The organism is Sphingobacterium sp. B16(2022) (assembly GCF_012030425.1).
GTDB lineage: Bacteria > Bacteroidota > Bacteroidia > Sphingobacteriales > Sphingobacteriaceae > Sphingobacterium > Sphingobacterium anhuiense.
Genome location: NZ_JAAUVN010000006.1, coordinates 115,343 through 230,685 on the forward strand (window position 1 = coordinate 115,343; position 115,343 = coordinate 230,685).

The following is a 115,343-nucleotide window of genomic DNA, read 5'->3' on the forward strand; positions in this document are numbered from 1 at the left end:
GGCGAGTTACTCAATCCCAATTTTTTATTCAACTTAAAGTAATAACCGGACCAAAAATTAGCAGACAGATTAGTTTTTCCTATTATATTATTCCATTCGTAGGTATTTATACCATTAGCAGTAGTGATGTTCTGTGAAATAGGATCTTTTACAACATTTACGTTCCCTCCTACATATGCATAACTTCCTGTCAATAACTTAAATGTATTATAACCTAAGTTTATATTATGACTAAAAGATGGTTTCAAATTCTCATTCCCAATATAGCGATTCAATTGATCTGAGTTATCAAGTATCGGCTGGATTTGATTTAAAGCAGGTAGTTGATTACGTCCATTGTAATTAAACCACAACTGCTTACTTTTAGTAAATGAATAACCACCACCTAATGACGGATTATAAGTGAAAAAGTTTCTGGAAAACTGTTCTTTCGTATCGTTATTCCGTTGCTCTAAATCATCATTATTGAAACTATTCGTAAAATTTAATCTTAACTTTTCCGTTGTATAACCGAATGCCAGTTTATAATTACTGCTTGTTCTATTGAAATCATAATCATTACTAAAACGTTTATCCAGTTGATCATAATTTCCTGAAGAGGATTCATTAAACGATTCCACCAAAGAAGAACTTTTATTACTTTCGACACCACCTCCAATCGACATATTTAAAACTTTAGACAATGGTTCTGTATAGGTTAAAGATGCTCGGTTATTTGTTACCCTCTGTTCTCTGTTTTTTCGCTGATCAGTAATAGAATCTTGTCCAACATCATATTTACGAACTTTTGAATATAGAGACCCTCCACCAGTAGTTTCATCTTTCCTTGTCTCTCCACTAAATGTCAATGATCTTCCTTTTTTCTTAAATTTATGAGTAAACAACGCACTTAAATTAAATGCTTTCACCTTGTTGTCCGCAACTTCTCTTGTATTTTCAGTTGTTACTGTATCCAATTTTTCGGAAAATTGATACGCTTCGCGCTTATTATCAGACCAAAGATTCTTTTGCGATGCTCCTCCACGAATTGTCAATGTATTTAAGGAGTCAAAGTTAAGATCGTATTTCAAATTTACACGATGCTGATCATTTTCCGTATCTACTGTCTTTACAGTACGGCTGTTGATAAGACCACTCATCAAAGTTTCATCTTGACCATCACTACTGATACGACCATATTTATAGTTTATATTGACGTTATGCTTGTTTTTATCAAATTTGTCTGAAAAGTTAATGCCTGAATTAATTGCTCTTGGGACACCAATTACACCTTGGCCAGAGAATGGGTCGGTAAAACTTGACCAGGACATCGATCCATCATCACCATAACTTACTCCGGAATCGCCCCCATATTTCTCTGCATCTTGCCAATTCATCGACGTAGTACCATTGTTACCAAATAGACCATAAGCTGATATTTTTTGCGAACCTTTAAACTTATTAACCATCAGTTGCCCCATGTAGTATTTATCTGTTCCACCACCTACTAGCGCTTTACCAAACATACCATTTTTGGCTCCATCTTTTAATTTAACATTAATCGTTTGCTCTCGTTGACCATCATCCACTCCTGTACGTTCCGCTTGTTCTGATTTCTTTTCGTAGACCTGCACTTTATCAACCATGTCTGAACGTATGTTACGTGTCACTAATGTCGGATCATCGCCAAAGAATTCTTCCCCGTCTACTAAAACCTTTTTCACAGTTTTACCTTGTGCAGTAATCTTTCCCGATGCATCAACCGTAATACCCGGCAATACTTTCAATAAATCTTCAACTTTAGCATTTTTTTCCACTTTAAAGCTACCTGCATCATATTCTGTAGTATCTCCTTTAATAGTGATCGGAATGCGTCCTGTTACGATAACTTCTTGTAAAAGTTGCGCTGTACTTGTCAAACCAACCTTTAATGCTGAATAATCTTGATTTGGTAAAATTTCGGTATAATAGTCTCCATATTTGGGATAACTTACAATAAGTACTGCCTCACTTTGTACGGGTGTATTTAACGAAAAATTACCATTTTCATCAGATCTGGTAAAATCTAAAAGAATAGAGTCTTTGGCACTCAAGAGCATGACCGTTGCATTTGACAACTTCTGCTGATCTTTGGCATCACTAATTTTACCTTGAATTTTACTCTGAGCAAAGCAAAAGCTCACAAGCATCGGTAATAGCAACAACAAATGGAAAATCGTTTTTCTTTTCATCTAAAAACTATAATTATCACTTTGGTTAATAAAACTGCACAAATATATTGCATAGTTACCCCTATTAGATAGGCTTTCAATAGAAATGTTACAACTTTTTATAACTTTTTTTTAAATCCTTTAATTATGCCTCTAAAACCATAATTACCAAGGTGAAATTATAATGTTTTACCTATTTTTGTTTTAAATACATTCATACTATGCAAACTATACAAGAATATGTTGAGGCGAACAAACAACGATTTTTAGATGAGTTGTTTGATTTATTACGTCTTCCGTCAGTAAGTGCTGATCCAAAATTTAAAGGTGATATCGAAAAAACGGCAGAATTTGTAGCACAAAAGTTAAAGGAAGCTGGCGCAGATAATGTAGAAATCTGTCAAACAGCGGGTAATCCGATTGTATATGGAGAAAAAATTATCGATCCTGCTTTACCGACGGTATTAACCTATGGACATTATGATGTGCAACCTGCTGATCCATACGAATTGTGGGATACTCCACCGTTTGAGCCAACAGTACGTGATGGTAAAATTTACGCGCGTGGTTCTGCAGATGATAAGGGACAATTCTATATGCATGTAAAAGCATTTGAATATATGATGAAAAATAATGCACTTGCGTGCAATATTAAATTCATGATCGAGGGAGAAGAAGAAGTTGGTTCTGCTAACCTTGGAACTTTTGTAAAAGAAAATAAGGAAAAATTAAAAGCTGACGTAATTGTTATTTCTGACACATCGATGATCAGTCTGGAAACTCCATCTTTAGAAACTGGATTAAGAGGATTATCTTATGTTGAAGTTGAAGTAACTGGTCCAAATAGAGATTTACACTCTGGTGTTTACGGGGGCGCAGTTGCAAACCCAGCTACAATCTTAGCAAAATTAATCGCATCTCTACATGATGAGAACAATCATATTGCCATTCCAGGATTTTACGATGATGTCGTCGAACTATCTCAGGAAGAACGCGATGAGCTCAATAAAGCGCCATTCGAAATCGAAGCATATAAAAAAGATTTAGGTGTTCAAGAGCTATGGGGAGAAGAAGGATATTCAACAATTGAACGTACAGGTACTCGCCCGACTTTAGAAGTGAACGGTATTTGGGGAGGTTATATTGGTGAAGGTGCAAAAACTGTACTTCCTTCGAAAGCATATGCCAAGATTTCGATGCGATTAGTTCCAAATCAAAATTCACAGCGTATTACAGACTTATTTAAAAAACATTTCGAAGCAATTGCTCCCAAAAATGTACAAGTCGAAGTTAAACCGCATCATGGTGGCGAACCGGTTGTAACTCCAACTGATAGTGTCGCTTACAAAGCTGCTGAGAAAGCTTTAACGGACACATTTGGGGTAAAACCTATCCCAACCCGCGGCGGAGGTTCAATTCCTATTGTAGCCTTATTTGAGGAAGTTTTAGGCTTAAAAACTGTCCTTCTTGGTTTCGGATTAAATAGTGACAACCTACATTCTCCGAACGAGAAATATGGTATTGAAAATTATCTTAAAGGTATTTCAACTATTCCTTTGTTTCATAAATATTATGCTGCATTAAGTAAATAAATACCTGCACAAAATACAGAAAGGGGTTCGCTAATTTGAACCCCTTTTTTATTATATTGCTCTCCTTACGAAAAGCTATCTTGTATAAAAATATTATTGAATGATTAAAATTCTGAAGAAACTGCATCGCTATTTTTATTTTGCCAGTGTTTTTATTGTGTTCTGTTGTCTTTTTCCCATCATATGGCTATATGCAAGAAATGCATCCAAAAACTATAATCAAATCGCGTATCTCAGGAGATGGATGAGTCTCATCGGTTCATATGGTGCCGGTATTTTTTACCGCGTAAAGTTTGAAGAAAAAATTGACTGGTCCAAACCTTATATCCTCTGTGCTAACCATACTTCCGTTCTAGACATCACGGCGATGACTTTTATATCCCAGAAAGCTATTAGTTTTATTGGAAAAGCAGAGTTATTGAAAAACCCCGTAACACGCATATTTTTTAAAACAATTGATATCCCTGTAGATCGTAAGAGCAGAATGGCTTCTTTCAGATCTTTTAAAAAGGCTAATGAAATGCTTAAGGAGGGAAAATCTCTTGCCATTTTTCCGGAGGGAAAAATTGATGAGCAGTATCCACCTACTATACATCCTTTTAAATCTGGTGCATTTCGTCTGGCAATTGAGAATAATATTCCAATAATCCCGATTGTCATTGAAAATGCCTGGGAAATTTTATGGGATGACGGTCATAAATTAGGATCGCATCCAGGCATCGTAAAAGTGCAAGTATTTGCTCCGATTAATACAGATAATTATGATGAACAAAATGCTGCTGACTTAGAAAATTACGTTTACAATAAAATGCTTTCACATTGGAAATTGCAGAATAAATTGTAATTTGAACACCAAATTTAAACAAGTTTGCTATGGCTTCCGCAACATTAATTGAAATTCAAGAGATCGCTCGACAATATACAATAGGAACAGAGACTATTCATGCGTTAAAATCTGTTTCTTTAAATATAAAGAAAGGTGAATTTGTAGCTTTAATGGGTCCATCTGGATCTGGAAAGTCAACATTAATGAATATTTTAGGTTGCTTAGACACTCCTAATTATGGTGATTATATTTTAAATGGCATCAATGTCAGTGATATGACAGATGATGAACTGGCTGAAGTTCGGAATAAGGAGATTGGATTTGTTTTTCAAACATTCAACCTTTTACCCAAAAGCACAGCATTGGAAAATGTTGCACTTCCATTAATTTATGCAGGGATTAAGCAAAGTGTACGGGAGGAAAAAGCAACACAGGCTTTAAATAGTGTCGGATTAGGAAATCGTGTTGATCATCGTCCGAATGAGTTATCAGGTGGTCAACGCCAACGTGTAGCAGTTGCCCGTGCATTGATAAACAATCCATCCATTATTCTTGCGGATGAACCTACAGGAAATCTTGACACAAAGACTTCTATCGAAATCATGGGGCTTTTAGAAGAAATCCATTCTAAGGGAAATACCATCATATTGGTAACTCACGAGGAAGATATTGCACAGCATGCACATCGAATCGTCCGCATGAGAGATGGACTTATAGAAGCTGATTATCCAAATACAGATATCAAATCCGTTTCTCCAAGACTATCAGCATTAGAAGAAAAAGGTGATGATTTTGAAAATATTTAGAAAGATGAGCACAACGCTAGTGTATTTTTTCAAACTGAATATCAATTACTTAAATTGATGATAAAAAAATAAATGACAAATAACTTGCTAAAGACAAATTAAATTATATTTTTGCGAAAATTGAAAACTTAATCTGTTTTTATTATGTATTGGACATTAGAGTTAGCTTCACATTTAGAAGATGCCCCTTGGCCGGCAACAAAAGATGAATTAATCGACTATGGTATTCGTTCTGGTGCTCCTGTTGAAGTAATCGAAAATTTACAAGATTTAGAAGACGACGGTGAGCCTTACGAGAATATAGAAGAAATTTGGCCAGATTATCCTACAAAGGATGATTTCTTCTTTAACGAAGACGAGTATTAATAAAAAATGCCTTACATTGAATTGTAAGGCATTTTTTATACGATTTAATCCTTTTCACTAAATAGCAGTCTTATCACTATATGATAACATATCTTAAAAGTGCATGTATACTTTTGGCATTTCTGATTCCCAATATCAATTTTGCACAGGAAAACAGAGTTCCTGATTCCAATTTGGTTATTGTGAAAAAATTTGTCACTGCTCTTAATGACCCCAATATTGCTACAGATGTGATCTTAAGTCAGCACATCATCATCAACAAAAAGCTTACGGATGAATATTTTGAATATCTCGAAGCAAGTCTAAACGAAGTCCGTCTCAATATACAGATGAAAGATATTAGTCAAATTCAGTATCTCAACTATCATCAGCTTCCTAAAAAGGAAACTAGGGATATCGACTTAGAAGGAAAAAATGCGTCGAACATTTACTTTCTTAAAATAAAAGACAGGCTGATTGTATCCCTTTATCTTGAAGCAGACAAAATTGCATCCTTTACTTTAGTCTCAAAAGGAAATAATTTAGCACATTTTGTCACATATTAAAATTATTCACTAAATCACTTGCTTTTTTTAAAATAATCAACCATATTTGCTATTACAATAAAGAAATGAATATAAACGTATTAAATAAGTCTTGGTGGTGGCATAACAGTTAAACTGTTGTGGCAAAGAACTATTGCTTAGATTTATCTATACATCAAAATAGTAGGCTTGCCTTTTTAGGTAAGCCTTTTTTTATTTTAATAATACCATGAAAAAAATATTAGCGCATTTATTTGAATATAAATCATTCAGCAGAAAAGAGGCTTATGATATCCTCATCAATATCACAGAGGGCAAATATGATAGCCATCAAATCGCTGCATTCATGACAGCTTACGGCATGCGAAGTATCCGTGTGGAAGAACTTGGTGGATTTAGAGATGCGATGTACGATCTATGTCTTCAGCTTGACTTCAGCGGTTATGATTTAATCGATTTATGTGGTACAGGTGGAGATGGAAAAAACACTTTCAACATTTCTACATTAGCATCTTTTGTTGTAGCTGGAGCAGGTTATCATGTCGCTAAACATGGTAATATCGGCGTCTCATCGGGCTGTGGTTCTTCCAATGTTATGGAATATTTGGGCTATCAATTTACAAACGATAAAGGCGAGCTAAACAGACAACTGGATGAGGCCAACATTTGCTTCTTACATGCCCCTTTATTTCATCCTGCGATGAAGACGGTAGCACCTATTCGAAAAGCGTTGGCCGTTAAAACATTCTTTAACATGCTAGGCCCTTTGACCAATCCTGCGAATCCAAAATTTCAATCCGTAGGTGTTTTTAGTCTAGAGCTTGCAAGATTGTATGGATACCTCTATCAAGATTCAGTAAAACAATATTCGATTATACATGCACTGGATGGATACGATGAGATATCACTTACAGGTGATTTCAAAGTTATAACCAATGCTGGAGAAAAATACTACAGTATTCCTGAACTTGGCTTTGATATTGTTGCACCAGCTTCTTTAGCTAGTGGGGAAACAATCAATGAAGCGGCAGACACATTTTTGAAAATTATAAGCAATGATGGCAATGACATTCAAAATAACGTAGTACTTACAAATGCCGCCTTTGCTATCAATACATTTGATCCGCAAAAAACATTTGCAGCTTGTTTGGCCGAAGCAGAAGAATCACTTAAAAGCGGAAGAGCATTCAATAGTTTCAAAAAACTTATAAATAAATAACATGAGCTTAAAAATTAAAGTTTGTGGCATGAAAGATCTGGATAATATGCTAGATCTCATTAAATTACCGATCGATTATATGGGTTTGATTTTCTATGAAAAATCAAAACGATATGTCAGTGCTTTGGATGCCCATTTTATAAAGGCAATCCCAGGAATAAAAAAAATAGGTGTTTTTGTAAATGCCAGCGAGCAGGAAATTCTACAAAAAATCAGTGATTACGGATTAGCCGGAATTCAGTTACATGGTCATGAGGATCCTGATTTTTGTCTTAGGTTAAAATCTAAAGATATTCTTGTCATCAAATCTTTTGGCATTGACGAAAACTTTGATTGGCAATCTCTCAACGCATACGAATCGGTTGCTGATTATTTTTTATTTGACACTAAGACTAGTAACCATGGTGGTTCGGGAATACACTTTGACTGGGATTTATTGAGGAACTACCCCTTAGAGAAACCCTATTTTTTAAGTGGTGGTTTAAGTGCTGAAAATATAAGAGAGGCAAGCCAGATTTCCGATCCTCGTTTATACGGTCTCGATTTAAATTCAAAATTTGAATTTAAGTCAGGAATAAAAAATGTAGAATTATTAGAACAGACATTGAAAAACATGAATTATGAGCAAGTACCAGGTTAATGAAAAAGGATATTATGGTCAATTTGGAGGTGCTTACATTCCAGAAATGCTATACCCTAATGTAGAAGAACTGCGTCAAAAATATTTAGATATTATTCAAGAACCCAGTTTTCAGGAAGAGTTTAATCAACTTCTAAGAGATTATGTGGGTAGACCATCACCTTTATACTATGCAGGCCGTCTATCCGAGAAATATGGGAGTAATATATATTTAAAAAGAGAAGATCTAAATCATACAGGTGCTCATAAAATAAACAATACAATTGGTCAAATCTTACTTGCACAGCGACTAGGAAAGAAAAGGATCATAGCTGAAACGGGAGCTGGGCAACACGGTGTTGCTACTGCTACTGTATGTGCACTAAAAGGATTAGAATGTGTGGTCTACATGGGCGCCATCGATATTGAGCGCCAAGCACCAAATGTTGCCAGAATGAAGATGATGGGAGCACAAGTAGTACCAGCACAATCGGGAAGCAAAACTTTAAAAGATGCTACTAACGAAGCTTTACGAGATTGGATAAACAATCCCGTTGACACACATTATATCATTGGTTCTGTAGTAGGGCCTCACCCCTATCCAGATATGGTTGCTCGTTTTCAGTCTATCATATCTGAAGAAACAAAAAAACAGCTCTTAGAAAAAACAGGCAAATCCAATCCTGACTATGCAATAGCATGTGTAGGTGGAGGATCGAATGCTGCAGGTATGTTTTATCACTTTGTAGATGAAGAATCAGTAAAGCTGATTGCTGTAGAAGCTGCTGGATTGGGTGTTGATTCTGGCGAGTCTGCCGCAACAACGGCACTTGGAAAAGAAGGTGTATTACATGGGAGCCGATCATTGCTGATGCAGACTCCAGATGGACAGGTTATAGAACCATACTCCATATCTGCGGGATTAGACTATCCTGGAATTGGTCCACAGCACGCCTGGTTATTTAAATCCGGACGCGGCAATTATGTGAGCGTGACGGATAAAGAGGCAATGGAAGCAGGATTGTTGCTCACAAGACTGGAAGGAATTATTCCTGCTATTGAAAGTGCTCATGCTTTAGCATACTTAGAAAAAATGGATTTAAAACCAGATGATACTGTGGTCATCTGTCTGTCAGGACGCGGAGATAAGGATCTGGACAATTACATGAAATATTTTGGCTTTTAAACGATGAGAAAAATAAAAAAAACAGGGGATCAAGGTCTCTTATCGATATATTATACTGCTGGTTACCCAACACTTGATAGCACAGTAACTATTGCCAAAAAGCTGGAGGAATCAGGTGCTGATTTTTTAGAAATCGGTTTCCCTTATTCAGATCCTGTTGCCGATGGCCCCACTATTCAACATAGCTCCGAGGTTGCTTTAAAGAATGGCATGACAGTAGAAATTCTTTTTGAACAATTGAAAGAGTTACGTAAGCATGTGACCATTCCCGTATTTTTAATGGGTTATGTAAACCCTTTATTACAATATGGTGTGGAACGCTTTTGTGCTGACTGCAAAAAGGTGGGTATTGACGGAATAATTGTACCGGACTTACCGATGTATGAATATGAAGAACTTTATAAAGATACATTTGAAAAGAATGACGTTGCCAATATTTTTATAGTGACCCCACAGACTTCAGAAGAACGTATTAGAAAGATTGATAAACTTTCCAATAGCTTTATCTACTTGCTCTCCTCTAATGCAACTACAGGGACAGAACTGAATGTAGGAGACACAACAACTGCTTACTTCCAGCGAATAAAAGATATGCAGCTTGAAAATCCAATTGCAATCGGATTTGGCATTTCAAATAAACAATCTTTTGAACAAGCTACATCGTTTGCCACAGGAGCTATTATAGGTACAGCATTTGTGAAACTACTAACGAAGGACAATTACTTAGATGAAATTCCTAATTTTATTAAATCAATAAAAGGTTAAAACAAAAAATAGTCCTTGCTCCATCAAGGACTATTTTTATAAACTTCTACTAACTGAACAAAAATTGTAGCAATAATATGACAACAAGAATGCTTAAGAGAGCAAGTTGTTTATTAGCTTTGTCGAAATGAAACAGTTGATCATACTTATCTTGATTTTTCACTATTCCCTTACGGCGACTAGTGCAACTGTGTACTTTCATTTTTGTCATGGAGAAACGCAATCCATCTCCCTCAATAAAGACGAGGCCTCACATGCAGAATGTGCATTATGCAAAAAAAATGATGCCTGCCATAAAACTCCTGTTTCGGAAGAGCATAAATCAACTGAAGATAATAAATGTAAAAATGTTTCTGTCGATTTAAAAAACGTCGACGACAATCATTTTTCATCGGATAGTGCAAAGGTTTATCCGGTTATCAGTCCAGCCATTCTGGTATTAAACTGGATTATTATAAATCAAAACTACTTTGAAAACATTGCCAATTCCAAATGTGTTTTCGCGTCAAATAAACCGATATCGGCAACTGATATTTCTCCTTATTTGATAAACTGTAACTTCAGAATCTGATTTTTAAATTTTTTAATAGGTCTTTTAAAGACAACCAAGGTCACACTTTAGCGATAAAAGCTGAAGTATACTACTATTTCAAAATTTTAAAAAAATCATGAAACAAATATTAAAATACGCACTTATACCCCTATTTATTTTTCTTGCAAATACTTCGCTGAAAGCCACTTCTTATATTGCTAAACAAGACAGTACGGTCACATTACATGTCGCTGGAAACTGCGGTATGTGTAAAAAACGTATTGAAAAAGCAGCCAATCTTCCGGGTGTGTCGAACGCCGTATGGAGTGAAGATACTCAGAAACTGTCCTTAACATATAGTGCTAAAAAATCAACATTAGAAACGATTAAAAAAAGCATTGCGGCTGTCGGACATGATGTTGAGAATGTACGAGGAAACGATAAAGCATATGCCGAATTACATGAATGCTGCTTATATCCTAGATTAGAAAAAGTTCAAGCTTCGCCATTAACAGTTAGTGCTACCACAAACAATAGTAGTGCTACAACAATCGTTTCTGTTGATAGCACAACCACTATGCATGTAGCAGGAAACTGTGCTTTATGTAAAAAAAGAATCGAAACTGCGGCAACTATTAATGGTGTTACATCAGCAATCTGGGATGTAAACACAAAAGAGCTGGTCGTAAAACATAATCATCAAAAAGCACCTTTAGAAGAAATAAAAAAGAGCATTGCTGCCGTTGGACACGATGTAGACAATGTACGTGCCGATGATCAAGTATATGAACAATTACATGAATGTTGTTTATATCCGAGAATGGAAAACGGTAAAATTACGGATGTAAAAGCAAAGAAAGATGATCATCATGATCACAACCACATTTTAACGGGCGTAGTTGTTGAAGAAAATGAAAAAGGAGACCTCAATCCAATCACAGGTGTTAATATCCATTGGTTAGAAGATAAAAGCAAAAATGCAAGAACAAATGAAAATGGTGTTTTCAAATTACAGCATCATGGAAATTTTAAGAAGATCGTTGTGAGTTTTGCAGGTATGCAATCGGATACGATTACTATAAAAGACTTGCATGAAGTATTGATGATAAACGCAAAAAGCCATGTCTTATCTGAGGTGGTAGTAACAGGAAGCAGAAGATCAAACTTCATCAATCGAATGAATCCTGCACGTGTAGAGGTATTAACAACTAAAGAACTATTTAAAGCTGCATGTTGTGATTTAAGTGAAAGTTTCGAAACAAATGCTTCTGTTGATGTCGTAAGTAATGATGCTGTAACAGGTTCTAAACAGATTCAAATGCTAGGATTAAGCGGTATATATACACAGCTTACTGTAGAGAACTTACCTGGCCCTAGAGGCTTAGCAGCCCCACTAGGTTTAAATTCGATATCTGGAAGCTGGATCGAATCTATTCAAATTGCAAAAGGCATTGGTTCTGTTGCAAATGGATATGAAAACATGGCTGGACAAATTAATGTTGAACTTAAAAAACCGCAAAATTCGGACAGACTTTATTTCAATGCCTATGCAAACAACATGGGAAGAACAGATGTAAACTTAAATTTAGCTCAAAAAATAAACAACAATTGGTCTACCGCTGTCCTGTTACATGATAATTTCATGTATAATAAAACAATGAATTTCAGCGATAACGGTTTTCGTGATATCCCTGTTGGAAACCTCTTTTCCGGAGTAAACCGTTGGAACTACGAAAACGGAAAAGGCTTCATGGCACAGTTTGGAATTAAATATTTAAATGATGACCGTACAGGTGGTCAAACAGATTTTAACAAAAAAACAGATAAAGGAACTACCAATAGATATGGTCTAGGTTTTGATATTGAAAGAATCGAAGGTTTTGCTAAAATCGGCTATGTATTTCCAGAAAACAGACACCGCAGTATAGGTCTACAACTTGCAGGTTCAAACTATAATCAAAAAAGTTATTTTGGTCTAAAAAATTATAATGGTGAACAACAGAATGGATATGCCAATTTGATATTTCAAGATGTTCTCGGAACTGTAGCTCACAAATACCGTGTGGGAGCTTCGGTAAATTATGATAACTATGATGAGTTATATCTGGATGTTCAGAATTTTAAGAGAAAAGAAACTGTTTCCGGTGCTTTTGTAGAATATACTTTCAGTCCAAATGAAAAATTTGATGCCGTCGTAGGTTTAAGACAAGATTATAACTCATTGTACGGTTGGTTTACTACACCTCGTTTAAATTTACGTTATGCACCTTTTACAGGTAATACAATGCGTTTAAGTGCTGGTAGAGGGCAAAGAACGGCTAACATTATTGCCGAAAATATGTCTGCACTAGCAAGTAGCCGTACATTAATTATCAAATCTCCAGACAATTTTAAAAATGCTTACGGATTAGATCCTGAAGTTTCTTGGAATACTGGCTTTACAATTGATCAAAGTTTCAGATTGTTCAACAGAGAGGCAACTGCATCGGTTGAGTTATTTAGAAACAGTTTTGAAAATCAGGTCGTAGTTGACTATGAAAACCCTAGAGAAATATCTTTTTATAACTTAACAGGTAAATCATATTCAAATAGTCTTCAGGCAGAATTACGTTTCAATCCTCTTCCTCGTTTAGAAACAAGACTTGCATATCGTTTACTCGATGTTCAAACTGACTTTGAAAGTGGTAGAAAAAGTAAACCGCTATTGGCTAAGCACAGAGGTTTTACTAATCTAGCTTATACATTACCTTCATCAGGATGGAGCTTTGACTATACCTTAAATATTGTAGGAGATAAAAGAATACCTTCAACAATAGAAAACCCAGTTGCATATCAGGTAGCAACAAAATCAAATGCTTATGTAACGATGAATGCGCAGGTAAGTAAAGATTTTGGGAAAAATAAAAACTTCACAATTTATGTTGGTGGTGAAAACTTAACAAATTATTTCCAACATAATCCAATTTTAGGAGCAGATGATCCATTTGGATCTTACTTTGACACGTCTCTATTATGGGGACCATTAACGGGAAGAATGTTCTACACCGGTGTAAGATTTCATATCAACTAAAATAAAAAGGGAACCAAGTTAGCGGTTCCCTTTTTTATTTTAGTTTCTTTAGTTCCTGATAGAGTCGAGCTGTTGGCAATCCTACCACATTTGTATATTCTCCCTTGATACTTTTGATCCCGATACGACCTATCCACTCTTGTATTCCATAAGAGCCCGCTTTATCAAATGGCTCATATTTTTCAATATAAAAATTAATTTCATCATCACTAAGCGGATAAAATTCTACTTCAGTGGATTCCGAAAAAGTAATTAATTTTTCATCTTCCAGAATACAAACTGCAGTAATTACTTCGTGGATATCACCAGATAACATCTTTAACACGTGAAAAGCTTCCGCTTTACTTTTGGGTTTTCCTAATATTTTTTGATCAGAGGTAACAACAATAGTATCTGCAGTAATGATTACAGCCCCTTCAAAATCATTAAGAAAAGCCTCAGCTTTTTTTGTCGCAATGGCCTTCACTACCGCTATAGGTTTTAGAAGTTCATCGACAACTTCATCCGTCTCGCGGACCACCACTTCAAACTTCAAACCCAATTCACTTAACAATTGGCTTCTTCGCGGCGATTGAGAGCCCAGTATTATTTGTCTATTCTCTAAATTTATCATTACTTATATACTTTTGACTGTTGTATCCATTTGCCATTTACCCTGAATTTTTAATACTTTTTCCATGACATCTCGTACAGCCCCATCACCACCAATTTTTGGAGAAATATAATGGCAAATTCCTTTAATTTCCTCAATAGCATCAGCAGGACATGTGGCTAGACCAGCCAGTTTCATACAGTCAAAGTCTGGCATATCATCTCCCATATAAAGGATATCTTCAAAATTCAGGCTCAGTGAAGCCAGGACTTCATTCAGCTTTCCAATCTTATCGGAGATTCCTGAATGAATTTCTTGAACACCTAACCCCTTTAGTCTTTTAACAACACCAGTAGAATTTCCACCTGTAATAATGATGATTGGATAACCCCGCTTAACAGCTAACTGCATGATATAACCATCCTTAATATTAAAAGTGCGCAACTGTTCACCAGCCTCATTGACCAGCACACGCCCATCAGTCAACACACCATCCACGTCCAATACAAAAGCTTTCACTTTTTTAAGATTATCAAAAATCATAGCTGTTTTCTTTCAAAAATAAGTAATATATAATTCGAAATACAATACAAAATAATACAAAATTTACAGCTATTAAGACAACTTATTATTACAAATAGACAAAAAATCATATTAATGTCACAACACATATTGTGGAGACAACTTTAATTCAAAAACATTTGGAATAAATAGGTTTTTTGATGTATCTTTGTAGGAGATAATTAAGGTTATCTATTGCAGGGGAATAATGATGAATGACATCAAGAAATATTTGAAATGACATTCACATAACATAATATCAAATGTTTATCATTAATTTTGCTGTATCAAATCACTACTTAAAAACAGTGATTATTAAAAATGTCTTTTCATAATTTAGGTTTATAATTGGTTAGTAACAAACCCTGGTGCCCATCACCAGGGTTTTGTTTTTTAAACAACTAGCAAGACAAAAAAATAGCTGCAAATAAACTATTTACAGCTATAATTCCTTAAAAAAACGTTATTATCTTGGAAGTGATTTGAAATCAATATTAGGCTTCACTCCTGTTGCTTTTCTAATAAATTTACTACCAAACGGAACATACTTATTAAAGAACCCAAAATTCTTTAAATAAAACCCTTTCTCATTTACGCCACCAGCATAGTCCATACGGTAACCTTTACGGCCAGTATTATCAATGGTAAATCTACCTTCAGTACATTCATACCAGTCTCCTTTGTCATCGGCTACCCATTGATTTGAAAACTGTACCTCCCGTTGATAAATACCTTGATCAGGGTTAAAATTTTCTAGGAAAGAATGAAAGCCTGTTAAATATTGATTCGTCTGAGGACGTTCAAATTCGGCTATAATTTGCCATTTACCTATTTCAGGCGCATAAAACCAAGCAGTATAAGCAGTATAATTATTTGCAATAGGTCTACCTCGCAATAAGAATTTATAAGTACTTCCGGCTTTCCAATTAAATTTCAAATAGCTTTGTCCACCAGAGCCTTCGTTTCCGAATTCGCCGGTATGAACAGTTTGACCTTTTGTTTTCAAAATTATCTTATGGTCATCAGGAATTTCTTTAGGATCATCTGTTGTAAAAGGACTCCATACGGAGAATAAGACACGACGTTCTGTACTGCTATTTACCTGCATACCAAAATATCCTACATTAAAACCATTGGACATAAAATAAGATCCTTCCACATCACTACCCTTTGGAACAGTAACTTCGTTATAATAATATTCTATATTCTTATCTTTCGGTTGCTGATATCCCATGTGGGTCGACGGCCCTCTTCTACCCCAGTAGAAGAAATTATCTTCATTATCTTTAACATAGTTCATCTGACCATCGGAAGCTGTTCCTTTCAAAACGTAACCACCTATTGTCGGATACAATGAAGCTATAGTTTTTGCTTTTAATTCAATTGCGTGATATCCGGTATCCGCAATACTAAAATCAGCAACATTGATCAGTCCTTTTTGATTCGGTTCTATTGTTACATCAACGCTTTTACCAGCGAATGTAAAAGTGAATTTCCCACCAGCATTGGCTTCAAGTACCTGAACGGAAAGATTTACCTGACCCGTTTTACCAAAGCGAACAAATGTTTTTACTGTCCGTTTATTGTCTTTCCAATTTTCAATCTTTCCATTCTTTACAATAGATTCTCTATGATTGCTATTCGGATACTCCCAACTATTACCTCCAATAGGGACAAAATTCTCTTTTCCCGATGTCAAAGACTGTGCGTAAGCTAGCGTCAGATTCAAAGAAAGGAAGAGAAATAATAACTTTTTTATTGATTTCATGTTTATAATAATTAATTATAGCACTAAATATAATGATAGGAATAGGAATATAGAACAGTCCAAAATATTTAAAAAAAAACAACCGATTGCATTTTAACTGCAATCGGTTGTTGATTCGTATAAAAAATCTGTTACATCAGCTTTTAATCTTTCTGCTGTCCTCTGGTATCATGTCCAGGTTTGGAAATAGAAGTTCGCATGTCTGTATCTGCCTGTATATTTTGCATCTTATAATAATCCATTACACCCAAATTTCCATTTCTAAAAGCTTCCGCCATAGCTAATGGCAACTGTGCTTCGGCCTCAATAACTTTCGCTCTTGCTTCCTGTGCCTTGGCACGCATCTCTTGTTCACTTGCAACAGCCATTGCTCTCCGCTCTTCTGCTCTTGCATTAGCAACTTTCAAATCAGCTTCAGCTTGATCTGTCTGCAATTTTGCTCCTACGTTTTCACCGATATCTATATCTGCAATATCAATAGATAATATTTCAAATGCCGTACCGCTATCAAGTCCTTTTGAAAGAACAGTTTTAGAGATTCGATCTGGATTTTCTAAGACCTGCTTATGACTTTCCGACGAGCCTATCGTTGTTACGATACCTTCACCGACGCGCGCTAAGATAGTTTCTTCGCCGGCACCACCAACTAATTGATTGATATTGGCGCGAACAGTTACTCTTGCTTTCGCTATTAATTGAATTCCATCTTTAGCAACAGCTGCCACTGGAGGTGTATTAATAACTTGAGGATTTACTGATAACTGCACAGCATCAAATACATCACGACCAGCCAAATCAATAGCTGTAGCGAGCTTGAAACTCAAAGGAATATTTGCCTTATCGGCGGATATTAAAGCTTTAATTACTCTATTAACATTTCCCCCCGCCAAATAATGGGTTTCAATTTCATTAGATGTGATGTTTAGTCCTGCTTTTGTTGAGATTATCATTGCGTTAGTGACCAAAGAAGGTGGTACTTTACGTAATCGCATCAAAACCAAGTTCAATAAACTAATTTTAACATTAGAAAGCTGTGCGGTAAACCAAAGATTTACAGGTAATAAATAAAGCAATAGAAACAAGGCTACAATACAGCCTATAATCATTAAAGCGAAAGAAAAATTTGGATCCATTTGATTAGATTAATTAAATAGTAATTGTCTTAAAGATATCAAATAATGATCAAACATGAGCCAAAACAATTTAAAAAGAGTAAATAAAGTAAAATCCAACCAAACTCAACTTCCAAATATTAACCTCAAAAACTACGAGTACTTCCTCATTTTTTTACTACTTTTACTTAGAACTAGCATTGATTTCTAATTTGCCACTTTTCCCTTAAAAATTATTGAAACACGCTAAAGAACAGCTTTCTTTGACGCATTTGAATGATAAAAAAGGAATCAAAAGAAATCAGAAAATTATTATGCTATTACTCTAATGTCAATTAGCGTATTATTTTAACGTGTTATCAAAAAATATTACTCTTATATCAAGATGAAAAAGCTACGTTTTCAACAACAACTCATCATTGGAATTATATTTTCATTTCTAATCATACTTTCGGCATCGTTATTATTTTTCATCCAATTGGATAAAAGTACGGCTCATGAACAAGACCTTATACAAAAAGCAGAAGCAAAGTTTGATCTTATCGATAATATCAAGAATAGTGTTGCCCGAGTAAATGATGCAAAACTTAAGTTTTATACAGAAAAAAATGCAAGTGTATTTGCACCCTTTGCTGGTGAAATAACTGTGGTCCTTGAAACTATAAAAAACTTAAGCAAAAAGGACAGCTACTATACATTTGATGCTAACAAGCTAAATAATTTAAAAAATACCATTTTAGATTTCTATGACTTCGAGCGAGCCATCTCGTTAAGTAAGGAAAACAAATTTAAAGCGCTAAATGTAAACAATAAACGAGCTGATATTCAAAATCAGATTTCTATAATCTCCAAAGACTTAATCGATAAAAGAAAAGAATTAATTAAAAAATCAACAGATAGATTAGAAAATATCAGGTATTTAACTTACTTTTTAGTTTTTGTGGGTCTAGCAATCATGATCTATATATTCATCATTGTTCTTAATGTTTTTAAAACATTAAAAAAGAGTATAATTGATGAAAAGAAGTCCAATACAGCCCTTTTAAAATTAACCTCTAAAGTTGAACAAGACAACTCCATTTTAAATAACATCAACACTTTAGACCACAACCTTCGAGGCGATTTTAATGAAAAACAAATTGCAACGATAGGACTCGATAATATCTGTAAAACGACTTCCTCTCTTGCTGGTACAGTATATGTCAAAAAAGAAAATAGCACCCTTTTTTCCCTATTAGCAAATAAAGGAATCCCATTAGATGTCCCTATTAAAACTTTTATTTCAGAAGGAGATGGGATACTCAGTGATGTGATTAATAATCAAAAATTAACGATCATTCGCGATGTAAATGCAAACAAATATCAGATTGCGTCTTCGTTAATTGATCAATTTGAAACTAATCTCTATCTTATTCCGATCGTATATGAAGAAGAATCTATTGGTATAATTGAATTAGTATGTCCAAAAGACAAAAAGAATGAAAATGAAAATATTGAATATTTACACCGCGTTAGCAAAATATTAGCTGTTAGTTTGAAAGTTGCGCAGGCGCATTCAAAGATGGCGGAACTCTATGAAGAATTACAGCAACAAACGGAAGAATTAGAAGCCCAACAAGAGGAACTGAGAACAACGAATGAGGAATTAAGTTATAAAACGAATTTGCTAGAAGCATCCGAAGAGGAATTGAGAGTACAGCAAGAGGAGCTCGTACAAACCAATAATGAACTGGATGAAAAAGCTAAATTACTACAGGAGCAGAATAATGAATTAGAAAAAGCAAAAGATAACATTGCTTTAAAAATCAAAGAGGTCGAGTCAGCCTCAAATTACAAATCAGAATTCATGGCAAACATGAGCCATGAATTGCGTACGCCTTTAAATAGTATTTTAATATTAGCAAAATTATTACAAGATAATAAACTAGACAATCTAACTAGTGAACAAATCAAATATGCCAGTGTGATCCATAATGCAGGAACTGATTTACTTCATTTAATCAATGACTTACTTGATCTTGCTAAGATAGAATCGGGCAAAGTGGAACTGGCACAAGAGAACATTGACAACAAAGATCTCATCGATTATATCTTAAATTTCTTCAAGAATACTGCGGAAGACAAAGGAATAAATTTCAAGATAGCTCTTTCTCCCGATGTGCCTACTCATTTTTATTCGGATGAATATCGGATCCAGCAGATCTTGAAAAACTTACTATCAAATGCTTTCAAATTCACCAATCCTAATGGAAATGTAACACTTCATATTGATATAAATAAGGGTGATGAACTTACTTTTAAAGTTATCGATTCTGGAATTGGCATTGCTGCTGATAAACAAAAACTCATATTCGAAGCTTTTAGACAAGAAGATGGTTCTACAAGCCGCAAATATGGTGGAACTGGTTTAGGATTATCAATATGTAGAGAAACTGCAAAATTACTAGGTGGTCGAATCACATTATCGAGTGAAATCGGAGTAGGAAGCACCTTTATCTTTACATTGCCACTACGTACTGCACCTGGTACCATTCAAACACTTAAATCTAATGAGGAACATACGGAAAAAATAATCCCGTCCACTGAAACCGATGATTCAATACTGTTACCAGAAAATAAAGATATAATTCGAAATCCGGATGACCTGAATACCTTGTTGATCATTGAAGATGATTTGATTTTTGCAGAAATACTAAAGGATTATGCCGAAGCATATCATTACCGTGTCATACTTGCCCATGACGGAGAAGAAGGATTAGAAAAGGCAATGGCACTAAGACCAAAGGCGATTATTTTGGATATTATGCTTCCTAAAATTGATGGCTGGAATGTACTCAAAGTTTTAAAAGCAAATCGGGAGACCTCCTCAATACCTGTACATATGATGTCTGCGGGCACCTATTTGGACAATGAACCAATCAATGCTGGAGCAATTGGATTTATGGCTAAGCCCGTTTCTGAAAAAACTCTTCAAAACACGTTTGAAAAAATTCAATCCATGCTTTCAAATGTTATGAAAAGAGTTTTACTTATTGAAGACCAAAAAGTACAAAGCGATTTTATTAAGCACGGGCTAAAAGATGAAAAACTAACCGTAGATCAAGCCTATGATGCCAATAAAGCTCTTGAATTATTGAAGAATAAAGCGAATAATTACGATTGTATTATTTTAGATTTAAATCTTCCAGATAAATCAGGGTTAGAATTACTAGACGAAATAAAATCCTTAGAGACATACAATGAAACTCCTATCATCATCAACACGGCGATGGAATTGACCTCTGAACAGACTACTAGAATTTTAAAACACTCACAAGCTATGGTTTTAAAATCTGCCAAGTCAAACGACAGATTAGTAGACGAAGTACGCCTTTTCCTGAATAAAATTGACCAGAAAACAGAAAATAAATCGAGGATAATTGATAAAGCAAATGATTTTCAACTTGAAAAAACATTAGAAAACAAAACAATTTTATTAGCAGATGATGATATGCGAAATATCTTTGCGTTAACAAGTGCATTTGAAAGTTTAAATATTCATGTTGAAATTGCCAATAATGGTCAGGAAGCGCTTGATATTCTCAATTTAGAAAATAACATTGATCTGGTATTAATGGATATTATGATGCCCGTTATGGATGGATATGAAGCCATTGCCAATATCCGTAAAAATAAAAAGTATCAGGAGTTACCCATCATTGCCATAACAGCAAAAGCGATGAAAGGTGATAAAGAAAAAGCTATCGAAGCGGGTGCCAATGACTATGTCAGTAAGCCTATTGATATTGACAAATTAATTTCATTGATCCGTGTTTGGGTTAGTTAAATAGAATTAGATATGTTAGACTATTCCGAATTAGACGACGTTATAGAAATCATAAAAAATTTCCATGGATTAGATATCTCTGGATATTCAAAAGCATCTTTAAAAAGACGAGTTACCCGCATCATGGATATTAATAAACTGGATGTCGTTGGTCTTAAATCAAATCTGATCAATCAGGAAGGTTTTATACATTATTTCATCCCAGAAATGACGGTAAATGTTACAGAGATGTTTCGGGACCCCGACTTTTATTCATCTGTAACCACAAAACTGTTCCCCTATCTGGAAACTTATCCACATATAAAAATATGGAGTGCTGGCTGTTCTACAGGCGAAGAAGTTTATTCCCTAGCTATCTTACTAAAAGAAGCTAATTTACTCAACAGATCGTTTATATATGGTACTGATATTAATTCGCAGGTTATAGAAAAAGCAAAAAAAGGTATTTACACCTTAACAAAGCTTAAGGAGTATTCCGAAAATTATATTAAAACAAAAACTGAACATTCTTTATCCGAGTATTATACCGCGATGTATGATGCGGCCACCATTCAGAATGATCTAAAAAAAAATATACTATTTTCTATTCACAATTTAATTTCTGATGGTGTTTTTAATGAATTTCAATTAATTACATGTAGAAATGTATTAATCTACTTTGATCTTAAATTACAAGAAAAAGTTCTTGATCTTTTTTATGATTCTTTGTGCAAATTAGGATTTCTATGCTTAGGATCAAAAGAATCCCTAATCAACTATAAGCACGCAAACCGATTCAAGTTAATTGATAAAAAAAACAATATCTATCAAAAAATAGCGTAAGAAATATCATATGGAATAAGCTATTTCGTAAGCGGGCGAGATCCAGTACATAACAAAGATTTCATTAACGCTATAAACGAGCTTAATAATAACACTAAAACGAACACGCATTAAAAAAATTAGCCGTATATGAATAAGGGCAATAAAATATTACTGTTGGGAGGATCTGCCGGAGGTTTTGGTGTGATTTTAAATCTATTAAAATCAATACCGAAGAACTTTCAGATTCCAATACTTGTAATCGTTCATCGTAACCCAAAATTTGAATCTAATTTTGAGCAAGTTTTAAAAAAAAACTATGCCCTACAAATTAAATCGGCTGAAGATAAAGAACAGATTCAAGGAGGAAAGGTTTATTTTGCGCCCCCTGGTTACCATTTATTGATAGAACCTGATTTCAAACTTGCATTAGATAATTCAGAACCCGTCCAATTTTCAAGGCCTTCGATTGATGTCACATTTGAATCAGCATCCGAAGTTTATAAAGAGAACTGTATCGCAATTTTGTTTTCGGGAGCGAATCAAGATGGTGCAAAAGGCTTATTAGCAATTAAAAATAGGGGCGGAATATGTATAGTACAACATCCAGATTCTGCAGAAGTTCCTACAATGCCTCAAGCCGCTATCGATTTACATGCTCAACATCATATTTATACAACAGAAGAAATTGTAAAGTACATTGATCATTTAAATGGACTAGTATAATGAAGAATATAAACTTATTAATAGTTGATGATAAAATTGAAAATCTCATTAGCCTTACAGCATTATTAAATGATATTGTAGGTATCAATATTATCAGTAGTCAAGATCCTAATGAAGCACTTCGTATCTGCTATAAACAAAACATTGATATTGCATTGGTTGATGTACAAATGCCAGACATTAATGGGTTCGAATTTGTGGAGCTTATCAAGCATAATCCGAAAACCAGCCACATTATTGCCATCATGGTTACGGCTATATCTAAAGAGGAAAAATATCTCATTCAAGGATTGAACAGTGGGGCTGTCGACTACCTTTATAAACCGCTAAGTCCTGAAATCACCATTGCTAAAGTAAAATCCTTTATTCAGCAGGTGCAAACTCAAAACGAGATTAAAGAAAAAAATCAGGCTTTAGAGAACTCCAAAGAAGAACTTATACGAGCAAAGGAAGAGGCAGAATTAGCCCGAAAATCCAAAGAAACTTTTCTAGCAAATATGAGTCATGAAATTAGAACACCAATCAATGGTGTGATGGGGATCGCTCAAATGTTAAAAAACTCACCGCTTTCACTTGAACAACAAGATTGGGTCAATAAGTTAAATAGTGCATCGCTCAATTTACTTAATATCGTAAATGATATTTTAGATCTTTCCAAATTTGATTCCGGAATGATGAAACTAGAAATTGAACCCACCTCCGTACATGATATAACAGACGACCTCAAAAATCTATTTGTACATAAAGCGATTCATCAAGGTCTAAATTTTTCTATTTATATCGATGAAAAAATAGATAGTTTTTTCTTAGCAGATCCATTGCGATTAAAACAAATTCTCACCAATTTCATATCAAATAGTTTCAAATTTACTGCAGAAGGCAGTATCACTTTAAATATCAATTTAATTGATAGCAATGTTTCAAAACTTCACCTACAATTTCAAGTTACCGACACTGGAATAGGTATACCGGAACATTCTTTGGAGAAAATCTTTTTTGCATTCGAACAGGGTGAGGATGGAATCACGAAAAAATTTGGAGGAACAGGTCTTGGTTTAGCAATTGTGAAAAAACTCTCCATATTGTTAGGAGGAAAAGTTACTGCTGTTAGTACTTATGGAAAAGGGAGTAAATTTACATTTGACTGCTGGTTTGACAGAACAAATGCAGTCACAAAGTCTAAACCTGAAAAAATACTATACTCAGAACTCAAAAGTTTCGATAATTTAAAAATTCTAGTGGCAGAAGACAATGAATTGAATAGTTTCATGCTTGCTAATATCCTCAGAACTTGGAACTGTGAAATTAAAACTGCGAATAATGGTAAAGCCGCACTTGAAAAGGTAGAAAGTGAAGATTTTGACATTATTTTCATGGATTCACATATGCCTATTATGAGCGGTTTTGAGACTATCCGTAGAATCAGACAGCATGATAATCCAGCAATTTCGAATATTCTCATCATATCGATATCCGCATCTGTGCTTGAGGCAGAACAACAGGAAGCTCTTGATGCTGGAGCGAACAATGTGATTGGAAAACCTTTCGATCCAAACCACCTACATGAAATGATAGAAAAAATGTTACGCAAAAAATACAATTAAAAGCAATATTTTCCTTATTTTTAGTAAAAATATAATTAACATAATGAAAAAATTATTTGTTTTACCAGTTATTGCCTTAGCAGTAGCCTTTGCTTCTTGCGGTGGCGATTCAACGAAAAAAGAAACCAGTTCAACAACTGAACAAACAACTCCAGAGGTTGCTGAAACAGAAACAGAAAAAATCCCTGGAATTGAGAATGTAGAGCTTTCTAATACATTAGCTTTAGAAGGTAATGATGCAATGAAATATGATAAAAACCTATTCCGCGTAAAAGCTGGAGAGAGCGTTGAGTTAAATTTTAAGAATGCTGGTACTATGCCTAAAGAATCTATGGGGCATAATGTTGTCATTTTAAAACCAGGAACTGACCTAGCGACTTTTGGCGCTGAAGCAGCTGGTGCTCAAGCAGATGAATATGTACCTAAATCAGCACTTTCTTCTGTAATTGCACATACAAAATTATTAGGTCCAGGTGAAACAGATAAAATCACCTTCACGTTAGAAAAAGGAACTTATGATTTCATCTGTAGCTTTCCAGGACATTACGGTGTAATGCAAGGAAAGATTGTTGCAGAATAATCATTCAGAAATATTTCAATGAGGCATTCCTTAAATAGGGATGCCTTTTTTTATGACATTATAACGAGACTACTATTTCAAATTTATACACGTTTTTAACAAAATAGATTTCCTATAATGTTAATTATGACTAAATTTGCTCAAACATTTAAAACGTAATAGATGCAATACGACGTAATAGTAATTGGAAGTGGACCAGGCGGATATGTAGCAGCAATCCGTTGTGCACAATTAGGGTTAAAAACTGCTGTAATTGAGAAGTATAACACTTTTGGAGGAACTTGTTTAAATGTAGGTTGTATTCCTTCAAAGGCTTTATTAGATTCATCTGAGCATTACCACAATGCTGCACATTCTTTCGAAGCACATGGTATTAGCTTAAGCAATTTAAAAGTTGATATTAAGAAGATGATTGCTCGTAAAGACGATGTTATCAATCAAAATACTGCAGGTATCACATACCTATTCAAAAAGAACAAAGTTGAAAGTTTCCAAGGAATTGGTTCATTTGTAGATAAGAACACCATTAAAATCACAAAAGATGATGGTACTTCTGAGCAAATTACAGGTAAAAATGTAATTATTGCTACAGGTTCGAAACCTACTTATTTACCATTCTTACCTGTTGATAAAAAAAGAATTATTACTTCGACAGAAGCTTTAAATTTAACAGAAATTCCTAAACACTTAATCGTAATCGGTGGTGGTGTTATTGGCCTTGAGTTGGGTTCTGTTTACGCTCGTCTTGGTTCTAAAGTATCTGTTGTAGAATTTGCAAAATCAATCATCGGAACTATGGATGGTGGTTTAGGTAAAGAATTACAACGCGTTTTGAAAAAATCAGTTGGTATGGAGTTCTATACTGGCCACAAAGTAACAGGAGCAACTTCAAAAGGTAAAACTGTAACTGTGACGGCTGAAAACCCTAAAGGTGAAATCATCTCATTAGAAGGTGATTACTGTATCGTAGCTGTAGGACGTACTGCTTATACGGATAATTTAGGTTTAGAAAATATCGGCATCACTGTTGAAGAAAGAGGTAAAAAAATCACAGTGAACGATCATTTAGAAACAATCGTTCCAGGTGTATACGCAATTGGAGACGTTGTCAAAGGTGCTATGCTAGCGCACAAAGCAGAAGATGAAGGTATCTTCGTAGCAGAAAGCATTGTTGGTCAAAAACCACATATCGATTATAATTTAATTCCTGGTGTTGTTTACACATGGCCTGAAGTTGCCTCTGTAGGTAAAACAGAAGAGCAATTAAAAGAAGCTGGTGTTAAATACAAGACGGGTTCATTCTCATTCAAAGCTTCTGGTCGTGCCAAAGCTTCGATGGATACGGATGGTTTTGTAAAAATATTAGCTGATGCTGAAACTGATGAAGTTATTGGCGTACATATGATTGGACCAAGAGCTGCTGATATGATTGCAGAAGCAGTCGTAGCGATGGAATATCGCGCATCAGCAGAAGATATCGGTCGCATTTGCCATGCACACCCGACATATACGGAAGCAATAAAAGAAGCTGCGTTAGCCGCAACTTCGAATAGAGCAATTCACGCTTAAAATACTAAAAAGGGGAAAATAAAATTTTCCCCTTTCTTTTTCAACAAACCAAGCCCAAAATAAAACATGAATTTCTATACAAGAAAATGGGTAAAACCAGAAGACTTAAACCCTAACGGTTCACTATTTGGGGGGACCCTATTGAGATGGATTGATGAAGAGGCCGTTATCTATGCAATTGTGCAATTGGCAAATTCACATGTAGTAACGAAGTATATTTCTGAAATCAATTTCGTCAGTTCGGCTCAACAAGGTGATATTATAGAATTAGGAATAGAAGCAACTAATTTTGGTACAACATCCATCACGATGAGATGTGAGGTTCGCAACAAAATTACGAGAAAAACAATTCTATCCATCGACAAATTAGTTTTTGTCAACCTTAATAAAGAAGGCACACCAACACCGCACGGACGCACCGAAATTACTTATGCTTATGTAGGTATTGATAAAATAAAAAAGGATGAATAAATCATCCTTTTTTATTTTCTATTTCTTTTGTCCATTAATAATCTTCTTCACATCCAATTCTACCCAGAAACCTACAATAGGAATTAGAGATAAGACAAAATAAGTCAATGGTCTTTTCCAGTTCCATTTATATTCTACTGTGCACATGATCAACATGATGACAAATATGACGACAAAAAAGCCATGAATCGAGCCTGCAATTCTCACCGCTTCGGGCGTTTCAAAAAAATATTTCATCGGCATAGCAAAGAAAAACAAACAAATGGTTGAAACAGCTTCCCAAAGTGCTATTTGTCTAAAAATACGGAGCATAAAAACTTGATTTAAAAATAAGTAATCCCAAAAATAGAATTATTTAGTGAGATGGATATTTTTTCTGAATGCTTTGACCTTCCTTTGACATATTAATCTTTAAAATGACGTGCGCTTATTAAAATCTGCCAATATAATGTCGCTCAATTTTATAACATTCAGAAAAAATGCGTACTTTTGAATAAGCTTTGCTATTCTGAATCTCAAGAAATTCAGAAATAGATTGAGCATTCAACTACACAATAATTATTTTATGAATTACGACATCATTGTAATTGGTAGTGGTCCTGGTGGATATGTTGCTGCCATTAGAGCCTCACAATTAGGTTTCAAAACTGCTATCATCGAGCGCGAATCTTTAGGAGGTATTTGTCTAAATTGGGGCTGTATCCCGACGAAAGCTCTATTAAAAAGTGCACAAGTTTTTGAATATTTAAATCATGCTGCTGAATATGGTATTAATGTACAAGGTGGTGAGCCTGACTTTGATGCTATTGTAAAAAGAAGTCGTGGCGTAGCAGATGGAATGAGCAAGGGTATTCAATTCTTAATGAAAAAGAATAAGATTGACGTCATTAATGGTACTGCAAAAATTAAAACCGGTGGTAAGATCGATGTTAAAGCTGCAGATGGTTCATCAAAAGAATACACCGCGAAACATACTATTTTAGCTACTGGTGCAAGATCACGTGAATTACCAAATTTACCACAAGACGGTAAAAAGATCATCGGTTACAGACAAGCATTAGTATTACCAAAACAACCAAAATCACTTGTGATTGTTGGATCTGGAGCTATTGGAATCGAATTTGCATATTTCTACAATGCAATTGGTACGAAAGTAACAGTAGTAGAATTCATGGACAGAATCGTTCCTGTTGAAGATGAAGAAATATCAAAACAATTAGAAAAAAGCTTAAAGAAACAAGGCATTAACATTTTAACTTCATCTGAAGTACAATCTGTTGATACTTCAGGTACTTTAAGTAAAGTAAATATCAAGTCTGCTAAAGGCATGGAAGTTATCGAGGCTGAAGTTGTATTATCAGCAGTAGGTATCATGCCAAATATCGAAAACCTAGGTCTTGAAGAAGTTGGTGTAAAAACAGACCGTGGCCGTGTTGTGGTTGACGATTATTATAAAACAAATATCGACGGCGTTTATGCTATCGGTGATATCGTAAAAGGACAAGCTCTTGCACACGTTGCTTCAGCAGAAGGAATTTTATGTATAGAAGCGATTAAAGGTCTTCATGTAGAACCAATTGACTATAACAACATCCCTGGATGTACCTATTGTTCTCCTGAAATTGCTTCAGTAGGTTATACTGAGAAAGCGGCAAAAGAAGCTGGTTACGAAGTTAAAGTAGGTAAATTTCCTTTTTCTGCTTCAGGTAAAGCATCTGCTTCCGGAGCAAAAGATGGTTTTGTAAAAGTTATCTTTGATGCAAAATACGGTGAATTCTTAGGAGCTCATATGATCGGTGCAAATGTTACGGAATTGATTGCTGAAATTGTTGTAGCAAGAAAATTAGAAACAACTGGTCATGAAATGATTAAAGCGATCCATCCTCACCCAACTATGAGTGAAGCTATTATGGAAGCTTGTGCCGATGCTTACGATGAAGTGATACACTTATAACGGTAACGGACAACATAAAATAGAAAGGGCTTATCATAATGATAAGCCCTTTCTATTTTATGTTAAAAGAATGATTACATAATCAATCTCGACTTAAATACAATCTGTTGTGGAGCAAGATCAGGATTATTTATTTTTTCAAATAAAATCTCAGCTGCTTTCTTAGCTTGGTTTCCTGGAAATTGTTCAATACATCCCATTGGAGGATTTTCCATATATTTCCAGAGAGGATAATTCGCATAACTAATAAAGTGAATATCATGATTAAGAACCAGACCTCTGTTTCGGGCAGCCTTCATAACATCTAAAGTCACAAAGTCATTAAAAGACACAACTGCTGTAGGCCTTTCAGGTAAGGCATATAGTTTCTCCATAGCAGCCTCATTTCCCTCAGTCGTTAAATCCGTATTCACAATATACTTTTCATCATAGTCCAAGCCATTACGTTTCAAAGCGGATAAAAAGGAATTTTTGCGTTCTTCACTTGCAGGAAGCAATTGTGGACCATTAATAAGTGCTATTTTAGCATGACCCCGAGCAACGAAAGCATCAATAGCTTCGTTCATACCCGTTGCTAGATCACTTTCAACTTTATTAATTTTAGGAATATCGGGTACACAGTCAAAGAATACAATTGGTGTTCCAGAATTTTCTAGCTTTTCAAGAAACTCAAGATTTGTGGTATTTTTACCTACTGACATTAAAACACCATCAACACGATGGCTTTTAAAGGTTTTCAAAATTCTCTCTTCTCTTTCGGCATCGTCCAAAGATTGTCCCATGATCACGGTATACTTACGGTCGTTGGAAACATTTTCAATTTCACTAATTGCAGAAGAGAAAAATGGTTCAGATAGACTTGGTAATAAAACACCGATTGTAAAAGTTTTGCGTTGCTTAAAAAATATCGCCGTTTGGTTAGGCTCATAATTCAATTCCTCAGCAACTTTTTTCACACGCATGGTCGTCACTAATCCAATACTTGGATGGTCATTCAACGCTCGAGATACAGTAGAGGGTGAAATTTTCAGCTTCTTCGCTATTTCCTTAATTGTTGTTGGTTTATCTCCTTGTATACTCATAGTCGAATCTCACTAAATTTACATTCTGATAAATATAACATTTTTTAGCATATTTTTTAGAATTAGAGTTTAATTTTAGAAAAAAGCAATTAATTACATAAATTTAAATAACTGATAATCAATGGCTAAATCGAAAAACTAACAATCTTGATATATAAAATCATTTTTAGCTATTTGTAGCTCTTCAGCTATATAATCGAGAGGCTCCAAATTGCGGAATTTTAACTCATCAACAAAATAAACCTTTAATTTAGATGCCAAAGGCCCCCACTCCATATGTTTTATTTTATTCAACTGCATAAGCGGGTTCCCTTTCGTCAAAATACAGATCTGTTTATCTGCATTAACAATAGCTGTTAATAATTCTGGAATACCATCTTTCATCAATAATTTAACGGGTAAAACAGCATTAACAAATAATCTTTCGAAATGCTCTTTATACTTTAAATCAAAATGAAAAACTTCGGCAGCATGTTCAAAGATCATATCTTCTCCTTGACTATCTAGATGATTCTTAAAAAATGTAACCAAATCAGCCTGAGGAGGAAAGGTCTCTGTAAATTCAAGAAAATTAGCAAAAAGATAATAAACCTGTAATAAATAGTCCCGTTTTGGATAAATAACGTCATCCAGTTCAAAAATAAATACCTTTTTATCCGTTGGGAAATCTTGATATCTTAACATAAAACAATTAATCTTTTGAAACAGCACATAAGGCAAAATCATCACCTGAATCCGATACCACAAACAAACCATCCAGTCCAGGATGTTCAGTTGTAAAATCATCAATCAATGACTTACCATCAACTAATAAAGCAAGTGATAATTCTTTTGGTGGATTTTCAATCACATAGTAATCTTGTAAAACATCCTGAGCTGGAACAATTACCTTAATATCATATTCTTCAAATAAAATTTTGGCCACGGCTAGAGGTTCAAATTCATAACCTCCCAAAGGCAGGACATAGTCAATCTGATGATCTAAACTTATTTTTAATACTTCGTGAGCATAGGTTGGCATTAACCCCGCAGGCAATTTAAAATACTTGCCTGAATTTAATAACAGTGAAGGAATCTCCTCAGAACTCGCAAAAAAGATTTCAAATTCATCCCCTAATAGCTTTGCAATACGTTGCCCAAGCCCTCTAGTTCCAAAGGTTATTAGTATTCTTTTTTTCATCAGAATAAAGTGTTTTTTTAAGCGATAAAGTTCTTATGAGCAATACATTTATCGCGGTTTATGTATTCTAAGTGACTTATAATGACTGTATACATACTATACGATCACAATTCCATCACGCATATGAATAGTACGGTCCGAAATACGTGCCAGCTCTTCATTATGAGTAACGATGACAAAAGTTTGTTCAAATTTATCCCTTAGGTCAAAAAACAACTGATGTAATGCAGTAGCATTTTCAGAATCTAGATTTCCTGAAGGTTCATCTGCCAAAATAATAAAAGGGTTATTAATTAAGGCACGAGCAACAGATACACGTTGTTGTTCTCCACCAGACATTTGAGTCGGTTTATGGCTAGCCCGATGTGCTACACCTAATAAATCCAATATCTCCATCGCACGAACTTCTGCATCTTTGCGCCCCACACCTTTAATAAATGCTGGGATACACACATTTTCCAAAGCCGTAAATTCTGGGAGTAGGTGATGGAACTGAAAAACAAACCCGATATGTTCATTGCGAAAGGCACTCAGTTTTTTTGCATTCAGTGCACTGATGTTGGTTCCATTGATATACAGTTCCCCCTTATCTGCTAAATCCAAGGTCCCTAAAATGTGAAGAAGCGTACTTTTTCCAGCTCCAGAAGCTCCAACAATACTCACAATTTCACCCTTTGCAACTTCTATATCCACCCCTTTTAATATAGGTAAAGGACCGTATGATTTGAAAATACTTTTGGCTTGTAACATCATATGACAAAGTTAAATATTTTTTATGAACAAAACCTTTGAATAAATCAAGACCTTTTAACTCCATATCCGCCAAGTAGTATATAATAAAAGTCAATTTAAGCTAAATTTATGCTTCAGAACTTGACCATTCACTTAAAAAATAATACTTTTACAACACAAACATTTTTGCAATGAACATTCACGAATATCAAGGAAAAGAAATACTTAAAAGTTTTGGCGTAAGAGTACAAGAAGGTATTGTTGCTGAAACTCCAGAGCAAGCTGTAGAAGCTGCTAAAAAATTGAAAGAAGAATACAATTCTGACTGGGTTGTAATCAAGGCTCAAATTCATGCTGGTGGTCGCGGTAAAGGTGGTGGCGTTAAATTAGCTAAAAACCTAGAAGAAGTATCACAACGTGCTACAGATATCATCGGTATGCAATTAGTAACTCCTCAAACTGGCGCTGAAGGTAAAAAAGTAAATAAAGTATTAGTTGCTCAAGATGTTTACTATCCTGGTGAAAGTGAAACTAAAGAATTTTATGTATCTGTGTTATTAGACCGTGCTAAAGGTCGTAATATCATTATGTATTCTACAGAAGGTGGAATGGATATTGAAGAAGTAGCAGAGAAAACTCCAAACTTAATCTTCAAAGAAGAAATCGACCCTAAAGTTGGTTTACAAGGTTTCCAAGCACGTAAAATTGCTTTCAACTTAGGCTTAACTGGTGGTGCACATAAAGAAATGGTGAAATTCGTTGCTGCTTTATATAAAGCATACGATTCAACAGATTCTTCTATGTTCGAAATCAATCCTGTATTAAAAACATCTGATGATAAAATCTTAGCTGTAGATGCGAAAGTAGACTTAGATGAGAACGCATTATACCGTCACCCGGATTATGCAGCATTACGTGATGTAACGGAAGAAGATCCTACAGAAGTTGAAGCTGGTAAATCTAACTTAAACTATGTAAAACTTGACGGTAACGTAGGTTGTATGGTAAATGGTGCTGGTCTTGCAATGGCAACTATGGATATCATCAAAATTGCTGGTGGTGAGCCTGCTAACTTCCTAGATGTAGGTGGTACTGCAAATGCTGAAACGGTAAAAGCTGGTTTCAATATCATTTTATCAGATCCAAATGTAAAAGCAATCTTAATTAACATCTTCGGTGGTATCGTTCGTTGTGACCGTGTTGCGCAAGGTGTAATCGATGCTTATAATGAAATCGGAAATATTCCTGTGCCAATTATCGTACGTCTTCAAGGTACAAATGCTGCTGAAGCGAAAAAATTAATTGATGATTCAGGCTTACAAGTTTATTCTGCAATTCAATTACAAGAAGCTGCTGAATTAGTAACTAAAGTATTAAAAGGATAATCTTCCCTTTAAAACAATATCAAAAGCCTCTGAAAATCTCAGAGGCTTTTTTAATTAAAACAAATACCGAATATTTCTAAATAAATAAAGGATTTTTATAAATTATACCCTATTTTTGAGTTTCATACAAAAAAATAAGATCCTGATCTATTATTTAGACCTGATTTGAAATGCCACAATAAAAATGGAACATACACGTATAAAAGAATTATTAAATGCCACTGAATTTGGGCATGAAGTTATTGTTAAAGGATGGGTTAAAACTTTCCGAAACAATCAATTTATAGCAATCAATGATGGATCTTCCATTCACAACATCCAAGCAGTAGTTGATTTTGAAAACACACCCGATGCTTTATTAAAAAGGATCACAACAGGTGCTGCATTACGCGTAAAAGGAAATTTAATTGAATCACAAGGTAAAGGTCAAAAAGTTGAGATCAAAGTAAATGAGTTGACGATCTTAGGTGATTCAGATGCTGAAAAATATCCTTTGCAACCGAAAAAACATAGCTTAGAATTTTTACGTGAAATCGCTCACTTACGTTTCCGTACAACGACATTCAATGCTGTCTTTAAAGTACGTAATGCCTTAGCATTTGCTGTTCACAAATTCTTCAATGACAAAGATTTTGTGTACATGCATACGCCAATTATTACTGGTTCTGATGCAGAGGGTGCTGGTGAAATGTTCCGTGTAACTTCATTAGATCTTAACAATATTCCACGTACAGAAAATGGTGATATTGATTTTAAAGAAGACTTTTTTGGTAAATCTACTAATCTAACCGTATCAGGACAATTAGAAGGTGAATTAGCGGCTATGGCCCTTGGGAATATCTATACCTTTGGTCCAACTTTCCGAGCTGAAAATTCTAATACAACTCGTCACTTAGCAGAATTCTGGATGATTGAACCAGAAATGGCATTTTATGAGTTGGAAGATAACATGGATTTAGCGGAAGATTTGTTGAAGTATGTCATCAAGTATGCGCTGGATACCTGTCCTGAAGAAATTGAATTTTTAAAAACACGTTTATTAGAAGAGGAGAAAAATAAACCTGCGGCAGAAAGGGCAGAATTAAATCTAATAGATAAATTAACGTTTGTACTGAATAATGATTTCGAACGCGTAACCTATACAGAAGCGATCGACATATTGAAGCGCAGTAAACCAAATCAAAAGAAACAATTTAAATACTTAATTGATGAATGGGGAGCTGATTTACAGTCCGAGCACGAACGTTATTTAGTAGAGAAACATTATAAAAAACCAGTGATCCTGATTGATTATCCAGCGGAGATCAAATCATTTTATATGAAGCAAAATGATGTAGATGCTAATGGACACAAAACAGTACGCGCGATGGATATTCTTTTCCCGGGAATCGGTGAAATGGTGGGCGGATCACAACGTGAAGAAAATTTAGATAAGTTATTATCACGTATGGCTGAAGTCAACATCCCTGCGGAAGAAATGGAATGGTTCTTAGATACACGTCGTTATGGCTCAGCTCCGCATTCCGGTTTTGGACTAGGATTCGAGCGTTTGGTATTATTTGTAACAGGAATGACCAATATTAGAGATGTTATTCCGTTCCCTCGTACACCGAACAACGCAGAATTTTAATCGATAACAATACGATAGCAAGCGGTCAAAACATATCCAGTTTTGACCGTTTTTCTTTTATCTATAAATAATTTGTAATTTAGTACTATATCTCAACGTTATGTTAGTCCGAATTTACGATAATAACCCCAATGAAAAGTCAATACAGCAAGTTGTTGACGTTCTAAAAAAAGGTGGAGTCATCATCTACCCCACCGATACGGTTTATGGTATAGGATGCGACATTACAAATCAGAAAGCAATAGAAAAAGTTTGTGAAATTAGAGGATTAAAGGCAGATAAAGCCAATCTATCCTTTATTTGCTATGACTTGACAGATATATCTTTGTATACCAAACCATTTGATACAACCGTTTTTAGAGTATTAAAAAAAGCCCTCCCAGGTCCATTTACATTTATCTTTAATGCCAGCAGTCAAGTTCCAAAATTATTAAGTTCCAAAAAGAAAACAGTGGGTATCCGTGTTCCTGATAATAATATCGTACGCGAAATCGTACGTGTGCTTGGTAATCCCATTGTTACAGCCTCCATTCGAGATGAAGATGACATTCTAGAGTATTCAACAGATCCAGAATTGATCCATGAAAAATATGAAAATCTAGTCGATTTAGTAATTGATGGTGGTTATGGTGATAATGTTGCTTCTACAGTAGTTGACCTTACAGAGGGCGAATTTGAAGTTATCAGAGCTGGCAAAGGAAACTTAGAGGAATATCTATAAGATATTCCTATTCTCCACCTGTTTCTTTAAAGCTTCATTAAAAGACTTAAAACCATTGGAGGTTACACCATAAATCATCTTTCGAAAAAAATAAACCAACACTCCGGAAAAGTATTCACCTTGAGTCACAACTGTTGCATGATCAGATTTTTTTTCGAGTATAAAATAATGTTCGCCATCGAACAAACCTGGAATAAAAAGACTGCCTTTCCAACGAAGCTCCTTCTGAGAATTAATTACTAAAAACATCGGATTCATGGTCATACTTGGTCCATCAGGCTGTTCCAATCTAACCTTCGATCTTTCTCCAACGCTTGGAATAGAAAAAAAATGCTTAATTGTAGGGCTCCAGATAGAGTAACTATTAAAATCAGCTAATACATTCCAAACTGATTCGATTGATGTATTAATAGTAATTGTCTGTTCGATATGTGCTTTCATATACCAAAACTAGTATATTCAAATAACCATACACTTGACTTTTATCAAGAATTAATTTTTGCTCTTATTCGGCTCAATGTTTCTGGAGACATACCCAGTACAGACGCAATGTATTGAAGCGGCACTCGGTTAAACAGCGCTTTATGCTGTTCAAAATATAAATGATAGCGTTCTTCTGCCGTATGCGCTATAAAGTTATATATGCGATCTTCCAATTGTAAAAAACATTTCGCTATAAATCTTTTTTCCAACCGATTCCAATCAGGGATCTGCTGTTCAAATAAAAGATAATCCTGTTTAGAAATGGAAAGTAACTTCGTATCCTCTAAGACCTGAATACTCCATCTGGCAGGCTCATCAAAAAGAAACGAAGATAAGTCAGTAACGAAGTACCCCTCCTGCCCTATCCATTGCGTAACCTCGCCTGAAGCATTTTCTTTAAACACGCGGACAATACCCGACTGAATAAAACTCAATCGATCACAGCGTTTACCGTGTTCTAAAAAATATGTTCCTTTTAAAAGATCCTCTTCGACAAAAGAAGATAATATGGCGGTCAGATTATTGGGGTAAACATCAAAAAGCTTCGCAATTTGATCTTGAAAAAATGTATTCATCTCCTAATACTGAAGATTTGAAAATTAAATTATAAAACGACAAGTTCTTCAACGATGACGTGACCAACATGCTCATTGACTCGTCCCAATATCTGCCTGCGCATTAAAACAAGTTCATTTTTAATTACAGCAGACTCGACCTTTACAAAGAGTTTTTTGTCTTTAATATAGATCTGTTTTGTCCGATTGGCAATAGCCTTACCTATCAACGTTGGCCATACTGCCAGAATAGAAGTTTCTTCAAATTTACGTTTCAATTTGTAAGCATCCAAAAGACGGTCAATCGCCTCTTTTATTGTGATATCATCACTCGAACGAATATATTCCAATCCGCCCTTATACTTCTTATTATACATAAACTTCACCTCCTGCTATGTCAAAGATACGCACTGGACTGGCAATCGCATCAAAAATTCGCTTAATTCTTTTTGCATCTGTATCTGTTAGAAAAATTTGACCAAATTCATCATCAGATACCATCTGCATCAGTTTGTGCGTACGTTTATCATCCAATTTGTCAAAAATATCATCCAAAAGCAATAGCGGTTTAAAGCCTTTCTTTTGCTGAAAAAAGGAATACTGTGCTAATTTTAGTGCAATTAAAAATGATTTTTGCTGACCCTGAGAACCAAATTTTTTCAAGGGCATACCTCCGTGGATGGTGAAAATTAGATCATCTTTATGTATACCCACTGTGGTTCTCTCCAGTGCCCGGTCGCGTTCCAGGTTCTTTTCCAAAATGTTCAAAAATGAATCTTCCATCAAAGGAGATTCATAGACAAGCTGGACAGTCTCTGCATTTTCAGTCAGGTATAAGTAATGCCGATCAAATTCTGGCTGAAATTCAGCCATAAAAGCAATACGTTTATTATAAATGACAGTACCAACTTCATCGAGTTGCATGTTTAGCACTTCAACAAGACCAAGATCCAATACCCCACTTTGTTTGGCCAGCTTTAGTAGCATATTACGCTGGGCAATGATTTTATTGTAAATAATAAGCGTATCCAGATATTTATTATCTGTCTGCGAGATGACATTATCGATAAATTTACGGCGTTCTTCACTGCCATCAGTAATAATTAGGGTATCATTAGGAGAGATCATTACCAAAGGAAACTGACCGATATGATCAGCCAATCTAGGATAATCCTTTTTATTTTTCTTAAATTGTTTCTTTTGATTACGTTTGATGCTACAGGAAATAACATCTTGAAATTCGTTTTTTTCGAATGAACCCTGCAACATAAACCAGTCTTGGCCCTGTTTAATATGTTGCGAGTCGATGGGATTAAAATAACTTTTACATAGGGAAAGATAATGTATAGCATCCAAAAGATTGGTTTTACCAACACCATTATCCCCCGCAAAAGCATTTACCTCCGGTAGGAATTCTAAAGAAGACTCTGAATAATTTTTAAAATTTAAAACTGAAAGCTGACGCAACCACATAGCACAAAGATACGCTATTTAGCGTAGCAACTCATCTATTTTATTTCTTCAAAATCCACAAATTCACCAGCATTGTCAGCCACTTTTCTTTTTGACTCTTGTTTAGGTGGAACATAATCTACCGATATACGACCATCTGTTTTTGGAGCTGATTGCGAACTGTTATTATTTTGACCAAATGTTTCATAATGGAACGAGCCACCACCATTGGTATAGGTAGAGCCACCTTGTTGCTGCGCTTTTTTCATAAGCTTTTCTGCAGCCTTACGCATTGCAAATGGTAATATTAATCGAATTAAGAATTTAACTAAATACCATACAGCGAATGCAATCAATAAAAATTTTAATAATCCTGCCATAACTTTATATTCGTTGTCATTTTAATCAAAAATAAAGAATCTCGTTCAAAACAGTTGTCTTAAAAATGTCAGTATATTCGATTTAACAATTTTTAAGGGTTTGTTTTGGACTTTGCTGTCTCAATTGCACGAAATAATTCCTCTTGACGTTGCGTACCAATTACGTACACCAGACCATCTTTATCTGTTAACCATACCGCATCTTTCCCACCTGCATAAAACTTAATCTTACCATTAATATGTAGATTATAAACAGGATTATTGAAGAAAAACTTACTAAATGGTTTTTTTTCCACCTTAACAATTGAACTCAATTCAATTTTAACTAAGCGCGTAGTCCATAAGCCACTCAACATCACCTTTCCTTCAAAAACTTCGATACGGTACAGCAATAGATACATCATGACCACAGAGGTAATAATAATCGCTATTCCGACTAAAAAAAACAATTGGCTGGAAAGTAATTGATCTATGTTGAGATAAACAGCTGTAAAACAAAACAAGGCCAGAACCAGACGTACACTTATCCAAACACGGTCCCGTCCCAAATATTGATTTTCAGTATATAGAAGTCCTTCTTTTATCATGTTATTTACAGCTTAAAATAAACACTTTATTTGTATTTCCACTTATTTTATATCGATTATCAAGTTGATAGTTTGCTACCCAGATGATATCGCCGTTACCGTTTATTAAAATTGGAACATTTCCCTTTTCAAAAACATTCACCTTATAATTATTAAAAAGATCACTCAATTTTTTACGTCCTGTCATTCCCAAAGGATAGAAATAATCACCCGTTTTCCAAGCTCTTAGCGTCAAAGGAAAAATCAGAAGATTAGCATCTATTTTTGCAATCTGCTTATCCCGAACAATAGAAACATCATGACTATAATCACAACAAAAACTATAATTTCTCCAAGATACAGATTTAGTTTCTGAAGTAATAATGGTTTCATCTTCCTGCTTATACTCTTTTTCACGAATAATCAAAAAATCGCGATCAAGTAACAGATCGTATCCCTCAGATTGAAACAATCGACCTGATTCCTTATCAAAACAAGATTGGAGATCGGTCAGCACACTTTTACTAAAACAAAATGGTGAAAATAATTCATACAACAGGGGAAGATCCGTTATATGCTTCCGAAGCTTTTCCTTTTCAATAATCCAAGCTTCTTGTTCCTTTATAAAAAGGTCATTACGAAGGGGTGTTATGAATTGTTGCAACAAAGCATAGCTTTCCTTGAAGTGAGCAATGTTCTGTTCAAAAATACGTTCAAAATCAGGTTGCATTTTTTTAAATTGCGGAATAATGTCGATACGTACTTTATTACGCGCATATTTTGTCGAAAAGTTGGATTGATCATCACGGTATGGAATCTGATATTCCTGGACATAATGCAATACTTCCTCTGCTTTAAGAAACAGTAATGGACGAATCAGACGGTCGCGTTTTGCCTGAATGCCCTGTAGGCCTTGAAGGCCTGTTCCACGGGATAGATTTAACAACACCGTTTCAATATGATCATTCAAATGCTGTGCAACAGCTATTTTGTCAAAACTTAACGCTTCTCTTAATTCTTCAAACCAGGAATACCGCAGTTCGCGCGCAGCCATCTGTATAGAAATTCCTCTTTCGGAAGCTATCTGCTCTGTGTCGAAATGCCTCACATAAAAAGGGATACCATGCGCTTCAGCGAAATCCCGAACCAAGCACTCATCCAGATCAGATTCTGCACCACGTAATTTAAAATTACAATGAGCAATAGCTATCTGATAACCGGCCTTTGCCAATAAAAAAGTCAAAAGCATCGAATCGCGTCCACCGCTCACTGTCAACAAGATCTTATCATCATCCTCAAAAAGGCTGTTATCTTTGATAAAAAATGTTAATCTTTCCAGCAAATTCATATATCAAAGATAATGTATATTTTTTGAGCATATATTTGTTTAAATGAAAAATTACCATTAATCAACAAGTTCAATTAAAATACATATTTTTGTCTCTGTGAAACAATACTTTTTGTCCTTTATATTTATGGCCCTGGGCCTCATGCTAGCATCTGCACAACAGCAAGATGAACTCCGTTTATTGTCGTCTTCTTACAGTGTTCTCAATTCAAAAACAGGCAATGCAATGTTTTACAGACCGGTTTATGAACATAAAGGATCTACCCTCTCTGCAGATAGCGGTTATTTACATAAAGACGACATAGGGCGCCAGTTCTTTGAAGCTTATAGCAATGTGATCATTACACAGCCTACCGGGACTCAAATATTCGCGGATAAACTTCACTACGATGCGGCTTCACAAAATGCAACGCTAACGCAAAACGTCCGTATGGTCAGTCGGTCTTCCATACTTACGACCAATCATCTGCAGTATAACATGAGAAGTAGTGTTGGAAATTATTATGGTGGCGGCCGTATCACTAGTGGTACAGATACCATTACGAGTACCAATGCGACTTATTTCGAAAATACACAAGATGCCTTTTTCAATAAAAAAGTCGTGGTACGAACACCAAATGTCAAAATATACACGGATTCAATGAAGTATAATTCGCCTAGCAGTATGACTTACTTCTATACCCCTACCAATATCAAAGGGAATAAAGGGGAAAATCTATATACAGAAAAAGGAGATTATAATACCAATACCGGCGTAGCAAACTTCACAAAGAAAAATCTATATACCGAAGGCAGTAAAATGCTAAAAGGAGATACGCTGCATTATGACCGACGAACCGGAGAAGGAGAAGCGATCCGGAATGTTGTATTTGTCGACACGACCGATAAGTTTTATGCCTATGGGGACAAAGGATTATATCGACAGTCGGATGAATCCATCACGATGACCGACAAGCCCTTGATCATCTCTGTCGTCAAAAAAGATAGTACGCAAAGTGATTCAACAAATACTGGAAATTCAAAAGCCAATCCGTCCAATAAAAAAGAGGTAAAGAAGAAAGAAAAAGAAGATAAAAAGGTTAAAGAAGAAGTTGTCTCAAAAGATAATAACAAGGGAGAGAATAAACTAGTCAAATTAGATCCTGTAGTAGTACCTAAGGACTCTGTACAGATGGATTCAATATTTATGACTGCAGATACCCTGTTCTCAAAAATGATTCTCCGAAGCACCTATATACCCAAAAATTTCAAACTAAGCCGTGATGGTGGTGAGCTCGATGTAGAGGTAGATGAAGATTATGGAGACGATAATGATAGTACGGATACCGATTTTACAGCAGGTTTAGATTCTTTGCAGCAGCAGGGTGATACCTTAGGAAAAAAGGAAATCAATACCGATGCACCTCAAAAGAAAATTAAAGACAAGCAAGCTGTCTTAAATGAAAAAACCAAACAGGAGCCTAAAAAAGCAAGTCCAAATACTGAAAAAACAACAGCAAAACCTGTTGTAAAAGATTTAAATCGTTTTGAATTAGAGAAAAATAGTAAGGCTGACAGTATTTTGCGAAAAAATGCAGTCGTCCCAAAAGCAGATTATAGTGATCAGATCTTTAATAAAGCTCTTAAAGCTGCGAAAAACAATCATGAAAAACCTGCAGCTCCACCCGACACAGCAAAAACCCGTATTGTCAAAGCATACCATAATGTGCGCATGTTTAAATCCGATTTTCAAGCTGTAGCAGATTCTGTTTACTATGGTATGGCAGATTCTATGTTCAGGCTAATGGGAAAACCGATGATCTGGGCAGAGAAATCTCAAATATCCGGTGATACGATTTTTCTGCAATTTGTGAATCAGAAACTGGACAATACGTTAATTGTAGGTAATGCTTTTATGGTAAATGCAACTTTGGACTCCGCTAAATACAATCAGTTAAAAGGCCGTAAAATAACCGGATTCTTTGATAAAAACAGTTTAGAGCGGATGTTCGTTGATGGAAATGCCGAAAACATCATTTATGTCGTCAATGAAGAAACCAATGTAGCAACAGAATTATTCCATGATCGCAGCAGCCGCATTAAAATTTATATGGAAAACAATAAATTGAAAGAGTATGTTTCCATTAGAAAAGTTGATGGTAAAGTCTACCCAATTGCCCAGTTAACGCAAGAAAAAGAATTTCTACCGGGGTTTATTTGGAGGCCGGAAGATAGACCGAAGTCAAAAGAAGATTTACTCAATAGAAAACGATCTGTTGCAAAAGACGAGATTAAAGTTCCCGAGGCTGAAAACAAAGAGGGAAAACCTAAAGAGAAAACAATTAAAAATATAGAAAGCGAACCGGAGGAAAAGCCTCAAGAAGAAGTTAAAAAACAAACTACGCCTAAGCGGGAAATTCAGAAAATGGAAAGTAAGGCTCAAGGAGAAAAATTGCAGGCCGTACAAGATAGCACTCTTATTAAAGCAGTTTCTCCAAATAAAGAACCGATCAAAAAGTAAGATTTAATTAAAAGATCATCAACAATGCGGCCTGTCAATAATACCGCATTGTTGATGATCTTCAAATAAGTTAATGTCTTTCGGAAACCAACAAGCGCTTAGCACTATCTGCAGCGATCACAATACCTGCTGCCAACATAATAATATCTTTTATAACCAAACGCCCTGCTGCGGAAAGATAGGGAAATCCATAGTGAGGTGTCGGAAAATCACCACCTAAATTTGGCACAAATGTTTCTGGCGTGGTAATCAAGAATGATAAAGTCACGAGGGACATCCCAAATGTCAAAACACCACTAAGCAATCCTATTTTCGGGAACCATATACCCAATAAAACAAAAAATCCAATTCCGACAATAACCGCTCCCAAGCCATAAGAAAATAGATATGTCCTGTTTTCATTATGCCAATCCACATTTTTTTGAACAGTTTTACCTTCAGGATTTTTATACTGCTGATACTCTGGTGCCTTCTTGCTGTAAAAAAAAGACATAACTGGACTATTGGCTACAAAAGGTACAATACCATCAGCTTCGTACTGAAATGCCTTTAAACCACCTATCCATGCCATCACCAGAAAGACTGCAAAACGTAAAAAATTAATAAATTGATTTTGTAGTCCCGCTAGAAAAGAAATAAATCTGTACATAGTTGTCTATATTTGATATGGCTACAAATTTCCTTTTAATAAATCAGCTATGACATGGACAAATCGGTAAATTCAATAGATTATTTAGCCACAATGGAGATCCCTACACGCTCTCGAAAACCTGAAGGAGAAATACCAACATTCTTCTTAAAATACCTGCTAAAGTAAAACTCATCTTCAAATTGAAGTTTTGCAGCTATTTCTTTGACAGATAAATATGTCAGATGCAACATTTTTTTTGCTTCAAGAACAACACGATCCTGTATCAATTGGGAAGGAGATTTTCCCAATTCTTTTTTAACCTTTTTGCTGAATGAATCTACTCCAAGAGCAAGTTCATGTGCATAAAATTGCACCGATCTCTCGAAAAGAAAAGCAGACTCCAACAGTTCTTGAAATTTTAGACTAACTGTCAATTCGTTCTGATAAACATCGGTATGAACAAGCTGAAGAGATTTTTCCTTACTACAAAGAGCCAAAACAAGTTGTAGATAAGATTTTAATACAGATTCAGAAAATGGACTTCCTCCATCTTTCTCAAGTTCAATTTTATTAAAAATTCTTTTTATTTCAGTAAATAAAATCGGAGAAATAGTCACAAATGGTGTTAAGTAGATATTGTTAAATAATAAACCATTGCAAGCAACTTCCTTTTTATGATATTCAATGCAGTAAAAATCACCATGGAACTCCAATTTAATAATGGAAGCCGGTGTTGTCCCCTGCCACTGGAAATGTTGATAAGGAGATAAAAAAACCAAACTATAAGCCGCGCTGGAATAATTTGAAAAATCAACCGAAAATTTCGCCGGATTTTCGAACATAAAAATCTGATATAAAGCCGATTGAAAATCATCTTGAAGCGAAGATGTATGAAGATGCTGAATATCGATTAACATAGTTTTTCTTCTAAATTTTTAGCTCCATTATAATCTACTTTGAAAAAAATAAAATAGACTATTCTAGCGTTCGCTTAATTAAAGTAACATCGATTTACAGCTGACTAAATTGAAAAGCAACACCTACTGCTATAATACTGCTCTTTGACCAGTTTTTATAAAAAACTTTTCTAATACCAGGACAGAAACCAGATCTTCTACCATCTGATTTTCAAACCGTTTCACAAACTGATGTGCATTCTTAATGATTTCTTCTGCCTTTTCCGGATTTTCGATATAATAATTTAATTTCACTTCTAAATCCGAATAATCATCTTGGATATGTATATAATGATAATCAGGGATCAATAACCCTTCCATAAACCAAGTTTCAAACTTTGGAATTGGCATTACGGCAATAGAATTTGATGACATCACCCATTTTAAATTGGTCGCCACATCATTTCCTTCTAAGGCCAGTATAAATTTATAATGTAGATGTTCTGTTATTGAAATCGCAGGTTTATACCAGCCTTTATGTTGATTCTTTTTAGAGACATCTCCTAAATCGCACAGAGGATGATCAAAATAGATCTGAAAAAAACGGCTTCTGTGCTCCTGTTGAACTGTAGCGCGTCCCAGCAACATATTTTTTTTATCTCGAAAAGCAATCTCATCTTTGATAAAATTAAAATGCCTGACTTTATCCATATTTAGCAATACTGAATTGCAGTTATTTCCTCCAATAGGTCTACTTTTCACAATTGCAGGTGTTTTGGGAATATCAACAACATCACCTGGAATCATATCTATTCGAAGATCACCGTCAAAATATCGTAAATATTCTTTCAGATCAAAATAATAAACCGAACCTTTTTTAGGTCTCTTCATATCCTTTAAGTAGCAAGCACCCTCTCCCACTGTTTGAATCTCATCTAGTTTATTGTAATAAGCCAGACGATCAATTATAGCATGGTCATAAGAAGAAAGATTGTTGATCATTGCTACTCTTTTGAATCGAAACAAAGGCAAAAATGAATATTCCCGGAAACTAGCTTTCACATAATATCCAAACTTAAAATTCTTATTCTTAAAAAATATTCGTTTTATATTCATTTCTAATTACTCAAAAACGCGGCTAATTTCTGAACAGCGACTGCCCGGTGGCTGATACTATTTTTCTCGTCTGCCGTCATTTCCGCAAATGTTTTACTATAGCCATTTGGTATAAAAATAGGGTCATAACCAAATCCATCCGCACCTTTACGTTCATCAATAATGTGGCCTTCAATACTACCTTCAAAAAAATGTTGCTGACCGTTTAGGTTAAGTGAAATCACTGTTTTAAATCGAGCGGTACGATTAGCGATACCTGCTAACTTCTCTAGAACCAAATTAATATTTTTTTCCATATCACGGCTACCAGAATAACGGGCCGAATACACACCTGGTTCACCATTTAATGCATCAATTTCCAACCCAGAATCATCTCCGAAACAATTTAATCCATATTTATTGACTAAATAATCTGTCTTCTGTTTTGCATTCTCATGAAAAGTAACACCTGTTTCAGGAATATCTTCATGGCAATCAATATCAGACAAAGATTTAAGTAGGAATTTCTTTCCTACAATAGCCTGCACCTCTTCCAATTTATGTGCATTATTAGTCGCAAAAATAAGTTCAATCATCCGAATAAGATTTTATTCAAATGTATTAAATATAATAGAAAAAACAGCTAATTATCCGAGCTAAAGACTAGCTCTGATGTTGAATTAATGACTTAAACTCAGTCCAAAAAGCTTTTTTCTTAACCATGTCTGCAAACATCTCTTCAAAACTGTAGGTATTGAAGACTGTCGCAATACGACCGTGCATATAGGAGTTATGCGCAATCTCAGGCAACTTTAATGATAAAGGTTCAACGCCTAGAAGAATAATCTTTTTAGGAGTGAAAAATGACATAATTCGCTTAAAGTCATTTGGATTGTGTGCATTGGCCAAATTAACAACCGCAACATCAGCAACTGTTAGCTTAAGCGCCCCAATTGTCTTTACAAATGCCTCCTCTGCTTCCGGAGAAAAGTAAGGATAAGCGGGATATCTTAAGATAAACAGAATTCCTTTTGCTTTAGAGCCTTGATATATAAATTCCTCAACAGATTCCTGATGAGCAGTAACCTGTTGAGGATTTAAAGGTGAAGATACCGATTCAGACTGACCCGAAAAAGCTTCTACAGCATCGGCCGTCGCGAATATAGTCTCGGACATGAATGCCTGTAAAGCAATGGGGTCTGTAGTCAGTAAATTCGACATATTCTTATTATTTACCCAAAATATAAGAGAAAATCAAAGGAGCAACAATAGTTGCATCAGACTCAACTACGAATTTAGGTGTATCGATATCTAATTTACCCCAAGTGATTTTTTCATTTGGAACAGCACCAGAGTAAGAACCGTAAGATGTTGTTGAATCAGAGATCTGACAGAAGTAAGACCAGAAAGGAACATCTTCCCACTCTAAATCTTGGTACATCATCGGAACAACACAAATAGGGAAATCACCAGAGATACCACCACCGATTTGGAAGAAACCAACACCCTTACCAGAAGAGTTAGCACGGTACCACTCTGTTAAGTAAATCATATATTCGATACCAGATTTCACTGTATGAACATTTAATTTACCTTTGATTACATTAGAAGTAAAGATGTTACCTGTCGTTGAATCTTCCCATCCTGGACAAACGATAGGCAAGTTTTTCTCTGCAGCAGCAACAATCCAAGAGTTTTTAGGATCAATTTCGTAATATTGTTCCAACACTCCGGAATTAACCACCTGGTATAAAAATTCGTGTGGTAAATAACGCTCACCTTTTGCTTCAGCTGCATGCCATACATCTTCCAAATGTTTCTGTAAACGACGGAATGCTTCCTCTTCAGGAATACAAGTATCTGTAACACGATTATAATGTTGATCTAATAATTCTCTTTCTTGCTCTGGAGTCAAGTCACGATAGTTAGGAACACGCTTGTAATGTGAGTGTGCTACTAAATTCATAACATCCTCCTCCAGGTTAGCACCTGTACATGAGATGATATGTACTTTATCTTGACGAATCATTTCAGCCAAAGAAATTCCCAATTCAGCAGTACTCATTGCACCACCTAAAGAAATTAACATTTTACCACCTTCTAATAGATGAGCCTCATAACCTTTAGCTGCATCCACCAATGCCGCAGCATTGAAGTGAAGGTAATTTTCCTCAATAAACTGAGAAATAGGACCTTTTTGTGTACTCATAATATTTTGTTACTTTTAATAAAATAATAAGTGTAGCAAAGGTACTGAATATTATTTATTTTAAGCTTGGAGGTCTGCCAAACAGCATGCTATTCAAGCATTTTTTAACAAATGTTAAAAAATATTTGCAATCTTAAATTACCCATCGCTCACAGGAATCCAAAAATTCCTGGTTAATATCAGCACCAATACCCGGAAGATCCGAAAGATGAATATGATATCCTTTATATTGAATACCACCGACAACAGGATCCTCTAGATGGCCGACCATACAAGTATCCAAATCATAAAACTTCACATTCGGCGCAGCATAAGCAAAATGAACTTTCGCGGCTAAAGCCAATCGACTTTCAAGCATCCCCCCTATCATACAGGGAATATTAAATTCAGCAGCTATTGCGGCAATTTTTAATGCCTCATGAATGCCTCCTGATTTTGAAAATTTAATATTAATATAGTCACAGGCATCTGCACGACACAAGCGTTCCGCATCATGATGGCTATAAACAGATTCATCTGCCATGATCAGAACCGTTGTTTCGGTACGAAGTTCAGGAAGCAAATGATCTAAATAAGTACGCATAGGCTGTTCACAAAACTGAATCTTAAAAGGTTCCAGTCCCTGCAAAGCCTCTACAGCACCTTCGTATGTCCATCCTTGATTTGCATCAATACGAATCGGCATATCAAAGCCGACCGCTTTACGGATTTCCCGAATCCTTGCGATATCCGTTTTAGGATCCTTGCCCAATTTCACTTTCAACATCACAGCCCCTGCACGGTACAACTCTTTTGCCTTAGCTGCCATTTCTTCCGGACTGGCGATACCTAACGTGATATCGGTTACGATCTCTCGTGGAATACCTTTTAAAAATTGATATAACGGAACTCCTGCATTTTTTGATGCAATATCATATAAAGCCATGTCAAATGCAGATTTTATTGTTGTATTGCCGGCTATATACATATTTAGCTCTGCGAGACGCTCCTCTATATTTAAAGGATCTTTACCTTTCCATAACTTCGCAAAGTCACGCGCTATCACTAAACAGGTGTCCTGGGTTTCCCCTACAATCATAGGAAAGGCAGAACATTCACCAACCCCAACGATTTCGGTATCCGTACGAATCCGAATAAAGGTGTTCTGTGCAAAATCCATAGTGCCTGTTGCAATGACAAAAGGCTCCATAGGAATGCTTAATCTATAAATTTCTATTTCAGTGATTTTCATGGTTTAAACTATTATGTATTTCCTACCTCACAGCGAAAATAACAAAAGCTAAGATAGATAAAGAATATCTAAAATATAGCGCAAAGCTTATCCGTTCTAGAATTAGTTATATGCTAAAATCTATTATTTTTTAAGGACCTGTCTCCGATCGACTTCTTATTGAGATCGGAATACAATGCGCAAAGGAAAGTCCGTGAAAGTCCATGGATGTCCGTAAAAGTCCATACAAGTGCATACGTTATTTCGCCTTACTCCGACATTGCTAGGGCATTGGCAGGACAACTCTTCGAGTCTGGTTCGAGTACCCTTCGACTATTATTCGACAGGTATTCGGCAGGGTGGCGAACACCTACCGAATAGACCACGAACAACTGTGGGGCTTGTCTCCTATCTCTCCCCTAGCAAACTCGAACTTAAGTCAAACGGCAGTCATTTCACAATTGAATAAAGTAAGAGTTGATTTCGCCCTTCGTTCGCAAAAGGTTCGAAAAGGATTCGTCTTGCTTATACTAATCCTATACCCATCCTATACCTCGCCTATACTGAAACAGTAGACAAACGGAAGACAAACAGAAGACAAACAATAGACAAAAGGTAGAGCTTTACCGAAGGCTTCCCGAACAAAGTGCGAATAAAGAGTGAAGCATACTCTAATCAAGTAAAAGGCAGATAATCTTGATGAACCCGCTTTAAAAACTGCATCACCAATCATTAAGATGATACAAATCATTTTATTACAACACGTAACATGCTCATTCAAAAAACAAATCACAAAGCTCTTCCAAAATACAATATCAGCAATAAAAGACTTTTTATTTACAAATAACATAAGCTTATTTAAAATAATTTATAAAATCTATAATATTTTAATGTTTTTATTCATATATTAGCAAAGTAATAATTGAATAGGAAGATGATTGAAAGTAACACAAATCAGCAAGGGCTATACGACCCGAGTTTTGAGCATGACGCCTGTGGGGTTGGTTTTGTAGCGCATATTAAAGGAATAAAATCACATGCACAGGTAAAAGATGCCTTGACCATGTTAGAAAATATGGAGCATCGTGGTGCTTGTGGCTGTGATCCAGAGAGTGGAGATGGCGCAGGTATTATGATCCAATTACCACATGAGTTTCTTTGGGAAGAATGTATTAACCTAGGTATACAACTTAAAGAACCAGGATATTATGGAGCAGGAATGGTTTTCCTACCCAAAGAACCTGAAATGAACAAAATTTGCAGAACAGTTATACAAGAAGCGGCTACTGAAAGGGATATGAAATTCCTTGGATTTCGGGATGTACCAGTAAGTAGAGCAGGTATAGGCCCGACAGCATTAAGCGCTGAACCCGAAATAGTTCAATTCTTTATCGACAGACCCGAGACCGTACATAACACTGAAGAATTTGAACGCAAATTATTTGTCCTCAGACGTTTGATTATCCAAAAAATCAAACAATATCAAGAATATCCACTACCGCTTTACTTCGCTTCCCTATCTTGCAAAACAATTATTTATAAAGGTCAGTTGACAACTTACCAAGTTGGCACTTATTTTAAAGACCTTCGCGATCCAAGAGTTGTTTCTGCATTTGGATTAGTACACTCTCGCTTTTCAACCAATACTTTCCCTTCCTGGTCTTTAGCACAGCCTTTCCGTATGTTAGCGCATAATGGTGAGATCAACACATTAACAGGAAATCTGAACTGGTTTTACGCAGGCATGCGTGCGCTTTCGTCTCCTTATTTTACAGAAGAAGAGATGGAGATCTTATTACCTGTTGTAGACCGTGGTCAATCTGATTCTGCATGTCTAGACAATGTTGCAGAACTTTTATTACACAGTGGCCGCAGCCTTTCCCATGTGATGCTGATGCTGGTCCCTGAGGCTTGGGATGGCAATACACAAATGGATCCATTAAAACGAGCATTTTATGAGTACCACGCCACATTAATGGAACCTTGGGATGGTCCAGCTGCTCTTTGTTTTACTGATGGCAAGTCCATTGGTGCAACCCTAGATCGAAACGGATTGCGTCCTTTACGCTATGCCATTACTTCAGATCATCGAGTCATCGTTGCTTCAGAGGCAGGCGCACTCCCTATTGATGAATCAACGATCATCAAAAAAGGAAGACAACAAGCTGGTAAAATTTTCTTGGTCGATATGGAACAGGGTAAAATTTTATCTGACGAAGAGGTAAAAGGCGACTTAATACGTCAACAGCCTTATGGCGATTGGTTAGACAGTTATAAAATAAAATTAACAGAATTGGCTGAGCCTCGTGTTACTTATACCTATCTGTCTAAAGAGTCGGTATTTAAGTATCAGCAGACTTTCGGATATTCGAGAGAAGACTTAGAAACAATTCTAACACCAATGGCACTGACCGGGTATGAGCCAACAGGTTCCATGGGATCTGATGTACCATTAGCTATACTTTCCGATCAACCGCAACATTTATCCAGTTACTTCAAGCAGTTTTTTGCTCAAGTGACAAACCCTCCAATTGATCCAATAAGAGAGCGTTTAGTTATGAGTCTAGCAACATTCATTGGAAATGCAGGCAACATACTCATTGAAGATAAAAAATTCTGTCACTGCGTTACGCTCGAACATCCGATATTGACCTCGAAAGAATTAGAAAAGCTACGGTCAATAGACACGGGTGTATTTCAGGCAAAAACTTTACAATCTTACTTCCGAGCAGATGGTCAAAATGGTTCTCTGGAAGCTGGATTAGAACGCCTTTGTCGATATGCAGATGATGCTGTACGTGATGGCTTCGAAGTATTGATACTTTCAGACCGTGCCATTGATTCACAACATGCTCCTATCCCGTCCATATTAGCTGTATCTGCAGTACATCACCATTTAATCAAAACAGGAAACCGTGGTGCTGTCGGTCTTGTTGTAGAAGCTGGAGATGCTTGGGAAGTTCATCATTTCGCATGTTTACTTGCATTTGGTGCGACTGCAATCAATCCTTACATGGCTCTTGCGAGTATTCGTACGATGAAAGAACAAAGTAAAATCGAAACCGAATTAACATGGCCTGAACTTTCCAAAAACTATGTAAAGGCAGTAAATGCGGGATTATTAAAGATATTTTCAAAAATGGGGATATCGACCCTGCAGTCGTATCATGGTGCACAAATTTTTGAAGTATTAGGTTTAGATAAAACTGTTGTAGACAAATATTTTTGCGGTGCCGTATCCCGTATCGGGGGCTTAAACTTGGACGATATTGCACAGGAAGTATTGACAAAACACTGGGTGAATTTCAAAGAAAGCCGTACTCCACAAAAATTGCTTCCTGAAGGCGGTCTTTACCAATGGAAACGAAGAGGTGAAGGACATCTTTGGAACCCAGATACTGTACATCTTCTACAACAGGCTTGTCGCAATGATGATTATGCTACTTATAAAAGATATGCGGAAAAAATAAACAACCAAAAAGAACAGATGTTCACCCTGCGTGGTTTATTAGATTTTGCTAAACATAGAACAGCAATTCCTTTAGAGGAAGTAGAACCAGCTAGTGATATTTTAAAACGTTTTGCCACAGGTGCGATGTCATTTGGTTCTATTTCACATGAAGCACACAGTACACTGGCAATTGCGATGAACCGCATCGGTGCAAAATCAAATACTGGAGAAGGTGGTGAAGATGAGCTCCGTTATCAGCCTCTTCCTAATGGTGACTCGATGCGCTCTGCAATCAAACAAGTAGCATCCGCAAGGTTTGGCGTTACATCCAACTATCTGACACAGGCAGACGAAATACAGATCAAAATGGCTCAAGGTGCTAAACCTGGAGAGGGCGGTCAGCTTCCTGGACCTAAGGTTAATGAATGGATTGCTAAAACAAGACATTCAACGCCAGGTGTAGGGTTAATTTCACCGCCACCACATCATGACATCTATTCGATTGAAGATTTAGCACAATTAATCTTTGATCTAAAAAATGCAAACCGTGCTGCACGTATCAATGTCAAACTCGTTTCAAAAGCGGGTGTTGGAACTATTGCTGCGGGTGTCGCAAAAGCACATGCCGACGTTATACTGATAGCAGGATTTGACGGAGGAACAGGAGCTTCTCCGATCAGTTCGACAAAGCACGCAGGTTTACCTTGGGAATTGGGATTAGCAGAAGCACACCAAACTTTGGTGAAAAACAAACTTAGAAGCCGTATCGTACTACAAGCAGATGGACAGGTAAAAACTGGACGTGACATCGTTGTAGCAACCTTATTAGGTGCAGAAGAATGGGGCGTATCAACTGCTGCCCTTATTGCTGGTGGCTGTATCATGATGCGTAAGTGTCACTTGAATACTTGTCCAGTAGGTGTAGCCACACAAGATCCAGAATTAAGAAAATTATTCACCGGTAAACCTGAGGACATTGTTAACCTATTCCGCTTCATGGCCGAAGAAATCAGAGAGACCATGGCAGAATTGGGTTTCCGTACCATCAATGAAATGGTAGGAAAAGCACAGTTCCTTAAAAAACGTGAGAACATAGATCATTGGAAAGCTTCCAAAATTGATTTCTCAGGGATATTATATGTTGAGCCCAACGATCCTAATCAGTCTCTTTACAATACTGAAGAACAAGATCACGGCATGGGTATGATCTTAGACTGGGGATTATTGAAACAAGCGAAACATGCCTTAGAAAGCAAAACTCCAGTTTTTGGAACTTTCACGGTTAAAAATACGGATCGTACCATCGGTACGCTATTGTCGAATGAGATTTCTAAACTATACGGATCCGAAGGCTTACCTGATAATACCATCAATTACAAATTTGAAGGTTCTGCGGGACAGAGTTTTGGTGCATTCTCAACAAAAGGACTATCATTTGAGTTAGAAGGTGAAGCAAATGATTATGTTGGTAAAGGATTATCTGGTGCACAATTAGCGATCTATCCGAAAGCAGAAAGTAAATTGATACCGCATGAAAATATCATCATCGGTAATGTTGCTCTATTTGGTGCTACATCGGGACATCTCTTTATTAATGGACAAGCCGGCGAACGTTTTGCTGTTCGTAATTCAGGTGCTACGGCAGTAGTAGAAGGTCTTGGCGACCATGGTTGTGAATACATGACCGGGGGACGTGCACTTATCTTAGGAGCTACTGGAAGAAATTTCGGCGCTGGTATGAGCGGAGGTATCGCCTGGATCTATGATAAACAAGGAACATTTAGAGACAATTGCAATACTGAAATGGTAGATCTTGATCCATTGGAACAAGAAGATGAAACAGCAATTATTGCATTGCTAAAAAGACATATTTTACTCACAAACAGCAAAATTGCACAACATATCCTCGAAAACTGGACTGCTGAGAAAAACAGCTTTATCAAAGTATTTCCAAAAGAATACAAACAGGTATTACGTACAAAATTAGTTGAAGCATAATCAGGAGGAAAAATCATGGGAAAAATAACAGGATTTAAAGAATACGATCGTGAGCTTCCGCAAAAAGAACCGGTAGCTTACAGAATACAGAATTTTCAGGAATTCAACAAGGGTTACACAGATAGTCAACTGAATACACAGGCCGCACGTTGTATGGACTGCGGTATTCCATTTTGTCACTCAGGATGTCCTTTGGGCAATGTAATACCTGAGTTTAATGATGCCGTTTACGATGGAAAATGGGAAGATGCATACAACATATTGACCTCAACAAATAACTTTCCCGAATTTACAGGAAGAATTTGTCCGGCACCATGCGAATCGGCATGTGTATTGGGTATACACAGTTCTCCTATTACCATTGAGGAAATCGAAAAACATATTATTGAAATTGCTTTCAATAAAGGTTATGTAAAACCTAACAAAAGCTATATTAAAACAGATAAAAGAGTTGCTATTGTTGGATCAGGACCTGCGGGTTTAGCTGCAGCCGCACAATTAAATAAAGCTGGTCATGACGTTGTCGTTTTTGAACGTGATGATCAACTGGGAGGCTTACTCCGTTATGGTATTCCAGATTTTAAATTAGACAAGAAAATTATTGACCGCCGGATTTCGGTGATGCAGGAATCAGGTATTAAATTTAACGTAAACGCTGAGGTTGGCAAAAACATCTCCACCCATGAGTTACTTTCTTTTGATGCTGTTATTTTAGCAACAGGCTCAACTGTTCCTTGGCATTTGGATATTCCTGGAAAAGAATTAAAGGGTGTCCATTTCGCGATGGATTTTCTGAAACAGCAGAATAAAAAAGTGAGTGGTATTGAATACACGGAAGAGCACATCATCGCCCAAGGAAAACATGTAGTCGTAGTCGGTGACGGTGATACTGGATCGGATTGTATCGGCACTTCCAATCGACAACTGGCACAGAGCATTACCCAGATCGCACGTAAACCCATCCCTGCAAAGGAACGATTAAAGAATAATCCATGGCCATCAGATAAAATCACTTTCAACACTTCATCATCACAAGAAGAAGGTTGTGACCGACTTTGGGCGACCGAAACAAAAGCCTTCATCAGTGATGACCATGGAAATGTCAAAGCTGTTCAGATCATAGAGATCGAATACGAAGTAGATGATTTCGGTAGAAGAACAAAATTAGGTCAATCAGAGCCTAAAGAAATTCCGGCAGATCTTGTTCTTTTAGCTGTCGGTTATCAACATACAGAGCAACAATTGCCAGAAAAACTGGGTGTTCAAGTCGATAGCCGAGGAAATATAGTAGCGACAGATAAAGCTTACCAGACTTCGGTAGATAAGATCTTTACAGCTGGAGATTGTAGGAAAGGACAATCATTAGTTGTATGGGCGATATCAGAAGGCCGTGAGTGTGCTAGAAAAGTAGACGAATTCCTAATGGGGCATTCGGAGCTTGAAAGCAAAGAAGCTATTCATCAATATGCTTAATACCAATCCTAAATAGAAAAGAATGAGCCCCGTAAATATATTTACGGGGTTTATTCTTTTATAGCACTTCCTGTCACTGACTCATCCGGTTATTTCATCTCAAAAATGAGTAGCATATGGACCCTCGCTGATCTCAAAAAGCTTTTATTCATTTTAACCGGGACTAAGATTTTCAACCTACATGAAGTTTTTTAATCCTGCGGTTAATTATGGAATTCGTTACTAAGATGCATCATCTTAAATGAACACAGCAAGCTAATTCAAAAAATATGAATAAGATCCTCATAATAGTATTGATTTTATGTCTCCTACTTCAGGGAGAGAATATTAAATCACAGAATAATCCAAATAGACCTATTCCCAGCTTAAAAATATCGAATGATCCAAAAGATCAGGCAAAAGTTAATCTACAGGAGCTCGATATTCAAGTTAATATTTTTGGTAACATCGCGAAAACAACGATGACAATGATCTTCCGTAATAATGAAAACAGAGACTTGGAGGGCATACTGACATTCCCCATGCCTGAAGGTGTTTCGGTAACAGGATACGCCCTTGATATTAATGGAAAACTACGTCAAGCTGTTGCAGTTGATAAGAGCAAAGGGATTGAAGTCTTCGAAAGTATTGAATCTCGTCGTGTAGATCCTGGATTATTAGAGCGTGTAGAAGGGAATAATTTTAAGACCAGAATATATCCTATACCTGCACAAGGTCAACGAACCATTAGCATAACTTATGAAGAGAATTTACAATTCCATGCTTCGACTGGTTTTCAATACCATTTACCTTTAGCCTATAAACAAGCGATCGAGCGGTTTAAACTTCAGGTAAATATCTACCAAACAGACCAGGTACCGACATTGATCAGCAAACCAGATGGATCACTCATATTTTCAGAAAAAAATCACATTTATCAAGCGGCTATAGCTAAAAACAATTTTATACCTGAGAAATCATTAGTAATTGGACTACCTAAGCGACCAAATGAGAACAACATTTTGACACAGGCTAATCAAGATCAATCTTTCTATTTCCTTAGCAATATATTTATCGATGCTCCTTCGAAAGCAAAAACCTGGACTAACAAAATTGGGATCATTTGGGACAATTCTTTAAGCGCTAAAGATAAAGACATTCAAAAAGAATTAGCACTTCTGGATCTCATCATACAACAAAAAAAGAATTTAACTGTAGAACTGGGCTTACTGAATATCAGCTATGTAAAAGCGGGAACATTTCACATAGAACAGGGAAATTGGACTGCTCTAAAAAATTATCTCTTGCATTTAACTTATGATGGCGGAACAGACTATTCAAAATTAAATGATCAAGTGCTGCAAGCGGAGGAATATCTTTTCTTTACCGAAGGGTTATCCACATTTGGGTCAAATCAAGTAACCATCAACAAACCAATATATTGCATCTCTTCTTCTGCTATTGCAGATTACAGCACACTCCAGGCCATTAGCAAAAAAACTGGTGCAAAAACGCTCAATCTATTGAACACATCACCTATTGACGGTATCAAGAAATTAAGTTCAGAAAATTTAAAATTTTTAGGGATCAAAGAACATGCTGATTTCTCAGAAATATATCCAGCGATCCATACAGAAGTACAGGATCATATCGCGATTACAGGTCTCGGAAAAAACAACAATTTAAAACAGATTACCTTACTCTTTGGCTACGGGGATCGTGCAACTCAAGAAGTCAAAATTGACATCAATTATCAAGAAAATGAGTTGGATGTTCATAAAATCTGGGCTCAGAAAAAGATTGCAACATTAGATGTTGATTACACGGAAAATAAAGAACGTATTGAAGAACTTGGTAAGCAATTTGGTATTGTTACCCGTAACACAAGTTTAATTGTATTGGAAACCGTGGAAGATTATGTACGATATGCCATCCTGCCTCCAACAGAATTGCTTCCAGCTTATCATAAATTGATTAAAGAACAAAGCGTTCTTCGGGAGGAACGTATGCATGATTTATTGGCACAGGCTGAAACCAATGTCCAAGAATTAAAAAAATGGTGGCAGACCGACTTCAAAGCAAAGAAAACTTATCCACAGCCTAGCAGGATCGTAGAAGAGTCATTTGTAGCGCCCGAAGTTCATCCAATCAATAATGCACAAGCTGCAACATCAAAAATGGTATCATCAGAAAGCAGACAGATGTTTTTAGCAGATGATCAATATTCAAATCTGGAGGAAATAGTATTAAGCGATTTAGAAGACCCAATTTCTGATCAACAGCATTATTCCGGCACTGATGTGAGTGACAGAACAACTGCTGGTGCAAAAATCACCATTCCTGACATTAAAAATGATAATATGTATCTGCAGGTCTTAGAAAAATCAGCGAATCCCTATCAAACATATCTCGAACTTCGCCAAGCATATTTGGGTACTCCGAGCTTCTATTTTGACGTTGCTAATTTTTTCTATCGAAAAGGCACAAAAGATAAAGCATTATTAGTGTTGAGCTCACTTGCAGATCTTCAAATTGAAAATGCAGATTTATTTAAGACAATAGCTTACACACTTAAACAATGGGAACAATATCAATATGAACTTTACATCAATAAGAAAATCTTAGACTGGCGTCCTATGGATCTGCAAAGCCACCGCGATTATGCTTTAGCATTATTAGATAATAAACAATATCAAAAAGCTTTTGATCAATTATATAGTATCCTAACGCAAAGTTATTCCCCTGAAGCAGCCGATCGCGACGATGGTATAGAAGAAATTATTGTGATGGAGTTAAATAATTTATTAAAATTAAACCAGACTCATGTCAATAGCAATAACATCAGCAAAAAACTCATTGCAGATCTTCCTGTCGATTGTCGTGTAGTGATCAATTGGAATTCAAACAATACAGATATAGATCTTTGGGTCACAGATCCACATGGAGAAAAATGCTTTTACAGCAATAATAGCACTGCAATAGGAGGACGTTTAAGTAATGATTTTACCGGAGGATATGGCCCTGAACAATTTCTATTAAAAAGAGCAGTCAAAGGAAAATATAAAGTCGAAGTAGATTTTTATAATGATAATTCGCTAACACTAGCAGGTCCAACAGCAGTTATGGCAGAAATATTCACCTATTATAGCTCCGGAAAACAGGAACGTAAAATCATCACCCTGTACTTAGATAAAACCAAAGAGCAGCATGTGACCATCGGAACATTTGATTTTTAATCCAGTGCTAAGTCAAAAAAAAGCGTGCTTAAAATCAGTTTTAAGCACGCTTTTTTTATCAGGATACGCAATATATCCATTAAATTCCGTTCTGCAACAAGAGCAGATATATAAAGCTAAAATAGATAATTAATAGATTTTTCTAATAACCAAATCCTGCTTCCTTTTCTCGATTTTTGTTTTTAAGTAAGGATAGAAGAAAACTGCACCTAAAACAATGGCAGCACCACCATAAAAACCTAAACTCATCGTCTCTTTTTGACCGAAGATCAGCATGGCCAATAAAATGCCATAAACAGGTTCCAGATTTGTCGTTAAAGCAACTGTAAAAGCACTCAATTCTTTCATTACAGCAACACCTAACACATACGCAACGGCAGTACACAATACCCCTAAGATCAATAGATAAATTAAATCCGATTGATTGAGAACCATATTTTCATTAAAATCTCCACTGCATAACATAAAAACTGACACCCAGAAAAAAGCACCCAGCATTTCATAAAATGTGATCAAGGTAGCGCTTGATTTTTTAACCATTCTGGCATTTGCAATCGAGAAAATACTTGCACAGAATGCACATGCTAAGCCCGCAAGAATACCTTCAATATAATTGGATTCAAATTGAAATATCATATAGATACCCATTATTATCACTACACCAACTAACATATCCACTAGGGCGATCTTTTTCTTATTGATCAGGGGTTCCAAAATAGAAGTATACAATGTCAAAGAAGATAATGTCACCAAAGCTACTGATACTGTAGATACCTTAATTGCATAAAAAAAGAGTACCCAGTGAAGCCCTACGACACCCCCGACCATTATGAAAGAGATAAAATCCTTTCTTTTTACCAGAATCTGCTGCTTGCTAACGGCAAGATAAATCCATAGAGAAATCGCCGCAATCAAAACCCGATACCAAACAAGATGTATAGCAGATATCGAAATCAAATTACCCAAAATTCCTGTAAAACCCCATATCAGGATTGTTAAATGCAGAATAAGAACATTCTGATTAATTTTAATTTTTGACATTGTCGGTTTGTTTATTTTGGCGCCTTTATAGCCAAATAGATTGCAATAATTAAAAATGTAATATTGGGAATTAACACTGCAATCAAAGGAGGGAGCCCTCCTTTTAATGAGAACATGGTGGCAAATTGAATGAACACTATGTAGGTAAAGCTCAATCCGATACCGATACCCAAACTAAGACCAATACCTCCTCTGACCTTCTTAGAGGATAAGGCAACGCCCATCAAAGTAAGCACAAATGCCGAAAAAGGATAGACATAACGTTTATATTTCTCCAATTTAAGATCTGTCATCATCCCTGTACCCCTAATTTCCTCTTTATGGATACGCTCATCCAGCTCTTTCGTATCCATGGCTGTAAAAATATTATCATACAGTTCAAAATCACTCGGCTTCATATCCAAAGTGGTATCTTTTACGGTACCCTTGTCCATTCGTTCATGAAGACCATTAATAATCCGGTTTGTATAATCATGTATTTTCCACTTAGTCGTTACAGAATCCCATGTAATGCGCTCAGCGATCATTTTTTCCAATAAGGTATCACCCTTAAATTTTTCCAGTACAAACTTATATCCAATCTTGGAGTTGTTATCAAAGTTGTCTATGTATACATAACTGTTTTTATCAATCTGCATATGCGTGGACACTTTCGTATTATCTTTCAAAGGTTTTACATACACATTTTCAAAACCGATCTTCATTTTATTCGTTTTCGGAATAATATAAAGGTTAAAGACAAAAGAAACTGCAAATATAAGCGTTGCAGAAAAAATATAGGGTCTTAAAAGCCGGTTAAAACTATAGCCGGCACTTAATATGGGTACGATCTCTGTTTGATCGGCCATCTTCGAAGTAAAGAAGATAACAGCGATAAAATTGATCAGAGGACAAAGGAAATTTAAATAAAACGGGATAAATCCTGCGTAATATTCAAATATAATTTTGTCCATAGGAGCATTATATTTCAAGAAATCATCCAATCGCTCAGAAATATCAAAAATGACCATGACGACTGTAAAAATAGCCATCGTGAACACAAATGTGCTCAAGTACTTTTTAATAATGTAACGATCGATAATAGAAAACATAATACTACTAAGATGCAAAAAAATTACAAACGTTGACCTAATACTTTGACCATTTTATTTTTCCAATCGTAGAATGTACCATCTACAATTTTCTCACGTGCCTCATTTACCAGCCATAAATAGAAGTGTAAGTTATGTAAAGAAGCAATCTGTGCACCTAAAAGTTCTTGCGAACGGATTAAATGGCGTAAATATGCTTTTGTATATACTTGATCTGAGTAAAGATCACTATCTGGATCAATTGGAGAAAAATCGTCTTTCCATTTTTCATTCTTGATATTGATCGTTCCGTGACGTGTAAAAATCATACCGTTACGTGCATTACGCGTTGGCATTACACAATCAAACATATCTATACCCAAAGCGATGTTTTCAAGTAGATTGATTGGTGTACCTACCCCCATTAGGTAACGTGGTTTATCTTCTGGAAGAATATTACAGACAACTTCCGTCATCGCATACATTTCCTCAGCAGGCTCTCCTACGGATAAACCACCGATTGCATTTCCTTCACGATTGAAAGACGCAATTTTCTCAGCAGATCTTTCACGTAAGTCTTTATATACTGATCCTTGAACAATGGGGAACAATGTCTGGTCATATCCATATAATGGTTCTGTACTGTCAAAACGATCACAACATCTTTTCAGCCAACGGTGAGTCATTTCAATCGAACGACGGGCATAACCATAGTCACATGGATAAGGAGTACACTCATCAAAAGCCATGATAATATCCGCACCGATTACTCGTTGTGTATCCATCACATTTTCAGGAGTAAATAAATGCTTTGAACCATCAATATGTGACCGGAACGTCACACCTTCTTCTCGTATCTTACGATTGTCTGACAATGAATAAACTTGGTAACCTCCAGAATCTGTTAAAATTGGACGATCCCAACCGTTAAATTTGTGAAGACCACCTGCCTTATTCAAAACATCCAGTCCCGGTCTTAGATATAAATGATAGGTATTTCCCAAAATAATTTGGGCTTTAATATCATTTCTCAATTCGTGCTGATGCACACCTTTGACCGTACCAGCTGTTCCAACCGGCATAAAAATAGGAGTTTGAATTTTTCCGTGAGCTGTCTCAACAACACCTGCACGCGCTTTAGAAAATTTATCTTGTACTTGAAGAGTGAATTTCATTAATCTTTTATTTTTTGGGGATTCTAATTTGATGATTTTTACTGTTTCAGAAGCAAATTCCCCAACATGCTTTTTTTAAAATCTTTGCAAAAATACTATAAAAAGCAATGCAAAGATTGACCTTTTACAAGATTTTAACATTTACAGCACAAAAAACATTATTAAAGCAAATATCCTTGGAACATACTATCTTTGCAACCTATGAACATCGTACAGCAATACGCCTTCTATTACCCTTATATCGCCTTTGGCATCATCGGTTTATTACTGCTCATCCAGTTGTACTATATTATAATTGTATACGGAAAACTGAGTCGTCATAAAGTGCATTCTTATCAGGAACAAGATCAATTTGATCCTATTTCTGTCATCATCTGTGCACATAACGAACAAAAAAATCTAAAGCAGTTTTTAGCATCAATTTTAGAGCAGGATTATCCCCAATTTGAAGTGATTGTTGTTAATGATTACTCTACTGACGAGACAAAATGGATTTTAAAAGAATATCAATCTCAATATGATAACTTAAGAATTGTCGATATTAAGGAACATATACGGCTTAAGCATGGAAAAAAATTCGCCGTTACCCTAGGAATTAAATCTGCTATTTACGAAAAACTGGTTTTCACAGATGCTGATTGCAATCCAAGTTCAAGCAATTGGTTAAAAGAAATAGCTGGAGCACTTAACCAACCGGATACAGAGATTGTCATCGGGTACTCCCCTTATTTTAAATATAAAGGTTTTCTCAATAAACTTATCCGGTTCGAGACAACGCATACAGCAATGAGTTATTTATCGTATGCGATAAAAAAAGATGCTTACATGGCTGTAGGCAGAAACATGGCCTACACAAAAACGTTATTTTTCAGTAAAAAGGGATTTGCATCACACATGCACATTAAATCTGGTGATGACGATCTTTTTGTAAATGAAAACGCTACGAAGAAAAATGTAGCCATATCCATTCATGAGGATGCTATCGTTTACTCAGAACCTAAAACAACCTGGAAAAGCTATTACAAACAAAAAGCACGGCATTCGGGCGCTTCGGTTATCTACAAAAAAAGACATCAGCGTATGTTGGGTATGCAATTGATCACTTCATTTTTATTCTATTTTACGATTATCCTGACTGCGATTATTTTCCCTAATTACTGGTACGTACCTGTAGCTGCATATCTAATTCGCCTACTTGCACAGCTCATTGTTTTTAGGGCAATATATAAGAAATTAGCAGTTTCTGACCTCATTTGGTGGTTACCATTATTAGACATCATCTACTATTTCTATATTTGCATCAACGGACTATTCAACCGTAAAAAGAAATCACTTAGCTGGAAATAATATTCATATTTTAAAACTTTCACTTTGAATCCTACAGTAGACATCATATATCAGTATTTTCCAAACTTAACAGAAGTTCAGAAAACACAATTTGCACAACTTGCAGAACTTTATCCGTTTTGGAACAATCAGATCAATGTTATTTCACGCAAAGACGTTGAAAGCCTTTATCTTCATCATGTATTACATTCTTTAGGTATTGCAAAATACGTCATGACATTTGCTCCGGGCACTCGTATTTTAGACGTTGGCACAGGCGGAGGATTCCCAGGAATACCATTGGCTATTTTATTTCCTGACGTAAAATTTCATTTAGTAGATTCGATCGGAAAAAAAATTAAAGTTGTTCGCGAAGTTGCGTCTGCTTTAGGACTTGAGAATGTTGAAGCAGATCACATCCGTGCAGAACAATTGGACGACAAATATGATTTTGTTGTATCACGTGCTGTAACACGATTAGCAGATTTTGCTCCTTGGATCCGCAATAAATTCCTTAAACAGGATAAAAATGGAATTCCTAACGGTATCTTATATCTAAAAGGTGGTGATCTTAAAGAAGAAATTAAAGAGTCACGACTGAAAGCTGAGCTGCACCCACTTTCCGATTATTTTAAAGAAGATTTCTTCGAAACGAAATATGTCGTTTATGTTCCGATGTAATTTAGGGATTTAAGATTTCTAATTTAGGGAGACTCAGACGTTGATGAATGATTTCGACAGAATCTAGGTAGTTTTTTAAACTGTGCTGCACATAAGCAATCTGATCGTAATGGTCTGCCTTGCGCAACCATTTGGAGGAAGGTTCATAATAAGAACGAAATTTAACCAAAGAGTCTCCCGTTAAAGGCGTGTAGGCTTCAGTTAGCGCAGTCCATTGTGCTAAGACTTTGTCTTGTTCGAACTCCCGCTCGAATAGTCTTTGAAGTCTCCGAGAAGCACGACCCTTCTTACTCAAAAGATTATACAACTTATTGAGATTAACGGCAAGACCGCCCTGATATGGCAAGGTCACCATATTTTTAGTATCTCCCCAAAAGTATATGGACTTATATGTAATCTGCTTTTCGGTCATTTTCTCTTCCGCCGTTAATTTTTTCCCAACTATTAGCGCAGTATCCAGTATATTGGTATCCTGATTAATTATTTTTTTATTCCGAAGAGTGGTATCTTGATAGGAAAAAACAAAATGAGCAGATGAAGATTTGACCCGGCTAAAAAATAAAAGCAGACAGATAGACATCAAAAAAAATAAGCGACCTGGATTCATTTCTTTATAATTAGTTATTTAAAAATAACAACAAAAGAAATACGAGCGGCGATTTTAACTTTGTTTAACTGTCTATCTATCTTGAATTATTAACCCAATTCTTCTATAATTTTTTTGCCAATCGCATTAATCTCTTCATCCATACCAAACATTGGTAAACCAGTCTCAGGATTGGTTTTCAACCACAGATTCTCTGTATCTTTAATAATCTGTACATATTCTACCCCTTCTTTAAAAATCACATAAGTATCTTCCTCTTCTGGGAATACCGAGTAAACAATATTTTCAATTTCTATATCAAACGGTTCTTTCATTTCCATAGTCATATATTTTTATTTCAAACAAAGATACAAGCTATCTCATAATTCTCTAAAATATGAAAGTAAAATTCTTTTCTAATCATTTTTGATACCAAAAGTAAAACTGTTTTAGCCTGAATTTCAGTAAAATATTATTATCTTTAAATAACCGAATATGAACTTTTATCATCAAATAGCACTTACCAAAATTAAGGGGGTAGGACCTAAAACTGCGCGAGCTTTGCTTACGCACTGCGGCTCTGTGCAAGAAATCTTAGAGACAAATGCCAGTACTTTAGCAAAAATTCCAGGAGTAAATAGTCGAACAGCTAATGAAATCGCTGCGAAAAACTATCAGGAAGCAACCGAAAAAGAAATGGCATTTGTTGAAAAACACCAGATAAAAGTTTTATGGATAGATAATCCGGATTATCCTCAGAAATTGAGAAATTGTGAGGATGCACCACTGGTCTTATATTACAAAGGGAATGCCGACCTCAATAAAGAACGTATGGTCAGCATTGTCGGAACGAGAAATGCCACCAGCTATGGTCGCAAAATTTGCGATACGCTCATTGAACAGATGCAGTCTCTTGATACCACAATTGTAAGTGGACTGGCCTATGGTATCGATATCATGGCTCACAAAAATGCTTTACTGCATCGGATACCAACAGTGGGTGTATTAGGACATGGACTAGACCGGATTTATCCGGCGACTCATAGAGAAACAGCGTCAGCAATGCTTCAACAGGGTGGATTACTAACCGAATTTCCTTCAGACAGCAATCTTGACCGACAAAATTTCCCTATGCGAAATCGCATTATAGCAGGCATGTCTGATGTAACGATTGTCATAGAGGCGGCCACAAAGGGAGGCGCGCTCATTACTGCTGAAATAGCAAATAGCTATAACCGCGATGTATGCGCATTCCCGGGAGCAATAGATCAGCTTTATTCGGCAGGTTGTAATTATTTAATTAAAACCAACCGCGCACATCTGATCCGGGATGCGAAAGATCTTTGCTACCTGATGAATTGGGAAACTTCAGAAAAACAAACAGGTATACAGCTCCCGCTCCTACCTCCTGAGTTAAATAAAGATCAGTTGCACCTCTATCTCTTTCTCCAGGGTAAACAGCAAGTGGGTATTGACGACATCACGCTTTACTGTAACTGGCCACAAAGTAAACTTGCGATGATTTTACTCGAAATGGAGATGAATGGTCATATCACCTCTTTACCTGGAAAAATGTATAAAATTTAAACCTAAACAACCTTATAAATCTAAATGAAAGAAAATACAAATACCAAAACTATTTGGAAAGTAATCGGTGCGTCCTCCATGGGAACACTGATTGAATGGTATGACTTTTTTATCTTCGGAAGTTTATCCATCGTCATTTCAACCAAATTTTTCCCTGCGGACAATCCGACTGCGGCTTTCCTTTCTACCTTAGCCACATTTGCTGCTGGTTTTGTTGTCAGACCCTTCGGTGCACTTTTTTTCGGTAGATTAGGAGACCTTATCGGAAGAAAATACACATTTATGGTTACACTGTTGCTCATGGGAGGTGCCACTTTCTTGATCGGTTGTATACCCAGCTATGAGAGCATTGGCTTTCTTGCCCCCTTACTCGTACTGATCTTACGTTTATTGCAAGGGCTGGCACTTGGTGGTGAATATGGTGGAGCGGCAACTTATGTGGCAGAACATGCCCCTGAAGGTCAACGTGGCTATTGGACATCCTGGATACAGACGACAGCAACTTTCGGTTTATTTATCTCTTTGGTTGTTATACTCGTAACAAAATACATCTTGACCGAAGAACAATTTGACGCCTGGGGATGGCGTGTTCCATTTATTCTATCCATATTGATGGTGTATGTGTCTTACCTCATCCGTAAAAACATGAGTGAATCGCCCGAGTTTGCCAAAGCGAAAGAAGAGGGTACAACAAGCAAAAATCCTTTAAAAGAAAGCTTTGGAAACCGGTATAACTTAAAATTTGTGTTGCTTGCTTTATTTGGCGCAGCTATGGGACAAGGAGTCGTATGGTATACGGGACAATTCTATTCCATGAGTTACATGAAAACTGTGATGCACCTCAATTCGGACGAAGCTGATATGATCTTAGGAACGGCATTGCTGATCGGAACACCATTTTTTATTCTTTTTGGCTGGTTAAGTGACAAAGTCGGCCGTAAATGGATTATGCTTTTGGGCATGCTACTGGCACTTTGTACCTATAGACCTATATACAAAGCGATGTATCAACTAGCGGATACCAGCACAAAAGAAGTGAGCTCGACCAATACATTAAAATTGGCCGATAACAAGCTTCAAACGGTTATCCACTATACTGATGGAACACGTTCTCAAGAAATAAGCCACGATCAATCGACCGAACATGATACGCTTATTAAAAAAACGGTAACGGTGCATGGTAGTAACCGCATAGGTTTAACGGCATTGATATTTATTCAGATCATATACATCACCATGGTGTATGGACCAATCGCGGCATTTCTGGTGGAAATGTTTCCGGTTAAAATTCGTTACACGTCCATGTCCTTACCTTACCATGTCGGTAATGGCATTTTCGGAGGCTTATTGCCTGCAATTTCGACTTACCTGACGACAAATGCGCAAATTGCTCAGGATCCTGAATTTTATTTGGCAGGACTCTGGTATCCGATCATTATTGCGGCTGTATGTTTCATAATCGGATCGTTGTATATTAAAAATAAACCTAATCACCTCAACAATGGATAAACTAAAAAAAATATTAGGGATTCTTTGGATTGCGCTGGCGCTATTTACTGCATACTTTTGTCTTTTTGAGCTCGCAATTCCTAAAATAATGATCGGACATCAAGAAGATTTAGTATTCGGAATCATTATTATGTTCATTTTAACACCAATTATCTCACTTGGTCTAGGTCTTTTTGGGTATTATTCGCTCTGTGGCGAGTATGGAAAAGACAAGACTTAAAATTATTCTTATTGACTATCAGCGAAGTAAGCACTAATAGCAAAATATCTTTCTTTAGAAGGATTTTTTTTCTACTTTTGTGACGGGTAAGTCTTTTACGACCAGCTCCCATTGACTCCCCCAGGTTGGGAACAAAGCAAGGGTATTTGGTTGAGCGGTGCGATAAAAGGAGCTTACCCATTTTTTATGCCCAAAATTTCGGGTCAGCTTCCTTTCACAAATCGTAAATACACAGCAATTTTAAGGAATACTTCTACTAAACAAAATAATTTTGTTTATTTGTAACTGAATTAGAACTATCGTATGAGTTGGTTTAAAAGAGATAAAGCCGGAATTAACACGGCAACAGAAAATAAAAAAGAGGCGCCAGACGGATTGTGGAACAAATGTCCATCATGTAAAAAACCGTTGTTGAACCTTGAACAAATCGAAAACAATTACGTTTGTCAATACTGTGGATACCACCTTAGAATTGGTTCTGCAGCTTATTTTTCAATCATTTTTGATAATAACGAGTTTACTGAATTATTCCCGACATTAAGCTCAGGTGACCCGATCAATTTCTTCGATTCAAAACCTTATACAGAACGTTTAAAAGAAAGTCAGGCTAAAACAGGTCTGGTTGATGCTATTCGTTCTGGTCATGGTAAAATCGATGGGCAGGAACTGGTTATCGCTTGTATGGACTTTAACTTCATCGGAGGTTCTATGGGTTCTGTAGTAGGTGAGAAAATTGCACGTTCCATCGATTACTGTATCGAACATAACATTCCTTTTATGTTGATCTCCAAATCAGGTGGAGCCCGTATGATGGAGGCCGCATTCTCATTGATGCAAATGGCGAAAACAGCGGCAAAATTAGCCCTATTGGCTAAAGCAAAATTGCCTTATGTTTGTTTGCTTACAGATCCGACGACAGGAGGTGTTACCGCTTCTTACGCCATGTTAGGAGATATCAATATTGCTGAACCAGGAGCTTTAATCGGTTTTGCAGGTCCACGCGTTATCAAAGAAACAATCAAAAAGGATCTTCCTAAAGGATTCCAGACTTCAGAATTTATTTTAGAGCACGGCTTCCTGGATTTTATCGTAGACAGAAGACAATTAAAAGAAAAAGTATCAACATACTTGAGGTTGATTAAATAATAATCGGTCTTTAAAATATCTTCGGTGTTCCACCGAAAAAATAAGAGCTCCTACTATTGGAGCTCTTATTTTTTTAGATACTTAAAAAAAGCCCAAAATCTCCGCTTGGACAAATAATCAAGATCAGCCTCATTGGCATAAGCCTCTCGCTCGTAAGATATATTCAGGTAAGCCTGATGGAAATTTCTGTACTGCAGATAACGAAATAAAAATTCAATAAGATAACTGATATAAAAGAATATAATGAGCAATTCCACCGCCTGCCTCATATGTATCTGCTCGTGATTGATCAATTGACGGTTATCTTTAAATATACGCTTCTTTAGAAAAATAAAAGGATAAATAGTAATGGCATCAGCCTTTCCCCATGAAAATACTTTTGTCCAAAACCGACTAACCAAAATCATATCTTTTCAAATTAAATCCAATTCTATAAATTACTACGAATCAAGATAGATAATTTTTATTATCTATCTTACATTGTATATTTCCTCTATAAAATAATTCTTGATGGTAGAGGAAAGAACGATAAATTTGTTTTATATTAGGTGCAACGATATTCAACAAATTTATCTAAGTTTGTTATATAAAAATTAACAGATTAGTATGCCTTACAAAGAGCGCGAAATTAATAAATTGTATTACACGATGGGTGAAGTGACAACCATGTTTGATGTCAACGCATCCCAAATTCGTTTCTACGAGCGTGAATTTGATATTATTCAACCAAAAAAGAATAAAAAAGGAAATCGTCTATTTACCCAAGATGATATTGCTAATTTAAAAATCATCTTCAATCTGGTTAAAGATAAAGGTTATACCCTTCAAGGTGCACGTGAATATCTGCGCACTAATAAATCTGAAGCTAAAGAAAATCAGCGCGTCGTCGATTCTTTAGAAAAATTAAAGAGCTTTTTATTGGAAGTACGCGACAGCTTATAATGAGTTGCCTACCTTCCCGCAAGTTCAATAATCTCTAAATTTTCAATTTTACTGCCATTTATTTCAAACCGCATAAGTGTTCTCACTTTGTGCCAGCCCTGTTTTCCCGCAGCTCCTGGATTTAGATGTAGGCATTTTAACTTCTGATCATACATCACCTTCAAGATATGCGAATGCCCCGTAATAAAAAGCTGGGGAGGATGAGTCGTTATCTGCTTTTTTATCCGTGGTGCATACTTACCGGGATACCCGCCGATATGTGTCAACCAAACATCTACGCCTTCACAGGTGAACCTCAGATCTTCGGGAAAACGATGACGTAGTTCTTGATCATCGATATTTCCATAAACACCTCGTAAAGGTTTAAAACCTTCCAGTTGGTCTGCAACAGCGGCATTTCCAAAATCACCAATATGCCAAATTTCGTCACAGTTTTCAAAGTGCTTAAACACCGACTCGTCCAGATAAGCATGTGTATCTGATATCAATCCAATTCTTATCATACTAAAAAGCTAAAAAATAAGGTCGCAAAGCGGTCTTATACATTTCTGAATAAACACCTTTCGCTTCATAAATTATAAAATCAGAAACTGTTGAAACTCCACGATAAGCTTTCTGAAAAACAATAATCTTACGGATGATGGCATCACCTTCGAAAGATCGGATCTGAATCTGCTCTTTTAAACATAAATCCAAGGTTTCCGCAATCTCCTTCAGTTCATCGGCCAATAGTTTTGGAACGATCAAAGCCAATTGCCCATCTACCTGTAGTTTGTCTGCGGCGAAGGTCAGCAGCTCGTTGAAAAACTGAAGATCGGTATGTCTGGCCAACTTCTTCCTTGCATCGGGATTATGCAACGAATCGGTGTAAAATGGCGGGTTAGAAATAATAAAATCAAAAGAGCCTGTATCAGTAAAATCTTGAAATGAACAAGCGTGCATCACCATTCGGTCTCCAAAATTGGAGTTTCTAAAATTTATTGCTGCCCGCTTCGCGGCTGCAGGATCAATTTCCACAGCGATCACCTCGCTATCCGCACAGCGCTGTGCTAACATAAGCGCAATTACACCTGTACCTGTACCAATATCTAATATACGTTCCGAAGATTCAACATGAACGAGTGAAGCTAATAACACAGCATCGGTATTAATTTTCATCGCACAATCAGATTGATCAACGGCAAACTCTTTAAACTGAAATATAGAAGCCATTGTCACAAAGATAATTCTTTTAAAACCGTTGCACTATTTGATCTTAACAATATTTGAATAAATTTTTATTACTTTAGGTCAATAAAAACAAATACGTATGAACCGATATATTTCTGTTATTCTCTTCAGTATTATCACCCTATTCACGATCATTCCTTCATCCTTTGCACAAGATAAATGTGAACTAACGATCAACAGCTCGCTTGACCCCTTGACTAAGATATTAAATGCAAACCAGTACGATAAATTAGCACCGATCTTAGCTCAGATAGAACAAAGCTGTGGGACTATAGAACTTGTTCAGCGAATCAAAATAGTACATTTGATCATCGCTAAACAAAGTAGTGGCAATGCCATCGAGCGTTATTTAGACAATGGTTTTGATGAACAATTATTGAACCGCTTTGCTGATGCTGCAAGAGAGGATTTTGCCTATCAGTATGAATCTAATAAACTGCAATATAATTATGTTCCACTGAGACATCCGATCGACCAGCTCATTAAAACACGTGCAAAAGCTTTATTGCAGTCTCAATCCTATACGCTTTCCGATGCAGAAATTGACATCTTAAATCTTTTTTCGAACGAAGAGTTATTGCGTAACCAGTCATCATCTGTAAAACAAACGGTACCTGAAAAACAAGAGCATGCAGTAAAAGAGGAACAGGAGGAGACATTAGCTATAGCAGATTATTACAATAAGTCTAAGATAGGTTTTCTTCCGTATTTAGGCGTATATGGTCCTTTAGGTGGAAAAAACACCACATTTGGACCTAATCTTTCTCTTGGTTTTACTATTATGAGCTCGCTCCAAAAGTCATTTATATTTGAAGGGGGATTTAAGGTTCGTATCAATAGCAACGATAAAAATTTTGACTACAATTATTACGATCAGAGCGAATCTGTAAATTCCAATTTCGGTTTATTTTTTGGCGGAGCTGTCGGTTACAAAATCTATGATAACACCAAGTATATTGTCATTCCTAAACTTAATATCGGAATAGATATGGTCGACACAGGAATATCTGAAGACATCTATACAGATGGTTATTACGATGGCTATGGCGATTATATATCCGGCGGAAATTCCACAAAATTACATACTGTGAATACTATGCACTTGGGACTTAGTATGGCAGGAATGCGTCAGATTAAAGGAAAAAATTATATAGGAATAGAAGCTGGATATCATTATACCCCATACCAGTGGGATCATAATCTTCTCAGCAACATCTACAACCACTACGGAAGTATCGAATTATTTTTCAGATTCTAATTTTTCAATAACCGCTGGATCTCATCCAATTTCATAAGCGCTTCCACAGGGGTCAGCGTATTCACATCCAAATTATTCAGCATATCGCGGATTTTCTCAAGGACAGGATCATCAATCGAAAACATCTGTAATTGATAGGCTTGCTTTTGGATTTTGCGCATACTATCTTTAATCTGTTCGCCACCAGTCCGCTCCTGCTCTAATCTTTTTAAGATTTCATTTGCACGGGATAGTAATTTTGGTGGCATACCTGCTAATTTAGCTACGTGGATACCAAAGCTATGTTCTGAGCCTCCTGGAACTAACTTACGTAAGAATATAACCTTATTGTTCATCTCCTTAACCGTCACATTATAATTCTTGATGCGGGGCATGGAATTGGTCAATTCATTCAATTCATGATAATGAGTAGCAAACAATGTTTTGGCCTTAGCTGCAGGATGGTTGTGAAGAAATTCAGCGATAGCCCAAGCGATAGAGATACCATCATAAGTGCTTGTTCCTCGACCAATTTCATCCAATAAAATTAAACTCCGGTCAGAGAGGTTATTCATGATACTGGCCGTTTCATTCATTTCAACCATAAATGTTGATTCACCGGACGATAAATTATCAGATGCTCCTACCCGGGTAAAGATTTTATCCACAAGACCTATCTTTGCTTCCTTTACAGGAACAAAAGAACCGATCTGAGCCATGAGTACGATTAATGCCGTTTGGCGCAAGAGCGCCGACTTACCGGCCATGTTGGGACCAGTGATGATGATAATCTGCTGCGTGGTATTATCCAAGTAAACATCATTCGTGATATAATCTTCACCAATGGCCATTTTCTTTTCGATAACGGGGTGACGACCACCTTTAATATCTAATACTTTACTTTCTGATATCTCGGGCTGAACATAATAATTCTTTTCTGCGATAACAGCAAAGTTCAAAAGCACATCTAATTTCGCCAGTAACTGGGCATTCAATTGAATCGGTTTAATGAAAGCCGCAATAGCAATTAACAATTCGGCATAAAGACGATTCTCAATGACCTGAATTTTTTCCTCAGCACCTAAAATCTGATCTTCATATTCTTTTAGCTCCTCGGTGATGTAGCGTTCGGCATTCACCAAAGTCTGCTTTCTAATCCATTCTGTAGGTACCTTATCACGGTGTGTATTGGTAACTTCTAAGTAATAGCCAAAAACATTATTAAAAGCAATTTTAAGGGAAGGGATACCAGTTGCCTCTGCTTCTCTCTTTTGGATTTCGATTAAATAATCTTTTCCTCCGAAAGCGATCTTACGTAAACGGTCCAATTCATCGTCCACACCATCAGCAATTACATTTCCTTTATTCAAGGCAACAGGAGGTTCTGCGAAAACTTCTTTTTCAATTTTATCACGAATGATACGACAGACATCCAGCTGATCAGCAATGGCTCGAAGGGCTTCAGAATTTTCCTGATTCGTTAGCTCCTTTAATTTTTCAACAGCATATAAGGCACGTTTCAACTGTACAATTTCGCGGGGTGAAGCTTTCTGAAGACCAATTTTAGAAATAAGCCGCTCAAGATCGCCTACATACTTAATCTCTTGAATCAAGGCATCGCGTAAATCTTTATGCTCAGAAAAGTAAGCAACCACATCGAGACGCTCTTGAATTGATTTACGATCTTTCAATGGCATTACAATCCAACGTTTTAATAAACGCGCCCCCATGGGAGAAGCAGTTTGGTCCAAAACATCCGATAAAGTCGTCGCATTTTCATTTGCAGATCCGATCAGTTCGAGATTACGAACTGTAAAACGATCTAACCACATGTAACGATCTTCTTCAATACGCGAAATATTAGAAATATGCTGCAGATTGCGGTGTTCTGTTTCATTCAGATAATGTAAGGCAACACCGGCAGCAACCATCCCAATAGGCATCCGGTCGATACCAAAACCCTTCATTGAATTAACTTCAAAATGTTTCAATAAGTGCTCTGTTGCGTAATCTCCAGTATAAGGCCATTCGTCTAGCGTATAGGTATAATACTGACTCCCGAATAGCTCCAAAAATTCTTTGGATTGCTTACGCGACATGATGACTTCTGTTGGTTTAAATCCCTGCAAAAGTTTGTCAATATAAGACTGCGTACCTTGTGCGACTAAAAACTCACCAGTAGAAATATCTAAGAAAGAAATTCCGATCTGTGTTTTCTCAATATAAATTGAGGCTAAATAATTATTGGACTTCTGTTGGACAATATTATCATTATAAGAAACGCCAGGAGTCACCAATTCTGTTACTCCACGTTTAACGATGGTTTTGGTTTGCTTAGGATCTTCCAATTGGTCACAGATAGCTACACGCTGACCTGCACGGACAAGTTTTGGCAAATAAGTCTCCAGAGAATGATGCGGAAAACCTGCCAGAGCAGTTTCCGATTCGGTTCCATTTCCTCTCTTAGTTTGTACGATCCCTAAAATACTGGCGGCCTTAATGGCATCTTCACCAAATGTTTCATAAAAATCACCTACACGGAACAACAATAATGCACCTGGATATTTCACCTTGATCGCATTGTACTGCTGCATTAATGGAGTTACCTTTTTTTCTGCCTTTGCCAATTGGATTTCGTTTATTGATAATAAGCCGTAAAAATAACATAATCTACCTGATTAGACAAACGATCTCGTAGAATATGAAAAACTTAATTCTCTTTTCGCCTTAAATCATTTTTCAATATACATACTTACCGAAGAATATCCATTACCTCGATCTCAGGCTTGTAAAAAAGAACATCTAAAAAAAAGCATATCATAAACAATACTGAACATAACAATTGGGCAAAATATTTCGTTCCTTTGCATTGTTTTTCAAAAGATATGGCAATTAAAAGAACGAATCAAGTAAAGAAAAAAAAGGTTCAAACAGGTTGGCAAAAAAAAGTTAAAACTTGGTCAATACGTATTGTTGGAGGTTTCTTTGCAATAACTCTATTTTGGGTACTCGCACTTAAACTCATCAATCCACCAATTACCTGGCTCATGATCCAACGTGGGTTTGAGCTACAAGCAGCTGATAAAGGATTTAAACTGGAAAAAGATTGGTTAAATTACGATGAGCTCTCGGACAACCTAAAACGTGCTGCGATAGCAGGTGAAGATGCTCATTTTATGACGCACTGGGGTTTTGACACTGATGCTATTCAAAAAGCTATAGAGAAAAATAAAGATGGAAAAAAATTACGCGGGGGAAGTACAATCAGTCAGCAGGTAGCAAAAAATGTATTCCTGTGGCCAAAACGTTCTTGGCTTAGAAAGGGTTTAGAAACCTACTTTACTGTTTTAATCGAAACATTCTGGAGTAAAAAAAGAATTCTGGAAGTCTATCTCAATGTCATTGAAATGGGGCAAGGTGTTTATGGAGCAGAAGCTGCATCCCAGTATTACTTCAAAAAATCAGGATCTACATTATCAAAAAAACAAGCTGCACTGATCATTGCAATCCTGCCCAATCCAAGAGAGTGGGATGCCCGAAATCCTTCAGCATATGTCAATCGTAGAGCAAATAGTATTGTTCGTTACATGGATCATTACCAAATACCAGAATAGCAAAAATATGGTCAGGTTATAATAAAAGAAGCGATGATTAATCAATCATCGCTTCTTTTATTATCTAGCCGAAAACTCGTTTATGCCAACTTTCTCCAAAAGGAATCTGCCATTTATCAGTTAAAGACGCTAAAGAGGTGATCGTATTATCAAAGACAACAGTTGTGTCGTCAATCTGACCATCCTTTACTAAATTTTCAAATTCAGATCTGGATGCAGCATGCAACTGACCTTCCTTTTTAAAAGCAACGTTCATACGATCAAAAAGCTGAATATCAAAATCTGCTTCTAGTGTCTTCAAAAAGCGAACGGAACTGTCAATTGAACAACCAGATGCTGCAGCAATCTGCTCATCCACGGATAGCACAATAAACAAGTTATACCTAACCTCTGCCTGAGCAGATAAAGGTTCTCCATGCACTTTCCAGCCTGCGGCAAAATCTGCCAATCTGTTTTGAATCAATAACGCTTCATCATCAGTAAAGAAACGATTTGATTGATATACCCATGCACTTGTCATAACTTTTGAATTAATTAGTGAACATAATATGGTGAAATCATCAAATATACAATAACACCCGTTACCGCTACATATAACCACATCGGGTAAGTAATACGTGCTATTTTTTTATGTCTTCCATACGACCCGGCAATACCTCTTACATAAGTAATCAGTACAAAAGGGATAATAATAACAGACAATACTATATGTGTTATTAATATAAAATAGTATATCGGTCGTAATATGCCCTCTCCACCGTATGGTGTAGAGTTAGCGGTCATATGATAAGCTACATACATTCCTAGGAACGCAACTGAACAACATACACAAAGTTTAATTAATCTTTCATGTAATTTACGATTACCTTTTTTAATCGCTAAGACCGCCCAGAACAATAATATCGCAGTGATACCATTGATCGTTGCATATATAGGGGGCAAAAATCCCAAAGGTTCTACATCATACCCTAATTTGCGTAAATTAACGCCAAACAAAGCCGCTACTACAAGTGGAATAACAACCGATAAAACGATGATCCACTTGTTATATTTCTTCTCTTCTGCTGTTTGTCCCATTTTATTTAGTTTCAATCTTTGGAGGATGATTTCTTATTTCCTCCACAACCAATAATTTAACCTCATCACTTAAGCGTTCCGCTTCTTTTTTCATCGTGATATCATAAAATCCTCTGATCCTACGTTTCGTATCGATCAAAACATAAGATGATCCCACAACAAAAGGATTATTGACATCTGCTGTAGCTAAAGCATCCTGCAGTAAACCATCTTTCGCAAATTTAAAGATATTCGAACTCGGTTTACTTACAAAGTACCATCTTTTATCAGAGGGATCGATATTCTTAATGTAATTTTTTAATACATCGGGTGTATCATAAGTCGTGTCGACAGAAATAGAATAGAACTTAATCATCTTATTATGCCTAAACTCACCAGATATCTTATTCAGGCTATTAATCATTGTTGTCGAAAACGACTTATCTCTCGAATAAAAAAGATGTACAACAGTAATAGCGCTATCCTTCCCAAACAGCTCAACGGGTTTGCCATCGTAGTTAATAAATGACATATTTGGAACCTCATGATAGATTGTATCCATGATATCACGTCCCCATTTACGATGAGTAGTACCTGGAACTTCTTTTTGACCGAATATTGGCAAAGTAGAATACGAATTCGCCATTCCAGTTCTATTCAGCACTACATACAAAAATCCTGGCAATAATAATATTATTGCCAGGATCATGATAGTTTGAATACCTTTATTTTTACCAGTATTTTTACCCATTTATATTATTTATTTTCCCACAATTGGTGAGGTTGTAATTCATGCAATAGGAAGTTACCTTCAGTAAGCATTAAAATGATAAAATAAATAATGAAGATAAATACGATACTTACAGTAACGATGAAACTAGATTTCTCAAATTTCAAGTGCATAAAGTAAGCTACGATATAATACGCTTTTATTAATGTTAATACAATATAGATGGAGTTAACCAAAGCACCTTTTGCTAAGATTTGCCAGTGATGAACAAATCCCAATGCGATTAAGAATTCGACAGCAGTTAATGCTAAAAGGACGAAGAAAATTCTCCAAATGCCTTTTTTATCCATTCCTTCTCCGTGTCCGTGCTCCTCATGAGCAATATTATCGTGATGTTGTGACATAGCTTTTCTAAAATTAAAAACTTATAATTATACTAAATAGAAGAATGTAAATACAAACACCCAAACTAAATCCACAAAGTGCCAGTATAAACCTACTTTTTCAATCATTAAATACGAACCGCGATTCTCGAATGTGTTATTCAAAGTCATGCACAGGACGATAATATTTAAGATAATACCTACAGTAACGTGAAAACCGTGAAAACCTGTGATCGTAAAGAACAGATTGGCAAACTGCAACGCTGAAGTATAGGAGATATCATGTGTAAAATACGGTTGCAAAGCATCTTTAATAGCATCACCCTCTAAACCTGTTGCCGGGTTTTGACCAAACCAGAAACCAGCATGGTGTAAGTGAGTCCACTCGATCGCTTGACAGCCTACGAAAGCAATACCACCAAGTATTGTCCATAACATCCATTTTACTACTTCATTTTTTGAGTTACGATGCCCTGCTTCTACAGCTAATACCATAGTCACAGAAGACATAATCAAAATAAAAGTCATAATACCAACGAACACTAAAGGTTGTCCGTGTTCTGCAATACCTGGTATAGATTGGAAAATCTTATCCGCATCTGGCCATGTACTATGTGCAAATCGTTGCGTTCCGTAATAAACCAAAAACGCAGAAAATGTAAAGGCATCCCCAACTAAGAAAAACCACATCATGATTTTTCCGTATTCCAAATTCCAAGGTGATTTTCCACCATTCCATGGACCGGTTTTTACCTTATCCAATTGTGATACAGTTGTACTCATTGTTTACTATTATTGATTCAAAAGTAAGAAAACATATATATAAATCCACAAAAGATCGAGAAAATGCCAAAAAATAGTGGCTAGATTCATGCGGAATTGATTGCCGTCTGGAGGAAGTGGTTTAAATACTCCCACTAAAGCGGTAATCAACACGATCACTCCCGCAATAATATGTGCTAAGTGCATTCCTGTAAAAACATAAACAAAAGACTGTGACGCATTGTTATTCACAAAATAAACGCCTCTTTCTGTTAATATTTCCCACGAATAAACCTGTAGCGCAAAAAATATAATTCCCAAAATTAAGGTAGCAAAAAGCAACGCTTTCTGTCTAGCCAAATTACCTACCTGCGCTGCCTTATAAGCAAAATGCATGGTAACACTACTTAAAACAATTGCCATCGTACTATAGATAAAAGTATCTGGTAATAATGTTTTAAGTCCTTTATCGACACCACTTGCCGTATAGACAATAAAACCGCTGGACAATGCTGCGAACATCATAAACATACCCAGCATCCCCAACCATAGGGTAAATTTTTGAGCCTTACGCGATACTAACTTCTCGTCAGTTTGTTGTACTCCTTGATTTAACATTATTTCAAAGGTATAAAGTCAAATAATAACACTAATTGCGTAATAGGAAGATAAAAAAATGAGGTAAACATCACTTTTCTCGCCGAAGCAATATCCTGATTCTTAAAAAGCTGAAAGCCATAATAAGCAAAGAACACACCCCCTATCGCAGAAACAGCTGTAAAGATCCAGCCTCCGAAACCATAATACATGGGAAGAAATGCTGCTGGTATCATGATCAATGCTGAAAGAAAGACCATAAAAGCAGAAATCTTATCACGCTTGGTCGTTGGTAATAACCTAAAACCCGCCTGTTTATAATCATCATCAATCACCCATGCTAGAGACCAGAAATGTGGGAATTGCCACAAAAACTGAATTCCAAACAAAATAAATGGAATCATAATGATTGCACTTTCATTTGTTTGACTGTAGATTGCTAAATCATCTTGACTAAATGCAGCAAAATAACCAATCAATGGTGGCAATGCACCAGGAAAGGCCCCTACAAATACAGCAATCGGTGATTTCCTTTTTAATGGCGTATACACAAATGCATATAACAATATGGAAAATACCGATAGTAATCCCGCAACAAAATTCAAACGTACCAAAACCAAAGTTCCCAAGATTCCCATAAATAAACTTAGAATCAAGGCTTGACCAGTTGTCATTCTTCCTGAAGGAAGGGGACGGTCAGCAGTACGGGTCATTAACTTGTCTAGATCTTTTTCGATAATTTCATTGAAACCATTCGCTGCACCTGTCACTAGAAAACCTCCTAATGTCAATAGCAACCAATTGATCCACAAAATATCCCCTCCAAGTTGCTTTGCTCCGATCAAAAAAGAGATGGATGCCGAAAAAACAACCGTTAATGTCAGTCTTAACTTAACTAATTTCTTGAAATCAGAAATAAATTCTTTCATAGCGACAAATGTCCTCTTTTTAATTGTTTGTACAAAGTAAAAACTAAATTACCTTATACATCCATTTCATTCATTCAATTAACGTTGCGATTTTCCTAACAACAACATCAAATAATATTGACATCCAAATAAAAGACTGCCAATGACCAAATGAGTTGTCTGTGCGAATGCAGGAACAGCAAATCTTGCCAGGATAATACCCGATAACATCTGAATACCTACTAAAATAAAGAGTAGCGTACCAAATCTTGCTTGAACTGTACTGCTACTAAATTTTGTACGCACTAAAAAGAACAATACAATTACTAAAATCAAAGAACTATATGCTAGCCAACGATGTATTTCAAAATGTTGGCCAATATTTTGTATAAAATCTTCTCTAGGCATACCGGAAGCTGTCAACATATCAACAATTTCCCGTACTTCTGTTCCGAAGACAACCTGCACTAACATCAACACTAAAGAGATGATGGCAAGCATTTTTAATCCACTGGAATCTCGGTTAATCAGGATTGACTTATCCCGTAATGTTGTTGCTTTAAAGTAGGTATAGATGGAGATTGCTACAATAACCAATGCAAGAAGCATGTGTACTGTAATCACCCAAGGAGTTAAATTAGTTGAAACAACTATCGAACCCAACCAAGCTTGAACGACAACAACAAAAACATTAACCACCGACCAAATAAAAATTGATCGTTTCGATTTAATATAGGTAAAAGAATAGATGGCTGTAAACAATAAACAAAAGCCAGCAACAACACCAACTAAACGATTGGCATATTCTGTCCATGTTTTTGCTACATTAAACTCCTCATGTTCAAGAATACTTTTGTCATGACGAATTTTAGTTGCCAAATCACGATAGCCAAAGAATTCAATCATCTTGGCAAATCGCTCATTTTTCTTAGCTCTACCTGTTATATAATGTTCTTCATAACCAACCGGCAACTGTGATACATCCGTAGGAGGAATAATCCGATTAAAGCATTTAGGCCAATCGGGACATCCCATTCCGGACCCCGTACTACGTACAACACCTCCAGCTACAATCACTAAAAACAAAACAACTATTGTAATGAAATTGGATCGAATAAAACGCTTTTCAGCAGCTGGAAACATATCTTTTACCTTTTTGGTTATCAATAATATTTAGAGTAAGTCATTTCGCACAACTTACTCTAAATATCGTTTTTAATTATTTTTTATTTTGAGCATCCCATTCTGTCTGGATACGCTCAGCTTCTTCATTACCTTCGAAATCATGAAGGAAATTAGAGCTCATTGTTTCTGAGAAAGGTACAGTCTGAGGAATAAAATCTTCATCATGTCCTGGCTTACTGTAATCATACGGCCAACGGTGTACTGTTGGGATCTCTCCTGGCCAGTTACCATGGATATGTTCTACTGGAGTAGTCCACTCTAATGTATTGGACTTCCAAGGATTCTGAGGAGCTCTTTCTCCAAAGAAAATGGAGTAGAAGAAGTTGAACAAGAAAGCTACTTGACCTAAACCTGCAACAATAGCAGCCCAAGTAATTAACATGTTAACTGAAACCCATTTCTCCATGAAGGCAAACTCTGTAAATGCATAGTAACGACGTGGAACCCCATCTATACCCATAAAGTGCATCGGGAAAAATACCAAGTAAGCACCGATAAATGTCATCCAGAAGTGTAAGTAACCCAATTTAGTGTTCATCATACGACCAAACATTTTAGGGAACCAGTGGTAAACACCACATAGCATACCGAAGATCGAAGCAGATCCCATTACCAAGTGGAAGTGGGCTACAACAAAGTAAGTATCGTGCAAGTTGATATCTAATGCTGCATTACCTAAGAATAATCCTGTAAGACCACCTGAGATAAAGAAAGATACTAAACCAATAGCAAACATCATCGCTGGAGTGAAACGGATGTTACCTCTCCATAATGTCGCCATGTAGTTAAATGCTTTTACCGCAGAAGGAACTGCAATGATTAATGTTGTGATCATAAATACACCTCCTAAGAAAGGATTCATACCTGTCACAAACATATGGTGACCCCAAACGATAAATGATAAAACTGTAATACCAATTAACGAGTAAACCATGGCATGGTAACCAAAGATCGGTTTACGAGAGTTTGTTGAGATAACCTCCGAAGTAAGACCCAATGCAGGCATTACAACGATATAAACTTCCGGGTGACCTAAGAACCAGAATAAGTGTTGGAACAAAATTGGAGATCCACCTTCATTAGGTAAAATCTGGCCTTGAACAACTAAATCTGATAAATAGAAAGAAGTACCGAATGAACGGTCAAAAATCAATAAAACAACTGCTGATACTAATACTGGGAAAGATAACATACCTACGATGGCAGTTAAGAAGAAAGCCCAGATTGTTAAAGGCATTTTCCAAAGATCCATACCTTTAGTACGCATGTTTAAGATTGTACTTACGTAGTTAATACCACCGATCAACTGTGAAGCTACGAAAAGAACCATACTTACCAACCATAAAGTCATACCTGTAGCAGACCCTGCAATTGCTGTAGGTACTGCAGATAGCGGTGGATAAATTGTCCAACCAGCTGAAGCAGGTCCACTTTCAACAAAGAAAGAAGCAATCATGATAACTGAAGCTACGAAGAACATCCAGTAAGACAACATATTCATCAAAGGAGACGCCATATCACGTGCACCAATTTGATAAGGGATCAGTAAATTACTAAAAGTACCCGATAGACCCGCTGTTAAAACGAAGAATACCATAATGGTACCGTGTATGGTTACCAAAGAAAGGAAAAAATCAGGGGCAATACGGCCACCTTCAGCCCATTTACCTAAGAATACTTCCAAAATTGGAAATTCTTTATCCGGCCACGCAAGTTGGATACGGAATAAGATGGATAAGATCATAGCAAATACCGCCATGAAAATACCCGTGATCAAAAATTGCTTAGCAATCATCTTGTGGTCACCACTGAAGATATACTTCGAGATGAATGACTCTTGATGATGTCCGTGCGAATCGTGATGCTCAGCGCTATGCGAAATAACTGTACTTGACATATTCGTTTTTAAAATTCAATTATTCTAATTAATTTAATGAGGCAGTAACGTTTACGCTATCTTTTAACTGAGGTGTTTTTACTTCTTTAGCGGCAAACTCCTTCTGTAAATCCTCAGTAAAATATTTATTTTGCGTCGCTAACCACGTTTTATATTCCGCTTCACTAACAACTATTACTTTTTTCTGCATATTATAGTGACCTTGACCACATATCTTGTTACATAACATAACAAAATCGTATTTAGGGTCATTCATACGCTCACGCATTTCTTCAGTAGTCACAGTAGGTGTAAACTGGAAGTAATTCGTCATACCCGGTACAGCATTGATCTGAACGCGGAAATCAGGAATGTAGAATGAGTGAATAATATCTTTTGAAATGATGTGGAAACGTACAGACTTATTAACCGGAATCACGATATCAGCACCTTGAATATCATCCCATGAAGTTTTATCATTGAAATCGATACCGTAAGGATTAGTCGGAGTCGTTAATTTATAATTGCGTTTTCCTATCTGACCATCTAAACCTGGGTAACGCACATGCCAAGCAAATTGCTCACCCAATACTTCAATCTGAAGAGCAGATTTCTGCAAATCTTCTGGCACATTTGTAATTGATCTCCATGTAAAGAAACCAAATAATACCAATACCGTCAAAACAACAGCTGGAACAATTGTCCAGATTTTTTCAATTGTATTGTTATGTGGTAAATAGTAAGCTTTACCATTTTTCTTCATTCTATAAATGAACGTAAACGTCAATAATAAAATGTGTGTAATGATCAATACAAAGGTTGTAATAACTGTTGTAATGATAAACATGGTATCAATCTTCGCACCATGCTCTGTTACAGCATCTCTCCAAGACATACCACCGTAGTGAGAGAATGAATAATACACACCTCCTAAGAAAACAAATAGGAAGATGAATAATAACCATGCCTGGAAACTATTTGATGCTAAAGGATTATGCTTTCTGTTCATCTTATTTGTTAACTCATAGATTGAGATAACTTTACCAATAACAGCAACAACTGTACAGATAACTAAGAATAATAAAACATAATAAATGAAGTTTTTATAGACTTGAGGGTCTATCTTCTTCTCTACCTCCGCAGCTTTGGCGTCAACTTTTGTTGTAGACGTACCTGCTGACGCAGCAACTTCTGCTTTTGCAGTTGTAGCCGAATCGACAACATTTGCTCCAGCAGCTGTTGCATTAGTTGCAACAGCTTCCGTAGCTTTAGTCGTATCTACCACTACAGAATCTTGGCTTGCAAAAGATGGGACTGCGAATAACAACCCGATTGCAAGGACCAAACCTGAGATGGATTTGAATCTATTATTTAATTTAAAGCTCATTTCTTTATAACGATTTTACGTAATATCCCTTTAAAAGCGAAACTATATTTGGTGATGTAAACTCTCATCCAAGAACGGATGATTTTTAGCTACTAAGCTTTGTTTACTCAATTTACTCATTACTAAGAATGTAAATAAACCTACAAATCCAAGTGCTGTACCGATTTCTACAATACCAAACCCACGGTGAGATTCAACTGTACCAGGCATAATCATGATATAGTAATCTAACCAGTGACCTGCAAGTAATAAAATCGCAACGAATAACATGGCATTTTTCTTACGTTTTGCATCACGATCAACTAAAAGCAATAAAGGAGCTAAAAAGTTAATAACAATGTTTAACCAGAACCATGGTTTATATTCTGGCTCCCAACGTTTGTAAAAATATACAGTTTCCTCAGGCATGTTAGCATACCAGATTAAGATAAACTGTGCAAACCAAACGTAAGTCCAGAAGATAGAAAAACCAAAGATCAATTTACCTAGATCATGTAAATGATTTTCATTTACCCAGTTCATGTAACCTGCTTTTTGTAATACAATTAAAATAATTGTAATCACACAAAGACCACTAACCCACATTGCTGCAAAGTTATACCAGCCAAACATCGTAGAAAACCAATGCGCTTCTAATGACATGATGGTATCAAATGACCAAATTGGAGTTGTAAAACCAAAAATAACTAAAAATATAGCTGATAATTTAAAGCTCTTTTTATAAGAATTTAAACCACCTTCTAAATCTTCTTTATAAGACAATTTCGCTAAGATAATGGCAAAAATACTATAAAGTCCCATAAAAATTACCTGGCGACTTAAAAAACCTGAAAAATTCAAATACCATGACTTTCCAGCGATGATACTATCATAAGCAGGGCTATTCGGATCTGTAAGACCTTCTGCATACCAGTGATGGTATAGATTGTGAGTGCTTAATCCCAATGCAACAATCACTAATAAAATGATTGACGCAATAGGCAAAATACCTGCCATAGCCTGAGGTATACGGATGATACCAGCTGACCAAGCAGATTGTGTTACATATTGTAATGCCAGGAAAAAAGCTCCAGCAGCACATACACATGTAAAATAATAACCCATCAATAATAAGTTAGCATAAGTACGCTCTACTAGAATATGATCGCCCATAAGCATTCCGTAGGCTACTGCAGCTATACCAACAACGATTGCGATGATACTGAATGTTTTTGCTTTACCAGCAAACTCGAATCGCTCGTTGAAATTATAATCGTGATGATGATTGTGAGTTCCCATTTATTTATCTGATGTTAGATTATTTCTTTTGTAATTCATGAACGTACATAACAACTTCCCAACGTTCTTCAGGAGACAACTGCGATGCATGCGATCCCATTGAGTTGTGACCGTAATAAATCGTATGGTAAATCTTACCATCTGTCAAATCAGCCATCATACCGCCACGAGAAGAATTTGCAGCATCCGTTTTATGATAAGACGGTGGATTAGGGAAATTCTCAAGCTTACGTGTGCCTCTAGAATCTGTAATTTCACGGTCTTTTGTAATAGAACCATCACCTTTACCTTCTGGTCCGTGACAAACAGCACAGTAAGTAGTAAACAAAGCCTGGCCTTTTTCAAGTCTAGCTTGTGTTAACTCAAAAGGGTTAGTAACTTCACGTCCTGCGCGTTCGTAATCTTCCAAAGTGTTAGCATATTCAAATCTGGTAAAACCGATTGGATCTGTACCTTTTGGAGGTGTTTGTGCAGTTTGCTTGTTTTTAAAATTCTCGTTTGGTTGATCAGGATTGAAAGCAATCGGATCGTACATGTTGCGAGAAAACTCCCAACCTGTACTACGAGTAGTCTTGTCACCACAAGAAGAAACGACTGCTGTCAATGACAGAGCTGCACATACTGTAACTAGTAAATTCTTCTTATTCATAACTAACATATTTTCTATCATTGTACTTAACTTCTACAGCACCGGCTTCTTTCAATAAAGAATCGATCAAAGCATGGTCTGTGTTCTCACGAGCATCTATAGCGATAACGAAACGATCATCTGTAGCTCTTAAATCCATTACGCGAGGTGTACGTCCCGGGAATAAATGATTGCGATAAAAGAAAGTTGCAACCATACCCAAGGCACAGATTAAAATAGTCACCTCAAATGTTACTGGAACAAAGTTCGGGATAGCGAATGATGGTTTACCGCCGATATTCATTGGCCAGTCGTGTACCATTGTATAGTACAACAAACTGAATCCTAATGTTGTTCCTAATGCTCCAAAGCAAAATGCTGCAATAGGCAAACGCGAAGGTTTAACGCCCAATTTATCTTCAATACCGTGAATTGGCATTGGAGTAAAGCAATCATAGATGCTTACATTATTTTTCTGCAATTTGTCGATCCCATGCATCATTTCATCTGGATCAGCAAAACTACCTAATATATATTTTGTATTGCCCATTGCTATTATTTTAACTCTTTAATTTCTTGTTCTGTTACCGAATCATATTTACCTAAAGAATCTCTAAAGTATTCCACTTGTTCAGCTGGGAATGCGCCTTCTTTAACCAATTTCGTTTTTTGTTGTAAACTAGAGCTTTTCAGCAATAATTTAACCTCTGCAATCGCGATACCTGGTAAGAAACGTAAGAACAATAAGAACAATGTAAAGAATAAGCCGATCGATCCAACGAAAATACCAACATCTGTCCAAGTTGGGTAAAACATAGCCCAAGATGAAGGTAAATAATCACGGTGTAATGAAGTCACGATAATTACGAAACGTTCAAACCACATACCGATGTTTACCACGATTGATAAGATCCATGAAATAGGAATACTTGTACGGATTTTCTTAAACCAGAATAATTGTGGAGAAATTACGTTACAAGTCATCATTGACCAGTAAGCCCAAGCATAAGGACCAAACATACGGTTTTGGAAAGCGTACATTTCATACTCCGATTGTGAATACATCGCGATGAATAACTCTGTTAAATATGCAATACCAACGATAGAACCTGTCGTCATGATAATTTTATTCATGGCTTCAATGTGGAACATCGTGATATAATTCTCAAAATTCATTACTTTACGTAAGATCAACAATAAAGTCTGCACCATTGCAAAACCTGAGAAGATCGCACCAGCAACGAAGTATGGAGGGAAAATTGTTGTATGCCATCCTGGGATAACAGAAGTTGCAAAGTCAAAAGATACAATCGTGTGTACCGAAAGTACCAATGGAGTTGAGATACCTGCCAAGATAATTGACACAATCTCAAAACGTTGCCAAGTTTTTACTGATCCGTTCCAACCGAAAGACAAAACAGAATAAATCTTTTGTCTTAAACCAGTAGCACGGTCACGAATAGTCGCGATATCCGGTAATAAACCACAGTACCAGAATACTAAGGATACTGTGAAGTATGTAGAGATCGCAAATGCATCCCATACTAATGGTGAGTTAAAGTTAACCCATAAAGATCCGAACTGGTTTGGCAAAGGGAAAATCCAGTATGCTAACCAAGGACGTCCCATGTGAGCTACAACATACGTTGCGGCACAGATAACGGCGAAGATCGTCATCGCCTCTGCCGAACGGTTGATGGAATTACGCCAGTTCTGGCGGAAAATTAATAATACGGCCGAAATTAACGTACCTGCGTGACCGATACCTACCCACCATACAAAGTCGGTGATATCCCAAGCCCAGCCTACAGTTTTGTTCAGACCCCAAGCGCCGATACCTGTCCAAAAGGTATAACTAACGCTGACTACCCATAATAAAGCACCTAATACGGCTACAGTGAATCCGATCCACCATGCTTTATTCGGTTTATTTTCAACCGGTAGTAAGATATCATCCGTAATTTTAGCATACGTAATGTCCTTACCGGTCATTAATGGTTCTCTTAATATTGATTCGTTATGCGATGACATAGTATTTTTATTTCAAATAATGAACAAGATTACGCCTCAAAAGTGTTTCTAACTTTTGTCATATAACCGATACCCGGCTGTACATTGATTTCCTCAAGTACGTAATAAACACGCTCATTGCGTAATGCTTTAGATACTTCTGATTCTGGATCATTAGCATCACCAAAGATAATCGCATTTGCAGAACATGCTTGTTGACACGCCATTTGGATATCGCCGTCTTTTACTTTACGGTTCTCCATTTTCGCATGTAATTTACCAGCTTGGATACGTTGGATACACATCGAACATTTCTCCATAACCCCACGTGAACGTGTCGTTACATCTGGATTCAATACCAATTGTGTAAACTCATTATTCAAGTAGTTGTCAAAACGTGAATCATTCCAGTAGTTAAACCAGTTAAAACGACGTACTTTATATGGACAGTTATTCGCACAGTAACGTGTTCCGAAACATCTGTTGTAAGCCATATGGTTCAAACCTTCTGATGAGTGAACAGTAGCTAATACTGGACATACTGTCTCACATGGTGCATGTGCACAATGCTGACATAACATCGGTTGGTGAACAACGGTTACATTTTCGAAACTATTCAGTTTTTCAATATCCGCTTCTTTTGTATATTCTTTACCATCTTCTTCGATAGTGTAGTACCGGTCAATACGTAACCAGTGCATCTCACGACGACGGCGAACCTCATCACGACCTACAACAGGAATATTGTTTTCTACGTTACAAGCAACGATACAAGAACCACAACCTGTACATGCATTCAAATCGATTGCCATCACCCATTTGTGACCTGGTTGCTCATACTTGTTCCACAAATCATACGTTTTGTGTTTATCTGTAAAGCGGCCTGACTCTGAGTTAGGATCTTTTAAATATTTAGCGAAAGTAGTTTCACGAATGATGTTACGACCTTCGATTGTGTGGTGTGTTTGTGTTTGCGCTAATTGATAGATCGTATTCGCTTTAGCGATAGTTGCTTTAGCTACAAACTGAATTGTACCATTAACTAAGCTTGCAAAAGGGTAAGCATTTTTACCTACATTATTACCAGCCTTACCAACTTTAGTACGTCCGTAACCGATGGCTACTGAAACAGTACCCAAAGCTTGTCCCGGTTGTTGAACAACTGGTAACTCGACTTTGTAACCATTAGCTTCAACAGTAACTGTTGCATCTTCACCCAATCCTAATTTCTCAGCATCTTTAGGGTTAATAGCAGCATAGTTGTCCCAAGTTACTTTTGAAACCGGATCAGGAACTTCTTGTAAGTAGGCATTATTTGCATATCTACCGTCACGTAAAGCACTTGATTCATACAATTTCAATTCGAACTCACCAACTACTGTTTTAGCAGCTGCGATAGCAGCACTAGCAGCAGCCTCTACATTACCAGCGAATGAATAAGAAGCTGCAGTTTTTGCACCTTTATATTCAAATCCTGTTTGCAAAACGCTATTCCAGTTCTTTGTACTTCCAGCTAAAATAGTTGAAGTCCAAAGGTTTTTAACAAATGAATAGATATCTGTTGTATCACCCGCCCAAACCAATAAAGATTGATCCGCTTGACGTGTGTTAAATACAGGATTAATTGTCGGTTGAACGATTGAGAATAAACCTTCTTTTGGAGAAGCATCACCCCAAGACTCCAAGAATGTATTTGTTGGAGCAATAGCAGTCAATTCTGAAGCCGTTTCATCAGCACGTTGAGAGAAAGATAATGTAAAATCAACTTTCTTCAATGCCGCTTTCACGTCTTCAGCTTTGAAATAATCATAAACAGGGTTACTGTTTAAGAATAAAGCAACACCTACCTGACCTGCATTTGCGTTTGTCAAGAACTGTGAAAACGCAACGTCAGAACCTTGATGTTGTTTAGAGAAATTATCTAAATCAATTGTCGATCCGTATGAAGCTAATGCACTGTTGATCGCATTTGCTAATGTTTGAATGTTAATATCATTCGAACCAGCAACCACAACAGCAGCACCTTTGTTTGCTAACAATTCTTTTGCCGCTAAAGTAACCGCAGTTTGTGCTCTTTTTGCAGCAATACCACCCGCTAAAGAAGAACCTGTAATTGCATTATATAATGAAATTAAAACAGCTGCTTCTTCCGAAGGTTTAATTGCGATACGCACATCGGCATTTGAACCAGTCATACTTAGACCTGACTCAAACTGAATGTGACGTGACATCTTACCATTTTTCAATGATTTGTAATCACGATTTTTAATATATTGCTGTGTATGCTCCTCGCCAGCTAACCAAGTTCCTAAGAAATCAGCTGCTACTGAAACAACAACATTTGCTTTTTCAAAATTGTATGAAGGAACAACTGCTTTACCAAAGGAGTTTTTATTCGCTTCAATAATAGCGCTATAAGAAACAGCGTCTACTTGAACCAAATTAGTCGTTGGGTACTTCGCCGTTAATTTAGCGATTGCAGCCAATGTAGTAGGACTATTTACTGTGCTTGCAACAATAGTAATTTGTTTTCCAGCAGTAGCTGCTGCATTTAACGCAGCGATAACAGTACTATCTAATTTAGACCATTCAACATCCTGCCCTTTTATTTGGGCTGTTTTTAATTTAGACTCATCATATAAGTCTAAAACTGATGCTGCAGTTCCCGAATCTGTACCTTGATTTAAACCAATTGCGTTCGGGTTTGCCTCTACGTTAATAGGACGACCTTCACGCGTTCTTACTAAGATACTCTGACCGTTAAAAGTCGAAGTATAAAAGTTAGGAATACCTGGAGTAATTTCCTCTGGTTTAATTAAATAAGGAACTGCTTTATGCACAGGAGTGCTGTTACAAGCTGCTAAAGTAACAGCCCCAACACCAAAACCTAATGCTTTTAAGAAGTCACGGCGAGGAGTTTTTGTACTCAACCCTGCTTCATTTAAGACATCTTCTACAGGAATAGATTCGGCAAACTCACCCTTGCTTTTTTCTACAAAAGCAGGTGTTTGTTTCAATTCTTCCAAACCTTTCCAATATTTTTTATTGCTATCCATTTAAGCTGTATATAAGATTGCGTATTTCTGAATAATTATTAATAGTGACATTTACCACACTCAAGACCACCGATCATCGCCGCTGTCATTTTTTCACCTTTTTTGATGCTTTCATGCGCTTTGATTAAGTCTTCGTAGTATTTGTTATCTGATTTCACATCTGTTGCCTTATGACAATCCACACACCATTTCATTGTTAATGGCGAGTATTGGTACACTTCTTCCATTGTTTCAATAGGTCCGTGACAAGTCTGACACTCTACTCCTGCTACTGTAACGTGTTGTGAGTGGTTAAAATAAGCAAAATCTGGCAAGTTGTGAATACGAACCCATTGAATCGGCTTAGGATTGTTTCCGTAAGTACGAGTCTCTGGATTAAAGTCCAATGCGCGGTAGATTTTTGCAATCTCAGGTGAAATTTCACCATCATAATGCTCAGAACCAGTAATCGTATTGTGACAGTTCATACAAACATTTGCAGAAGGAATAGATGCATTTTTAGATTTAAAAGCACCACCGTGACAATATTGACACTCAATTTTGTTTACACCTGCGTGTAATTGGTGCGAGAATTTAATCGGTTGAACCGGCTGATAACCTGTGTGAACACCTACGTTCCACATGGTTTTCCAACCACCAACAGCCAATAAAGCAACAAGCATTAATACGGCAAATCCGACTAATTTCTTGTTCTTAACAAAAGCTTTAGCAAAAGCAAGGAATTTAGAACTCGTTTGAGGCTCCTCTTCTGCTTCAACAGCAGCTTGATTTGTTGCGATAACCTTCTCTAAAGTACGGATGACACGGTTTAAAACAACGATAACAACAATTGCCAAAACAACTACACCTATTAATCCGAAGATCATAAACAAGTTAGCATTGTCATCTTTCGCAGTTTCACCTGGAGGCAATTCACCTTTAGGTTTTTCAACAGACTCAGCTTTAATATAAGCCAATACCGACTTAATATTATCATCTGATAAATCTGTAAAAGAAGTCATCACAGATTTATTGTACTCCTCAAAAATTGCAATTGCATCGGCATCACCGGAAGCAATTAAAGCTTGAGAGTTTTTAATCCATTTAATCAACCACTCTTCAGACTTAGTTTCGGTAATACCTTTTAAGGCAGGACCAACAACTTTTCTATCAACTTTGTGACAGCTCGTACACTTTGCTTTGAAGATTTTTTCACCTTCCTTGACATCTTGCGCATGCAGCGTCGTAACGGCAAACAACAGCACCAAACTCATTGACGCTATCCTCGCAAGTTTTCCCAAAACGGATGAGATATTTCTCATATTTAACACTTTATACTATTTATTTGTGAATATAAAAATTTAAACACCATTCTAAACAGAGCACACTCTGCCTAGTAATGCCACAAAAGTATAACTTATTAATAAATCCCTGACAATTTTGTGACGTTATTTATCAATTTATAATCGTTCTAAATTATTTTAAAATGACTATTTAATGCAGATTTAAACCACCTCTTGTACTTCAAGGCGGAAATTGATAAGCCTCAAATTTAAGACATCAATAGGACATAAAAAAATTCAAAACTGCCCGAAAGTGTTTCTTGATAACAGTATGCTGACAAAGAATTGATTAGAGAATTGTAACTTTACGGATATGCAGTTATCATGAAAAAATTAGTATTTTTATATGGCTTGATTTTTTTAATAACCTCCTGTAATGCACAGACGCATCAAGCTCCAAAACAAACATCAATCTTTAAGACAATGGAAGATTCAACAAAATATAACAAATTAACGCCAGAAGAGGAACATGTTATTGTTCACAAAGGAACGGAGCGTCCCTACACGGGCACCCTACTGGATAATAAAACAAAAGGAACTTACGTTTGCAAAAGATGCAACGCGGCACTTTATCGTTCGGAAGATAAATTTGATTCGCATTGTGGCTGGCCTAGTTTTGATGATGAAATCAAAGGGGCCATACGAAAAGAAACAGATGCAGATGGAAGAAGAACAGAAATTCTGTGTAACGCATGCGGAGCACACCTCGGGCATGTTTTCATCGGCGAAAGATTGACCGATAAAAACACACGTCATTGTGTCAACTCCATTTCTATGGTATTTGTAGCAGATACTATTGCTTCAAAATAGAAGATTCACGTATTTTCAATTCGCAGGGTAGTGTCAGATGTTTAATAGATTTGGCTTTACCCTGCAATTTTAGCAATAAAATATTGATAATGTGATCCGCAATTTCTTCAATAGGTTGCGAAACAACAGTGATGGCAGGTTCGTGCAATTTAAATACCGTATGATCATCAAATGCAATGAGTGCCGGTAATTTATAATTATGTTTCTTCCCAGACTTAAGTCCTGTAATTGCCAAATAATTAGTTGCAAATAAAACAGCATCCAGGCGGTTATCTACAACAAACTCATGTAAGTCATCTATTGCCTCTGCTTCTGATGCGTCCAGTTGTATTTTCTTGATGTATACCTGCTTCTTAAATTGATCCATACCTTTCATGTAGCCATCTAGGCGATCCCGCATTTGGGTCTGATCAGAGTATAACGAGACTAGACCAATTCGTTTATAGCCCTGCTCATTAAAATGAACGGTAGCATCAAAGGCGCCTTGAAAATTATCAGCAATAACATAATCTGTTTCCACATCCGGCAAATAGCGGTCAAATAAAACAACAGGTACATTAGATTGAATCAAATTAGAAATTGTCTCCTCAATTCCTTCGGAAGGTGTAATGATGAAACCATCAACCTGTCGATCATTGAACATACCGATCAGTTCTTTGGTCTTCTCGCTATCATTATTGGTGCTACAATAGATAATCCGATACCCTTGCTCATAAACTTTAGTTTCAATCAAACGCGCGATATTACCAAAGAATGGATTTGAAATATCTTCAATGATGAGACCGATAATTTTCGTTTTACCTGTACGTAAACTTTTAGCAAGTTCATTAGGTTTATAGCCGACTTTTTTAACATAATCAAGAACTCGCTTTGTCAATGACTCACTTATACGCTTCTCCTTGGCTTTGTCATTCAATATAAAAGATACCGTAGTAACCGAAACCCCTAAAGCCTTTGCTATATCACTGATCAAAATTCTCTTCTTCATTAAGTATAGTGTGTTTATAATATGAGTTACTAATCTAAAAAAAAATAAAGTAATAACGCCATATATTGTAAAAATATTTAAGCTAAAAGGATTTATTAAGCAAAAAAAATGCTATATTTCACCCCTAAATAAGATCAAACTAATTAATTATGATTCAATTGAATTACAATAAAATTTTATTAAGTATTCTTGCATTATCGCCATTAAGTTCAATGGCTCAACAAAATTTGACTCAATATGTGAACCCTTTTATCGGTTCCGAAGATCATGGACACGTATTTGTCGGTGCCAATGTGCCATTAGGAGCTGTACAATTAGGTCCATCTCAGATTGCACAGACCTGGGATCAGTTTAATGGCTGGGACTGGTGCAGTGGTTACAATTATAAAAGCAAAGAAATTCTAGGTTTTACCCATACACATCTTAGTGGTACCGGTATTGGCGATCTTAATGATATTATGATTGTACCTGCAAACGGTAAAGTACAGTTAAAACCTGCAGAGTTTAACAAGATGGGTACCGGCTATGGATCTAGCTTTAAAAAAGAAAATGAAATAGCCCAGCCTGGATTTTACAGTGTTCTATTAGACGATTACCAAGTTCAGGCAAATCTAACAGCAACTGAGCGTGTTGGCTATCATCAGTATGTCTATAATAAATCGGACAATGCCCACTTATTCATCGACCTTTCTTTTAAGATGAACTGGGATAAAACAACAGACTCGTACATTAAGCAAATCAATGACAGCACATTTGTCGGATACCGCTTTTCTTCAGGATGGGCAAGTGACCAAAAAGTATATTTTGCGTTAAAAACATCTGTTCCTATCCAAAAAGTGCAGTTCTATGAGGAGAACAGTCAAAAATTAGGTTCTTCTACCGTAAAAGGTCAAGCTATTAAAGCTGCTTTATTTTTTGATGCTGTAAAAAATAAAACCATTGAAGTGAAGGTTGGTCTTTCATCTGTAAGTACGACAAATGCTTTAGAAAACATACAGGTGGAAATGCCGAACTGGAATTTTGCCGATGCGAAGAAACAGGCAAATGACAAATGGAACAGCACTTTAAATAAAATTCAATTTGAAGGAGATGCAGATACCAAAACCATTTTTTATACCGCATTGTATCATACCTATTTTGCACCGACCATCTTTAATGATGCAAATGGTGATTATCTAGGTACAGACAAACAAGTGTACGAAAAACAGGATTTTACCAACCATACCGTATTCTCTTTATGGGATACCTACCGTGGACTTCACCCTTTAATGAATTTACTGGAGGATCGTAAGATCAATCAGGATTTTATTAAAACCATGCTGGCGATTTATCAGCAACAGGGAAAATTACCGGTATGGCATTTACAAGGTAATGAGACCAATACTATGGTTGGATTACCGGCAATACCAGTAGTAGCTGATGCAGTTATCAAAGGGATTTTAGATGAGAAGGATTACGAATTGGCATGGGAAGCAGTAAAAACCACCGCAATGGGTTATGAAAACGGCTTAAAATTCGTACGTGACTTAACTTATATTCCAATTGACAGCATGGATCATGAATCTGTAGCTTGGGCATTAGAATATGCTATTGCAGATTATAGTGCTTACAAAATGGCGGTGAAATTAGGGAAAACAGAAGATGCTGCATATTTTGAGAAGAGATATAAGCTTTATGAGCAATATTTTGATAAAGAAGTAGGACATTTTGTGGGAAGAAAAGCTAACGGTGAGTTTAGAAGACCATTCAACGCATTGATGGCTAAACACCGTGAAAACGATTACTGTGAGGGTAATGCATGGCAATACACCTGGTTAGTTCCTCAAGATGTAAAAGGCCTAATCAATCTTTTTGGAGGCGATAAAAACTTCTTAAAAAAACTTGACGAGTTCACAACAATGTCTTCCGATCTGGGTGGAGAAGCTTCAAATGATATTACTGGTCTTATCGGTCAATATGCTCAAGGCAATGAACCCAATCACCATGTCCCTTACCTGTATGCATATGCAGGAGAAGCTTGGAAAGGTTCTGCACTTGCCCGTAAAGCCATGATGGAATTTTATACAAGCAAACCTAATGGTTTGTGTGGTAATGACGATGCTGGACAGATGAGTGCCTGGTATGTGTTTTCAGCAATGGGTATGTATCCATTAAATCCAATCAGCGGTGTTTATGTTTTCGGATCACCGATGATGGAAAAAGCAACCATTACCCTTCCAAATGATAAACAGTTAACGATACAGGTTAAAAATCAAGCTAAGAAAAACAGCTATATAAAAAGCATCAAACGCAATGGTCTATCGTACTCGAAATCATTCATCACATATGATGAGGTTCTAAAAGGAGGTACGATCGAAATTGAAATGAGCAGTACACCAAACAAAAATTGGGGTAAAGCATCACAGGATAGACCTATTGCAGTCGACAACTAATCTGCAAGTCTGTCAGGCCACTATTTATGGAATAGCTTTTGATAATAATCAACAAAAGGAGATTAAAAATGTCAGAATTAAACAACAACATCAATATTCAAGATATTGAAGACGGAAATAATCAGCAAGATTTCTATACAAATTTCAAAGAAAAATTGATTGCTGTAGAACAATTTCCATCCTTGTACAAATTCAAATTCATTGTAAAAGCCGATTTGGACAAAATAGAGCAAGTAAAACAAGTGTTTACGCATGCAAGCACCAAATACGCGGAAAAAGAATCATCAGGTGGTAAATACAAGTCCATCACCGTAGAGACTTTTGTCAATAATGCCGATGAAGTAATTGATTATTACAAAGAAGTATCTAAAATAGAATCCGTTATCATGTTATAACAAATGAACACAGGCTGTCAAATAGACAGCCTGTTTTTTTATGACGGCAGAGTTATCCAATTATTTTTTCAATAAAATAACAGAGTAAGTTCTACTTAGATTTTTACTTTCAAATAAGATTTTCAAAAGTCTATTTATATTTTTTTTCCCATAATGTGCAATCACACGTTGTACATCCTTTCGTCCAAGAAATTGACACCAAGTTGATTTTCGATCGTAAACAAAACTCCATTCATCAGCTTTACCTGTGTGCATCCCCTTGATCATATATAAAGAGTTATCAGCATAAGTCGCAAATAAATATTCTTCATATTCAACACAGTCAACCTCATAATTTCCACCATTACTTTTAATCTCAAAAGAATAAGTATTAAAAATAGGTTTACCATAATAAATAGCAGGTCGATGACTAATTTGATATTTTTTCCAAAATTTATTTGTCTCATCTACCAAAGATTCATTATTGCCATAAATCCCCAATAATGAATCTTTTACATTTCCCATTGCGATTATCAAAGTGTCTTTTAATGAATGACTCTCAAAATAGGATGGAGATAGATGCTGAGAAAATTTATCTAAATAACTTTTCATTCCACCCTTAAATATGGCATTGACTCCTAAATTAATAAATAAGGTTTCATTAATTTTCCCATACCCCTTATAAACATCAATCAACATTTGGTTTTCCTCAGCATCATAAAAATTTCTAATTTCATACAAAAAAGAATCTTGAATTGCTACTTCATTTCGAATATCTGAATCAAATTTTCTCATAATGACCGAGTCGCTAGACCAGCTAATTTGATTTTCTATTTTGCTAAATGTGGTAATAGGTTGAGATAATTTAATCCCTTTCTTATTGATTTCTTTTTGTAAAATCAAAGACAGAGATCTTAAATTATCTTTCATAAGATTTTGCCCCTTGCAAGTTGCAACCCAACAAAAGAAAAAACCGATTATTACAATTGTAGTTTTAAATTTAGCCATACAGTAGTAAGATGCAGAAATATTTAATCATATAAAAAAAGCTCACTTTTCAGTGAGCTTTTTTTATATGATTAAGTTTTAAAACTTATGCTTGTGGAGCTGCATCAGCAGCAGGTTTATCTTCACGAGGAGGACGAGGTAATAAAGCTTTACGAGAAAGTTTCAATTTACCTTGTTTGTCGATATCCAATAATTTAACCGTTACTTTATCACCTTCAGTAAAGATACCATCCATCGTTTCAAAACGTTTCCAATCAATCTCAGAGATGTGTAATAAACCATCTTTTCCTGGCATGATTTCAACGAAAGCACCAAAAGGCATAATAGACTTCACTTTACCTTCGTAAGTAGCACCTACCTCAGGTTTAGCAGCGATATTTTTAATACGTGTACTTGCATCATCAATAGCAGCTTTATTGTCCGCAAAGATCTGAACGATACCTTTACCATCTACTTCTTCAATAGAAATAGTAGCACCTGTTTCACGTTGCATTTCTTGGATAATTTTACCACCTGGACCGATGATAGCACCAATAAATTCTTTATCGATGATGATCTGAACAATACGAGGAGCATGAGGTTTGTAATCTTCACGTGGCTCAGAAATTGTTTTCTTCATTTCACCTAAGATATGAAGACGAGCCTCTTTCGCTTGATCCAAAGCTTGTGTCAAAACTTCCCATTTCAATCCATTGATCTTTAAGTCCATTTGACAAGCAACAATACCTTTTTCAGTACCCGTTACTTTAAAGTCCATATCACCTAAATGATCTTCATCACCTAAGATATCAGAAAGAATTGCATATTTACCCGTTTTCTCATCCGAGATTAAACCCATCGCGATACCAGAAACTGGAGCTTTCAATTTAATACCCGCATCTAATAATGCTAATGTACCAGCACAAACAGTTGCCATTGATGAAGAACCGTTAGATTCTAAGATATCAGAAACAACACGGATTGTATAAGGATTTTCAGCTACTGGAGGCAATACTTGTCTCAATGAGCGTAATGCTAAATTACCGTGACCTACTTCACGACGACCTGGACCTCTATTTGGTCTAGCCTCACCTGTAGAGAATGCAGGGAAATTGTAGTGAAGGATAAATTTGTTATAACCGTTGATGAATGCACCATCGATCATTTGCTCTGCATCTTTAGCACCTAAAGTAACAGAAGTTAATGATTGCGTTTCACCACGTGTAAATACAGCTGAACCGTGAGCTGCAGGTAAATAATTTACTTCCGACCAGATAGGACGTACAGTACGTACATCACGACCGTCAAGACGCTTTCCTTCATCCAATACTAGATTACGAACAGCATCATACTGCACATCATGGAAATATTTTTTGAATAAGAACTTCGTATCCTCATCCAATTCTTCTGGAAGTGTTGCTCTGAATTCTTCAGCAATCTTTGCGAAAGCTTCAGAACGGTCATGCTTTGCAGAAGCAGAAGCTGCTACAGCATATACTTTATCATAAGTCGCGCTGAAAATTTCAGCTCTCAACGTCTCATTAGTTGGCTCATGGTTATACTCACGTTTTACATTTTTACCTACTAAATTTGCTAATTCAACTTGAGCAGCAACTTGTTTTTTGATCGCCTCATGCGCAAAAGCAATCGCTTCTACCATTTCAGTCTCAGAAATTTCACTACACTCACCTTCAACCATACCTATATCTTGAGCAGAACCAGCTACGATAAATTCTAAAGTTGCTCTTTCTAATTCAGACATTTTTGGATTGATGACCAATTGACCATCTATTTTCGCAACGCGAACCTCAGAAATAGGTCCATTGAAAGGAATATCAGAAACCGCAATAGCAGCAGAAGCTGCTAAACCAGCTAATGCATCCGGCATAATATCTTTATCTGCAGAGATCAAAGAGATCATCACTTGTGTATCTGCATGATAGTTCTCAGGGAATAAAGGACGTAAAGCTCTATCGACCAAACGTGAGATTAGGATCTCATAATCTGATAAACGTGCCTCACGACGCAAGAAACCACCAGGAATACGACCTGTAGCCGCGTATTTTTCTTGGTAATCTACTGACAAAGGCAAAAAGTCAACTCCAGATTTCGCTTCTTTAGCAGAAACGACTGTTGCTAGAAGCATCGTATCACCTTGTTTTAAAACTACTGCACCATCAGCCTGTTTAGCCAATTTACCAGTAGAAAGTTCGATCTGGGAGCCATTGCCCATATCTATTACTGTTTTGATTTCGTTATAACTCATTCGTTGTTATTTGCGATATGCTTTTCATCTTTTGGCAGCATACCTATATTAAAAATATTTTAATTTCATCGCAAAGATAAGGTAAAATATTTATAATCAAACTGACGTAAGTTGCATTTATGACAGTAATTATCATGTGCCCCTTAAACATTGAAGATGGTTTTATAATAAAAGAAGCATAAAATCATCATATCAAAAATCGGTAACAAAAAAAGCCATCTCCAAAGAGACGGCTTTCTAAAGTTTTTATAACTAAAAGCTTATTTGATGATATCACGTAAACCTAGACCTTTAATGATCGCACGGTAACGGTTGATGTCAGTTTTGTACAGGTAAGCTAATAATGAACGACGTTTACCTACTAACATTTGTAGGGCACGTTGTGTGTTAAAATCTTTTCTGTTTTTTTTCAAATGCTCAGTTAAGTGAGCAATTCTCTTAGTGAATAAAGCTACTTGTCCTTCTGTAGAACCTGTGTTCGTTGCCGAACCTGCAAATTCCGCGAAGATATCTGCTTTGTACTCTTTACTTAAATACATCTCTGAAATAATATTAAAGCGTTAAAAATTTTTGTTAATTGACTGCAAAGGTAGCACTTAAACTTTAATCTGCAAAGAAAATGAAGATTAAAGTTTAAGTAGTAACGCTGTAGTATTAAAGTACCACCTTAATGGGTACCTAGTAATTTACATAAAGTTTAAATCAATTGAGGGACAAAATACCTGACAACAATAAACTTAAAATTCGCTCTGCATTAATAAGGAATGCCTTAAACTTTCACATAGATTTTCTTTTTATCCAAGTAATAGCATATACCCCACATCAAGGCCAAAAAGCATAACGAGTAAAAGAAAGAACCTACCTCTGGTGGACCAGGTAATGGTTTGCAGATTGTTGTATAAAACCAGGTAAATGCATTGGTATATAAAGCAGTTCCATCATCTCCTACCCCATCCGGAATACGGATCAACCCTACCAATCGCGGTAAAACACCACTTAGTACAAAGATAAAAAGCGGATTTTTGCCAAACACATCAAAAAATTTAGTCAGACTATTTTTCACACCTTGCACTTCAACAAACCAGATCATTCCGCCGATGGTCATAATTCCTAATCCCGTTGTGTACAGCACATAGGAACTTGTCCATATTTTTTTGTTGATCGGAAAACCTAATGACCAGATCCATGCTAAAACCACCAGAATAAACCCCGTTACAAATAACCCAGAAAGTAATTTGAAATGAGGCTCTTTACTTTCGGGAACCTTAGACCATAACCAATCTACCTGTCCTTGCTTCTTGATATAAGCACCGGCAAGATAACCGAAAACGACTTGCACAATAGTCGGTAATGTACTCATCAGGCCTTCAGGATCAAAAGGTACCCCTTCTCCTTTATAAATATGAGCTACTCCCAATAGCTGTATATCAATCGGAGTTCCAAACCAACCTGCAAGGCTATAAGGATCTCCTGCCTGTCCAGCAAAAGCACAAATAGCCCAATAAGCCAATAAGATAACAGCAGAAATCCAGATTAACGCCTTCTCTTTAAAGTAATAAGCCAGAATAGAAGCAAAACAATACGCCAAAGCAATGCGCTGAAGTACACCTAATATCCGGATGCCCTTTTCAGGATTATTTGGATTTACCCAATGTTTCAATCCAAGTGTATCAACGTCCCACTGCACAAACGGAGCCCAGTTAAGGAATAAACCAATAGCAAAAATCAAAACCGTTCTTTTGATAACTTTCTTCCAGAATACAGCATCTCCAGCTTCCTGAAGTCGAGGAATAACAAAAGACATGGCATTACCAACTGCAAATAGAAAAAAAGGAAAAACAAGATCCGTTGGGGAACAGCCATGCCAACCGGCATGTTTTAATGGTGCGAACATATGAGCCCATGTTCCAGGGTTATTGACCATAATCATCAGAGCAACTGTAGCTCCTCGGAATACGTCAAGTGAATAATAACGCTGTTTCATAAAATAGTTTGTTTAAGGCATAAAAATAACAATTTTACTATTCACTTTTAAGCGCAATTTAATTTAAAATGGCATAAACACGGATTTTTGTTTTTTAAATAGAAATCAATATTATCCATCATCACCTCAAACAAAAACATAAGAAAGTAGAAGCAATAAAGTATGCATAACAACTGTAAAAGGATCCGCGAGCTTTTTACGTCTGTTACATTCCAAAAAACTTTTGAAAAATAAATCAAATTAAACTGCCAATTATTAATAAAACAAGACAAAGACCCTTATACTTATTAATAAATATTATAAAGTCATGGATTTTACAAAGAAATTTGCTTTCTTTACCCCTTCAATACGACAATACGGAGATTATTAATGATGAACAGCCAAATCTTAAAAGCACTTTACTTTCAGGAATCACAATCAATTGCACAGCTAAGTAAAACTTTTAATAAAAGTATTCCGGTTATTACCAAATCAATAAATTCCTTACTGGAAATGAAACTCATTGAGGGTAATGGTTTTGCGACATCAACGGGAGGAAGACGCGCTATTCAATTCAAGCTAAACAATAGCCTTTCTCACTATATGTTAGTTATTGCGCTTGATCAATATTATACATCGATTTACATTTATAATCTCGAAAACAAAATAATTGAACAGATTACTGATCAATATAATCCCCTTTCTTGCGAGTCAGAAGCACTCCAAAACATCATCAGTTATGCTGATCAGCTAATTACTCAGTCACAGATTCCACTAGCCAATTTTATTGCGGCTGGTGTCAGTATGCCCGGATTTGTAAACACACAAAAAGGCGTTAATGATTCGTACGATAAAAAATGTAACCTACACCACATTAAAAAACACATCACTGATCATTTTAAAATTCCGACGATTATTGAAAACGACTCCACCTGCATTGCTTTTGCCGAACAAAAATTTGGCGCTGCACAAAAGACAACAAATGCGTTAGTCATCAATTTAAATTGGGGGGTCGGATTAGGCATGATCGTAAACGGTCAAATATTTAAAGGATCGAGTGGTTATGCAGGAGAATTTAGCCATATACCACTAAGCCATAGCAACACCCTGTGTTCCTGTGGAAAAAAAGGATGTTTAGAAGTAGAGGCATCGTTAAGCGCTGCAGTAAAAGATGTACAGAATGCTTTAAAGGCCGGAGAAAAATCGAGTTTAGAATCCGAGCAGTATAATAACCTATTAGCACAAGGAGATGCTTTACTGGAGAATGCATTACAGGGTGATCAGCTTGCTATTGCCAGTCTTGGAAAAATTGGCTATATGTTAGGAAAAGGCATTGCTACATTAATTCATATCCTCAACCCCGAAGTCATCATCATCAGTGGCCGGGGAGCCAAAGCCGGCGCCATACTCATGCCTCAGATTCAGACTGCAGTAAATGAATTTTGCATACCTAGATTGGCCAGCACAACACAATTAAAAATATCAGAAACAAATAAACAGGCACAAAGTATTGGGACTGTTGCCTTTATTATAGAAAACACATTACAAACCCTTATAACTACAAACTAATTAGCTTATAAATCATTACTCATGAATTATTTTCAGAAAAAGAGTGCAGGATTAGCGTTATGCACTTTAGTCAGTGCATCATCCTTATTCGCACAGCAATCCATTACCGGAACAGTAAAAGATGCTTCGGGACCAGTATCCGGCGTAACGGTTACCGTAAAAGGAACCTCACGAGCGACACAAACCACTGCAAACGGCAGCTTTACCATCCAGGCTTCACAAGGAGAAACTTTACGATTTACTACGATTGGATACAAACCAACAGAAGTTTTGGTTGGTTCAACTAAATCGATTAATGTAACGTTGATACAAGACGCTTCAGCTTTAGATGAAGTGGTCGTGACAGCAATGGGTATTAAACGCGATGCAAAAGCTTTAGGATATGCGGTCAGCAGTATCAAAGCAGAAGAAATTACAAAAGCGGGTAACACGAACTTTGGATCGGCTTTATATGGTAAAGCTCCAGGTGTAAAAATCACAACAGCACCAGGTGGTTCTGCAAGTGCCGTAAACGTACAAATTCGAGGAATTAACTCATTAAATTTTCAAAGACAACCTCTTTATGTAGTTGACGGTATCATTATCCGTAATGATCAGCAAAATGGGTCTAGTGGCGCAAATAATAATAATTACTGGAATGATCAACGCATCCGCGGTAATGGTATGTTAGATATCAATCCTTCCGATATCGAAAATATCTCTATTTTAAAAGGTGCGGCCGCAAGTGCATTATATGGCTCCGATGCAGCAAGTGGCGTTATTGTGATCACAACTAAAAAAGGTATTAAGGGAAAAGGATTGGGTGTTGACTTCAATTACAATGGATCAATAGAAAGAGCTGCTTTCCTTCCTAAATTTCAGAATACCTATGGTCCTGGATATGACGCGAAAACAAATATTGCCAATGGCGCTACTGCAGAAGGGTGGTTTGTTGACGACAAACTACCTGGAGGAAGAAGACCATATTACAGGGCATACGGAAGTTTTGGGCCTAAATTTACAGGCGAAGATGTCCTATGGTGGGATGGTCAAATTAGACCTTATGTTGCTAGAAAAAACAACTACTACGACGTATTCGACAAAGGTTACAATTCAACAGCCAACGTTGGAATATCCAATCAAACTGATAAAATTAACTACCGTTTAAGTGCTACACGTATGGACTACAAAAGTACAAGTCCAGGCAGTAAACAAAATAAAAACACCTTCAACTTAAACAGTACGGTTAAATTAAGTAGCAAATTATCAACCGATATCGTAGCCAACTTTGTGAATACAAACACGCACAATAGAGCGCGCTTATTGGGTGAGGTCTTAGGTACATTTGATGGTTTTTTCAGCAGAACGGAGGATATGTCTGCGATGAAGAATGCCTATCAAACATCAGAAGGTTACAAATATTCAAAACAAGGAAGTGGTCGTCCAGAAGAATTTTTGTTTCCTATGAGAGCAACAAACTTACTAGATTATTTTTGGAATCAATACAAAAATAGTTACGAAGAAACCGAAAATAGAATCTTAACGAGCGCAACATTAAATTGGGATGTTGTCAATCATTTAAAATTCAGAGGGCGAATCGGTAATGACTTTACCTCAGCGACCAGTACAAATAAACAATATACAGAATATGCAACTGCTTACAATCCGGCAAAAAGTAGCACCGGTGGTTTTGGAACTTCCAAAGGAGCCTACTCGATTTTGTATGGTGATGCCATGTTGACATACAGCAATAAGATTAGTCAGGATTTTGATTATTCAGCAAGTTTAGGTTTTCAATCCAGAACCGAAAGCTACGATGATCAATCTTCAAATACGGCGGCAGGTCTAGTGACAGAAAACTGGTTTAGCTTAAGTAATAGTTATGCACAAGCCGAAACGACCAACAGTCGAAAAGAGATGTTAAAATATGCCTATTTTGGAACCTTAAATATTGGCTATAAAGGCTATGCCTATTTAGATGGTACCTACCGTTCAGAATATTCATCAACATTACCAACTGCAAACAACAATTATCAGTACGGTTCTGTTAGTGGAAGTTTTATCTTCAGTGATGCATTTGACTTGAAATCTGATAAATTCTCCTATGGTAAATTACGTGCATCATACGGTATTGTAGGTAACGATGCCCCAATTTACGCAGCGAATATCTCCAATACGCAGGCACCACTTCTAAGTGTCAATGGTGCAGTACCTTCATTAACCTATACCAGCAATTATGGTAATCTAAACTTAAAACCAGAACGTAAGTACGAAATGGAATTTGGTGTAGAGTTAAAGTTTCTTAAAAATAGATTAGGCTTAGATGTAAGTTACTACAATAACTACATTGAAGATCAAATCCTTAACTTGACACTTCCCTCTTCAACAGGTGCTAGAAGTCAGATTCTTAACATAGGTAAAGTTGCGAATAATGGTTTAGAGGTATCTTTAAACGGCACGCCGATCCAAAATGATAACTTCACTTGGACATCAAGACTAAATTATTCATTCAACAATTCTAAAGTAAAAACATTAGCACCAGGCGTTGACGAACTTCTTTTTTATTCGGCAGATGAAAACTCTTTAAAAATCACAGCTAGAGAAGGTGAAAAACTAGGAAACATCTACGTATATGACATCGCAAAAGATCAGCAGGGTAATAATATAATTTCTAACGAAGGCTTTTACGTGATCGATAAAACGAAATACAAGCATGTAGGTAACATTATGCCAAAAGCAATCGGAGGCTGGACCAATACCTTTACTTACAAGAACTTTATGCTAGATTTTACAGCAGATTACCGTTTCGGAGGACAGATGGTATCTGAAAACCTCAAATATGGTATGAGTGCAGGTTTATATGAAAACACACTTCAGTATAGAGAGACAGGCATAACGCTACAAGGTGTCAATGCAAACACAGGAAAAGCAAATGATGTACATTTAAGTGCTCCTGAATACTATATGAATACGTTCGGCTGGGGAGCAAACTCTTGGTCAGAGGAAGGAGCAGTATACGACAATAACTTCATTAAATTAAGAGAGCTATCGATCGGTTACAAGATTCCTGACAGTTTCACGAACAAGCTTAAAATCAACAACCTTCGCGTATCGCTATTGGGAAGAAACTTATTCTATATCTATAGAACGTTAAAGAACCTGGATCCAGAAGCTCCAGTTGGAAATGCATGGTGGTCTCAAGGTGTTGACGTAGGTTCAACTGCGGCGACAAGAAGCTTTGGTTTTTCACTAAATGCTAATTTCTAACATTAATCTACTGAAATCATGAAAAAAATATTTTTATCAATCATAACATTAATAACAGCTTGCACTACGATGGTGGGCTGTAAATCGCAGTTAGAGGAAAAATTTCAAAATCCAGATGCCTCCACACAAGCAAACATCCCTGCATTTTTTGCAAAGATGCTCAACAATGATCGGGTAAGACCATCTTACTATCACTATAGAACTTTCATTCTATCAAATCAGGCTGTTTACACGCAAACTGCATCGTTTACGCCCTCATTGAGCATGTATCAACCAGGAGACAATTACTCGTACACCTATTGGTCAGATTTTTATTCGACTGGCGTATTAGGATTGAATCGTAGTATGAATAAAGCCTATTCAGAACTTTCAGAGACTGAAAAACCAAATATGGAAATCTTCATGCAAACAGCAAAAATATTGATGTATGACGAGGCTTCAAAAATGATTGACAACTTCGGAGACATCCCTTTTAGCGAAGCCGGAAGTTTACCCGCTATCGGAGAAATTGTAAAGCCTAAATTTGATGAACAAAAAGATTTATATTATCAATTCATTGATGAATTAAAAAAGATCAATGACTATTTAGCAACAGCACAAACAAATGCTGATTTCTCTAAGTACGATATCCTTAACAGTGGAAATATCAACAAATGGAGAAAGTACACAAACTCGCTAAGACTTCGTTTATTAATGCGTATCTCTTTTGTTGATGAAGCAAAAGCAAGAACTGAAGTATTGGAAATGTTGAATAATCCAGCTCAATATCCATTAACTGATGGCGGTAATGTGGCTAATTATAACCCTGCAACGGAAGATATTTTATTACAGCCCTTAACGAATTATACCGGAAGTTTGAGACAAGCATTAATTGAAGGTCCGAATCAATATGCGCCTGACCACATGCTAAACAAAGTTATGCTGCCGTCCAATGATCCACGTATTCCTGTTCTTTTTGACAAATTTGGTAGAACAACTAATAATGTTTTTTATCCAAACAAAGAATATAAGGCTATGCCCATAACGTTCACATCAGAAGAAATCAACACAAAATATCAAGACTATGCTGTCTTAGATTCTGCGACAATCTTCGATAACAATGCTTTACCCGGAATTGTATTTTCAGCATCAGAAACCAATTTCAATAAAGCAGAAGCATTACTACGTTGGGGGGCTAGTTCTGCAGCAAAAGAAGCTTATAATACAGCTGTAAAACAGTCGGTTTCATTTTACTATTATTTGAACAATAGCAATAAATCAGGATTAAAAACAGAATTAAAACCTGCCGACGATATCATCAATACTTTTACAAACAGCTCCACTATTTCATTCACAAACAATCAAACTAAAGATCTTGAATTGATCTGGACACAGAAATGGTTGCATTACGGTTTTCTTCAAGCACAACAAGCATGGGCAGAATTGAGAAGAACAGGATACCCTGTCTTAACTCACCCAGAAGGGGGCTTAGCTAACTATGCGACACCACCAACACGTTTGATGTACCCTTCTGAAGAAATTGCTAATAATCAAGCAAACTATGAAGCAGTAAAAGGGAAAGATAAGAGAGACACCAAAATATTTTGGGACGTCAACTAATTTTTTTATACCTTTAAAACTAAAGCCACTTACGTGGCTTTAGTTTTATAATAACAAATTATAACCACATGAAATTAAAAACCTTAATCCCTACCCTTGCGCTGCTCTGGTCGGGACAACATAGTTTTGGTCAGGCTCATAATGTATCTTCTGGTTACCAAAAACCAACTGACCCATTAGTTATTGAAAACCTAGAACAGTGGCAGGACATGAAATTCGGACTTTTTATGCACTGGGGCACGTACAGTCAATGGGGTATTGTCGAAAGCTGGAGCTTATGTCCGGAAGATGAAGGTTGGACACAGCGTAAACCGGAACATGGAAAGAACTATTATGATTATGTAAAGAATTACGAAAATTTACAAAAAACATTCAACCCAACAGATTTCGATCCTAAAAAATGGGCCGATGCCACAAAAGCTGCCGGGATGAAATATGTTGTATTTACAACAAAGCACCACGATGGATTTGCCATGTTTGACACGAAAGAGTCTGACTACAAAGTTACCTCTCCCAATACACCATTTTCAAAAAATCCGAAAGCCAATATCACAAAAGAAATTTTCAATTCCTTCCGAAACGATGGCTTTAAAATAGGTGCTTATTTTTCGAAACCTGATTGGCATACCGATTTTTATTGGTGGAACTATTTTCCACCTAAAGACCGTAACGTGAATTACGATCCGCAAAAACATCCTGAAAGATGGGAGAAGTTTAAAAACTATACCTATAACCAATTGAACGAATTGACCTCTGAATATGGAAAAGTGGATATTTTATGGCTAGACGGCGGTTGGGTAAGACCGTTCAAAACCATTGATCAATCTGTTGACTGGCAACGAACCATTAAGGTAGAACAAGATATAGATATGGACCGTATCGGTAATATGGCGCGGAAGAACCAACCCGGCATCATTGTCGTCGACCGTACTGTACCGGGGAAGTGGGAAAATTATGTCACGCCGGAACAGGCCATCCCAGAACACACATTAGACATCCCGTGGGAGAGTTGCATCACCATGGGTAACTCTTTTAGTTATGTTCCTAATGATCAGTACAAGCCCACTAAAAAAATTGTAGAAACTTTGATCAAAATTATCGCACGAGGAGGCAATTATTTAATGAACATCGCGCCTGGACCAAATGGGGACTACGATCAAGCGGCTTACGACAGATTAAAAGAATTAGCATCATGGATGCAGATCAACCAAGGCGCAATATATGCTACCCGTCCAGTCGCTCCCTATCACGAAGGAGATTATTACTATACCAGAAGTAAGGATAGCAAGACCGTCAATGTTTTCCATATTGTAGAAGGCGACAGCTATCAACAACCAACTGAGTTTACATTCAATGTTCCAGATAATTTCAAAATTAAAGACATGAGTATCTTAGGCCACAAAGGAAAATTGAAATGGACACAAAAGGAAAATAAAATTATTGTTAAGAATCCAAGCACAAAATTAAACTATGCTACCGTTATTCAATTAAAATCGAAATAAGGTTTAACAATAAATAACTACATAAAACCTACTGCATCGATCCTGCAGTAGGTTTTTTTTTGCCCATCTTTCCGAATCCTGTTACAATTTTTCGAAACTTATATCTCTTCTCAAAAAATAGTTTTAAAATAATAAAATCTCCCAAAAATTTTAAATTCCCCAATTTATTCCCTCCAAAATATTGAAATCTTAATCAAAATATCTTAACTAGATTAAAATGATATTAATTCCCATTATTAAGAAAATTTACTTATTAAAAAAAAGTAAAAAGTATTTGCATCTTAATAATATAACTGTAACTTTACTATTACGGAAAACCAATCCAATTATGAATAACCAGATTATAAAAGCAATATACTTTCAAAAACTGCAATCGATTGCGCAGTTGAGTAAAACATTTAATAAGAGTATTCCACTCATTACAAAGTCAGTAAATTCATTACTTGAAATGAATTTAATTGAAGGTAATGACCTTGCAGCATCTACTGGTGGAAGAAGAGCTATTCAATTTAAAATAAATAACAATTTAAACACTTATACTTTAGTTATAGCATTAGACCAATTCTACACTTCCATTTACATATTTGATCTGGAAAATAACGTGATTGCAGAAAATGTCGATAACTATAATCCCTTAAAAAATAGCACTAAAGCTTTAGAGACAATTATCAGTCTAACAGAAGCCATCATTGTTGAATCAAAAATTCCTGTTACCGATTTCTTAGGTATGGGCATTAGTATGCCTGGCTTCGTTGATACAGAGAAAGGTATTAATGATTCGTATGATAAACAATCGAAGCTATATCATATTAAAAAGCACATATCTGATCATTTTAAAATCCCAACGATCATTGAAAATGACTCCACGTGTATTGCTTTTTCAGAACAAAAATTTGGTGCTGCTAAAAATATAAAAAGTTCTTTAGTCATTAATCTCAACTGGGGTGTGGGTTTGGGTATGATCGTGAACGACCAAATATTCAAAGGATCAAGCGGTTACGCCGGCGAGTTCAGTCATATTCCACTCAGTGACAGTAACGAATTATGCTCCTGCGGAAAAAAAGGCTGTCTTGAAGTAGAAGCGTCTCTTACCGCAGCCGTAAAAAACGTGCAGACAGCAATTAATGCTGGAGAAAAATCAAGCTTAGAAGGTGATCAGCACAATAATCTGTTAGCTCAGGGTGATGCATTATTAGAAAGTGCGCTAAATGGCGATCAATTAGCTGTCGCCAATCTCGGAAAAATAGGTTATATGCTAGGAAAAGGAATAGCGACATTAATTCATATCCTCAATCCTGAAGCTATTATCATTAGTGGCAGAGGAGCTCGAGCAGGAACCATTTTAATGCCTCAGATCCAAACCGCAATCAACGAATTTTGTATTCCACGATTAGCGCAAGCCACACAACTTAAAATATCTGATACCAATAAACAGGCCCAGAGTCTAGGAACTTCAGCCTTTATTATAGACAACTTTATACAAACACTTTTTCACACAAACTAATTACACTTATAAACCATTCGTTATGAGTTATTTTTACAAAAAAAGTGCGGGATTGGCATTATGCACCTTATTTAGTGCATCCTCCCTCTTCGCACAGCAATCTATTACCGGGAGAGTAACAGATGCAAAAGGACCAGTCGCCGGTGTAACCGTTTCCGTAAAAGGAACAGCTCGCGGTACACAGACAGATGCAAATGGTAGTTTTACAATTCAAGCCTCACAAGGTGAAACTTTACGTTTTTCCAATATTGGCTACAAGTCAACAGAAATTGTAGTTGGTTCAACTAAAACGGTTAATGCTACTTTAACAGAAGATGCTTCAGCACTGGATGAAGTTGTTGTAACCGCAATGGGTATAAAAAGAGCCCCTAAAGAGCTGGGGTATGCTATGAGTACAGTTGGGGCTGAAGAGCTTACCAAAACAGGAAGTCCTAACTTTGCCGGAGCATTATACGGTAAAGCACCAGGCGTCCGTATTACTGCGGCGCCAGGGGGAGCAACTTCAGGGATCAACATCAATATTCGGGGAACAAACTCCATTACAGGAAACTCACAGCCCTTAGTCATTATTGATGGGGTTCCTATGCGGCAAACAGCCTTCAATAACTCCGATTACTGGGGTGACCAACGTGCTCGTGGTAATGGTTTAGAAGATTTAAACCCTGAAGACATTGAGAACATTACTATTTTAAAAGGCGCGTCAGCTGCGGCACTGTATGGATCTGAAGCCATGAACGGTGTTGTTTTAGTGACCACAAAATCGGGAAAAGGCGGAAAAGGTTTTTCTGTCGACTTTAACGCGACTTATACGCATGACAAGATCGCTTATTTACCTAGATTTCAAGATGTAAGAGGCCCTGGTTATACAAAAGCCTATCAAAATGATGGTCAGGCAGATGATATGTTTTATTATTATGGGGCAGACCGCGCAATTAACGGTGTAACAAGAGGGCTTTTGCCAGCATCAGTTAATTTCGGGCCAAAATTTGACGGCAAAGATGTCATCTCCTGGGACGGAGTGGTTAGACCTTATGAAGCGCAAAATTCATATCATAAGCTTTTTAACAACCCAAACAATACAACTTTTAACCTTGCTTTGGGACACGCAACTGAAAACTCAAATACAAGGTTTTCGATCACTCGTCAGGATAACCAAATGACAGCATTGGACTCTTACAATAAGAAAAACATTGCTAATCTAAATACATCATTTAAACTTTGGGATAAATTAACAACTGATATCGTTGTTAATTATGTCAATCAACATACACACAACAGACCTTTTCTGACAGATCGTTTAATAAACAATTTTACAGGAATGATGTCCACATTTGATAATCCAGATTGGTACCTAAATAAATATAAAACAAGCCTAGGCTATAAATATGTAGTCGAAGATCCTAATGTTGAAAGCTTAACTCCTGAGGAAAATATAAGATACAACGGGGCTAAAACCGATATCTTAGACTTTATGTGGAATTCTAAAGCTAGACAATACGATGAGTATTCCAATCGTGTATTAGGTTCAGTAACTAACACATGGCAGGTCACGGGAGATTTCTCTTTGAGGGCACGTTTCTCGGCAGATATGACCAATATGCGCACAGAAGATAGACAACCTAATGAAAAACCTTTAGCATTTGCAAACACAGGTTATTTTGGTATTGGGCTTCAAAATGCAAATATTTACTATGGTGACTTCTTAGCAACTTACAATAAGCAGATCACCACAGATGTTAAAGTAGGAGCTATGGTCGGATACACGGCTACTAAAACCATAGATACTTATCTTCAAAGAGAAACTGCAGGTGGCTTAAGCGTGCGTGACTGGTTTGATATTAATGCATCAACAAATACAATCGGAGGAAGTGCCACCTACAACTATAGAAGAAATCAATTAAGAGATGCATTATTTGGAACCGTAAATTTCAATCTGAAAGATTACTGGTTTGTTGAGGGAACATTAAGAAGAGAAGTCATCTCTACAATGCACCCAGACGATAATGTAGATTACTACCCTTCTGTAAACTCAAGTTTACTACTTTCAGAAGCATTCCAACTTCCTGAGGTCTTTTCTTATGCCAAATTAAGAGGCTCCTATGGAATCGTGGG

At 36.4% G+C, this 115,343-nt stretch carries 98 protein-coding genes and 1 other RNA gene (2 of these 99 running past the window's edge); 45 read left to right on the forward strand and 54 right to left on the reverse strand.

Features of this window, described 5'->3' with window-relative positions:
* Positions 1–2,210, reverse strand: the 5' portion of a protein-coding gene (locus HCX49_RS22810) for an outer membrane beta-barrel protein (protein WP_168128231.1). It extends 517 nt beyond the left edge of the window; 2,210 of the gene's 2,727 nt are visible here — the first part of the coding sequence; it begins with the start codon at positions 2,208–2,210; its stop codon lies beyond the left edge, outside the window.
* Positions 2,211–2,410: 200 nt separating this feature from the next.
* Between HCX49_RS22810 and HCX49_RS22815 the strand changes: the two genes are divergently transcribed.
* The 11 genes from HCX49_RS22815 (at position 2,411) to HCX49_RS22865 (ending at position 13,694) form a co-directional block, all read left to right on the forward strand.
* Positions 2,411–3,781 carry a dipeptidase gene (locus HCX49_RS22815; RefSeq protein WP_132843738.1) on the forward strand — a complete coding sequence of 457 codons (1,371 nt, stop codon included), beginning with the start codon at positions 2,411–2,413 and terminating at the stop codon, positions 3,779–3,781.
* A gap of 100 nt (positions 3,782–3,881) precedes the next feature.
* Entirely contained in the window at positions 3,882–4,625 is a 744-nt protein-coding gene (locus HCX49_RS22820) for a lysophospholipid acyltransferase family protein (RefSeq protein WP_168128232.1), read from the forward strand.
* A gap of 29 nt (positions 4,626–4,654) precedes the next feature.
* Complete coding sequence (locus HCX49_RS22825) at positions 4,655–5,413, forward strand: ABC transporter ATP-binding protein (RefSeq protein ID WP_021188823.1); 759 nt, start codon at positions 4,655–4,657, stop codon at positions 5,411–5,413.
* A gap of 144 nt (positions 5,414–5,557) precedes the next feature.
* A complete protein-coding gene (locus HCX49_RS22830; RefSeq protein ID WP_021188822.1) occupies positions 5,558–5,779 on the forward strand; it encodes a DUF2795 domain-containing protein in 222 nt (73 codons plus the stop codon).
* A gap of 80 nt (positions 5,780–5,859) precedes the next feature.
* Positions 5,860–6,324, forward strand: coding sequence for a hypothetical protein (locus HCX49_RS22835; protein ID WP_168128233.1), 465 nt, complete (start codon positions 5,860–5,862; stop codon positions 6,322–6,324).
* A gap of 208 nt (positions 6,325–6,532) precedes the next feature.
* Positions 6,533–7,522, forward strand: a complete 990-nt coding sequence (gene trpD, locus HCX49_RS22840; RefSeq protein ID WP_168128234.1) for an anthranilate phosphoribosyltransferase — start codon at positions 6,533–6,535, stop codon at positions 7,520–7,522.
* A 1-nt stretch (position 7,523) separates the two neighbouring features.
* Positions 7,524–8,162 carry a phosphoribosylanthranilate isomerase gene (locus HCX49_RS22845; RefSeq protein ID WP_132843743.1) on the forward strand — a complete coding sequence of 213 codons (639 nt, stop codon included), beginning with the start codon at positions 7,524–7,526 and terminating at the stop codon, positions 8,160–8,162.
* Positions 8,143–9,327, forward strand: a complete 1,185-nt coding sequence (gene trpB / locus HCX49_RS22850) for a tryptophan synthase subunit beta (RefSeq protein WP_021188818.1) — start codon at positions 8,143–8,145, stop codon at positions 9,325–9,327. Before HCX49_RS22845 ends, trpB begins: the two co-directional genes overlap by 20 nt.
* 3 nt (positions 9,328–9,330) lie before the next feature.
* Positions 9,331–10,092, forward strand: a complete 762-nt coding sequence (gene trpA / locus HCX49_RS22855; protein WP_168128235.1) for a tryptophan synthase subunit alpha — start codon at positions 9,331–9,333, stop codon at positions 10,090–10,092.
* Between the two features lie 127 nt (positions 10,093–10,219).
* Positions 10,220–10,663, forward strand: a complete 444-nt coding sequence (locus HCX49_RS22860; protein ID WP_021188816.1) for a hypothetical protein — start codon at positions 10,220–10,222, stop codon at positions 10,661–10,663.
* Between the two features lie 97 nt (positions 10,664–10,760).
* Positions 10,761–13,694 carry a TonB-dependent receptor domain-containing protein gene (locus HCX49_RS22865; protein ID WP_168128236.1) on the forward strand — a complete coding sequence of 978 codons (2,934 nt, stop codon included), beginning with the start codon at positions 10,761–10,763 and terminating at the stop codon, positions 13,692–13,694.
* 34 nt (positions 13,695–13,728) lie between these two features.
* Here the strand turns inward: HCX49_RS22865 and HCX49_RS25460 are convergent, their stop codons facing one another.
* From HCX49_RS25460 to floA, 4 genes are all read right to left on the reverse strand, one after another.
* On the reverse strand, positions 13,729–14,307 hold the full coding sequence (locus HCX49_RS25460) for a Maf family nucleotide pyrophosphatase (protein ID WP_183915987.1): 579 nt from the start codon (positions 14,305–14,307) through the stop codon (positions 13,729–13,731).
* A 3-nt stretch (positions 14,308–14,310) separates the two neighbouring features.
* Positions 14,311–14,829, reverse strand: a complete 519-nt coding sequence (locus HCX49_RS25465; RefSeq protein WP_206368672.1) for a KdsC family phosphatase — start codon at positions 14,827–14,829, stop codon at positions 14,311–14,313.
* 484 nt (positions 14,830–15,313) lie between these two features.
* Complete coding sequence (locus HCX49_RS22875; protein WP_168128237.1) at positions 15,314–16,615, reverse strand: DUF3472 domain-containing protein; 1,302 nt, start codon at positions 16,613–16,615, stop codon at positions 15,314–15,316.
* 143 nt (positions 16,616–16,758) lie between these two features.
* A complete protein-coding gene (floA, locus tag HCX49_RS22880) occupies positions 16,759–17,748 on the reverse strand; it encodes a flotillin-like protein FloA (RefSeq protein WP_021188810.1) in 990 nt (329 codons plus the stop codon).
* A gap of 364 nt (positions 17,749–18,112) precedes the next feature.
* Here floA and HCX49_RS22885 point away from each other — a divergent pair, with 364 nt between their 5' ends.
* The 7 genes from HCX49_RS22885 (at position 18,113) to HCX49_RS22915 (ending at position 27,304) form a co-directional block, all read left to right on the forward strand.
* A complete protein-coding gene (locus tag HCX49_RS22885) occupies positions 18,113–21,553 on the forward strand; it encodes a response regulator (protein ID WP_168128238.1) in 3,441 nt (1,146 codons plus the stop codon).
* A 12-nt stretch (positions 21,554–21,565) separates the two neighbouring features.
* Positions 21,566–22,375, forward strand: a complete 810-nt coding sequence (locus HCX49_RS22890) for a CheR family methyltransferase (protein WP_132772339.1) — start codon at positions 21,566–21,568, stop codon at positions 22,373–22,375.
* A gap of 129 nt (positions 22,376–22,504) precedes the next feature.
* Positions 22,505–23,080, forward strand: coding sequence for a chemotaxis protein CheB (locus HCX49_RS22895; protein ID WP_021188807.1), 576 nt, complete (start codon positions 22,505–22,507; stop codon positions 23,078–23,080).
* Complete coding sequence (locus HCX49_RS22900) at positions 23,080–24,684, forward strand: response regulator (RefSeq protein ID WP_132772340.1); 1,605 nt, start codon at positions 23,080–23,082, stop codon at positions 24,682–24,684. Before HCX49_RS22895 ends, HCX49_RS22900 begins: the two co-directional genes overlap by 1 nt.
* Before the next feature lie 43 nt (positions 24,685–24,727).
* Positions 24,728–25,264 (forward strand): plastocyanin/azurin family copper-binding protein, encoded by a 537-nt coding sequence (locus tag HCX49_RS22905; protein WP_021188805.1) that lies wholly within the window; start codon positions 24,728–24,730, stop codon positions 25,262–25,264.
* A gap of 162 nt (positions 25,265–25,426) precedes the next feature.
* Complete coding sequence (lpdA, locus tag HCX49_RS22910; protein WP_021188804.1) at positions 25,427–26,833, forward strand: dihydrolipoyl dehydrogenase; 1,407 nt, start codon at positions 25,427–25,429, stop codon at positions 26,831–26,833.
* Positions 26,834–26,899: 66 nt separating this feature from the next.
* Positions 26,900–27,304 (forward strand): acyl-CoA thioesterase, encoded by a 405-nt coding sequence (locus HCX49_RS22915; RefSeq protein WP_021188803.1) that lies wholly within the window; start codon positions 26,900–26,902, stop codon positions 27,302–27,304.
* An 18-nt stretch (positions 27,305–27,322) separates the two neighbouring features.
* Here the strand turns inward: HCX49_RS22915 and HCX49_RS25635 are convergent, their stop codons facing one another.
* Complete coding sequence (locus HCX49_RS25635; protein WP_232789346.1) at positions 27,323–27,616, reverse strand: DUF3817 domain-containing protein; 294 nt, start codon at positions 27,614–27,616, stop codon at positions 27,323–27,325.
* A gap of 253 nt (positions 27,617–27,869) precedes the next feature.
* Between HCX49_RS25635 and lpdA (HCX49_RS22925) the strand changes: the two genes are divergently transcribed.
* The gene (lpdA, locus tag HCX49_RS22925; RefSeq protein ID WP_132772342.1) at positions 27,870–29,258 is read left to right on the forward strand and encodes a dihydrolipoyl dehydrogenase; all 1,389 of its coding nucleotides are present in this window, start codon (positions 27,870–27,872) and stop codon (positions 29,256–29,258) included.
* A 74-nt stretch (positions 29,259–29,332) separates the two neighbouring features.
* On the opposite strand, the gene HCX49_RS22930 is transcribed toward lpdA (HCX49_RS22925), so the two are convergent.
* The 4 genes from HCX49_RS22930 to HCX49_RS22945 all read right to left on the reverse strand — a co-directional run bounded on the left by HCX49_RS22930 (position 29,333) and on the right by HCX49_RS22945 (position 32,270).
* Positions 29,333–30,340: a LacI family DNA-binding transcriptional regulator gene (locus tag HCX49_RS22930; protein WP_021188801.1), complete on the reverse strand. Its 1,008-nt coding sequence runs from the start codon at positions 30,338–30,340 to the stop codon at positions 29,333–29,335.
* A 138-nt stretch (positions 30,341–30,478) separates the two neighbouring features.
* Positions 30,479–31,024 carry an HAD family hydrolase gene (locus HCX49_RS22935; protein WP_168128239.1) on the reverse strand — a complete coding sequence of 182 codons (546 nt, stop codon included), beginning with the start codon at positions 31,022–31,024 and terminating at the stop codon, positions 30,479–30,481.
* 7 nt (positions 31,025–31,031) lie between these two features.
* Positions 31,032–31,520, reverse strand: a complete 489-nt coding sequence (locus HCX49_RS22940; protein WP_132772346.1) for a hypothetical protein — start codon at positions 31,518–31,520, stop codon at positions 31,032–31,034.
* Between the two features lie 96 nt (positions 31,521–31,616).
* The gene (locus HCX49_RS22945) at positions 31,617–32,270 is read right to left on the reverse strand and encodes an ABC transporter ATP-binding protein (RefSeq protein WP_183916712.1); all 654 of its coding nucleotides are present in this window, start codon (positions 32,268–32,270) and stop codon (positions 31,617–31,619) included.
* 173 nt (positions 32,271–32,443) lie between these two features.
* On the opposite strand from HCX49_RS22945, the gene sucC reads away from it, so the two are divergent.
* The 3 genes from sucC (at position 32,444) to HCX49_RS22960 (ending at position 35,988) form a co-directional block, all read left to right on the forward strand.
* Entirely contained in the window at positions 32,444–33,637 is a 1,194-nt protein-coding gene (sucC, locus tag HCX49_RS22950) for an ADP-forming succinate--CoA ligase subunit beta (RefSeq protein WP_132772350.1), read from the forward strand.
* Positions 33,638–33,821: 184 nt separating this feature from the next.
* Positions 33,822–35,267: an asparagine--tRNA ligase gene (gene asnS, locus HCX49_RS22955; protein WP_132843754.1), complete on the forward strand. Its 1,446-nt coding sequence runs from the start codon at positions 33,822–33,824 to the stop codon at positions 35,265–35,267.
* Positions 35,268–35,367: 100 nt separating this feature from the next.
* Positions 35,368–35,988, forward strand: a complete 621-nt coding sequence (locus HCX49_RS22960) for an L-threonylcarbamoyladenylate synthase (protein WP_021188797.1) — start codon at positions 35,368–35,370, stop codon at positions 35,986–35,988.
* Here the strand turns inward: HCX49_RS22960 and HCX49_RS22965 are convergent.
* From HCX49_RS22965 to tilS, 7 genes are all read right to left on the reverse strand, one after another.
* The gene (locus HCX49_RS22965; RefSeq protein WP_168128240.1) at positions 35,983–36,429 is read right to left on the reverse strand and encodes an SRPBCC domain-containing protein; all 447 of its coding nucleotides are present in this window, start codon (positions 36,427–36,429) and stop codon (positions 35,983–35,985) included. The genes HCX49_RS22960 and HCX49_RS22965 overlap by 6 nt on opposite strands.
* Before the next feature lie 44 nt (positions 36,430–36,473).
* Positions 36,474–37,046 (reverse strand): Crp/Fnr family transcriptional regulator, encoded by a 573-nt coding sequence (locus HCX49_RS22970; protein WP_168128241.1) that lies wholly within the window; start codon positions 37,044–37,046, stop codon positions 36,474–36,476.
* A 29-nt stretch (positions 37,047–37,075) separates the two neighbouring features.
* A complete protein-coding gene (locus HCX49_RS22975) occupies positions 37,076–37,402 on the reverse strand; it encodes a DUF721 domain-containing protein (protein ID WP_021188794.1) in 327 nt (108 codons plus the stop codon).
* On the reverse strand, positions 37,395–38,498 hold the full coding sequence (recF, locus tag HCX49_RS22980) for a DNA replication/repair protein RecF (RefSeq protein ID WP_021188793.1): 1,104 nt from the start codon (positions 38,496–38,498) through the stop codon (positions 37,395–37,397). The genes HCX49_RS22975 and recF overlap by 8 nt, the downstream gene beginning before the upstream one ends.
* 35 nt (positions 38,499–38,533) lie before the next feature.
* A complete protein-coding gene (locus HCX49_RS22985; protein WP_021188792.1) occupies positions 38,534–38,857 on the reverse strand; it encodes a DUF4834 family protein in 324 nt (107 codons plus the stop codon).
* 92 nt (positions 38,858–38,949) lie between these two features.
* On the reverse strand, positions 38,950–39,444 hold the full coding sequence (locus HCX49_RS22990; protein WP_132772360.1) for a hypothetical protein: 495 nt from the start codon (positions 39,442–39,444) through the stop codon (positions 38,950–38,952).
* Between the two features lies 1 nt (position 39,445).
* Entirely contained in the window at positions 39,446–40,771 is a 1,326-nt protein-coding gene (gene tilS / locus HCX49_RS22995) for a tRNA lysidine(34) synthetase TilS (protein WP_168128242.1), read from the reverse strand.
* A gap of 127 nt (positions 40,772–40,898) precedes the next feature.
* Between tilS and HCX49_RS23000 the strand changes: the two genes are divergently transcribed.
* On the forward strand, positions 40,899–43,271 hold the full coding sequence (locus HCX49_RS23000; protein WP_206368674.1) for an OstA-like protein: 2,373 nt from the start codon (positions 40,899–40,901) through the stop codon (positions 43,269–43,271).
* 70 nt (positions 43,272–43,341) lie between these two features.
* On the opposite strand, the gene HCX49_RS23005 is transcribed toward HCX49_RS23000, so the two are convergent.
* From HCX49_RS23005 to HCX49_RS23035, 7 genes are all read right to left on the reverse strand, one after another.
* Positions 43,342–43,920 (reverse strand): DUF417 family protein, encoded by a 579-nt coding sequence (locus HCX49_RS23005; RefSeq protein ID WP_168128244.1) that lies wholly within the window; start codon positions 43,918–43,920, stop codon positions 43,342–43,344.
* A gap of 80 nt (positions 43,921–44,000) precedes the next feature.
* On the reverse strand, positions 44,001–44,819 hold the full coding sequence (locus HCX49_RS23010; RefSeq protein WP_168128245.1) for a helix-turn-helix domain-containing protein: 819 nt from the start codon (positions 44,817–44,819) through the stop codon (positions 44,001–44,003).
* A gap of 129 nt (positions 44,820–44,948) precedes the next feature.
* Entirely contained in the window at positions 44,949–45,914 is a 966-nt protein-coding gene (locus tag HCX49_RS23015; protein WP_168128246.1) for a glycosyl transferase family 90, read from the reverse strand.
* A gap of 2 nt (positions 45,915–45,916) precedes the next feature.
* On the reverse strand, positions 45,917–46,489 hold the full coding sequence (locus tag HCX49_RS23020; RefSeq protein WP_168128247.1) for a non-canonical purine NTP diphosphatase: 573 nt from the start codon (positions 46,487–46,489) through the stop codon (positions 45,917–45,919).
* Between the two features lie 67 nt (positions 46,490–46,556).
* Positions 46,557–47,114, reverse strand: a complete 558-nt coding sequence (locus HCX49_RS23025; protein ID WP_168128248.1) for a hypothetical protein — start codon at positions 47,112–47,114, stop codon at positions 46,557–46,559.
* A gap of 7 nt (positions 47,115–47,121) precedes the next feature.
* Positions 47,122–48,102 carry a deoxyhypusine synthase family protein gene (locus HCX49_RS23030; RefSeq protein WP_021188785.1) on the reverse strand — a complete coding sequence of 327 codons (981 nt, stop codon included), beginning with the start codon at positions 48,100–48,102 and terminating at the stop codon, positions 47,122–47,124.
* 133 nt (positions 48,103–48,235) lie between these two features.
* On the reverse strand, positions 48,236–49,333 hold the full coding sequence (locus tag HCX49_RS23035; protein WP_168128249.1) for a mandelate racemase/muconate lactonizing enzyme family protein: 1,098 nt from the start codon (positions 49,331–49,333) through the stop codon (positions 48,236–48,238).
* 913 nt (positions 49,334–50,246) lie between these two features.
* Between HCX49_RS23035 and gltB the strand changes: the two genes are divergently transcribed.
* From gltB to HCX49_RS23050, 3 genes are all read left to right on the forward strand, one after another.
* On the forward strand, positions 50,247–54,761 hold the full coding sequence (gltB, locus tag HCX49_RS23040) for a glutamate synthase large subunit (protein ID WP_168128250.1): 4,515 nt from the start codon (positions 50,247–50,249) through the stop codon (positions 54,759–54,761).
* A 15-nt stretch (positions 54,762–54,776) separates the two neighbouring features.
* A complete protein-coding gene (locus HCX49_RS23045) occupies positions 54,777–56,234 on the forward strand; it encodes a glutamate synthase subunit beta (protein ID WP_168128251.1) in 1,458 nt (485 codons plus the stop codon).
* Positions 56,235–56,503: 269 nt separating this feature from the next.
* On the forward strand, positions 56,504–59,449 hold the full coding sequence (locus tag HCX49_RS23050) for a VIT domain-containing protein (RefSeq protein ID WP_168128252.1): 2,946 nt from the start codon (positions 56,504–56,506) through the stop codon (positions 59,447–59,449).
* Between the two features lie 129 nt (positions 59,450–59,578).
* Here the strand turns inward: HCX49_RS23050 and HCX49_RS23055 are convergent, their stop codons facing one another.
* Genes HCX49_RS23055 through tgt form a run of 3 tightly spaced genes read right to left on the reverse strand, consistent with a single transcriptional unit; the run spans position 59,579 to position 62,735 of the window.
* The gene (locus HCX49_RS23055; protein ID WP_168128253.1) at positions 59,579–60,490 is read right to left on the reverse strand and encodes a DMT family transporter; all 912 of its coding nucleotides are present in this window, start codon (positions 60,488–60,490) and stop codon (positions 59,579–59,581) included.
* 11 nt (positions 60,491–60,501) lie between these two features.
* Complete coding sequence (locus HCX49_RS23060) at positions 60,502–61,581, reverse strand: LptF/LptG family permease (protein WP_132772385.1); 1,080 nt, start codon at positions 61,579–61,581, stop codon at positions 60,502–60,504.
* Positions 61,582–61,604: 23 nt separating this feature from the next.
* A complete protein-coding gene (gene tgt / locus HCX49_RS23065; RefSeq protein WP_108160421.1) occupies positions 61,605–62,735 on the reverse strand; it encodes a tRNA guanosine(34) transglycosylase Tgt in 1,131 nt (376 codons plus the stop codon).
* A gap of 201 nt (positions 62,736–62,936) precedes the next feature.
* On the opposite strand from tgt, the gene HCX49_RS23070 reads away from it, so the two are divergent.
* Positions 62,937–64,082, forward strand: a complete 1,146-nt coding sequence (locus HCX49_RS23070) for a glycosyltransferase (RefSeq protein WP_168128254.1) — start codon at positions 62,937–62,939, stop codon at positions 64,080–64,082.
* A gap of 24 nt (positions 64,083–64,106) precedes the next feature.
* A complete protein-coding gene (rsmG, locus tag HCX49_RS23075; RefSeq protein WP_168128255.1) occupies positions 64,107–64,742 on the forward strand; it encodes a 16S rRNA (guanine(527)-N(7))-methyltransferase RsmG in 636 nt (211 codons plus the stop codon).
* Position 64,743: 1 nt separating this feature from the next.
* Here the strand turns inward: rsmG and HCX49_RS23080 are convergent, their stop codons facing one another.
* Entirely contained in the window at positions 64,744–65,349 is a 606-nt protein-coding gene (locus HCX49_RS23080) for a hypothetical protein (RefSeq protein WP_168128256.1), read from the reverse strand.
* 89 nt (positions 65,350–65,438) lie between these two features.
* The gene (locus HCX49_RS23085; protein WP_132772391.1) at positions 65,439–65,669 is read right to left on the reverse strand and encodes a hypothetical protein; all 231 of its coding nucleotides are present in this window, start codon (positions 65,667–65,669) and stop codon (positions 65,439–65,441) included.
* Positions 65,670–65,823: 154 nt separating this feature from the next.
* On the opposite strand from HCX49_RS23085, the gene dprA reads away from it, so the two are divergent.
* From dprA to accD, 5 genes are all read left to right on the forward strand, one after another.
* Entirely contained in the window at positions 65,824–66,915 is a 1,092-nt protein-coding gene (gene dprA, locus HCX49_RS23090) for a DNA-processing protein DprA (protein WP_168128257.1), read from the forward strand.
* Positions 66,916–66,939: 24 nt separating this feature from the next.
* Positions 66,940–68,424 carry an MFS transporter gene (locus tag HCX49_RS23095; protein ID WP_168128258.1) on the forward strand — a complete coding sequence of 495 codons (1,485 nt, stop codon included), beginning with the start codon at positions 66,940–66,942 and terminating at the stop codon, positions 68,422–68,424.
* The gene (locus HCX49_RS23100) at positions 68,417–68,644 is read left to right on the forward strand and encodes a DUF6814 family protein (protein WP_021188509.1); all 228 of its coding nucleotides are present in this window, start codon (positions 68,417–68,419) and stop codon (positions 68,642–68,644) included. Before HCX49_RS23095 ends, HCX49_RS23100 begins: the two co-directional genes overlap by 8 nt.
* An 84-nt stretch (positions 68,645–68,728) precedes the next feature.
* Positions 68,729–68,826: signal recognition particle sRNA small type (ffs, locus tag HCX49_RS23105), an RNA gene on the forward strand.
* Positions 68,827–68,947: 121 nt separating this feature from the next.
* The gene (gene accD / locus HCX49_RS23110) at positions 68,948–69,790 is read left to right on the forward strand and encodes an acetyl-CoA carboxylase, carboxyltransferase subunit beta (protein WP_021188511.1); all 843 of its coding nucleotides are present in this window, start codon (positions 68,948–68,950) and stop codon (positions 69,788–69,790) included.
* A 65-nt stretch (positions 69,791–69,855) separates the two neighbouring features.
* Here the strand turns inward: accD and HCX49_RS23115 are convergent, their stop codons facing one another.
* Entirely contained in the window at positions 69,856–70,197 is a 342-nt protein-coding gene (locus HCX49_RS23115) for a hypothetical protein (protein ID WP_168128259.1), read from the reverse strand.
* A gap of 199 nt (positions 70,198–70,396) precedes the next feature.
* Here HCX49_RS23115 and HCX49_RS23120 point away from each other — a divergent pair, with 199 nt between their 5' ends.
* On the forward strand, positions 70,397–70,732 hold the full coding sequence (locus HCX49_RS23120) for a MerR family transcriptional regulator (RefSeq protein WP_021188513.1): 336 nt from the start codon (positions 70,397–70,399) through the stop codon (positions 70,730–70,732).
* A gap of 8 nt (positions 70,733–70,740) precedes the next feature.
* Here HCX49_RS23120 and HCX49_RS23125 read toward each other — a convergent pair whose 3' ends face one another.
* Both HCX49_RS23125 and HCX49_RS23130 read right to left on the reverse strand, forming a co-directional pair.
* Positions 70,741–71,235: a metallophosphoesterase family protein gene (locus HCX49_RS23125; protein ID WP_168128260.1), complete on the reverse strand. Its 495-nt coding sequence runs from the start codon at positions 71,233–71,235 to the stop codon at positions 70,741–70,743.
* Between the two features lies 1 nt (position 71,236).
* A complete protein-coding gene (locus tag HCX49_RS23130) occupies positions 71,237–71,944 on the reverse strand; it encodes a tRNA1(Val) (adenine(37)-N6)-methyltransferase (protein ID WP_168128261.1) in 708 nt (235 codons plus the stop codon).
* Between the two features lie 97 nt (positions 71,945–72,041).
* On the opposite strand from HCX49_RS23130, the gene HCX49_RS23135 reads away from it, so the two are divergent.
* On the forward strand, positions 72,042–73,220 hold the full coding sequence (locus HCX49_RS23135) for a hypothetical protein (RefSeq protein WP_168128262.1): 1,179 nt from the start codon (positions 72,042–72,044) through the stop codon (positions 73,218–73,220).
* On the opposite strand, the gene mutS is transcribed toward HCX49_RS23135, so the two are convergent.
* Positions 73,217–75,826, reverse strand: a complete 2,610-nt coding sequence (gene mutS, locus HCX49_RS23140) for a DNA mismatch repair protein MutS (RefSeq protein ID WP_168128263.1) — start codon at positions 75,824–75,826, stop codon at positions 73,217–73,219. The two genes, HCX49_RS23135 and mutS, sit on opposite strands and share 4 nt — an antisense overlap.
* A gap of 258 nt (positions 75,827–76,084) precedes the next feature.
* Between mutS and mtgA the strand changes: the two genes are divergently transcribed.
* A complete protein-coding gene (mtgA, locus tag HCX49_RS23145; protein ID WP_168128264.1) occupies positions 76,085–76,813 on the forward strand; it encodes a monofunctional biosynthetic peptidoglycan transglycosylase in 729 nt (242 codons plus the stop codon).
* 64 nt (positions 76,814–76,877) lie between these two features.
* On the opposite strand, the gene HCX49_RS23150 is transcribed toward mtgA, so the two are convergent.
* The 16 genes from HCX49_RS23150 to HCX49_RS23225 form a co-directional block, all read right to left on the reverse strand.
* Positions 76,878–77,333, reverse strand: a complete 456-nt coding sequence (locus HCX49_RS23150) for a hypothetical protein (protein WP_021189367.1) — start codon at positions 77,331–77,333, stop codon at positions 76,878–76,880.
* Positions 77,334–77,347: 14 nt separating this feature from the next.
* The gene (locus tag HCX49_RS23155) at positions 77,348–77,890 is read right to left on the reverse strand and encodes a DUF420 domain-containing protein (protein WP_168128265.1); all 543 of its coding nucleotides are present in this window, start codon (positions 77,888–77,890) and stop codon (positions 77,348–77,350) included.
* Position 77,891: 1 nt separating this feature from the next.
* Positions 77,892–78,620, reverse strand: a complete 729-nt coding sequence (locus HCX49_RS23160; protein WP_168128266.1) for an SCO family protein — start codon at positions 78,618–78,620, stop codon at positions 77,892–77,894.
* Positions 78,621–78,625: 5 nt separating this feature from the next.
* On the reverse strand, positions 78,626–79,003 hold the full coding sequence (locus HCX49_RS23165) for a cytochrome C oxidase subunit IV family protein (RefSeq protein ID WP_132843793.1): 378 nt from the start codon (positions 79,001–79,003) through the stop codon (positions 78,626–78,628).
* Positions 79,004–79,030: 27 nt separating this feature from the next.
* Entirely contained in the window at positions 79,031–79,765 is a 735-nt protein-coding gene (locus HCX49_RS23170; RefSeq protein WP_021189363.1) for a cytochrome c oxidase subunit 3, read from the reverse strand.
* A gap of 9 nt (positions 79,766–79,774) precedes the next feature.
* Positions 79,775–80,362, reverse strand: a complete 588-nt coding sequence (locus HCX49_RS23175; RefSeq protein ID WP_021189362.1) for a heme-copper oxidase subunit III — start codon at positions 80,360–80,362, stop codon at positions 79,775–79,777.
* On the reverse strand, positions 80,362–81,270 hold the full coding sequence (gene cyoE, locus HCX49_RS23180) for a heme o synthase (RefSeq protein WP_021189361.1): 909 nt from the start codon (positions 81,268–81,270) through the stop codon (positions 80,362–80,364). Before cyoE ends, HCX49_RS23175 begins: the two co-directional genes overlap by 1 nt.
* A gap of 78 nt (positions 81,271–81,348) precedes the next feature.
* Positions 81,349–82,392, reverse strand: coding sequence for a COX15/CtaA family protein (locus tag HCX49_RS23185; RefSeq protein WP_132843797.1), 1,044 nt, complete (start codon positions 82,390–82,392; stop codon positions 81,349–81,351).
* 76 nt (positions 82,393–82,468) lie between these two features.
* Positions 82,469–84,331 carry a cbb3-type cytochrome c oxidase subunit I gene (locus tag HCX49_RS23190; protein WP_206368676.1) on the reverse strand — a complete coding sequence of 621 codons (1,863 nt, stop codon included), beginning with the start codon at positions 84,329–84,331 and terminating at the stop codon, positions 82,469–82,471.
* Positions 84,332–84,359: 28 nt separating this feature from the next.
* Positions 84,360–85,697 carry a cytochrome c oxidase subunit II gene (locus HCX49_RS23195; RefSeq protein ID WP_168128267.1) on the reverse strand — a complete coding sequence of 446 codons (1,338 nt, stop codon included), beginning with the start codon at positions 85,695–85,697 and terminating at the stop codon, positions 84,360–84,362.
* A gap of 42 nt (positions 85,698–85,739) precedes the next feature.
* On the reverse strand, positions 85,740–86,975 hold the full coding sequence (locus HCX49_RS23200; protein WP_021189358.1) for a hypothetical protein: 1,236 nt from the start codon (positions 86,973–86,975) through the stop codon (positions 85,740–85,742).
* Positions 86,976–86,994: 19 nt separating this feature from the next.
* Positions 86,995–87,633: a c-type cytochrome gene (locus HCX49_RS23205; RefSeq protein ID WP_380918722.1), complete on the reverse strand. Its 639-nt coding sequence runs from the start codon at positions 87,631–87,633 to the stop codon at positions 86,995–86,997.
* Entirely contained in the window at positions 87,617–88,153 is a 537-nt protein-coding gene (locus tag HCX49_RS23210; RefSeq protein ID WP_021189356.1) for a DUF3341 domain-containing protein, read from the reverse strand. The genes HCX49_RS23205 and HCX49_RS23210 overlap by 17 nt, the downstream gene beginning before the upstream one ends.
* Before the next feature lie 5 nt (positions 88,154–88,158).
* Complete coding sequence (gene nrfD / locus HCX49_RS23215; RefSeq protein ID WP_021189355.1) at positions 88,159–89,634, reverse strand: NrfD/PsrC family molybdoenzyme membrane anchor subunit; 1,476 nt, start codon at positions 89,632–89,634, stop codon at positions 88,159–88,161.
* A 29-nt stretch (positions 89,635–89,663) separates the two neighbouring features.
* Positions 89,664–92,669, reverse strand: a complete 3,006-nt coding sequence (locus HCX49_RS23220) for a TAT-variant-translocated molybdopterin oxidoreductase (RefSeq protein WP_168128268.1) — start codon at positions 92,667–92,669, stop codon at positions 89,664–89,666.
* Positions 92,670–92,707: 38 nt separating this feature from the next.
* Positions 92,708–93,970, reverse strand: a complete 1,263-nt coding sequence (locus HCX49_RS23225; protein WP_132843801.1) for a c-type cytochrome — start codon at positions 93,968–93,970, stop codon at positions 92,708–92,710.
* Positions 93,971–94,315: 345 nt separating this feature from the next.
* Here HCX49_RS23225 and HCX49_RS23230 point away from each other — a divergent pair, with 345 nt between their 5' ends.
* Positions 94,316–94,801 carry a methionine-R-sulfoxide reductase gene (locus tag HCX49_RS23230; protein WP_168128269.1) on the forward strand — a complete coding sequence of 162 codons (486 nt, stop codon included), beginning with the start codon at positions 94,316–94,318 and terminating at the stop codon, positions 94,799–94,801.
* Here HCX49_RS23230 and HCX49_RS23235 read toward each other — a convergent pair.
* Positions 94,785–95,789 carry a LacI family DNA-binding transcriptional regulator gene (locus HCX49_RS23235; RefSeq protein ID WP_132843804.1) on the reverse strand — a complete coding sequence of 335 codons (1,005 nt, stop codon included), beginning with the start codon at positions 95,787–95,789 and terminating at the stop codon, positions 94,785–94,787. The two genes, HCX49_RS23230 and HCX49_RS23235, sit on opposite strands and share 17 nt — an antisense overlap.
* Positions 95,790–95,938: 149 nt before the next feature.
* Between HCX49_RS23235 and HCX49_RS23240 the strand changes: the two genes are divergently transcribed.
* Positions 95,939–98,221 carry a GH92 family glycosyl hydrolase gene (locus HCX49_RS23240; protein WP_168128270.1) on the forward strand — a complete coding sequence of 761 codons (2,283 nt, stop codon included), beginning with the start codon at positions 95,939–95,941 and terminating at the stop codon, positions 98,219–98,221.
* A gap of 68 nt (positions 98,222–98,289) precedes the next feature.
* Complete coding sequence (locus tag HCX49_RS23245; protein WP_168128271.1) at positions 98,290–98,616, forward strand: DUF493 domain-containing protein; 327 nt, start codon at positions 98,290–98,292, stop codon at positions 98,614–98,616.
* Positions 98,617–98,676: 60 nt separating this feature from the next.
* On the opposite strand, the gene HCX49_RS23250 is transcribed toward HCX49_RS23245, so the two are convergent.
* The 4 genes from HCX49_RS23250 to HCX49_RS23265 all read right to left on the reverse strand — a co-directional run bounded on the left by HCX49_RS23250 (position 98,677) and on the right by HCX49_RS23265 (position 103,832).
* Positions 98,677–99,603, reverse strand: a complete 927-nt coding sequence (locus HCX49_RS23250; RefSeq protein ID WP_168128272.1) for a hypothetical protein — start codon at positions 99,601–99,603, stop codon at positions 98,677–98,679.
* An 85-nt stretch (positions 99,604–99,688) separates the two neighbouring features.
* Positions 99,689–101,848: a polyribonucleotide nucleotidyltransferase gene (gene pnp, locus HCX49_RS23255; protein WP_168128273.1), complete on the reverse strand. Its 2,160-nt coding sequence runs from the start codon at positions 101,846–101,848 to the stop codon at positions 99,689–99,691.
* Between the two features lie 260 nt (positions 101,849–102,108).
* Positions 102,109–102,387, reverse strand: a complete 279-nt coding sequence (gene rpsO / locus HCX49_RS23260; RefSeq protein ID WP_021191167.1) for a 30S ribosomal protein S15 — start codon at positions 102,385–102,387, stop codon at positions 102,109–102,111.
* 230 nt (positions 102,388–102,617) lie between these two features.
* On the reverse strand, positions 102,618–103,832 hold the full coding sequence (locus HCX49_RS23265) for an acyltransferase family protein (protein ID WP_168128274.1): 1,215 nt from the start codon (positions 103,830–103,832) through the stop codon (positions 102,618–102,620).
* A gap of 369 nt (positions 103,833–104,201) precedes the next feature.
* Here HCX49_RS23265 and HCX49_RS23270 point away from each other — a divergent pair, with 369 nt between their 5' ends.
* The 6 genes from HCX49_RS23270 to HCX49_RS23295 all read left to right on the forward strand — a co-directional run.
* Positions 104,202–105,380, forward strand: a complete 1,179-nt coding sequence (locus HCX49_RS23270) for an ROK family protein (RefSeq protein ID WP_168128275.1) — start codon at positions 104,202–104,204, stop codon at positions 105,378–105,380.
* 21 nt (positions 105,381–105,401) lie between these two features.
* A complete protein-coding gene (locus HCX49_RS23275; RefSeq protein ID WP_168128276.1) occupies positions 105,402–108,626 on the forward strand; it encodes a SusC/RagA family TonB-linked outer membrane protein in 3,225 nt (1,074 codons plus the stop codon).
* Between the two features lie 18 nt (positions 108,627–108,644).
* Positions 108,645–110,225: a SusD/RagB family nutrient-binding outer membrane lipoprotein gene (locus HCX49_RS23280; protein ID WP_168128277.1), complete on the forward strand. Its 1,581-nt coding sequence runs from the start codon at positions 108,645–108,647 to the stop codon at positions 110,223–110,225.
* A gap of 68 nt (positions 110,226–110,293) precedes the next feature.
* Positions 110,294–111,727, forward strand: a complete 1,434-nt coding sequence (locus HCX49_RS23285) for an alpha-L-fucosidase (RefSeq protein WP_168128278.1) — start codon at positions 110,294–110,296, stop codon at positions 111,725–111,727.
* A 328-nt stretch (positions 111,728–112,055) separates the two neighbouring features.
* Positions 112,056–113,231 carry an ROK family protein gene (locus HCX49_RS23290; RefSeq protein WP_168128279.1) on the forward strand — a complete coding sequence of 392 codons (1,176 nt, stop codon included), beginning with the start codon at positions 112,056–112,058 and terminating at the stop codon, positions 113,229–113,231.
* 22 nt (positions 113,232–113,253) lie between these two features.
* Positions 113,254–115,343: the 5' portion of a SusC/RagA family TonB-linked outer membrane protein gene (locus HCX49_RS23295; RefSeq protein WP_168128280.1), read on the forward strand. It continues 1,243 nt past the right edge of the window; the window shows 2,090 of its 3,333 coding nt (coding positions 1–2,090); its start codon is at positions 113,254–113,256; its stop codon lies off the right edge, out of view.

What these genes read in the sequence shown, in the direction of transcription:
- HCX49_RS23125 (WP_168128260.1), bottom strand. Translation starts at nt 71,235, where the DNA reads ATGATAAGAATTGGATTGATATCAGATACACATGCTTATCTGGACGAG.
- HCX49_RS22820 (WP_168128232.1), top strand. Translation starts at nt 3,882, where the DNA reads ATGATTAAAATTCTGAAGAAACTGCATCGCTATTTTTATTTTGCCAGT.
- recF (WP_021188793.1), bottom strand. Translation starts at nt 38,498, where the DNA reads ATGTGGTTGCGTCAGCTTTCAGTTTTAAATTTTAAAAATTATTCAGAG.
- HCX49_RS23250 (WP_168128272.1), bottom strand. Translation starts at nt 99,603, where the DNA reads ATGGCTAAATTTAAAACTACAATTGTAATAATCGGTTTTTTCTTTTGT.
- HCX49_RS23135 (WP_168128262.1), top strand. Translation starts at nt 72,042, where the DNA reads ATGAACCGATATATTTCTGTTATTCTCTTCAGTATTATCACCCTATTC.
- HCX49_RS23170 (WP_021189363.1), bottom strand. Translation starts at nt 79,765, where the DNA reads ATGAGTACAACTGTATCACAATTGGATAAGGTAAAAACCGGTCCATGG.
- HCX49_RS23100 (WP_021188509.1), top strand. Translation starts at nt 68,417, where the DNA reads ATGGATAAACTAAAAAAAATATTAGGGATTCTTTGGATTGCGCTGGCG.
- HCX49_RS22975 (WP_021188794.1), bottom strand. Translation starts at nt 37,402, where the DNA reads ATGTATAATAAGAAGTATAAGGGCGGATTGGAATATATTCGTTCGAGT.
- HCX49_RS22860 (WP_021188816.1), top strand. Translation starts at nt 10,220, where the DNA reads ATGAAACAGTTGATCATACTTATCTTGATTTTTCACTATTCCCTTACG.
- sucC (WP_132772350.1), top strand. Translation starts at nt 32,444, where the DNA reads ATGAACATTCACGAATATCAAGGAAAAGAAATACTTAAAAGTTTTGGC.
- HCX49_RS22830 (WP_021188822.1), top strand. Translation starts at nt 5,558, where the DNA reads ATGTATTGGACATTAGAGTTAGCTTCACATTTAGAAGATGCCCCTTGG.
- HCX49_RS23120 (WP_021188513.1), top strand. Translation starts at nt 70,397, where the DNA reads ATGCCTTACAAAGAGCGCGAAATTAATAAATTGTATTACACGATGGGT.
- gltB (WP_168128250.1), top strand. Translation starts at nt 50,247, where the DNA reads ATGATTGAAAGTAACACAAATCAGCAAGGGCTATACGACCCGAGTTTT.
- dprA (WP_168128257.1), top strand. Translation starts at nt 65,824, where the DNA reads ATGAACTTTTATCATCAAATAGCACTTACCAAAATTAAGGGGGTAGGA.
- HCX49_RS22990 (WP_132772360.1), bottom strand. Translation starts at nt 39,444, where the DNA reads ATGATAAAAGAAGGACTTCTATATACTGAAAATCAATATTTGGGACGG.
- HCX49_RS25460 (WP_183915987.1), bottom strand. Translation starts at nt 14,307, where the DNA reads ATGATAAATTTAGAGAATAGACAAATAATACTGGGCTCTCAATCGCCG.
- HCX49_RS25635 (WP_232789346.1), bottom strand. Translation starts at nt 27,616, where the DNA reads ATGCTCCGTATTTTTAGACAAATAGCACTTTGGGAAGCTGTTTCAACC.
- HCX49_RS23000 (WP_206368674.1), top strand. Translation starts at nt 40,899, where the DNA reads ATGGCCCTGGGCCTCATGCTAGCATCTGCACAACAGCAAGATGAACTC.
- HCX49_RS23035 (WP_168128249.1), bottom strand. Translation starts at nt 49,333, where the DNA reads ATGAAAATCACTGAAATAGAAATTTATAGATTAAGCATTCCTATGGAG.
- HCX49_RS23050 (WP_168128252.1), top strand. Translation starts at nt 56,504, where the DNA reads ATGAATAAGATCCTCATAATAGTATTGATTTTATGTCTCCTACTTCAG.
- HCX49_RS23070 (WP_168128254.1), top strand. Translation starts at nt 62,937, where the DNA reads ATGAACATCGTACAGCAATACGCCTTCTATTACCCTTATATCGCCTTT.
- trpB (WP_021188818.1), top strand. Translation starts at nt 8,143, where the DNA reads ATGAGCAAGTACCAGGTTAATGAAAAAGGATATTATGGTCAATTTGGA.
- nrfD (WP_021189355.1), bottom strand. Translation starts at nt 89,634, where the DNA reads ATGTCATCGCATAACGAATCAATATTAAGAGAACCATTAATGACCGGT.
- HCX49_RS23240 (WP_168128270.1), top strand. Translation starts at nt 95,939, where the DNA reads ATGATTCAATTGAATTACAATAAAATTTTATTAAGTATTCTTGCATTA.
- HCX49_RS23175 (WP_021189362.1), bottom strand. Translation starts at nt 80,362, where the DNA reads ATGTTAAATCAAGGAGTACAACAAACTGACGAGAAGTTAGTATCGCGT.
- HCX49_RS22835 (WP_168128233.1), top strand. Translation starts at nt 5,860, where the DNA reads ATGATAACATATCTTAAAAGTGCATGTATACTTTTGGCATTTCTGATT.
- HCX49_RS23290 (WP_168128279.1), top strand. Translation starts at nt 112,056, where the DNA reads ATGAATAACCAGATTATAAAAGCAATATACTTTCAAAAACTGCAATCG.
- HCX49_RS23155 (WP_168128265.1), bottom strand. Translation starts at nt 77,890, where the DNA reads ATGGGACAAACAGCAGAAGAGAAGAAATATAACAAGTGGATCATCGTT.
- HCX49_RS22900 (WP_132772340.1), top strand. Translation starts at nt 23,080, where the DNA reads ATGAAGAATATAAACTTATTAATAGTTGATGATAAAATTGAAAATCTC.
- HCX49_RS23160 (WP_168128266.1), bottom strand. Translation starts at nt 78,620, where the DNA reads ATGGGTAAAAATACTGGTAAAAATAAAGGTATTCAAACTATCATGATC.
- HCX49_RS23200 (WP_021189358.1), bottom strand. Translation starts at nt 86,975, where the DNA reads ATGGGAACTCACAATCATCATCACGATTATAATTTCAACGAGCGATTC.
- HCX49_RS22940 (WP_132772346.1), bottom strand. Translation starts at nt 31,520, where the DNA reads ATGAAAAAAAGAATACTAATAACCTTTGGAACTAGAGGGCTTGGGCAA.
- HCX49_RS23205 (WP_380918722.1), bottom strand. Translation starts at nt 87,633, where the DNA reads ATGTTAGTTATGAATAAGAAGAATTTACTAGTTACAGTATGTGCAGCT.
- mtgA (WP_168128264.1), top strand. Translation starts at nt 76,085, where the DNA reads ATGGCAATTAAAAGAACGAATCAAGTAAAGAAAAAAAAGGTTCAAACA.
- HCX49_RS23005 (WP_168128244.1), bottom strand. Translation starts at nt 43,920, where the DNA reads ATGTACAGATTTATTTCTTTTCTAGCGGGACTACAAAATCAATTTATT.
- HCX49_RS23055 (WP_168128253.1), bottom strand. Translation starts at nt 60,490, where the DNA reads ATGTCAAAAATTAAAATTAATCAGAATGTTCTTATTCTGCATTTAACA.
- HCX49_RS22970 (WP_168128241.1), bottom strand. Translation starts at nt 37,046, where the DNA reads ATGAATACATTTTTTCAAGATCAAATTGCGAAGCTTTTTGATGTTTAC.
- HCX49_RS23225 (WP_132843801.1), bottom strand. Translation starts at nt 93,970, where the DNA reads ATGAGAAATATCTCATCCGTTTTGGGAAAACTTGCGAGGATAGCGTCA.
- HCX49_RS22890 (WP_132772339.1), top strand. Translation starts at nt 21,566, where the DNA reads ATGTTAGACTATTCCGAATTAGACGACGTTATAGAAATCATAAAAAAT.
- lpdA (WP_021188804.1), top strand. Translation starts at nt 25,427, where the DNA reads ATGCAATACGACGTAATAGTAATTGGAAGTGGACCAGGCGGATATGTA.
- HCX49_RS23230 (WP_168128269.1), top strand. Translation starts at nt 94,316, where the DNA reads ATGAAAAAATTAGTATTTTTATATGGCTTGATTTTTTTAATAACCTCC.
- pnp (WP_168128273.1), bottom strand. Translation starts at nt 101,848, where the DNA reads ATGAGTTATAACGAAATCAAAACAGTAATAGATATGGGCAATGGCTCC.
- HCX49_RS22945 (WP_183916712.1), bottom strand. Translation starts at nt 32,270, where the DNA reads ATGTTACAAGCCAAAAGTATTTTCAAATCATACGGTCCTTTACCTATA.
- HCX49_RS22845 (WP_132843743.1), top strand. Translation starts at nt 7,524, where the DNA reads ATGAGCTTAAAAATTAAAGTTTGTGGCATGAAAGATCTGGATAATATG.
- trpA (WP_168128235.1), top strand. Translation starts at nt 9,331, where the DNA reads ATGAGAAAAATAAAAAAAACAGGGGATCAAGGTCTCTTATCGATATAT.
- HCX49_RS23150 (WP_021189367.1), bottom strand. Translation starts at nt 77,333, where the DNA reads ATGACAAGTGCATGGGTATATCAATCAAATCGTTTCTTTACTGATGAT.
- HCX49_RS22965 (WP_168128240.1), bottom strand. Translation starts at nt 36,429, where the DNA reads ATGAAAGCACATATCGAACAGACAATTACTATTAATACATCAATCGAA.
- HCX49_RS23275 (WP_168128276.1), top strand. Translation starts at nt 105,402, where the DNA reads ATGAATTATTTTCAGAAAAAGAGTGCAGGATTAGCGTTATGCACTTTA.
- HCX49_RS23235 (WP_132843804.1), bottom strand. Translation starts at nt 95,789, where the DNA reads ATGAAGAAGAGAATTTTGATCAGTGATATAGCAAAGGCTTTAGGGGTT.
- accD (WP_021188511.1), top strand. Translation starts at nt 68,948, where the DNA reads ATGAGTTGGTTTAAAAGAGATAAAGCCGGAATTAACACGGCAACAGAA.
- HCX49_RS23115 (WP_168128259.1), bottom strand. Translation starts at nt 70,197, where the DNA reads ATGATTTTGGTTAGTCGGTTTTGGACAAAAGTATTTTCATGGGGAAAG.
- HCX49_RS22885 (WP_168128238.1), top strand. Translation starts at nt 18,113, where the DNA reads ATGAAAAAGCTACGTTTTCAACAACAACTCATCATTGGAATTATATTT.
- HCX49_RS22825 (WP_021188823.1), top strand. Translation starts at nt 4,655, where the DNA reads ATGGCTTCCGCAACATTAATTGAAATTCAAGAGATCGCTCGACAATAT.
- floA (WP_021188810.1), bottom strand. Translation starts at nt 17,748, where the DNA reads ATGGATCCAAATTTTTCTTTCGCTTTAATGATTATAGGCTGTATTGTA.
- HCX49_RS23265 (WP_168128274.1), bottom strand. Translation starts at nt 103,832, where the DNA reads ATGAAACAGCGTTATTATTCACTTGACGTATTCCGAGGAGCTACAGTT.
- rpsO (WP_021191167.1), bottom strand. Translation starts at nt 102,387, where the DNA reads ATGTATTTAAGTAAAGAGTACAAAGCAGATATCTTCGCGGAATTTGCA.
- HCX49_RS23210 (WP_021189356.1), bottom strand. Translation starts at nt 88,153, where the DNA reads ATGGGCAATACAAAATATATATTAGGTAGTTTTGCTGATCCAGATGAA.
- HCX49_RS23165 (WP_132843793.1), bottom strand. Translation starts at nt 79,003, where the DNA reads ATGTCACAACATCACGATAATATTGCTCATGAGGAGCACGGACACGGA.
- HCX49_RS22875 (WP_168128237.1), bottom strand. Translation starts at nt 16,615, where the DNA reads ATGAAATCAATAAAAAAGTTATTATTTCTCTTCCTTTCTTTGAATCTG.
- HCX49_RS23045 (WP_168128251.1), top strand. Translation starts at nt 54,777, where the DNA reads ATGGGAAAAATAACAGGATTTAAAGAATACGATCGTGAGCTTCCGCAA.
- HCX49_RS22915 (WP_021188803.1), top strand. Translation starts at nt 26,900, where the DNA reads ATGAATTTCTATACAAGAAAATGGGTAAAACCAGAAGACTTAAACCCT.
- HCX49_RS22935 (WP_168128239.1), bottom strand. Translation starts at nt 31,024, where the DNA reads ATGTTAAGATATCAAGATTTCCCAACGGATAAAAAGGTATTTATTTTT.
- HCX49_RS23060 (WP_132772385.1), bottom strand. Translation starts at nt 61,581, where the DNA reads ATGTTTTCTATTATCGATCGTTACATTATTAAAAAGTACTTGAGCACA.
- HCX49_RS23085 (WP_132772391.1), bottom strand. Translation starts at nt 65,669, where the DNA reads ATGGAAATGAAAGAACCGTTTGATATAGAAATTGAAAATATTGTTTAC.
- HCX49_RS22960 (WP_021188797.1), top strand. Translation starts at nt 35,368, where the DNA reads ATGTTAGTCCGAATTTACGATAATAACCCCAATGAAAAGTCAATACAG.
- HCX49_RS22930 (WP_021188801.1), bottom strand. Translation starts at nt 30,340, where the DNA reads ATGAGTATACAAGGAGATAAACCAACAACAATTAAGGAAATAGCGAAG.
- tilS (WP_168128242.1), bottom strand. Translation starts at nt 40,771, where the DNA reads ATGAATTTGCTGGAAAGATTAACATTTTTTATCAAAGATAACAGCCTT.
- HCX49_RS25465 (WP_206368672.1), bottom strand. Translation starts at nt 14,829, where the DNA reads ATGATTTTTGATAATCTTAAAAAAGTGAAAGCTTTTGTATTGGACGTG.
- HCX49_RS22985 (WP_021188792.1), bottom strand. Translation starts at nt 38,857, where the DNA reads ATGGCAGGATTATTAAAATTTTTATTGATTGCATTCGCTGTATGGTAT.
- HCX49_RS23185 (WP_132843797.1), bottom strand. Translation starts at nt 82,392, where the DNA reads ATGTTTCCAGCTGCTGAAAAGCGTTTTATTCGATCCAATTTCATTACA.
- cyoE (WP_021189361.1), bottom strand. Translation starts at nt 81,270, where the DNA reads ATGAAAGAATTTATTTCTGATTTCAAGAAATTAGTTAAGTTAAGACTG.
- HCX49_RS22905 (WP_021188805.1), top strand. Translation starts at nt 24,728, where the DNA reads ATGAAAAAATTATTTGTTTTACCAGTTATTGCCTTAGCAGTAGCCTTT.
- HCX49_RS23015 (WP_168128246.1), bottom strand. Translation starts at nt 45,914, where the DNA reads ATGAATATAAAACGAATATTTTTTAAGAATAAGAATTTTAAGTTTGGA.
- HCX49_RS23020 (WP_168128247.1), bottom strand. Translation starts at nt 46,489, where the DNA reads ATGATTGAACTTATTTTTGCGACTAATAATGCACATAAATTGGAAGAG.
- asnS (WP_132843754.1), top strand. Translation starts at nt 33,822, where the DNA reads ATGGAACATACACGTATAAAAGAATTATTAAATGCCACTGAATTTGGG.
- HCX49_RS23285 (WP_168128278.1), top strand. Translation starts at nt 110,294, where the DNA reads ATGAAATTAAAAACCTTAATCCCTACCCTTGCGCTGCTCTGGTCGGGA.
- tgt (WP_108160421.1), bottom strand. Translation starts at nt 62,735, where the DNA reads ATGAAATTCACTCTTCAAGTACAAGATAAATTTTCTAAAGCGCGTGCA.
- HCX49_RS23280 (WP_168128277.1), top strand. Translation starts at nt 108,645, where the DNA reads ATGAAAAAAATATTTTTATCAATCATAACATTAATAACAGCTTGCACT.
- HCX49_RS23130 (WP_168128261.1), bottom strand. Translation starts at nt 71,944, where the DNA reads ATGGCTTCTATATTTCAGTTTAAAGAGTTTGCCGTTGATCAATCTGAT.
- HCX49_RS23245 (WP_168128271.1), top strand. Translation starts at nt 98,290, where the DNA reads ATGTCAGAATTAAACAACAACATCAATATTCAAGATATTGAAGACGGA.
- HCX49_RS23010 (WP_168128245.1), bottom strand. Translation starts at nt 44,819, where the DNA reads ATGTTAATCGATATTCAGCATCTTCATACATCTTCGCTTCAAGATGAT.
- HCX49_RS23190 (WP_206368676.1), bottom strand. Translation starts at nt 84,331, where the DNA reads ATGTCAAGTACAGTTATTTCGCATAGCGCTGAGCATCACGATTCGCAC.
- lpdA (WP_132772342.1), top strand. Translation starts at nt 27,870, where the DNA reads ATGAATTACGACATCATTGTAATTGGTAGTGGTCCTGGTGGATATGTT.
- HCX49_RS23080 (WP_168128256.1), bottom strand. Translation starts at nt 65,349, where the DNA reads ATGAATCCAGGTCGCTTATTTTTTTTGATGTCTATCTGTCTGCTTTTA.
- trpD (WP_168128234.1), top strand. Translation starts at nt 6,533, where the DNA reads ATGAAAAAAATATTAGCGCATTTATTTGAATATAAATCATTCAGCAGA.
- HCX49_RS23220 (WP_168128268.1), bottom strand. Translation starts at nt 92,669, where the DNA reads ATGGATAGCAATAAAAAATATTGGAAAGGTTTGGAAGAATTGAAACAA.
- HCX49_RS23030 (WP_021188785.1), bottom strand. Translation starts at nt 48,102, where the DNA reads ATGAGTACACAAAAAGGTCCTATTTCTCAGTTTATTGAGGAAAATTAC.
- HCX49_RS23270 (WP_168128275.1), top strand. Translation starts at nt 104,202, where the DNA reads ATGATGAACAGCCAAATCTTAAAAGCACTTTACTTTCAGGAATCACAA.
- HCX49_RS22895 (WP_021188807.1), top strand. Translation starts at nt 22,505, where the DNA reads ATGAATAAGGGCAATAAAATATTACTGTTGGGAGGATCTGCCGGAGGT.
- HCX49_RS23025 (WP_168128248.1), bottom strand. Translation starts at nt 47,114, where the DNA reads ATGTCGAATTTACTGACTACAGACCCCATTGCTTTACAGGCATTCATG.
- HCX49_RS22815 (WP_132843738.1), top strand. Translation starts at nt 2,411, where the DNA reads ATGCAAACTATACAAGAATATGTTGAGGCGAACAAACAACGATTTTTA.
- HCX49_RS23195 (WP_168128267.1), bottom strand. Translation starts at nt 85,697, where the DNA reads ATGAGCTTTAAATTAAATAATAGATTCAAATCCATCTCAGGTTTGGTC.
- HCX49_RS22865 (WP_168128236.1), top strand. Translation starts at nt 10,761, where the DNA reads ATGAAACAAATATTAAAATACGCACTTATACCCCTATTTATTTTTCTT.
- HCX49_RS23095 (WP_168128258.1), top strand. Translation starts at nt 66,940, where the DNA reads ATGAAAGAAAATACAAATACCAAAACTATTTGGAAAGTAATCGGTGCG.